This window comes from Prolixibacter bellariivorans ATCC BAA-1284 (assembly GCF_000621705.1).
Classification (GTDB): domain Bacteria; phylum Bacteroidota; class Bacteroidia; order Bacteroidales; family Prolixibacteraceae; genus Prolixibacter; species Prolixibacter bellariivorans.
This window is the reverse complement of the sequence record NZ_JHXO01000006.1, coordinates 57,672-173,014: the sequence shown is the minus strand read 5'-3', so window position 1 is coordinate 173,014 and position 115,343 is coordinate 57,672. Positions and strand designations below refer to the sequence as shown.

At 44.3% G+C, this 115,343-nt stretch carries 94 protein-coding genes and 1 tRNA gene (2 of these 95 cut by a window edge); 46 read left to right on the top strand and 49 right to left on the bottom strand.

Annotated features, from left to right (window positions below; genetic code table 11):
* Both T426_RS0106225 and T426_RS0106220 read right to left on the bottom strand, forming a co-directional pair.
* Nucleotides 1-1,098, bottom strand: the 5' portion of a protein-coding gene (locus T426_RS0106225) for a carbon starvation CstA family protein (RefSeq protein ID WP_025863313.1). The gene continues 357 nt to the left of window position 1, outside the view; only the first 1,098 of its 1,455 coding nucleotides appear in the window; the start codon lies at nucleotides 1,096-1,098; the stop codon falls past the left edge of the window.
* Between the two features lie 138 nt (nucleotides 1,099-1,236).
* Nucleotides 1,237-1,310 (bottom strand) — tRNA-Met (locus T426_RS0106220).
* Nucleotides 1,311-1,495: 185 nt separating this feature from the next.
* Here T426_RS0106220 and T426_RS0106215 point away from each other — a divergent pair.
* From T426_RS0106215 to fmt, 7 genes are all read left to right on the top strand, one after another.
* On the top strand, nucleotides 1,496-1,867 hold the full coding sequence (locus T426_RS0106215) for an START-like domain-containing protein (protein ID WP_025863312.1): 372 nt from the start codon (nucleotides 1,496-1,498) through the stop codon (nucleotides 1,865-1,867).
* 68 nt (nucleotides 1,868-1,935) lie between these two features.
* Nucleotides 1,936-3,444: an LptF/LptG family permease gene (locus T426_RS22915; protein WP_025863311.1), complete on the top strand. Its 1,509-nt coding sequence runs from the start codon at nucleotides 1,936-1,938 to the stop codon at nucleotides 3,442-3,444.
* Nucleotides 3,419-4,630, top strand: coding sequence for a glycosyltransferase family 4 protein (locus tag T426_RS22910; protein WP_051568947.1), 1,212 nt, complete (start codon nucleotides 3,419-3,421; stop codon nucleotides 4,628-4,630). The genes T426_RS22915 and T426_RS22910 overlap by 26 nt, the downstream gene beginning before the upstream one ends.
* On the top strand, nucleotides 4,623-5,843 hold the full coding sequence (locus tag T426_RS0106200) for a glycosyltransferase family 2 protein (protein ID WP_025863308.1): 1,221 nt from the start codon (nucleotides 4,623-4,625) through the stop codon (nucleotides 5,841-5,843). Before T426_RS22910 ends, T426_RS0106200 begins: the two co-directional genes overlap by 8 nt.
* A 43-nt stretch (nucleotides 5,844-5,886) precedes the next feature.
* Nucleotides 5,887-7,125: a bifunctional 3,4-dihydroxy-2-butanone-4-phosphate synthase/GTP cyclohydrolase II gene (locus T426_RS0106195; RefSeq protein ID WP_025863307.1), complete on the top strand. Its 1,239-nt coding sequence runs from the start codon at nucleotides 5,887-5,889 to the stop codon at nucleotides 7,123-7,125.
* Between the two features lie 316 nt (nucleotides 7,126-7,441).
* The gene (locus T426_RS26285) at nucleotides 7,442-7,630 is read left to right on the top strand and encodes a C1orf53 family protein (RefSeq protein ID WP_373278060.1); all 189 of its coding nucleotides are present in this window, start codon (nucleotides 7,442-7,444) and stop codon (nucleotides 7,628-7,630) included.
* A 56-nt stretch (nucleotides 7,631-7,686) separates the two neighbouring features.
* Nucleotides 7,687-8,661, top strand: a complete 975-nt coding sequence (gene fmt / locus T426_RS0106190) for a methionyl-tRNA formyltransferase (protein WP_027585420.1) — start codon at nucleotides 7,687-7,689, stop codon at nucleotides 8,659-8,661.
* A 9-nt stretch (nucleotides 8,662-8,670) separates the two neighbouring features.
* Here the strand turns inward: fmt and T426_RS0106185 are convergent, their stop codons facing one another.
* The gene (locus T426_RS0106185) at nucleotides 8,671-9,669 is read right to left on the bottom strand and encodes a glucosaminidase domain-containing protein (RefSeq protein WP_025863305.1); all 999 of its coding nucleotides are present in this window, start codon (nucleotides 9,667-9,669) and stop codon (nucleotides 8,671-8,673) included.
* A 178-nt stretch (nucleotides 9,670-9,847) separates the two neighbouring features.
* Here T426_RS0106185 and cdd point away from each other — a divergent pair, with 178 nt between their 5' ends.
* On the top strand, nucleotides 9,848-10,330 hold the full coding sequence (gene cdd, locus T426_RS0106180) for a cytidine deaminase (protein WP_025863304.1): 483 nt from the start codon (nucleotides 9,848-9,850) through the stop codon (nucleotides 10,328-10,330).
* A 3-nt stretch (nucleotides 10,331-10,333) separates the two neighbouring features.
* Here the strand turns inward: cdd and T426_RS0106175 are convergent, their stop codons facing one another.
* The 3 genes from T426_RS0106175 to T426_RS0106165 form a co-directional block, all read right to left on the bottom strand.
* Nucleotides 10,334-11,014, bottom strand: coding sequence for an RluA family pseudouridine synthase (locus T426_RS0106175; RefSeq protein WP_025863303.1), 681 nt, complete (start codon nucleotides 11,012-11,014; stop codon nucleotides 10,334-10,336).
* A gap of 73 nt (nucleotides 11,015-11,087) precedes the next feature.
* Nucleotides 11,088-11,903, bottom strand: a complete 816-nt coding sequence (panB, locus tag T426_RS0106170) for a 3-methyl-2-oxobutanoate hydroxymethyltransferase (RefSeq protein ID WP_025863302.1) — start codon at nucleotides 11,901-11,903, stop codon at nucleotides 11,088-11,090.
* Between the two features lie 161 nt (nucleotides 11,904-12,064).
* Complete coding sequence (locus T426_RS0106165) at nucleotides 12,065-13,189, bottom strand: acyltransferase family protein (RefSeq protein ID WP_027585418.1); 1,125 nt, start codon at nucleotides 13,187-13,189, stop codon at nucleotides 12,065-12,067.
* Nucleotides 13,190-13,524: 335 nt separating this feature from the next.
* On the opposite strand from T426_RS0106165, the gene dnaK reads away from it, so the two are divergent.
* From dnaK to T426_RS0106145, 4 genes are all read left to right on the top strand, one after another.
* Nucleotides 13,525-15,450, top strand: a complete 1,926-nt coding sequence (gene dnaK / locus T426_RS0106160; RefSeq protein WP_025863301.1) for a molecular chaperone DnaK — start codon at nucleotides 13,525-13,527, stop codon at nucleotides 15,448-15,450.
* 141 nt (nucleotides 15,451-15,591) lie between these two features.
* A complete protein-coding gene (locus T426_RS0106155) occupies nucleotides 15,592-17,202 on the top strand; it encodes an O-antigen ligase family protein (RefSeq protein ID WP_081782356.1) in 1,611 nt (536 codons plus the stop codon).
* The gene (locus tag T426_RS0106150; RefSeq protein ID WP_051538529.1) at nucleotides 17,199-18,266 is read left to right on the top strand and encodes a glycosyltransferase family 9 protein; all 1,068 of its coding nucleotides are present in this window, start codon (nucleotides 17,199-17,201) and stop codon (nucleotides 18,264-18,266) included. Before T426_RS0106155 ends, T426_RS0106150 begins: the two co-directional genes overlap by 4 nt.
* 76 nt (nucleotides 18,267-18,342) lie before the next feature.
* Nucleotides 18,343-19,350, top strand: coding sequence for an FAD:protein FMN transferase (locus T426_RS0106145; RefSeq protein WP_027585417.1), 1,008 nt, complete (start codon nucleotides 18,343-18,345; stop codon nucleotides 19,348-19,350).
* A 65-nt stretch (nucleotides 19,351-19,415) separates the two neighbouring features.
* On the opposite strand, the gene T426_RS24990 is transcribed toward T426_RS0106145, so the two are convergent.
* Nucleotides 19,416-21,635 (bottom strand): CotH kinase family protein, encoded by a 2,220-nt coding sequence (locus tag T426_RS24990; RefSeq protein WP_025863298.1) that lies wholly within the window; start codon nucleotides 21,633-21,635, stop codon nucleotides 19,416-19,418.
* 362 nt (nucleotides 21,636-21,997) lie between these two features.
* Between T426_RS24990 and T426_RS24985 the strand changes: the two genes are divergently transcribed.
* From T426_RS24985 to T426_RS0106125, 3 genes are all read left to right on the top strand, one after another.
* Nucleotides 21,998-22,810 (top strand): energy transducer TonB, encoded by an 813-nt coding sequence (locus T426_RS24985; protein WP_025863297.1) that lies wholly within the window; start codon nucleotides 21,998-22,000, stop codon nucleotides 22,808-22,810.
* A gap of 232 nt (nucleotides 22,811-23,042) precedes the next feature.
* A complete protein-coding gene (locus T426_RS0106130; RefSeq protein ID WP_025863296.1) occupies nucleotides 23,043-24,047 on the top strand; it encodes an NADP-dependent oxidoreductase in 1,005 nt (334 codons plus the stop codon).
* A 34-nt stretch (nucleotides 24,048-24,081) separates the two neighbouring features.
* Nucleotides 24,082-25,218 (top strand): NADH-dependent flavin oxidoreductase, encoded by a 1,137-nt coding sequence (locus T426_RS0106125; protein WP_025863295.1) that lies wholly within the window; start codon nucleotides 24,082-24,084, stop codon nucleotides 25,216-25,218.
* A gap of 36 nt (nucleotides 25,219-25,254) precedes the next feature.
* On the opposite strand, the gene T426_RS0106120 is transcribed toward T426_RS0106125, so the two are convergent.
* Complete coding sequence (locus tag T426_RS0106120; protein WP_169737675.1) at nucleotides 25,255-26,253, bottom strand: glycosyltransferase family 2 protein; 999 nt, start codon at nucleotides 26,251-26,253, stop codon at nucleotides 25,255-25,257.
* A gap of 628 nt (nucleotides 26,254-26,881) precedes the next feature.
* On the opposite strand from T426_RS0106120, the gene T426_RS25710 reads away from it, so the two are divergent.
* A complete protein-coding gene (locus T426_RS25710) occupies nucleotides 26,882-27,025 on the top strand; it encodes a hypothetical protein (protein WP_153637568.1) in 144 nt (47 codons plus the stop codon).
* Between the two features lie 79 nt (nucleotides 27,026-27,104).
* Here T426_RS25710 and T426_RS0106105 read toward each other — a convergent pair whose 3' ends face one another.
* Both T426_RS0106105 and T426_RS0106100 read right to left on the bottom strand, forming a co-directional pair.
* Nucleotides 27,105-30,338 carry a S41 family peptidase gene (locus T426_RS0106105; RefSeq protein ID WP_027585415.1) on the bottom strand — a complete coding sequence of 1,078 codons (3,234 nt, stop codon included), beginning with the start codon at nucleotides 30,336-30,338 and terminating at the stop codon, nucleotides 27,105-27,107.
* A gap of 219 nt (nucleotides 30,339-30,557) precedes the next feature.
* The gene (locus T426_RS0106100; RefSeq protein WP_025863292.1) at nucleotides 30,558-31,727 is read right to left on the bottom strand and encodes an ATP-grasp domain-containing protein; all 1,170 of its coding nucleotides are present in this window, start codon (nucleotides 31,725-31,727) and stop codon (nucleotides 30,558-30,560) included.
* Between the two features lie 429 nt (nucleotides 31,728-32,156).
* On the opposite strand from T426_RS0106100, the gene T426_RS0106095 reads away from it, so the two are divergent.
* Nucleotides 32,157-33,419, top strand: a complete 1,263-nt coding sequence (locus tag T426_RS0106095; RefSeq protein ID WP_025863291.1) for an OmpP1/FadL family transporter — start codon at nucleotides 32,157-32,159, stop codon at nucleotides 33,417-33,419.
* Nucleotides 33,420-33,538: 119 nt separating this feature from the next.
* On the opposite strand, the gene xylE is transcribed toward T426_RS0106095, so the two are convergent.
* The 4 genes from xylE to T426_RS0106075 all read right to left on the bottom strand — a co-directional run bounded on the left by xylE (nucleotide 33,539) and on the right by T426_RS0106075 (nucleotide 39,286).
* Nucleotides 33,539-35,146 carry a D-xylose transporter XylE gene (gene xylE, locus T426_RS0106090; protein WP_027585414.1) on the bottom strand — a complete coding sequence of 536 codons (1,608 nt, stop codon included), beginning with the start codon at nucleotides 35,144-35,146 and terminating at the stop codon, nucleotides 33,539-33,541.
* Nucleotides 35,147-35,382: 236 nt separating this feature from the next.
* Nucleotides 35,383-36,708, bottom strand: a complete 1,326-nt coding sequence (gene xylA / locus T426_RS0106085; RefSeq protein WP_025863290.1) for a xylose isomerase — start codon at nucleotides 36,706-36,708, stop codon at nucleotides 35,383-35,385.
* Nucleotides 36,709-36,750: 42 nt separating this feature from the next.
* Nucleotides 36,751-38,235: a xylulokinase gene (locus tag T426_RS0106080; RefSeq protein WP_027585413.1), complete on the bottom strand. Its 1,485-nt coding sequence runs from the start codon at nucleotides 38,233-38,235 to the stop codon at nucleotides 36,751-36,753.
* 55 nt (nucleotides 38,236-38,290) lie between these two features.
* Nucleotides 38,291-39,286 carry a GntR family transcriptional regulator gene (locus tag T426_RS0106075; RefSeq protein ID WP_036984192.1) on the bottom strand — a complete coding sequence of 332 codons (996 nt, stop codon included), beginning with the start codon at nucleotides 39,284-39,286 and terminating at the stop codon, nucleotides 38,291-38,293.
* A gap of 277 nt (nucleotides 39,287-39,563) precedes the next feature.
* On the opposite strand from T426_RS0106075, the gene T426_RS0106070 reads away from it, so the two are divergent.
* Nucleotides 39,564-40,343 (top strand): carboxypeptidase-like regulatory domain-containing protein, encoded by a 780-nt coding sequence (locus tag T426_RS0106070; protein WP_025863288.1) that lies wholly within the window; start codon nucleotides 39,564-39,566, stop codon nucleotides 40,341-40,343.
* 84 nt (nucleotides 40,344-40,427) lie between these two features.
* Here T426_RS0106070 and T426_RS0106065 read toward each other — a convergent pair whose 3' ends face one another.
* Nucleotides 40,428-41,327: a proline dehydrogenase family protein gene (locus tag T426_RS0106065; RefSeq protein WP_248622591.1), complete on the bottom strand. Its 900-nt coding sequence runs from the start codon at nucleotides 41,325-41,327 to the stop codon at nucleotides 40,428-40,430.
* A 246-nt stretch (nucleotides 41,328-41,573) separates the two neighbouring features.
* On the opposite strand from T426_RS0106065, the gene T426_RS0106060 reads away from it, so the two are divergent.
* The 3 genes from T426_RS0106060 to T426_RS0106050 are packed head-to-tail and all read left to right on the top strand — an operon-like array spanning nucleotide 41,574 to nucleotide 43,759.
* Nucleotides 41,574-42,170, top strand: coding sequence for an OmpH/Skp family outer membrane protein (locus tag T426_RS0106060; protein ID WP_025863286.1), 597 nt, complete (start codon nucleotides 41,574-41,576; stop codon nucleotides 42,168-42,170).
* A gap of 56 nt (nucleotides 42,171-42,226) precedes the next feature.
* Complete coding sequence (locus T426_RS22895; protein WP_025863285.1) at nucleotides 42,227-43,498, top strand: glycosyltransferase family 2 protein; 1,272 nt, start codon at nucleotides 42,227-42,229, stop codon at nucleotides 43,496-43,498.
* A 30-nt stretch (nucleotides 43,499-43,528) separates the two neighbouring features.
* Nucleotides 43,529-43,759 carry a hypothetical protein gene (locus T426_RS0106050; RefSeq protein ID WP_025863284.1) on the top strand — a complete coding sequence of 77 codons (231 nt, stop codon included), beginning with the start codon at nucleotides 43,529-43,531 and terminating at the stop codon, nucleotides 43,757-43,759.
* Between the two features lie 386 nt (nucleotides 43,760-44,145).
* Here the strand turns inward: T426_RS0106050 and T426_RS0106045 are convergent, their stop codons facing one another.
* Together T426_RS0106045 and T426_RS0106040 are read right to left on the bottom strand one after the other, a co-directional pair.
* Nucleotides 44,146-44,721 (bottom strand): superoxide dismutase, encoded by a 576-nt coding sequence (locus tag T426_RS0106045; RefSeq protein ID WP_025863283.1) that lies wholly within the window; start codon nucleotides 44,719-44,721, stop codon nucleotides 44,146-44,148.
* 145 nt (nucleotides 44,722-44,866) lie between these two features.
* Nucleotides 44,867-45,466: a superoxide dismutase gene (locus tag T426_RS0106040; protein WP_025863282.1), complete on the bottom strand. Its 600-nt coding sequence runs from the start codon at nucleotides 45,464-45,466 to the stop codon at nucleotides 44,867-44,869.
* 150 nt (nucleotides 45,467-45,616) lie between these two features.
* Here T426_RS0106040 and T426_RS0106035 point away from each other — a divergent pair, with 150 nt between their 5' ends.
* The gene (locus T426_RS0106035) at nucleotides 45,617-46,918 is read left to right on the top strand and encodes an MATE family efflux transporter (RefSeq protein WP_027585412.1); all 1,302 of its coding nucleotides are present in this window, start codon (nucleotides 45,617-45,619) and stop codon (nucleotides 46,916-46,918) included.
* 45 nt (nucleotides 46,919-46,963) lie between these two features.
* On the opposite strand, the gene T426_RS0106030 is transcribed toward T426_RS0106035, so the two are convergent.
* From T426_RS0106030 to T426_RS22885, 5 genes are all read right to left on the bottom strand, one after another.
* On the bottom strand, nucleotides 46,964-48,631 hold the full coding sequence (locus T426_RS0106030) for a nucleoside kinase (RefSeq protein ID WP_025863281.1): 1,668 nt from the start codon (nucleotides 48,629-48,631) through the stop codon (nucleotides 46,964-46,966).
* Nucleotides 48,632-48,728: 97 nt separating this feature from the next.
* On the bottom strand, nucleotides 48,729-51,557 hold the full coding sequence (uvrA, locus tag T426_RS0106025; protein WP_025863280.1) for an excinuclease ABC subunit UvrA: 2,829 nt from the start codon (nucleotides 51,555-51,557) through the stop codon (nucleotides 48,729-48,731).
* A 9-nt stretch (nucleotides 51,558-51,566) separates the two neighbouring features.
* The gene (locus T426_RS22890) at nucleotides 51,567-52,592 is read right to left on the bottom strand and encodes a lytic transglycosylase domain-containing protein (RefSeq protein ID WP_025863279.1); all 1,026 of its coding nucleotides are present in this window, start codon (nucleotides 52,590-52,592) and stop codon (nucleotides 51,567-51,569) included.
* A 77-nt stretch (nucleotides 52,593-52,669) separates the two neighbouring features.
* Nucleotides 52,670-54,151 (bottom strand): outer membrane beta-barrel protein, encoded by a 1,482-nt coding sequence (locus T426_RS0106015; RefSeq protein ID WP_025863278.1) that lies wholly within the window; start codon nucleotides 54,149-54,151, stop codon nucleotides 52,670-52,672.
* A complete protein-coding gene (locus T426_RS22885) occupies nucleotides 54,145-54,708 on the bottom strand; it encodes an RNA polymerase sigma factor (RefSeq protein WP_025863277.1) in 564 nt (187 codons plus the stop codon). The genes T426_RS0106015 and T426_RS22885 overlap by 7 nt, the downstream gene beginning before the upstream one ends.
* Before the next feature lie 300 nt (nucleotides 54,709-55,008).
* Here T426_RS22885 and T426_RS22880 point away from each other — a divergent pair, with 300 nt between their 5' ends.
* Nucleotides 55,009-56,247, top strand: coding sequence for a serpin family protein (locus T426_RS22880; protein ID WP_036985381.1), 1,239 nt, complete (start codon nucleotides 55,009-55,011; stop codon nucleotides 56,245-56,247).
* A gap of 116 nt (nucleotides 56,248-56,363) precedes the next feature.
* Here T426_RS22880 and T426_RS0106000 read toward each other — a convergent pair whose 3' ends face one another.
* Nucleotides 56,364-57,749, bottom strand: coding sequence for a C1 family peptidase (locus tag T426_RS0106000; protein WP_025863275.1), 1,386 nt, complete (start codon nucleotides 57,747-57,749; stop codon nucleotides 56,364-56,366).
* A 268-nt stretch (nucleotides 57,750-58,017) separates the two neighbouring features.
* On the opposite strand from T426_RS0106000, the gene T426_RS0105985 reads away from it, so the two are divergent.
* Nucleotides 58,018-58,386 carry a CidA/LrgA family protein gene (locus tag T426_RS0105985; protein ID WP_025863274.1) on the top strand — a complete coding sequence of 123 codons (369 nt, stop codon included), beginning with the start codon at nucleotides 58,018-58,020 and terminating at the stop codon, nucleotides 58,384-58,386.
* Nucleotides 58,364-59,068 carry an LrgB family protein gene (locus T426_RS0105980; RefSeq protein WP_025863273.1) on the top strand — a complete coding sequence of 235 codons (705 nt, stop codon included), beginning with the start codon at nucleotides 58,364-58,366 and terminating at the stop codon, nucleotides 59,066-59,068. The genes T426_RS0105985 and T426_RS0105980 overlap by 23 nt, the downstream gene beginning before the upstream one ends.
* A 623-nt stretch (nucleotides 59,069-59,691) precedes the next feature.
* On the opposite strand, the gene lpdA is transcribed toward T426_RS0105980, so the two are convergent.
* From lpdA to T426_RS0105960, 4 genes are all read right to left on the bottom strand, one after another.
* Nucleotides 59,692-61,083 (bottom strand): dihydrolipoyl dehydrogenase, encoded by a 1,392-nt coding sequence (gene lpdA / locus T426_RS0105975; protein WP_036985380.1) that lies wholly within the window; start codon nucleotides 61,081-61,083, stop codon nucleotides 59,692-59,694.
* A 130-nt stretch (nucleotides 61,084-61,213) separates the two neighbouring features.
* The gene (locus T426_RS0105970) at nucleotides 61,214-62,314 is read right to left on the bottom strand and encodes an AhpC/TSA family protein (protein ID WP_027585410.1); all 1,101 of its coding nucleotides are present in this window, start codon (nucleotides 62,312-62,314) and stop codon (nucleotides 61,214-61,216) included.
* Nucleotides 62,315-62,523: 209 nt separating this feature from the next.
* Nucleotides 62,524-63,663, bottom strand: coding sequence for a methylmalonyl Co-A mutase-associated GTPase MeaB (gene meaB, locus T426_RS0105965; RefSeq protein ID WP_036984243.1), 1,140 nt, complete (start codon nucleotides 63,661-63,663; stop codon nucleotides 62,524-62,526).
* A 131-nt stretch (nucleotides 63,664-63,794) separates the two neighbouring features.
* Nucleotides 63,795-64,880, bottom strand: coding sequence for a DUF1573 domain-containing protein (locus T426_RS0105960; RefSeq protein WP_025863270.1), 1,086 nt, complete (start codon nucleotides 64,878-64,880; stop codon nucleotides 63,795-63,797).
* Nucleotides 64,881-65,073: 193 nt separating this feature from the next.
* On the opposite strand from T426_RS0105960, the gene T426_RS0105955 reads away from it, so the two are divergent.
* Nucleotides 65,074-65,442, top strand: coding sequence for a sulfite exporter TauE/SafE family protein (locus T426_RS0105955; RefSeq protein WP_025863269.1), 369 nt, complete (start codon nucleotides 65,074-65,076; stop codon nucleotides 65,440-65,442).
* Complete coding sequence (locus T426_RS0105950; protein ID WP_036984191.1) at nucleotides 65,439-66,641, top strand: M20 metallopeptidase family protein; 1,203 nt, start codon at nucleotides 65,439-65,441, stop codon at nucleotides 66,639-66,641. Before T426_RS0105955 ends, T426_RS0105950 begins: the two co-directional genes overlap by 4 nt.
* Nucleotides 66,642-66,647: 6 nt before the next feature.
* Here the strand turns inward: T426_RS0105950 and T426_RS0105945 are convergent, their stop codons facing one another.
* Together T426_RS0105945 and T426_RS0105940 are read right to left on the bottom strand one after the other, a co-directional pair.
* On the bottom strand, nucleotides 66,648-67,445 hold the full coding sequence (locus T426_RS0105945; RefSeq protein WP_025863267.1) for a nitrilase-related carbon-nitrogen hydrolase: 798 nt from the start codon (nucleotides 67,443-67,445) through the stop codon (nucleotides 66,648-66,650).
* A 21-nt stretch (nucleotides 67,446-67,466) separates the two neighbouring features.
* Nucleotides 67,467-68,498, bottom strand: coding sequence for an ATP-dependent 6-phosphofructokinase (locus T426_RS0105940; protein WP_025863266.1), 1,032 nt, complete (start codon nucleotides 68,496-68,498; stop codon nucleotides 67,467-67,469).
* A gap of 425 nt (nucleotides 68,499-68,923) precedes the next feature.
* Here T426_RS0105940 and T426_RS0105935 point away from each other — a divergent pair, with 425 nt between their 5' ends.
* Nucleotides 68,924-69,715 carry a DUF1080 domain-containing protein gene (locus T426_RS0105935; RefSeq protein WP_025863265.1) on the top strand — a complete coding sequence of 264 codons (792 nt, stop codon included), beginning with the start codon at nucleotides 68,924-68,926 and terminating at the stop codon, nucleotides 69,713-69,715.
* 54 nt (nucleotides 69,716-69,769) lie between these two features.
* Here T426_RS0105935 and gldB read toward each other — a convergent pair whose 3' ends face one another.
* Complete coding sequence (gene gldB / locus T426_RS0105930) at nucleotides 69,770-70,780, bottom strand: gliding motility lipoprotein GldB (RefSeq protein WP_027585409.1); 1,011 nt, start codon at nucleotides 70,778-70,780, stop codon at nucleotides 69,770-69,772.
* A 170-nt stretch (nucleotides 70,781-70,950) separates the two neighbouring features.
* Between gldB and T426_RS0105925 the strand changes: the two genes are divergently transcribed.
* The 3 genes from T426_RS0105925 to T426_RS0105915 all read left to right on the top strand — a co-directional run bounded on the left by T426_RS0105925 (nucleotide 70,951) and on the right by T426_RS0105915 (nucleotide 74,131).
* The gene (locus tag T426_RS0105925; RefSeq protein WP_027585408.1) at nucleotides 70,951-71,613 is read left to right on the top strand and encodes a porin family protein; all 663 of its coding nucleotides are present in this window, start codon (nucleotides 70,951-70,953) and stop codon (nucleotides 71,611-71,613) included.
* A 36-nt stretch (nucleotides 71,614-71,649) separates the two neighbouring features.
* Nucleotides 71,650-73,299, top strand: coding sequence for an NAD+ synthase (locus T426_RS0105920; protein ID WP_025863261.1), 1,650 nt, complete (start codon nucleotides 71,650-71,652; stop codon nucleotides 73,297-73,299).
* A 130-nt stretch (nucleotides 73,300-73,429) separates the two neighbouring features.
* The gene (locus T426_RS0105915; protein WP_025863260.1) at nucleotides 73,430-74,131 is read left to right on the top strand and encodes a Crp/Fnr family transcriptional regulator; all 702 of its coding nucleotides are present in this window, start codon (nucleotides 73,430-73,432) and stop codon (nucleotides 74,129-74,131) included.
* Between the two features lie 61 nt (nucleotides 74,132-74,192).
* On the opposite strand, the gene T426_RS0105910 is transcribed toward T426_RS0105915, so the two are convergent.
* Nucleotides 74,193-76,676 carry a bifunctional UDP-N-acetylmuramoyl-tripeptide:D-alanyl-D-alanine ligase/alanine racemase gene (locus T426_RS0105910; RefSeq protein WP_027585407.1) on the bottom strand — a complete coding sequence of 828 codons (2,484 nt, stop codon included), beginning with the start codon at nucleotides 76,674-76,676 and terminating at the stop codon, nucleotides 74,193-74,195.
* A 6-nt stretch (nucleotides 76,677-76,682) separates the two neighbouring features.
* Entirely contained in the window at nucleotides 76,683-77,258 is a 576-nt protein-coding gene (locus tag T426_RS0105905) for a thymidine kinase (RefSeq protein ID WP_025863259.1), read from the bottom strand.
* Between the two features lie 252 nt (nucleotides 77,259-77,510).
* On the opposite strand from T426_RS0105905, the gene T426_RS0105900 reads away from it, so the two are divergent.
* From T426_RS0105900 to T426_RS0105875, 6 genes are all read left to right on the top strand, one after another.
* On the top strand, nucleotides 77,511-78,239 hold the full coding sequence (locus tag T426_RS0105900) for a hypothetical protein (RefSeq protein WP_025863258.1): 729 nt from the start codon (nucleotides 77,511-77,513) through the stop codon (nucleotides 78,237-78,239).
* A gap of 4 nt (nucleotides 78,240-78,243) precedes the next feature.
* Entirely contained in the window at nucleotides 78,244-78,966 is a 723-nt protein-coding gene (rsmI, locus tag T426_RS0105895; protein ID WP_025863257.1) for a 16S rRNA (cytidine(1402)-2'-O)-methyltransferase, read from the top strand.
* Nucleotides 78,967-78,993: 27 nt separating this feature from the next.
* On the top strand, nucleotides 78,994-79,764 hold the full coding sequence (locus T426_RS0105890; RefSeq protein ID WP_025863256.1) for a YjjG family noncanonical pyrimidine nucleotidase: 771 nt from the start codon (nucleotides 78,994-78,996) through the stop codon (nucleotides 79,762-79,764).
* Nucleotides 79,765-80,901: 1,137 nt separating this feature from the next.
* On the top strand, nucleotides 80,902-84,147 hold the full coding sequence (locus T426_RS0105885) for a SusC/RagA family TonB-linked outer membrane protein (RefSeq protein ID WP_025863255.1): 3,246 nt from the start codon (nucleotides 80,902-80,904) through the stop codon (nucleotides 84,145-84,147).
* Nucleotides 84,148-84,161: 14 nt separating this feature from the next.
* A complete protein-coding gene (locus tag T426_RS0105880; RefSeq protein WP_025863254.1) occupies nucleotides 84,162-85,628 on the top strand; it encodes a SusD/RagB family nutrient-binding outer membrane lipoprotein in 1,467 nt (488 codons plus the stop codon).
* A 20-nt stretch (nucleotides 85,629-85,648) separates the two neighbouring features.
* Nucleotides 85,649-86,767, top strand: coding sequence for a hypothetical protein (locus tag T426_RS0105875; protein ID WP_027585406.1), 1,119 nt, complete (start codon nucleotides 85,649-85,651; stop codon nucleotides 86,765-86,767).
* A gap of 324 nt (nucleotides 86,768-87,091) precedes the next feature.
* On the opposite strand, the gene T426_RS0105870 is transcribed toward T426_RS0105875, so the two are convergent.
* The 7 genes from T426_RS0105870 to rpmH form a co-directional block, all read right to left on the bottom strand.
* Entirely contained in the window at nucleotides 87,092-88,351 is a 1,260-nt protein-coding gene (locus T426_RS0105870; RefSeq protein WP_025863252.1) for a hypothetical protein, read from the bottom strand.
* Nucleotides 88,352-88,375: 24 nt separating this feature from the next.
* Nucleotides 88,376-89,938 carry a replicative DNA helicase gene (dnaB, locus tag T426_RS22875; protein WP_025863251.1) on the bottom strand — a complete coding sequence of 521 codons (1,563 nt, stop codon included), beginning with the start codon at nucleotides 89,936-89,938 and terminating at the stop codon, nucleotides 88,376-88,378.
* 205 nt (nucleotides 89,939-90,143) lie between these two features.
* Nucleotides 90,144-91,136 (bottom strand): D-alanine--D-alanine ligase, encoded by a 993-nt coding sequence (locus tag T426_RS0105860; protein ID WP_025863250.1) that lies wholly within the window; start codon nucleotides 91,134-91,136, stop codon nucleotides 90,144-90,146.
* Nucleotides 91,137-91,147: 11 nt separating this feature from the next.
* Nucleotides 91,148-92,203, bottom strand: coding sequence for an RluA family pseudouridine synthase (locus tag T426_RS0105855; protein ID WP_025863249.1), 1,056 nt, complete (start codon nucleotides 92,201-92,203; stop codon nucleotides 91,148-91,150).
* 14 nt (nucleotides 92,204-92,217) lie between these two features.
* On the bottom strand, nucleotides 92,218-93,015 hold the full coding sequence (locus T426_RS22870; protein ID WP_051568945.1) for a PASTA domain-containing protein: 798 nt from the start codon (nucleotides 93,013-93,015) through the stop codon (nucleotides 92,218-92,220).
* Nucleotides 93,016-93,190: 175 nt separating this feature from the next.
* Nucleotides 93,191-94,321, bottom strand: coding sequence for an aminofutalosine synthase MqnE (gene mqnE, locus T426_RS0105845; protein WP_025863247.1), 1,131 nt, complete (start codon nucleotides 94,319-94,321; stop codon nucleotides 93,191-93,193).
* Nucleotides 94,322-94,491: 170 nt separating this feature from the next.
* Complete coding sequence (rpmH, locus tag T426_RS25485; protein WP_081782350.1) at nucleotides 94,492-94,650, bottom strand: 50S ribosomal protein L34; 159 nt, start codon at nucleotides 94,648-94,650, stop codon at nucleotides 94,492-94,494.
* Nucleotides 94,651-94,998: 348 nt separating this feature from the next.
* On the opposite strand from rpmH, the gene T426_RS0105840 reads away from it, so the two are divergent.
* Nucleotides 94,999-96,168 carry a hypothetical protein gene (locus tag T426_RS0105840; protein ID WP_027585404.1) on the top strand — a complete coding sequence of 390 codons (1,170 nt, stop codon included), beginning with the start codon at nucleotides 94,999-95,001 and terminating at the stop codon, nucleotides 96,166-96,168.
* A 9-nt stretch (nucleotides 96,169-96,177) separates the two neighbouring features.
* Here the strand turns inward: T426_RS0105840 and rsmG are convergent, their stop codons facing one another.
* Genes rsmG through T426_RS0105825 form a run of 3 tightly spaced genes read right to left on the bottom strand, consistent with a single transcriptional unit; the run spans nucleotide 96,178 to nucleotide 98,548 of the window.
* Entirely contained in the window at nucleotides 96,178-96,798 is a 621-nt protein-coding gene (rsmG, locus tag T426_RS0105835) for a 16S rRNA (guanine(527)-N(7))-methyltransferase RsmG (RefSeq protein WP_025863245.1), read from the bottom strand.
* Nucleotides 96,799-96,806: 8 nt separating this feature from the next.
* A complete protein-coding gene (locus tag T426_RS0105830; protein WP_234406403.1) occupies nucleotides 96,807-97,469 on the bottom strand; it encodes an RNA polymerase sigma factor in 663 nt (220 codons plus the stop codon).
* Nucleotides 97,418-98,548 (bottom strand): glycosyltransferase, encoded by a 1,131-nt coding sequence (locus T426_RS0105825; RefSeq protein WP_027585403.1) that lies wholly within the window; start codon nucleotides 98,546-98,548, stop codon nucleotides 97,418-97,420. The genes T426_RS0105830 and T426_RS0105825 overlap by 52 nt, the downstream gene beginning before the upstream one ends.
* Before the next feature lie 149 nt (nucleotides 98,549-98,697).
* Here T426_RS0105825 and tgt point away from each other — a divergent pair, with 149 nt between their 5' ends.
* The 4 genes from tgt (at nucleotide 98,698) to T426_RS0105805 (ending at nucleotide 103,037) form a co-directional block, all read left to right on the top strand.
* On the top strand, nucleotides 98,698-99,828 hold the full coding sequence (gene tgt, locus T426_RS0105820; protein ID WP_025863241.1) for a tRNA guanosine(34) transglycosylase Tgt: 1,131 nt from the start codon (nucleotides 98,698-98,700) through the stop codon (nucleotides 99,826-99,828).
* Nucleotides 99,829-99,863: 35 nt separating this feature from the next.
* Nucleotides 99,864-100,961, top strand: a complete 1,098-nt coding sequence (locus T426_RS0105815) for an LptF/LptG family permease (protein ID WP_244957734.1) — start codon at nucleotides 99,864-99,866, stop codon at nucleotides 100,959-100,961.
* A gap of 177 nt (nucleotides 100,962-101,138) precedes the next feature.
* Nucleotides 101,139-102,683, top strand: coding sequence for an acyl-CoA carboxylase subunit beta (locus T426_RS0105810; RefSeq protein ID WP_025863240.1), 1,545 nt, complete (start codon nucleotides 101,139-101,141; stop codon nucleotides 102,681-102,683).
* 33 nt (nucleotides 102,684-102,716) lie between these two features.
* Nucleotides 102,717-103,037, top strand: coding sequence for a biotin/lipoyl-containing protein (locus tag T426_RS0105805; RefSeq protein ID WP_025863239.1), 321 nt, complete (start codon nucleotides 102,717-102,719; stop codon nucleotides 103,035-103,037).
* Between the two features lie 496 nt (nucleotides 103,038-103,533).
* Here the strand turns inward: T426_RS0105805 and ispE are convergent, their stop codons facing one another.
* From ispE to T426_RS0105780, 4 genes are all read right to left on the bottom strand, one after another.
* Nucleotides 103,534-104,352 (bottom strand): 4-(cytidine 5'-diphospho)-2-C-methyl-D-erythritol kinase, encoded by an 819-nt coding sequence (gene ispE, locus T426_RS0105795; protein ID WP_025863237.1) that lies wholly within the window; start codon nucleotides 104,350-104,352, stop codon nucleotides 103,534-103,536.
* Nucleotides 104,353-104,397: 45 nt separating this feature from the next.
* Entirely contained in the window at nucleotides 104,398-107,268 is a 2,871-nt protein-coding gene (gene gcvP / locus T426_RS0105790; RefSeq protein ID WP_027585401.1) for an aminomethyl-transferring glycine dehydrogenase, read from the bottom strand.
* Nucleotides 107,269-107,359: 91 nt separating this feature from the next.
* Entirely contained in the window at nucleotides 107,360-107,998 is a 639-nt protein-coding gene (locus T426_RS0105785) for an MBL fold metallo-hydrolase (RefSeq protein WP_025863236.1), read from the bottom strand.
* A gap of 12 nt (nucleotides 107,999-108,010) precedes the next feature.
* A complete protein-coding gene (locus T426_RS0105780) occupies nucleotides 108,011-108,682 on the bottom strand; it encodes a protein-L-isoaspartate(D-aspartate) O-methyltransferase (RefSeq protein WP_234406402.1) in 672 nt (223 codons plus the stop codon).
* A gap of 100 nt (nucleotides 108,683-108,782) precedes the next feature.
* On the opposite strand from T426_RS0105780, the gene T426_RS0105775 reads away from it, so the two are divergent.
* Entirely contained in the window at nucleotides 108,783-109,670 is an 888-nt protein-coding gene (locus tag T426_RS0105775; protein ID WP_025863234.1) for a Gfo/Idh/MocA family oxidoreductase, read from the top strand.
* 106 nt (nucleotides 109,671-109,776) lie between these two features.
* The gene (locus T426_RS0105770; RefSeq protein ID WP_025863233.1) at nucleotides 109,777-111,192 is read left to right on the top strand and encodes a sugar transferase; all 1,416 of its coding nucleotides are present in this window, start codon (nucleotides 109,777-109,779) and stop codon (nucleotides 111,190-111,192) included.
* A gap of 8 nt (nucleotides 111,193-111,200) precedes the next feature.
* On the opposite strand, the gene thpR is transcribed toward T426_RS0105770, so the two are convergent.
* Together thpR and T426_RS0105760 are read right to left on the bottom strand one after the other, a co-directional pair.
* Entirely contained in the window at nucleotides 111,201-111,764 is a 564-nt protein-coding gene (gene thpR / locus T426_RS22865) for an RNA 2',3'-cyclic phosphodiesterase (protein WP_025863232.1), read from the bottom strand.
* On the bottom strand, nucleotides 111,761-112,414 hold the full coding sequence (locus tag T426_RS0105760; RefSeq protein WP_025863231.1) for a DUF4294 domain-containing protein: 654 nt from the start codon (nucleotides 112,412-112,414) through the stop codon (nucleotides 111,761-111,763). The genes thpR and T426_RS0105760 overlap by 4 nt, the downstream gene beginning before the upstream one ends.
* A gap of 96 nt (nucleotides 112,415-112,510) precedes the next feature.
* Here T426_RS0105760 and T426_RS0105755 point away from each other — a divergent pair, with 96 nt between their 5' ends.
* Together T426_RS0105755 and T426_RS0105750 are read left to right on the top strand one after the other, a co-directional pair.
* A complete protein-coding gene (locus T426_RS0105755; protein ID WP_025863230.1) occupies nucleotides 112,511-113,782 on the top strand; it encodes an arginine deiminase in 1,272 nt (423 codons plus the stop codon).
* Nucleotides 113,783-114,316, top strand: a complete 534-nt coding sequence (locus T426_RS0105750; protein WP_025863229.1) for an RNA methyltransferase — start codon at nucleotides 113,783-113,785, stop codon at nucleotides 114,314-114,316. It abuts the gene before it with no gap.
* A gap of 185 nt (nucleotides 114,317-114,501) precedes the next feature.
* Here the strand turns inward: T426_RS0105750 and T426_RS0105745 are convergent, their stop codons facing one another.
* Nucleotides 114,502-115,343 carry the 3' portion of a tetratricopeptide repeat protein gene (locus tag T426_RS0105745; protein WP_025863228.1) on the bottom strand. Its footprint extends 910 nt past the window's final position, so only the last 842 of its 1,752 coding nucleotides appear in the window; its start codon lies beyond the right edge, outside the window; the stop codon is at nucleotides 114,502-114,504.

Below are 115,343 nucleotides of genomic sequence, written 5' to 3'. Positions count from 1 at the left end.
TCGGTTCCGGATTGGTCCTTGCGGGAATTTCAGAAAGTCAGAAACAATTAATCGTGCACTGCGAAAAGCGGTATCACCCGATGTGATGGGTGCAGCAACAACCCCCAGCAATGCAAGTAACCCGCCAACTTTCCCCAGCAGCGAATTAGAAATCTCATTCACGACAAATGCTGCGTTTCCCTGCTGCGCGATCATCACGTCATTCAGCTTGCCTACGCCACCAAAGAAACTCATACTAATAGCCGCCCAAATCATGGCTACTACAGCTTCCGAAATCATCGCTCCGTAAAACACCCGGCGTCCGTATTTCTCATTGGTAATACAGCGTGCCATCAATGGAGACTGCGTTGCGTGAAAGCCGGAAATCGCCCCGCAGGCGATGGTGATGAATAACATCGGGAAAACCGGAAATTGTTCCGAGGCATGGTGCCGATTTGTGAATGATTCAACCGTAAGTTCCGGTATCGGGATCCCTTTCACCAATATAGCAATCATCAATCCTACAGCCATGAAGAGTAAGGAAAATCCGAAAATGGGATAGAGTTTGCCAATCAGCTTATCGATGGGTAACATAGTAGCTGCCAGGTAGTAAATAAAAACGATGGTTACCCAGAAGCCAACACCTCCAAATCCGGATGTCATATCGCTCAGGATTTTGGCCGGCCCCATGATGAATACCGCACCGACGATAACCATCAGAAAAACCGTAAAAGCCCGCATGAACTGCTTCATGCCATTCCCAAGGTAAATACCAGTTATTTCAGAAATACTCAATCCATTGTGCCGGATGGATAGCATACCGGAAAAATAATCGTGCACGGCACCGCCAAACACTGAGCCCAGCACAATCCAAAGAAAAGCCACGGGCCCCCACATCGCCCCGGCAACCGCACCAAAAATGGGGCCGAGGCCGGCAATATTCAAAAACTGAATCAGAAAAATCTTCCACCATGGAAGAGGAAGATAATCCACTCCATCGTTCATTGTTATGGCTGGCGTTTTCCTTCCGGGATCTGCTCCCGCCATTCGCTCTACAAAGCGGCCGTAAAAATGATACCCCAGTAAAAGAAAGGCCAGTGCAGACAGAAAAGTGATCATTGGTTTAATGGTTGGTTTCAGCAGCGAAAAATGCAAAATATTATGGTTCCAAAACCAATCAATGAAGCTATTATTCAACACGCCAACCATCTTCAATAAAAAGAAAAAGGTCTGCAAGTAATTACCTGCAGACCTTAGTAGCGAGAGCCGGGCTTGAACCGGCGACCTCATGATTATGAATCATGCGCTCTAACCAGCTGAGCTACCTCGCCATTTTTTCGCGTTAGCGGGTGCAAATATAATATGTTTCCGTCATCTGTCAACAGCTTTGCTCAAATTTTTGAGGTTTTTTTCCGCCAACAGATCCCGCTCGTGCTTGCCAAACTGGAATAATTTACTATTTTGCAGTAAAATGTTACCCCACTTGAAAACTTAACTTAAGTTCAATTAAACCGCAATGAAGAAACTTCAGCTCGAATATAATTTCAAATCATCACCTTCCGTTTTATTTAGCCGATTAAGTACTGCTTCGGGATTATCAGAATGGTTTGCCGATAATGTGACTGTACGGGGAAAAACATACACATTTGTTTGGGACAGTACCGAACAGGAAGCCGAAATGATCGGCAGCCGGCAAAATGATATGGTCCGCTTCCGCTGGACAGACTGTGGTGAAGATTGCTACTTTGAATTCAAGGTTGCCCGCGATGAACTAACAGGTGATGTTTCGTTGGTTATTACTGATTTTGTTGAAGAAGACGAAATTGACGATGCCAAAGATCTCTGGAACTCCCAAATTGCTGAGTTGAAACATGCACTCGGCTCCTAATCTCATTTGTTCAAAATCCCAAAAATACATTAGCTTTGTGAAGGTTTGAGATTTGACTTATAACTTTCATGAAGCAACTTTATAAATATATGATAAACCGGTTCGTCGGACCGTTTTTCATGACTTTTTTTATCACGGTTTTCGTCCTCCTCATGCAATTCTTATGGAAGTACCTGGACGAATTTGTAGGTAAAGGATTGGATGGCGAGGTCATTGCCGAATTAATGCTGTATGCCATCTCCAGTCTGATTCCATTGGCTTTACCTCTCTCCATGCTCCTCGCTTCGATTATGACTTTTGGGGATTTAGGCGAGAATAACGAGTTGCTCGCGATGAAAGCGGCCGGCATTTCGCTGACCCGCATTATGAGACCGCTCATATTTTTAAGTGTTTTTGTCAGCCTCTTTGCTTTCTATTTTGCCAATGATGTTATGCCGGTTACCAACCGCAAATTTGCTGCTTTGCTACTCAGCATCCGTTACCAGAAACCCGAGTTGATAGTCAAAGACGGCGTATTCTCAAACGAAATAGATGGTTACTCCATTAAAGTCGGCAGGAAATCCAAAAAAACCGACAAGCTCTACAATATCATGATCTACGATCACACGAAGAATGAAGGAAATACCTCCGTCACTGTGGCTGATTCCGGTATCATGAAAATGAGTGAAGACAAGAAATTTATGGTGCTGACGCTTTTCGCGGGCGAAGCATATACCGATCAGGAACCGAACCCGCGCCGCCGTAATAACGAATATCCATTTCGAAGGGACAAATTCAGCAAAGAAGTTCTGATAACTCCCATAAAAGGAATGGATTTTAAGCGAAAGGACGAAAGTTCGGTTGGTAATTTTTACAAGGCGCTTAGTTTGCGTCAATTGTCGTCCAGTGCCGATTCCATGGCCAAAGAGCTGAACAAACGAAGGACTGATTTCTCTGTTAAGCTAAACTATTTATCGCCGCTTACGCGTGAAGTGGTTTCGTATGCGCGAACCGACAGCTCCGTCACGTCCAAGTTAGCGATGGACGAATATGTTGATGTCGACAGTATACTGAACCACATGAACAGGAACGTAAAAATGGACATTGTTAGCCAGGCACTCCGAAATGCCCGTTCCAACAAACGTTCGCTTCAACAGGCCAAGGATGACCTGGATCTTCGAACCAAATGGCTGAACAAATATTGGGTCGAATGGCATCGGAAGTTCACCTTGTCGCTGGCATGTCTCATCTTCTTCTTCATTGGAGCGCCATTGGGAGCGATTATCCGGAAAGGCGGACTGGGAATGCCACTCGTTATCTCCATCGTCCTTTTCATTTTCTATTACATTATTTCCATGACCGGTGAAAAAATGTCGCGCGAAGGTGTAGGACACATTTGGGAAGGTATGTGGTTCTCTTCCCTGTTATTTTTGCCGGCCGGTATTTTTCTTACGTATAAAGCTGCCAACGACTCTGTCATCCTCAATATAGATGCATATGCTGAAATCTTCCGGAAACTGAATCCGTTCAAAAAGAAGAAAAAGAAGGATGAAGAGGAAGAGCCTAAACAACATGAAAATCCTCTCACTGGCCAATAAAGTACCATTTCCACGAAAAGATGGTGGTGCCATCGGTATTTTGAATATTCTGGAAGGTTATGTGGATAACGGGCATCAGGTTACCCTGTTAGCCATGAACACGCCCAAACACCACATTCACGAAAGGGAATTGCCAATTGGTCTTACATCAAAAATTAGATTTAAACTGGTAGATGTCGACACCAATATCAGAATAACGAAATTGGTCATTAACTGGTTATTCTCGACAAAAGCATACATCCTCGAACGCTTCATTTCACCACTATTCAAAAAGCAATTAATCCGCCTCTTACAGGAAGAATCCTTCGACGTCATCCAACTCGAGGGGCTTTATCTCTGTCCCTATATCATGGCAATCCGGAAATATTCACAAGCCAAAATCATTTTCCGGGCCCACAATGTGGAGCATGAAATTTGGGAACGAACGGCTCAGGTTGAAAAAAGATTCAAGCAATTCTACCTGAAAAATATGGTTTACCGCTTACGCAAAGCTGAAATCGGTTTTCTGAATCAGTATGACATTCTTTCCACGGTAACCGAACGAGACAAGGAAAAACTCAACGAGTTGGGCAATCGAAAACCGGCAATCGTTATGCAGCCGGGTTTTACCATCGAGGAAAAGCCAGCTGGCGAACTTACCTTTCCATTATCGATTGGCTTTCTGGGTGCTCTCGATTGGATACCCAATCAAATTGGATTGAAGTGGTTTGTGGACAAATGCTGGCCGCGAATTCATTCTTGCCATCCGGATTCTCAATTTTGGGTAGCTGGACGAAACGCGCCTGACGGCTTCAGCAAATACCTCAACCATCCCGGGATCCAATTCCAGGGTGAGATTGAAAATGCGCATGAATTTATTTCAAATCGAAGCATCCTCGTCGTACCATTACTTTCGGGAAGTGGCGTCCGTGTGAAAATTCTGGAAGGTCTGACGATGGGAAAAGCCATTGTTACCACCAGCATCGGAGCCGAGGGAATTCCGGTACACACTGGAAATGAATTACTAATAGCCGACACTCCGGAATATTTCGCCAATTCAGTGATTCAATTGCTCGACTCTCCTGATCGCATTCAACAATTAGGACACGAAGCCTTCAGATTCGCTTCGGAACACTACCGATACGACAAAGCAGTTGTTCCTTTTCTCCAATTTTTGGAAAAACAAAAGGAGGTGCACCATGTCTGATGTCGCCGTTCCCGTATTCTGGATCTGTGCATTCATTATTCTCTATTCATTTGGCGGATATGGTATTTTCCTTTGGGTAATTCTGAAAATCCAACAATTATTCAGGAGGAAAGAAAAACCTTCATATTCAGAGAGCGATTCTCCGGAGCCGAAAGTCTGTCTTTTTGTCACAGCTTATAATGAGAGTGCTCACGTAAGACAAAAAGTCGAAAACTCCCTGGCCCTTGATTATCCCAAAGAAAAGCTACAGTTGATTTGGGTTACAGATGGCTCGACAGATGATACGCCTGACATCGCAGCTACCTATCCGCAAGTAGAAGTATTTCACCAACCCGAGCGCAAGGGAAAAGCGCATGCGCTCAACAGGGGAATTGCATTTGTCAAGGCTCCCATCGTTGTATTTACCGACAGCAATACCCTTTTATCTAAAGGAACCATTCGGGCCATTGTCCGTGAGTTCCGTCACCCAAAAGTTGGTTGTGTTGCCGGCGAAAAAAGAATTGCAAACGATAACTCCTCAACACCGGTTGCATCCGGAGAAGGCTTGTACTGGCGAATTGAATCGTGGCTAAAGAAACTAGACAGCCGGTTTTACAGTACGATTGGTGCTGCCGGCGAAATTTTTGCCATCAGAACTGAGCTTTATTCTGAGCTCGAAGAAGATACTTTGCTGGATGATTTCATTCTATCCATGCGAATTACCATGAAGGGTTACCGGATTGCATACGCGGCAGATGCTCAGGCTACCGAGTTTGCATCCTCCGATGCGCGGGAAGAAATGAAACGCAAAGTCAGAATCGCTGCTGGAGCTTTTCAGGCCATTGCCAGATTACCGGAACTTTTAAATCCATTCAGGTATGGCAGACTCTCTTTCCAGTACTTTTCTCATAAAGTTCTTCGCTGGACACTGGCACCACTCTCACTCCCCATTCTCTTACTTTCGGGAATTTACCTGTCATTTCCCACATCCGTTCCCGGGCTTACCGTTTACCAGGTAGCGACAGTTTTGCAACTACTTTTTTACTTATTCGCTCTCTTCGGATATCTGCTGCAACGAAGAAATATTCAGTCAGGTTGGTTCTTCGCTCCTTATTATTTCACACTAATGAACTTCGCCTATTTTCCCGGTTTTGTCAGGCATTTATTCGGTACGCAAACGGTATTATGGGAAAAGGCACAACGTTCAGACTCATTCCACGAAGGATTTTCTTAATTTTGCGCTCGAAAGTATTTCTGGCTTTCGAAAAAATAAAAAAATGACAGACTTTAAACTCAATACCATCGACGAAGCAATACACGATATCCGTGACGGGAAATTGGTGATTGTTGTGGACGATGAAGACCGTGAAAATGAAGGTGACTTTATTGCTGCCGCAGAAAAAATAACCCCTGAAATGGTCAATTTCATGGCCACAGAGGGACGAGGACTTATTTGCGCTCCTATTACTGAAGAGCGTTGTAACGAGCTGGAACTGGAGATGATGGTAGGGAAAAATACGTCTCTGCACGAAACTCCCTTTACCGTATCAGTTGATGCTGTAGTCCCGGGGGTTACAACCGGAATTTCAGCTCACGACCGGGCAGTAACCATTCGTTTGTTGGCCGATTCGAAGACCCGTCCCGAAGATTTGGGGCGTCCCGGACACATTTTTCCGCTGAAAGCGAAAAACCGCGGTGTTTTGCGCCGTTCGGGACATACCGAAGCGGCTGTTGACCTGGCTTGGATGGCAGGATTACAACCGGCCGGTGTCTTGGTCGAAATCATGAACCAAGATGGCACTATGGCACGTCTTCCGCAGTTAATGAAAATTGCGGCAAAGTTTGGTCTAAAGATCATCAGCATTGCAGACCTGATTGCCTACCGAATTCAAACCGAGAGTCTTATCGAGCGGGGTGAAGAAGTACATTTGCCCACGGCATTTGGCGATTTCAGACTTATTCCGTTCCGGCAGAAATCAAACGGAGTGGAACATATGGCCTTACTAAAAGGAAAGTGGAAACCCGGAGAACCGGTTATGGTGCGGGTACATTCTTCTTGTGCCACCGGTGACATTTTCGGCTCGCTTCGTTGCGAATGCGGCGATCAGCTGCATAAGTCAATGGAGCTAATCGAAAAGGAAGGTCAGGGAGCCATTGTATACATTCAACAAGAAGGCCGCGGCATTGGCCTGATGAATAAAATCAAAGCCTACAAATTGCAGGAAGAAGGCCTCGATACCGTTGATGCCAATGTTCATTTGGGCTTCGATCCGGATGAACGCGATTACGGTGTAGGCGCGCAAATCATTCGCAGCCTGGGCATCGAAAAAATGCGGTTGATGACCAATAATCCGGTAAAACGTGTCGGATTAGAAGGCTATGGATTAAAAGTTGTGGAAACCGTCCCGATTGAAGTAAAACCGAATCAGTTTAACGAGTTTTACATGAAAACCAAACGGGACCGGATGGGACATTCTCTGGAGCGTTTCAATTACGGTGATCATACAAAAGAATAACAATATGTAAAAGGAGGTTAAGCCTCCTTTTTTATCTCATTTGGATTCTTTCTCCCACTTATTTCTGTTTTTTATAAACATATTATTGAAAATTGACAAAACAGGGACGAATGGGATGCCCAGCGTATCTTTTGACAGTTATTTGTTCCATCTAATATTTGACAAGGGAAAATAATTGGGGTAACTTTATTAGTGAGGATTTAGGTTGGTTTAGGTTTAGTTTTGGTTTAGACCTAATTTTTCTGTTTTTAAGGTTTCCCTGAAAATTTTCTTCCATCTTTCAGGGAAACCTTTTTTTGCATTCTTTTGAAGTGATATGATGTGGGATGACATAGAATACAGTGACAATTTACAGGACGGTGAAGATTACTATCTAACTAAAGAAGGTTACCGGGTAATGACGGAAAAATACCTGAAACAACGTGGCTACTGCTGTGGTAACGGATGCAGACATTGTCCTTATTTTCCAAAAGCTCAAAAAGGAAATCGTAATTTAAGGGAATAGACTCATTTTCGGTCCTGAAAAAGAGTCAAATAATAACAAAATACAAACTGAAGATTATGCAAGGTAAAGACATTCGTATTGTTTTTATGGGCACACCCGATTTTGCCGTTGAGAGTTTAAAAGCACTTATAGAAAACGGTTACAATGTGGTTGGTGTTGTCACCACGCCGGATAAGCCTTCGGGCCGGGGACAAAAAATGCATATGTCCGCGGTAAAGCAGTACAGTATGTCTCAAAATATACCGGTATTGCAACCCGAAAAACTGAAGGACCCGGTTTTTATTGACGAACTTAAGTCCTTGAATGCAGATTTGCAGGTAATAGTTGCTTTCCGTATGCTTCCCGAGATCGTATGGGGTATGCCTTCCATGGGCACCTTTAACCTTCACGCATCCCTGTTACCTCAATATCGGGGAGCCGCTCCGTTAAACTGGGCGGTTATTAACGGCGAAACGGAAAGCGGAGTTTCCACCTTCTTGCTCAAACACGAAATTGATACCGGAAATATTCTTTTTCAGGAAAAAGTTCCCATCGGCCCTGATGAGACGGTAGGTGACCTACACGATAAACTAATGGAAGTAGGTGCCCAGCTAGTCATGAGAACCGTTGATGCTTTAGCAGAGGGAACAGCCAAAGGTATTGCTCAGGATGTCCTTATTGCACGCGGAGCAGCTGTAAAACCAGCACCAAAAATCTTTAAAGACGATTGCCGTATCGACTGGAGTAAGCCCGGAACACAAATTCACAATCTCATCCGGGGACTCAGCCCTTATCCGGCTTCATGGACCGTTTTCCGGGAAAATGACGGAGAGAAGGAAATCCCTATCAAAATTTATCGTGCGCGTTTTGAAAAACACGACGATGTTGCAACTCCCGGTACGGTTATCGTCCCAAATCGGAAGGAATTAAAAATTGCCTGCCAGGATGGTTTTGTAAGCATTACTGAATTACAAATGGCCGGAAAAAAACGCATGAATATAGCAGATTTTCTGCGTGGCTTTCAAAATGCCGAGCAGTTCCATGCCATCTAAGGGCGGCCATTAACGCTTCCTCGGCTTTTTCTTCCTCAACCAGATTTGTTGTCCTGGCTTCGGTTCATCGCCTTGTTTCATCCGGTTTTTGCGGTACAGCGATTTCAGGCGGATGCCATATTGCTGCGAAATCTGCCACATGGTTTCACCAGCCAGTGCTATATGATAATTATTTCCGCTGGCTGCACGACTTGGTTTCATTTCAAGATAGACAATGGATGACTCGGCAGGTTCGTGCCCTTTTTCCGTATCGTTATAGTTGAAAATTTCCCAATCTTTCAAACCATATTCTGCAGCCAGCTCTTCATATGTGTCACCTTTACGAGCTCGAATCGATTTAGTGCCGTTGCGCTCAACCACCGATTGGCTATCTGAAATATCTATGGAAAAGTGATCGATACGGTTGTCCTCCTTGCCTGATGGCTGCTCGCTGTAATCAGGCTGCTCTTTTCCGGATGTTGCTACAGCTTCTTTGGTCGCATCGTAATTTTTATCTAAATCATAAAGCTGGTACTGTTCGATGATTCGGATCAATCGCTCAGGATAACGCGGATCGGTTGCATAGCCTGCCTTCTTCAAGCCTCTTGCCCATCCTTTGTAATCGGTAATTTTCAGTTTGAATAATGCCGCATACCGTACATTGTTCCGAAGAAAAAGCGAATGATCGCGATAAGATTCCCAGGCCGATTTGTATTTTCTAAAGCACTCCCTCCTCGAATCATCATCATGCCTCACACTTTTCCCGGTCCAACCGTTATTGCATTTTATGCCGAAGTGATTGTTTGCATCACGCGCTAAAGAAGAATTTCCGTCTCCCGATTCAAGACACCCCTGCGCCATAGTGATGCTCGCGGGGATATGAAACTGATTCATTTCTGCGATAGCAACTTTGGCATAACGATTAATATATTGTTGCCGGGTCATTCGGCGAGCTTCGTCACCCTTAGCCGTAAAACTGGACAACAGTACGATAAAAGAAATAAACAAGGAGCGTATCTGGGGTCTCATATTTTCGATTTTATCCCAAAAATAAAAAAAAAGAGGTTCCACAGCAGGAGAATGACAGCTTTCGCTCAGAAATTGTAAATTTGAACCAAACATGGTATCACATTGCCGGAGTTTCTGTATTTAACGCTTATATAAAAGGAACAATTTCCGGTTTAGGTTACCAGCATAATTTTTTTTCGTGAAAGAGATAGTTTTCAGAATTGCACTGACCGAATATTCCGGCATCGACGAATTGCCGGTTACCGAACAAAAACTTTTACAAAAAGCTCGCGAAGCCGCCAAAGACGCCTATTCGCCGTATTCCGGTTTTAAAGTTGGTTCTGCTGTTTTGTTGGAAAACGGCCAAACCATTACCGGAAATAACCAGGAGAATGCAGCCTATCCGTCCGGATTGTGTGCCGAACGGACCGCACTCTTTTATGCCAGTGCTCAGTTCCCGAATGTTCCCGTTAGCATGATAGCTGTATCGGCACTGAAACAGGAACTCTTGGTTGACAACACCGTCAAACCATGCGGAAGTTGCCGTCAGGTAATGGCTGAGTTTGAGGACCGGTTTGAAAAACCTATCCGCATTATTCTCGACGGACACGACCGAATTGAAGTGCTCGACGGAATAGACAATTTGTTACCACTGAGATTCCGGAAAGAAGCGCTGGATTAATCGCTACAATTTCATTTGTGAGAAATGATCCCAAACAGCGTCACGGGGAGTGGGCGCTGTTATTGATATTTTTTCCTGGCTTACGGGATGAGTAAATTCTATGCTACGGGCATGCAAATGAATCCCGGCATCTTTATTTGAACGGGGGAAACCGTATTTCAAATCGCCTTTGATATGCAGACCGATGGCAGCCAGTTGGGCTCTGATTTGATGATGACGGCCCGTATGCAGCTCTATTTCCAGCAAATGAAAACGATCGGAGGAAGCCAGATAACGGTAGGTCAGCGTAGCAATTTTCCCATTAGCACGACGATTGCTGTAAGCTATCGATTTATTCTTCTCGGGATAACGGACCAGCCAGTGCTCCAACGTATCCGTCTCTTTGAACGGACGCTTATCAACTACCGCCCAATAAGTTTTCCGAATTTCACCTTTATTGCTGAATAATTTATTCAGGCGAGTCAGTGCTTTGGAGGTACGCGCAAAGAGCACAATCCCGCTGGTTGGACGGTCGAGGCGATGTGTTACTCCCAGAAAAACATTACCTGGTTTATTGTATTTCGTCTTCAGATAATCCTTTACATCATCACCCAGTGTCGGGTCACCGGTTTTGTCCCCCTGCACAATGTCGCCACACCGTTTGTTCACTGCAATAATGTGATTATCCTCGTATAAAACCTCCATACCTGAATATTGTGAAAAGGCAAAAAACAAAGGTCAATGAATCACTCACTGACCTCTGCTCAAATTAAATTTATCAATATTGTTCTTTTTCGTTCGGGAAATCCTGCGATTTTACATCCTGAATGTAATTTCCAACAGCTCCCTTAATTTCAGTTGCCAAATTGTGATAACGTCGCAGAAAACGAGGAGAAAATTCCTGTGTAATGCCCAACATGTCATGGATAACCAAAACCTGCCCGTCAACACCGCCACCGGCTCCAATTCCGATAACCGGAATCTTCAATTCTTTCGCCACTCGCTCACCCAGGGATGCCGGAATTTTTTCCAAAACGATTGCAAAACAACCGGCTTCTTCCAACAAACGAGCATCTTCAATTAGTTTCTCAGCTTCGGCATCCTGCTTCGCCCTAACGGTATACGTTCCGTACTTATGAATCGATTGCGGCATTAACCCCAAATGGCCCATTACCGGAATACCTGCGGACAGAATGCGCTCAACCGACTGAATCACTTCTTTTCCACCTTCCATTTTTACCGCATCGGCATGTGTTTCCTTCATGATGCGAATAGAGGAAATCAGCGCTTCCTTCGAATCGCCTTGATAGGTGCCGAATGGCAAATCGACAACCACCAGGGCCCGGTTTACCGCTTTCACCACCGATTTTCCGTGGTAAATCATCTGATCGAGTGTGATGGGCAATGTGGTTTCATGTCCGGCCATCACATTGGAGGCCGAATCCCCCACCAAAATCACATCGATTCCGGCTTCATCCACCAACCTGCCCATACTGTAATCGTACGCGGTAAGCATCGAAATCTTCTCTCCCCGCAACTTCATTTCCGATAAAACATGGGTGGTTACCCGTTTTACTTCTTTATGTACTGACATGTGCACTCAAGATTGATTTGTAGCTTACAAAATTACCAAAAAGCAATGGCAACATTGTCTTTCTTCGCGTAATTATCCTTAAATCGTATTTCATCGAAAAGAAAAAAGGGACTTCTCCAATAAACGGAAAGCCCCTTTCATATCTTAAATCTGCAAATAAATTATACCCGCAGGAAAATCTTCTTCTTATACAAATAGTAAAGCAACAACCACTCAAAAGCAATTCCTCCGATAGTCAAAATGACCATACCAAAATCGCCGGCCGGATTGGCAAGCCATCCGAGGAAGAATTTCGAAATGTTCGCCAGGCTCATTCCAAAAATCCTGACGACCATGTAAATCGTGATAGAGTTCAGTCCAATAACCTGAAAAAATAAAACCCATCCTCGCCATTTCTTCACATCAATGATGTAATAAAACAACGACAGCAAAAGAAAACTAACACCCGCTGTTAGAAGGTCAAACGGAACCGTCCACATGGCTTTGATAATGGGATAAAAGGTAGAAAGCAACAGTGCAACAATGACTAGTGCCGCACCGGTGATAACCAGGAGACCAGCTTTACGGCTATTGGCTGCTTTTCCATCCCGCAAAATCGTTCCGGCCAATGAGCCCATCAGGGTAACTGCAGAGGCAGAGACAATACACAGTAATCCTTCGGGGTCGAATGTACCTCCGTACAATTTTCCCGGCAGGAAATGCTGATCAATCCATGAGTTAATACTACCAACTTTAGTCATCTCACCAGCACCAAATCCCGGAACCGGAACGACCAACTGGAGTAATGCAATCACCAGCAAGATGCCTCCCAGCCAAAACAAGCGAGTACGCACACGGGGGGTATTCATCACAATCAGTGCCGCAAAAAAGTACGCCAGACCAATCTGTCCCAATACACTGGCATAGCGTAAATCACTGAAACCGTTTTCAAATGCCCCGTTGTACAGCAAGCCCAAAATAACCAGCGTGAGCATTCGCTTGGTCACCTTGTTAACTAACTCTCTTTTTGGGGTACCTTTTTCCAGTTTTCCGGTAATGGCATAGGGTATTGCCACCCCCGAAATGAACATAAATAAAGGAAAGATGAGATCGTAAAAATGGAAACCGGACCACGGGACATGTTCCATTTGTTCGGCTACTACATTCAGCCAGCCCCAATCGGTGGCTTTCGCCAGAAAAACAACCAGCGTTCCACCACCGGTAATCCATAACATGTCAAATCCGCGTAAAGTATCCAACGACACCAGACGCTCGTTAATCCGGTTCGGATTGTGTTCAGCATTCATAAGACTTGGATTTAGTTTGCAGGCAGAAATTTAACGATAATGTTTTGACAAACAAATTAACCGCCTGCATTTCAATGATTCAGCGGCCTTCGCTTTATTTCCACTATAATAGTCTTCTACTGACACTCCACTCGCTATAATATCAGTTCGCAACAGAAAAGGGTTTGCTCTGTCGTTTTGTCACGAAAAATGACAGTCTTCCTAAGGGAAATCCGGTTACCGGTGTCAATATTTCACAAAAAACCGGTGAAAATGGATTGGCACAACGATTGATTACTACAGGACGAAATTGAAACGAAATAAACAGACGTATAAATTAAAATACTTTATCAGCAATGGGAAAAATTATTGGAATTGACTTAGGAACAACAAACTCCTGCGTCTCGGTAATGGAAGGAAATGAGCCGGTCGTTATCCCGAACAGCGAAGGGAAAAGGACCACACCATCCATTGTAGCTTTTGTTGAAAATGGCGAACGTAAAATTGGTGATCCGGCCAAACGTCAGGCTATCACCAATCCTCATAAAACCGTATTCTCCATCAAACGCTTCATGGGAGAAACATTTGATCAGGTTCAAAAAGAAGTGAAGCGTGTTTCTTATGAAGTTATTAAAGGAGATAACAATACCCCGCGCGTAAAAATCGACGACCGGATGTATTCTCCGCAGGAAATTTCAGCCATGGTTCTTCAGAAAATGAAGAAAACCGCTGAAGATTACCTGGGACAGGAAGTTACTGAAGCCGTTATCACGGTTCCGGCTTACTTCAACGACTCACAGCGTCAGGCAACCAAAGAGGCTGGTGAAATCGCCGGATTGAAAGTTCGTCGTATCATTAACGAGCCGACCGCCGCATCATTGGCATATGGCCTTGATAAGCGTGACCGGGATATGAAGATTGCCGTATTTGACCTCGGTGGTGGTACTTTCGATATCTCTGTACTGGAACTGGGTGAAGGCGTATTCGAAGTAAAATCAACCGATGGTGATACTCACCTTGGTGGTGACGACTTCGACCAGGTTATTATCGACTGGTTAGCTGACAGTTTCAAAGAAGATGAAGGCATCGATCTGCGTCAGGACCCAATGGCACTGCAGCGTTTGAAAGAAGCTGCTGAGAAAGCCAAAATCGAGTTGTCCAGTTCAACTTCTACCGAAATCAATCTGCCGTACATTATGCCGGTAAACGGTATCCCGAAACACCTGGTGAAAACATTAACACGTGCACAGTTTGAAAGTCTGGCTGACTCGCTGATTACAGCTACGCTGGAACCTTGCCGTCGTGCCATGAAAAATGCCGGAGTTTCTCCTTCAGATATTGACGAAGTGATTCTGGTTGGTGGTTCAACCCGTATTCCTGCCGTACAGGAAAGAGTACAGCAATTGTTCGGCAAAGCTCCTTCAAAAGGTGTAAACCCCGATGAGGTTGTAGCCGTTGGTGCAGCTATTCAGGGTGGTGTATTAACCGGTGAAGTAAAAGATGTGTTGTTGCTCGACGTAACTCCGCTGTCACTGGGTATCGAAACCATGGGTGGTGTGATGACCAAATTGATTGAGGCCAACACCACTATTCCAACGAAGAAAACGGAAACCTTTACTACAGCAGCTGACAATCAGCCGTCAGTAGAAATACATATTTTGCAGGGTGAACGCCCAATGGCTACCGGAAACAAATCTATCGGTCGTTTCCACCTCGACGGACTGCCGCCAGCACCGCGTGGCGTACCTCAGATTGAAGTAACCTTCGATATTGATGCCAACGGTATTCTGCACGTAACTGCAAAAGACAAAGCTACCAGCAAAGAGCAATCGATTCGTATCGAAGCTTCATCTGGCTTGAGCGACGATGAAATCAAACGGATGAAACAGGAAGCTGAAGCAAATGCTGAAGCCGACAAGCAGGCCCGCGAAAAAATCGATAAGCTGAACCAAGCTGATAGCCTGATTTTCCAGACGGAAAAACAGCTGAAAGAGTTTGGTGACAAATTGCCGGCTGACAAAAAGGCTCCGATTGAAGAAGCATTGAACAAACTGAAAGAAGCACACAAAAACCAGGATTTGGCAGCTATCGATACCGCTACTGCTGAATTGAACCAGGTTTTCCAGGCTGCATCACAGGAAATGTACAATGCAACCAACGCTGAAGCCAGCGCGCAGGGAAATCCACAGGGTGGACAAGCTGGTGGTCAACAGGCCGGAGGTCAGCAAAAAGGTGGTGACGATGACGAAGTAACGGATGTAGATTTCGAGGAAGTCAAATAAGCACCCAATATATATTATTCCACATTTATGCCCGTTCCCAATTTCGGGGGCGGGCATTTTTTATGTGCCATATGTCTATTTTTGCTATGTTTGCTTCTATCTGACAACTCAAATTGACACTCTTCGGCTCAACAACAAACCATGCAACAAAACCATGACATCCAACCATCAAGGCTTCTAATTATGGAGGGAATGCTGATGTCATTGGCATTTGTCCTGCCTTTTTCCGAGGCGTTGGTCAGCATTATCACGGTTTTGACTTTTGCGTTCTCCTGGTTCGTTATTTCGCCCAAAGAAAAATACCGGAGCTTTCGCCAAAATCCGCTGCCACTTTTCCCGGCCGTCATTTTCATTCTTTACCTGCTTTGGGCGTTGGGAGCTCATCATCCGGCCAGTGCCATCGACGAAATCCGGCGTAATATTTTCTGGCTTCTAATTCCCTTAGCTATTGCCTACCTCCCGCTAAACCGGGAACAAATCAATAGGATTCTTTATGCTTTTGTCATTGGTGTTATCATCAGTTCGCTGGTGGCTTTTGTCCGCTGGCAATTCCGTGAAAGTCTCGGAATCATCGATGTAAGGGACGCAACACTCAATCCCCACATTGCCCATTCGTTGTTGGTTAACTTTTCCCTCTTCTTCCTGGCTCAACAAATTTTTCACTACCGGGAAGACAATTGGAATGTGCGTCAGATTTCTCGAGTTGCCGGCGTCCTGTTTTTATTGTTTTTCAATATCTGGCTACATTCTTTACTGGGATTACTGACGCTTTTGGCAACATTCATTGCCCTTCCCTTCTTCACCTACAAGGAAATTCCGGTATGGTTGAGAAAATACGTTTGGAGTGGAGCCGTTGTACTCATCATTATTCCGTTGGCACTAATCGGTCGCGAACTATACAGGCAGTTTCACACTTCCATGCCGAAGCCTAATCAGGTTACCCAATTCACCGCAAACGGGAATCGATATCAAAACGATTTCAGGAAATCCTTACGGGAAAACGGTCATTTCATTTACCTCAATATTTGCCTGCCAGAATTACAAAAGGAATGGAATAAGCACAGTGAATTGAAGTTCAATGAGCCCGATGCCAATGGCTTTCCGGTGCAAAGTACCTTGATTCGTTACCTGACTTCCAGAGGACTGACGAAAGATTCTGCTGGTGTTGCTCAACTGAGTAATGATGATATTCGAGCCATCCGCGAAGGCTTTGCCAACTACCGCTACGTTCCCGAAAGAATGAACCTTTCGGCACGAATTTATCAAACCATCTGGGAGCTGGATGCTTTCCGTTCCAATGGTAATCCGAACAACAAGTCGCTGGTACAACGCTGGGCTTATACGCGCGCTGCTTTGTCGATTATCGCAGAGTATCCGGTTTTTGGGGTTGGCACCGGCAACGAAAAAGCAGCATTCCACGAAATGCTTTCGCAGCAAGATCCCAAACTTAGACCCGCCAACTTCAGCCACGCTCACAATCAATACCTGAATTTTCTGGTAACATTCGGAATCGTGGGATTTGTTATCCTGATGTTTCTGCTGATTTATCCATTATTTCGGGTAGGCAAATTATCTGTTATTGCGCTCTTCTTTCTTTTAACTATCGCCATTGCCAACATGGGAGACGATAACTTGCAAACCCACACCATACGTACTTTTTTTGTTCTGTTTTATTCACTGCTTGTTTTCGGTCCCTCGCTTAACGCGAAAGAATCGATCGGCAGTTTTGTCTCAAATAATGATCATCAATGAAATTGAAAATCCTTGTTATTCAGCAAAAGCGAATCGGTGATGTTCTCCTGGGAACAGTTATTTGTAATCAACTGCGAAAAATGTATCCTGACGCGCAAATTGATTATATGGTTTACGCTTTTACCCGCGAGATGGCGGAGAACAATCCCAATATCGACAACATCGTCATTTTTAACGATTCCGACCGGAAAGTTGGAAATTTGCTGAAGTTTGCCTGGAAAATCCGAAAAGCCAAATACGACATCGTCATCGATGCATACACCAAGATGGATAGCTGGGTGACCACTCGTTTGTCGGGAGCGAAAAAGCGGATTTCTTACAAGAAATTCGGACGCGGACTTTACTACAACATTCTGGTCGATAAGCACAGTCGCCCCGCTTCCATTGCCGGTCCTGTCATTGAAGAACGTTTGGCCCTGCTAGAGCCGTTGAAAAAAGACAACTTCAAATTCGATCCGCATCCCCGTCTATACTTAACCGAGGAAGAGAAAGAAGATGGCAAACAACTTCTTCTGGAAGCGGGAGTTGATTTGACCAGGAAAGTGATCGTAACAGGCGTTTATGGCAGCGTGGAAAATAAAACTTACCCTGAAGACTACATGCTGGAAGTCATCAGACATTTGATTGAGAATTATTCTGCGCAAATCATTCTCAATTATTTCCCCAACCAAAAAGAAGCAGCTACTGCTTTTGCTGAAAAACTGGGTAATCCGGAAAATGTTTTTCCCGGTTTAACCGGTAAGAGCCTGCGTGAACTGGCTAAGATAGTTACTCATACCGATGCGTATATCGGAAACGACTGCGGACATACCAACCTGGCCAAAGCGCTCGAAATTCCAACCTTCACCATTTTCTCTCCTTTCATTAGCCGCGAAAGCTGGGGCATTTTCGACGACGGGAAGAAGAATCTTTCGGTCCACCTGAATGACTTCAAGCCGGAACTGATACAAGGAAAACCCTATAAGTTACTAAAGACAGAATCGTCAGACCTCTATCGTGATTTCCTTCCGGAAATGGTTATCGGCAAACTGGACACGTATCTGCAAGGTCTTAATATTTCTTAATTGATTTCCCTGTAAACAGAAAACTCTCTTTGTAAAACAATTCTTTGACTATTTTTGTGGCGAAAATTTCGACAAAATGAAAAAAATAACTCTGCTTGCTCTGTTTTTGGGACTGCTGTTCATGGCAGGATGTGCCCCGAAAACACAGAAATATGTATACAACGAAGGCACCGTTTACACCACCATTTATCATTTTATCTATTCGAGTCCTGACGGAAAAGACTTAAAGGACTCTATTGAGCTAAAAATGAACAAATTCGGAAACTCGCTTTCGACCTTCATTCCGACTTCCACCATTTCTCGTATCAACAAGAATGATTCAACGGTGAAGGTGGATCCCTACTTCCGGAAGTGTTTCCTAAAAGGTGAAGAAGTATCGAAAAAAACCAACGGTGCCTTTGATATGACGGTCGCCCCGTTGGTCAATGCCTGGGGATTCGGTTTTACCAAAAAAGACAGCATCTCGAAAGAATTAATCGACAGTTTAATGCAAACAGTCGGCTACCAAAAAGTAAAACTCGTTGGCGATAAAATCGTTAAAGAAAACCCGAATACGATGCTCGATGCCAGTGCCATTTCGAAGGGAGAAGCGGTTGATATGGTCTGCGATTATCTGGCTTCGCAGGGATGCAAAAACTACATGGTGGAAATCGGTGGAGAAGTCAGAGCCCATGGCGTAAATGCCAAAGGCGAAGTCTGGCGCATCGGAATAAATAAGCCCAACAATAAAGGATTATACGATGATAACGATCTGCAGGATGTGATTCACCTCAACGACAAAGCACTGGCCACTTCCGGTAATTATCGTAATTTCTATGTGAAAGATGGCAAACGGTATGCGCATACCATCGACCCTCATACGGGTTATCCTGTTCAGCACAGCTTGCTTAGCTCGAGTGTACTCGCCAACAACTGCATGACAGCAGATGCTTATGCTACGGCATTCATGGTAATGGGAGTTGAAAAAGCCAAAAAGATTGTGGATAACGACCCGAACCTGGAAGCGTACTTTATTTACGCGGGTGATAATAACATGAACATGGTTTGGTATTCCAAAGGGTTTAAAAACCTCATCATAAAATAACTACCGGAATTCATCCGGCAGAAAATCCCGTAACACCAAGGTTGTTGCGGGATTTTTTATGCCATCTAGTTTTTAATAACCTTCCTTACCATAGGCGGCTGATTTCGCTGCCACACTTTCAGAAAATAAATTCCCCTGGAAAGCTTCGGAAGAGATATACTGAAATGGTCTTGCTCATCATCTCCAGGGGTTCGTTCGCCCCGGTACACCATTTGCCCTTGCGAGGACCACAGCTCAATCTGCATGGGACTCCTGCTGACTGTTTCAACCGAAAGATGAATTTGATCGACAAATGGATTGGGATAGGCATGAATTCCGGAACCCGCCAATAACGGTTCATCTTCTATTCCGGTTTCAAGCAACCACTGTGTGTCCATCCAGTTGAGCCGGTCCTGTATCCATCCCTTCAGGTAATTGATCTCGGCAACATACGATGAACCAACAAATGCATTTGGCCAAACATACTGGCCTATTATCGGCCAGCGTTTATAGTTCCGGTCGATGGCATCACCCAGCATCTCTACCTGCTCATCGATGTAATTGCTAAGGGAGTCGTTATTAAAGGAACTATTCCGTAACTCGGTCCAACGATCGAACAACGCTTTTCGGTAAGGCTCATCCTGCATCAGCCGGAACCACCAATGCATGCAATTAGGCTCGTCCGGTCCGAAATGGGTATATACCCATTGATCGGTTGCCAGAAAATCGGGAGCGTAATCAACATTGCCGTAAGCCAGGTTGAAATCCCACAATGGTCCGGCAAACAGCTTCCCTCCGTTCGAATCCTTCTTCTTGTAAAAATAGGTACTATAACGGTACGCATCTACGTTGTTGCCCAACTCCGACATGATCTGAATATCGATGAAGGAAGTAACGTCAATGTATTTCGGATAGCCATTCACCGGGTCGGCAAATTGATTTCCATTCAGCATATTCTCAAATCCTGTAATGAAATTCTGTATATAACCTCTCTGCTCGGTAACAATATCTTCTGCCTTTGGATAGTAATAGGAAAAAGCATACCGCCGGGCATTCATAAATGTCGTTTGCGGATACGAATAGAAGTAATCATTCGAGGTAAGTCCATCCAACTTGTCAACCCTAATAATGTAGCCACCGGTCAAATCGTCTCCCGAAACTTCGTCTTCTTTCAGTTTATTAATGTCGACCCGGTTTTTGTCGCGTTTGATTTTTTCTATCAACAGATAAACACCATTGTAATTACCATTCAAATAAACTTCGCAAAAGCGAAAACGCGGTTGCCACTGCCCCAGTTTCGCACCGAAATAATAAGTCAGCGCATTCCGTAGCATGGTTTTGTCGCTGTAGGGAGCATACAATACCCAATCACTCTCTTCCGGCATTCCCAACAAAGTTACCGTGGAATCTTCCCCTGCTTCATTACGGATTTCGATCGAATATGATTTCTTCGGAAACATCTGGGAAGATTGTCCGCGAATCTCAATACCAATAACTCCATCGTAATCTGTCGGCGTATCGTAAATCGTATTCTTTGTTCCTTCGCCGTTATCGATAACCCGCATCTTTGCCATAATCTTGGGCTCATCAGGAATCGTTTGCCCACTGGTACTAATCATGATCAACGGAAGGTAGGAAAACTCCTCTGCAGGTTCAGTAAACCAGGAAGGAACCGGACGATATTCATTACTCGTATTGGTAATGCCCAGGCTCAACCAGGTGGAAGACGATAAATCGCTCGAGGTAGCATTGGCATTATGCACCTGCAATGCGAGAATATTTTTTCCATTCAGGAGATATTGCTTCAGGCTGTCGCGATGAATCAGAAAAGAGGGCGGAACTCCGCCCTGTGGGATCTGCGCCTCGTAATCGTACGAATCAGCAAATTGATCATGTGGTGGACGAACTCCGGGCGTACCAATATTGGCCCGGGCAATTTCATGACCATTCAGGTATGCCACAAATCCATCGTCAAAATCAACATGCAAAACAGCCCGACCAATAGCCGCGGAATCGACGATATCAACTTCAGTACGCATGTAAACCGAGGTACAAGAAGGAATAACTGTCCCATCATCATCGTCGCCATAACCAATGCCTCCAGGGCCTTGTTCCCAGGTAGTGTCATCAAAATTCAAAGCAGGCCAGGTTACTGATGGTTCAGACGTGCCAATAAAATAGTGCCAGGTATCTTCAGCATATACAACAGATTCCCAGTGGTCAACCTCCTGCGCTGACGATTGGCCGGAAAAGAACAGGCATAGTAACATTGCTGCGAATGCAAAAGGGGAACGAATGGAAAGCATGTTTAGTTAATTGTTTGGTTTAGTTTGGTTCGGGAATCATATGGTAAAACTAACAAGTTATGTAGCTGCCTGAAAAAGACCAAGTCATCGGTCCACCACCGATGCATTTCAAATGTGCCAGGTGTGCCTGCATAGAAGATCCTTTTTCATAGCTCAGATAGTTTGGACTCGTTCATATCCGCATCCTTCCTGACAGACAGAAGGCTCGCAATAAAGATAATAGAAATTTGCAGCTATTTCACGAAGAACTTTCTTCATCTAAATTGCATATACCCCTTGACTTCTTAGAGGTTTCGCCTTATTTTTATTTACAATAATCCCCCCTCCCGGAGTTCACAATTTATTAGTGAAACACTGTACCTATGAAGTATTTTTACCTTTTTGCTTTTCTGCTTTTTACCAATACACTAATAGCCAACTCTCTGCCACGACCAGTTGAATTATCCGATCCTGTATTTGTGAAAGACTGGCAGAACGGAAGAGCCGTGAATGTTACACTGGAACTTGACACCATCTCTCCTTCGCATTTTTACCTGGAAATCGCCAAAACCAACGGACAACTACTGCGTCAGGTACGATTTTATGCCTCAGGCGAAAAAGTTTCCCTCAACAACCTTTCGCAAAAACTGAATAAGAAGAAAGTGTTGGAAGACGGTATTTTTAAACAATGGTACCAAAACGGGAACCTTCATTCAACAGAGACATTTAAAATGGGGGTTCCGGCAGGTGTGAAAATTGTATATCATTCTAACGGACAAAAAGAATTCTACTGTGTATACGATCCGCCCGGGTTCATTTCCGAACTCCACTCCTATACCCGAACCGGCAAAGAGATAAACGTCAATAAATACCTTGATAACAAAATCTACAGCAAAGTAGACAGAGAACCCCAGTTCCCGAAAGGTGAAACTGCCTTACGGCTGTACATTAACCAGAATGTAAACTACCCCAAGGAAGCACTCAAAAAAGGAATTGTCGGCGAGGTCATTGTAGGATTTGTTGTGGATGAAAACGGAAAAGTCATCGACCCGGAAATTGAAGAGTCTCCCAACCCGCTTCTTTCCCAGGAAGCAATACGGGTCGTCAGTCAAATGCCACTATGGCAGCCGGGATTTCTTGCCGGTTATCCGGTCAAATCGCGAACCTCGGTTTCCATCATGTTCAGGGCTTTCTAACCTTCCCCAAATACCTCTAGGTTGTGCATTCGCCTAATCTATAGTACACATCAAACTCGTTACCTTTCTGTTGCGGAAACTCATTACTCATCTAAAAAAAAAGCAGTGAACCCTAAGGAAGAGCCGTCTGTTCATACACTGAACGAAAGGAAAGTTCCGTTACTCGGAACAACAGTTTTCGGGAACAAAAAGCACTTATTTCGTTGACCGAAAAAATAAAAACCAACAGATTATGCAGAACAGACAGATTATACTGAAATCAAGACCGGTTGGACGCCCAACGGCCGATAATTTTGAGTTGAAAGAAATCGAAATACCAACTCCCGCCGAAGGTGAATTGTTATTGAAAGCCTTATACATTTCGGTCGATCCGTACATGCGCGGACGGATGAGTGACGCCAAGTCGTATGTCGAACCATTTCAGGTAGGTGAACCAATTAATGGCGGCGCAGTAGCTGAAGTGACAGAGAGCAGGCATCCCGATTTTTCCGCAGGAGATGTGGTTGTTTCTCGTCCGTTAGCCTGGCAGGAATACCAAACGGTACCAGCGACATCGGTCCAAAAAGTTGACAAAGACTCAGTACCATTGAGTTATTACCTGGGAATACTTGGTATGACAGGACTTACCGCCTATTTCGGTTTGCTGGATATTGGTCAGCCGAAAAAAGGCGAAACCGTTGTGGTTTCCGGAGCCGCAGGAGCAGTAGGAACTGCGGTTGGACAAATTGCCAAAATCCATGGTTGTCGGGTAGTCGGAATTGCGGGAAGTGAAGAGAAACTTCGCTACCTGAAAGATGAGCTGCATTTTGACGAAGTCATCAACTATCGTACGGAGAAGGATATGGAGCAGGCTATAGCCCGGACATCACCGGATGGAGTAGACATCTACTTTGATAACGTAGGTGGTGAAATTTCGGATGCGGTTATGGCCAACATCAACAAGTTTGCCCGCATCAGTATTTGTGGACAGATTTCACTTTACAATGCGACGAGCGTTCCTACCGGACCACGCATACAGACCACTATTCTCAAGAAAAGTGCATTGATGAAAGGATTCATTATTAGCGATTATGCTGAGCGTCTACCGGAAGGAATGGCCAAACTCGTCGAATGGGTGAAAGAAGGAAAATTGAAAAATCGCGAAACCGTTATCAAAGGATTTGAGAAATTACCGGAAGCCTTCATCGGACTATTTGATGGCGTGAATACCGGAAAACTGGTTGTTGAAACAAAGTGAAAGTCAAAATCCTGATAAAAAGAAATATAGAATTATGAATCCTAAATATGTTTCACTCTGGGAACCATTCCGTTTGCCGGTTTCAGGGATTGAATTGAAAAACCGGATCATAATGGCGCCCATGACGACCTGGTCCGGCAACATCGATGGTACCGTTTCTGACGCTGAAATTGACTATTACAGAAAACGCTCGGGCGGAGTGGGTGTAGTAGCTACTGCATGTGCCTTCATCATGCCGGAAGGCAAAGGCTTTTCCGGCCAAATCGGGGTCCACTCTGATGAAATGCTGCCGAGCCTCAAACGTATGGTAGAAACCATACAAAATGAAGGCGCCAAAGCCATTCTTCAAATTTATCATGGAGGAAGAATGTGCCCTCCGAATGAGGTTCCGGGTGGTCAAACCCTTAGTGCCAGTGCTGTTGCAGCTGAACGCGAAGGAGCTGCGGTTCCGCGGGCTATGACTGAAGAGGAGATTCTGGCAACCATCAAGGCTTACGGAAATGCCACACGCCTGGCTATTCTGGCCGGTTTCGACGGCGTGGAAATTCATGGTGCCAACACCTACCTGATTCAGCAATTCTTTTCACCACACTCCAACCGCCGAACCGATGCCTGGGGAGGAACATTGGAAAAACGCATGAAATTCCCTCTGGCAGTAGTCGATGAAGTTTTGCAAAACGTTAAACAATATGCAAAATCGCCTTTTGCGGTTGGTTATCGGCTTTCGCCGGAAGAAATGGAAGAACCGGGAATTACCATGGAAGACACGCTAAAACTGGTAGATGCATTGGCCGAAAAGCCAATGGATTATCTCCATATTTCGACGGCAAATTTCTGGGGAGGTTCCATGCGCGATGCATCGGATAAACAATCCAGACCTTTGTTGATTCAGGAACGGGTCGGGAACAAAATTCCGGTTATCGGAGTTGGTTCTCTGCATACTCCCGATGATGTGCTGAAAGTTGTCGAAGAAGGGAATTTACCGCTTGTCGCGCTGGGGCGAGAGTTACTGATGGAACCGGAATGGGTACAGAAAACTCAAAACGGTTCAGCAGACAAAATACGGACGACACTTTCGGTCCACGATCAAGACGAACTGGTAATTCCGGATAACCTCTGGCACGGACTTATTTCCCGCAAAGGCTGGTTACCGGTTGTCGATAACGAATAAAAACGAAAAGAGGGAGAACGAGTGTTTTCCCTCTTTTTATTTCTTGTAGTTCACGGAGCGCGGGCTCAACCATGTTCCCCGAAAGGGTGCCAGAAAATAATAAGCCAACAAGCGGCGATACAAATGCGTGTACTGATTTAACCGCCGAATGAAGAAAAACGGAAGTCCGAAAAAGGCAGGTATTAATTTTCCTAAAAGCACACTTGTCATGACCACAAAATGCAGACCTGCAGCTGACAAACCACTATAGTGCCGCGAAAGATAAACGTGTCTGGAGATAATGACTTCAGATTTGGTTAGCGCCGTAACCCGCGGGTTGATACGAGTGGCTCCACCATGGTTGTGAATAATCGAAATCCGGTTGTGCAAAGCCACTTTTCCGCCTTTGTCGGTTGCTCGTTTACACAAATCAACATCTTCATAATACAACCAGTAATCTTCATTCCACCCACCCAAATCATCAAATTGCTGCTTGGAAATCATAACCACCGAGCCGGAAACCCAATCGGGATAAATAATTTCCTTTTCAGGAGAAAAACGTTCTTCCAGTTCCTTCTTTTTCACCTTTCGGTAGATGGCACGTAATATTCCACTTAGTGTGAACAATGTGGGGAAAAAACCATACGGACCTTCTTCATTGCCCCTGCTGTTCTTCTGCGTACACGAAAGAATGGTCATGCCCGGAATGCTCCGAATGGTATTCAAAAGGCCGAAAACGGATTCTTCTGAAGCAATCGTATCCGGGTTTAAAAAGAGAAGATACTCTCCCGATGAAACTTTGGCTCCCAGATTACAGCCACTGGAAAATCCATTGTTCCCAGTATTCAGATGAAAACGAAACTTCGTAAAACGCCGCTGAAATTCATCCAACTTTCCGTCGTTGGAATAATTATCCACCACATTTACTTCGTAGGAGAAATGCTCTTCGCTAAATGATTCGAGAGCTTCCAGGCAGTTTTTCAAATGTTTCCACCCTCGGTAATTGACAATAATTATAGATAAATCAACCAAAGCACAGCAATTTGTTTGCGTCACGAAAATATAAATTTAAGTCATTGAAGCAGATAAGAATCACTTTTAATGGTACTTTTCAATTCCTACAGCAAATATTCATACCTTTAATCACAGCTGATTATCCACTACTTACCACAAAAATCCCATGTAATTACTTTCGGGAATTAAAGCGATATATCGATTCTTTGTTTAAATTACGCCGAATTTAGACATTGCTGAGAAAGATGTACCGCAGACTTATTGCGTTATTGACCGTAAGTTTTTTACTCATTTTAATTGATGCAGGTACCGCCTGGAGTAAAATTAACAATACGGCTCACCCGGAAAAAGAACTCTATCCCGGAACGATTTCTCACACCTTTACTCCATCTATCGTTTTCGAAAACGGTGTTACCGATTCGTCAGGGAGCGAGAGTCAATCGCTACCGGTAATGGTGCGGCTTTCAGGAAACACAAAATCATCTTTTAACTTTCAAATTTTTCCCAATGCACTTCGCCAGCCTTTCACTAACAGGAAAAGGCCCATATACCTAATGGTGAAGTGCTTTCGAAATTAGCGTAATCACATATCTAAGAATTGACAGTTATTTCCGGAAGACAATCATCCGGAAACAAGAATTGATGTGTAGTTAATTTTAAACATAGAAAAATGGAAAATAAAGAAATACAACAGGCAAATAACGAGGAAAACGGCAAGAAACATTTTAACAAAGACATTATGCTGATGATTGCCGCTATTGCCGGATTGATTATTGTTTTACTGGTCATCAAGCACCTGATGGGACTCCAGTAAGCCAACTCCGGTTTCCAATTAAAACATAAAAAAGGCGCCAGCTCGAATGCTGGCGCCTTTCTCTTTATGATTACTTCATTTATCTCTTTTCGTAGGGTGCATGTGCGGGTTTCCCTTTATAGTCTTTCAACGCGTTGTTTACCCACTCAATCGCCCGATCAAGTTGTGGATCAACTCCTTTTGCCTCTTCGGTCAGGTTCTCCTTCACCAAAATATCAGGATCAACACCGTGAGCTTCTTTAAACCACGAACCATCGGGATTATACATCCTGAAAGTTGGAACGGTAACATATCCGCCGTCAATCAGTTCAGGTGCTCCGGTAATTCCGATCAAACCTCCCCATGTCCGTGTACCGATGAGCGGACCTAATCCGGCTTTACGGAAGAAATCGGGGAAAGCATCACCACCGGAACCACTCCAGCCGTTAATCAACATCGCCTTCGGACCGAAGTTGCCTTTGGGTGGCCACGACCAGTCTTTACCGTCACGCACGGCCCAGTAAGCCAGATTCTTCCTGTTAAGCAATTCGATGAAACGGTCAGGAATCTGTCCTCCGCTGTTAAAGCGCTCGTCAATGATAAGTCCTTCCTTGTTCCATTGAGCCATATATTGACGAACCAAATCATTCTGTCCATCGATTCCGGTGCTTCGAACATAAATGTATCCAACCTTTCCGTTGGTGGCTTTATCAACATGTTCGCGCATGGCCTCTATCCACGCCAGATTCCGCAGCCTGCTTTCACTTCCAAGTGTTTTGACCACAATTTTACGAGCCGTTTGCAAATCTGGTTTGCTGTTTACCATCAATTCAACAGTTTTGCCGGCCAATCCCTGGAATGCTTCATAAGGCTCTTTATCGGTAGTAATGGGACGTCCATTCACGCTCAGAATATAATCTCCCGCATGAACTTTCAAGTCAGTAGCTGAAAGTGGCGAACGAACTTCCGAATCCCATGGAGCTCCGTTAATAATTTTCTTGATACGGTAATACTTACCATCGGCTTCCCAATTAACACCCAGATAACCGGTGTTGGTCTTCTTGGCATTGGCTAAGTCACCACCTCCCCGGTATGTATGCGATGAATTCAACTCGCCAATTAATTCGCCTAACACATAATTGACATCCCAGCGAGTAACAGCGTCGTCAAGTAATTTGCCATACTTCACTCGCTGCGCATTCCAGTCAACACCATGCATGTTTTTATCGTAGAAAAAGTCACGCTCGAACCGCCAAACATCATTGAAAATCTGTTTCCACTCCGCACGAGGATCAACGGTCATCACCATCTGATCTGTTGGCAATGCTTTTTCCAATTTCTGTTCCGCCTCAGGTTTAATGATGTAAAGGTTATCCTTTTTCAGGACCAGCATCTTCTTGCCATTTGCTGAAAGACGATAACCATCGGCATCTTCAACTACGGTTTTTTCTTCCCGTTTCTTCAAATCGTAATACTTTACCGGATGTTCTGTTTCCTTACCGGCATCCACTTCAGTCTGATAGAAGATTTTTCCGTTAGCAGCACTCAAACTTCTATAATCATTGGCGACCGGAGGTAAAATAGACAGTCGCTCTTCGAAGTTATCGAAATCGATATTAACCGCCTCAACCACTTTCTTGCCATCGTCCTTCTCATCCTTTTCTTCTTCGCCATTTTCTTTTTTCGATGGATCGACGACATCGTTCCGCGGAGCAACAGCCGATGGTACATCTTTGCGCAGCGGAATAGCAGCCAATTCGGTTGTTTTCGGGTAGATGAACGAATTATCCAGATCACTGTATTGTGGCTTGAATGAACGACCGGTAAACAGGAACAGGTATTTTCCGTCGGGACCAAAAACCGGGTTATGATCGTCATAATAACCGCTGGTTACCTGACGCTTCTCCTTGTTCTGAGTATCATAAATAAAAATGGCATCATTACGGTTATCAAGTCCTCTGTCATATGTCAACCAACGGCTGTCGGGCGACCAGCTGCAAGAAAAATTTTCTAGTGCTCCCTGGTACATCCAAAGTCCTTTGTCAACCGAAACAACTTTGTTGGCAGGAATATCGAAATAGGAGATATTCATTGCCTGATCGATAAATGCAATCTTCTTGCTATCGGGTGACCAGTAGAGGTGATAGCGGTATCCAGATGTAAAATCCGTCACTTTTTTCGCCTGACCGGTTTCCACATTCTTCAACATCAGATTATATTCACCTGAAGCATCGCTCCAGTAGGCAATGGTTTTTCCATCAGGCGACCATGCTCCATAACGTTCAGCAGAGCCGGAAGACTGAGTCAAATCGGAAACCACTCCATGTTCGGCCGGAACCGAGAACAGATCACCACGCGCCATGACCAAAGCCCGCTTTCCATCGGGTGAAATATCGGCTGATTGCATCAGCTCTTTCACGTTCTCCTGCTTGGGCATCACTGCCAGTTCATCGGTAACTACTTCAACCTTTACTTGATGGTATTGGTCATTATCAAGCCCCATCAAATAGAGTTTTCCGTCTGCCTCAAAAACAATATCATCAGGACCGATGGATGGGAAATGGACATCGTAATCGGTAAAGTGAGTCAACTGGGTCGATTTATCGGTAGCGATATCGTACACCCAAATGTTGTAACGTTCTGCTTCACCCCGATCCGACAGGTAATAAACCTTATTACCATGCCACATAGGAAATTCATCGCTGGCATCGTCGCGGGTAATATTCTTCGAACTGAAGTCTTTCAAATCGAAAATATAGATATCGGGTGCCCAGCCACCACGGTATCTCTTCCATGTACGAAAAACCCGCGATTTGTAATTCAACGCAATCTTGCTTCCATCGGGCGAATAAGATGCAAAATCGCCGTAAGGCATTGGCAGCTTTGTTGCTTCACCACCCGTGGCTGCAATGGTGTATAACTGGTTAAACCGTTGTCGTCCGCTTTCGCGGGAAGAGGCAAACAGGACACTTTTCCCGTCAGGCGTCCAGCCAACGGTCCGATCGGTGCCGCTATCAAAAGTTAGGCGCTTTGGCATTCCTCCCATGGTGGGTATGACATAAACATCATTGTTGTCGTTATAGCTTGCTGAATAAGCTATCTCACTGCCATCGGGCGAGAATTTGGCAAATAATTCTTCCCCCTTGGGAGAGCTCAGCCGGTGGGCTACTCCACCCTCTTTTGCTACGACCCATAAATCGCCTGCATAGGAGAAAACAATGTTCTTTGAAGAGACATCGGGGAACCGAAACATTCGCGCATTTACCTGCGCACTGGATTGAAACACCGTGCCACAAAGCAATAGCACCGTGCTAATGAACGTGAATAATCTCATATTTTTACTATTTGGGTTATTAGACATTGGCTGAAGCAAATCATTACAATGATTTTGTAATTGATGCATATGAAATGGGGGAAAACATAGCATCACACTTTTCATCAAACAATAAAAAGGCGTTCCGGTTTGATAGCGGATATCAAATGTGTATGTAAAACATTTTTTAAACTATAGGAGGATTTCATTCACCCTCCTGATATTCCTTTTGCTTTTTTATCAATTCAGAATGTATTCCGATAAATCGGATTTTAAAATCCGGGTAAGCTCTTCCATTTGATTGCTCTTCGTTTGTGCAAATACAAACCCGAACAACGGATAGCTCCGGTAATCCACTTTTCTTAGCTCCAACGGCTTTTCGAAATTCTTCAACAACCGATCATAATCAAATTCAGGAATCTGCTTCCCTTCTTTTCCGGTGCTGTTGTCCAGCACGACCACACTGAAAACCTGACCATCCTTATTCGTCAAAAGCTGATTCCAATCGGGTTCTTTTTGTGTCAGAAAATATTCGTAGATATTAAAACCATGCGCATACCAGGCCAAATCGGGCGTAGTGCACCATCCGCCAAAGCGCATCGGGTTCACCTCAATCGGAACAATACGGCCATCGCCATCGATCCGAACTTCAACGTGCGCGGCAAAATTCCTGACACCGGCAGATACTCCCATCTCTTTGAGAAAATCGCCCATCGAATCCAGGTTCGATAAGATGATTTCTTTCGACGTGATGTATACCCGGTCACTCATATCTTTATCCGAAGAGAAGAGGTGCTTCATAATGTTCAGAAGAACCGGTTTCCCATCGGCATTATAGTAACAATCAATAGCATACTCCGTCCCATCGATGCACTCTTCTGCGATGAACTCGGTTGAATCGAAAACTTCTTTGGGATATAGTCCCTGCACTACGTTCACTTCTTCAGTTATTTTTTCTACAATGTTAGGCCACTCCTCCAGTTTATCAACCTTGTAAACTCCCATGCTGAAAAACCCGACCGCCGGCTTAATGATAAACGGGAATGTAAAACCGGATATATCGGCAGTAGACAGCTCATGGAAAGGAATTCCCTGAAAGAAATATTCGGGATATTTATCCTGTAACAACTCGCGAAAACGAACCTTGTTTTTGAACAGATTAATCTTTTCAGGAAAACTGGTAAACGGAAGATGTTGCTCAACCCAATGAATGGAATTCTCCGAATTGGTATAAATCAATTGCTCAGGATTTCGCTCAATCCGTTTAACAGCATCTGCTGTGGAAATAAGTTGGTGTTCTTTCTCATTAAGGATTTTCGCCGAAAAGGAAGTGTCAATCACCGGTATCTGGTAATTTTCAATCGTCTGTTTTAAAAAATCTGAAACGTAAGGGCCTTCGAGTAAGATCATATAATAGAGTTCTGATTTTGTAACGTCACACACAAATTCTTTTTTACAATAAACGAATGTAGGTTTTTCCCGGGAAATGCAATGTGCCTAAAATTACAACTGGCAAAAATCGTTTCAGATTTTTCAACAACTCCGGTAGGTTATTTTTCTGAAAAATAAAAACACATTAGACACCCCCATTTATTTTAGATTGATTCTATTTTTTATTTGATAATTTAAGACACCTAAGTCTTTATACATCTGAAATGTACACTCTGCGCTGAATTGAAAATGAACGTGGTAGATAATCTTATAAAACAGAACAATATTTCAGTATATATAGCTTTGTCTATATATGCTTCTAAACATTTGTATGTTTTAGTATTTATACATCTTGATGTAAGTATAAGTTTGTATTTTTCAGGCATCTGAACCAAAAATCATTTAAATATGAAAAATCGTCTATCAAAAAGTCTCACTTTAGGACTCTCTCTTTTATTGGGCAGTACTGCGGCATTTGCCACTGATGGTTATTTTAGCTCTGGATACGGAACCATTAGTAGCGGCTTTGCCGGCGCCGGAACTGCATTTTACGAAACATCATTAATTGGAGGTAACCCTGCTGGAAACGTATTTAACTCAAGTGAATTGAGTTTTGGTATTGGTTTGTTCAATCCAAACCGTCAATATACCATCACCGGAAACCCATCAATGATGGAAGGAACTTTTGGGCTCACACCCGGAACCGTAAAAAGTGATTCAAAGCTTTTTGTGATGCCGAACATTGGCAAAAACTGGAAGTTGAATGACAACAATGCATTAACACTTTCGATTTACGGAAACGGCGGGATGAATACCAATTATCCGACGCAAACATTCTACGATCAATCAGCCGATCATACAGGCGTTAACCTGATGCAGATGTATGTGGATCTGGCTTATTCATTTAAGCTGGGAGAAAAACACAGTTTGGGTATTTCTGCCCTGCTGGGAGCGCAATCATTCGAGGCAAAAGGTTTGGCTTCTTTTGGTCAGATGTCATCCGATGCTAGCAAGCTTAGTGGAAATGGAACAGATTATTCAGCCGGCATTGGTTTCAAGGTTGGTTACATGGGTGAACTCTTTAATGGATTCTGGCTGGGTGCCAAGTATCAGTCAAAAATCTATATGGGTGCATTCAAAGACTATGCTGGTCTTTTCGCGGAGCAGGGAAAATTCGAAATTCCTTCCAACTGGAGCGTTGGTATTGCGTACCATATTTCCAGCGATTTTACCGTATTGGCCGATGTGAAGCAAATCAACTATACCAGTTCGAAATCGGTTTCCAACCCGATGATGACCGCTACCGGAATGAATCCTCTAGGTGCTGATAATGGTGCCGGTTTCGGATGGAAAGACATGACCATCTACAAAATTGGTTTCAACTATACCGGTATCGATACATGGACATTGCGTGCAGGTTATTCATACGGAAAACAACCAATTCCTGCCAGCGAAGTGATGTTCAACATTCTGGCCCCGGCTGTTAACGAAAGCCACATTGCCCTTGGTTTTTCTAAAAAGCTCAATGAAAAAGGCAATGCATTGAATTTCGCCTTCAATTATGCTATGAACAATAAAGTTTCTGGTCCGAATCCAATGGAAATTCCGGGTCAGCAAACAATCGATATAGAGATGAATCAACTCTATTTCGAAATTGGTTTTACCTTTTAATGCCTACTTAACTACAGTAACAAACGCGGATTAGACACCGCACAAAAACCCCGGATTACATCACCTACGTAATCCGGGGTTTCATTTTTCATTCTATATTCTACTAAGTATAAAGAAAATTAAGCTTTCTTTCTCCACAATCCTTCCATCTCTTCCAGTGTTCTTCCTTTGGTTTCCGGAACTACTTTCCACATAAACACAGCTGCCAAAATTCCCATGATTCCGTAAATCCAGTAGGCAAAGCCATGGTGAAAAGTATTAGTCAAAGCTGTCGAGTCGTTCATAATTGGGAAAGTCCAGGAAACAATCAGATTTGCGACCCATTGTGCCGCTACTGCGATAGACATTGCTCCACGAATGGAATTCGGGAAAATCTCCGAAAGCATCACCCAGGCAACAGGTCCCCAGGAAACGGCGAATGATGCTGTGTAGAGCAACATGAAGAACAATGCCCCCATTCCAACATTATCAATATAGAACATCAATCCCAATGCAATCATCGAGAAGGCCATGCCAACAGCACCGATAATCATCAACGGTTTGCGGCCCAATTTATCAACTGTTAAGATTGCCACTACCGTAAAAGTAAGATTCACTGCTCCAACAATAATGGTTTGCAACAACGAAGTATCGGTTCCCGAGCCCATGGTTCGAAAAATCTCGGGAGCGTAATAAAGAACGACATTGATGCCAACAAACTGCTGGAAAATCGAAATGAAAATACCTATAATAATCACCAGGCCACCAAATGACAACCACGGAGCTTTCCTCTCGACAAGCGTCTCCTTAATTTCTTCCAGAACGGAAAGAGCCCGGCTCTCTCCCACCAGCCGATTTAGTACTTTTTCGGCTTTATCATCTTTATCTGTCATCACCAGATAACGGGGAGATTCAGGAACAATAAACAAAAGGAAAAAGAACAAACTTGCCGGAATGGTTTCGGAAGCAAACATCCAACGCCATCCCATATTATTCAACCACGAATCGCTGCCTTGCCGGGCGATGGCATAGTTCACAAAATAAACCACCAGCATACCGAAAATGATGGCAAACTGGTTCCACGACACTAACTTTCCGCGAATACCAGCCGGAGCAATCTCAGCAATGTACATCGGTACAATCATCGATGCCAAACCAACACCAATACCGCCCACTACGCGGTAGAAGATAAACGAACTGACCAGCTCAAAACCCATGAAATTCATTTTATCCGGAATCGCCGAACCGATAGCTGAAAGTGTAAACAAAAAAGCAGCCAGCATCATTCCATTCCGCCGTCCAAGCGTTTGACTGATATAGCCGCCCAGTGAACCTCCTATGATACACCCCACCAATGCACTGGAAATGGTAAAACCATTGATGGCATTGGCCATTCCTTCTGTTAATTCATTCGGCTGTGCCCAAAAACGGAAGTACCAAACAAGAATAGCTACAATGGCCAGTAAGGCCATATAAATTCCCCCTTTTTTACTTCCATAGAGTTTCACGAGAAAACTTCCCAGTAACACTGCGACGATGACCAGACACAGTGAAACAATGAATTTATATTCCAGGATAACCTGTGCAGAAAGAGCCGGGTTAGAATAAAGGGGAGCGATAAAAAAGTTCTTCAATGCTCCGGTTGCTCCTGAAATAACCGCTGTATCGTATCCGAATAGCAGTCCTCCAAGTGTTGCAACCAGGGTGAGTGCAAAAATATACCTTGCACTTCCATTATTACTTTTCATACGTTGAATATTATTGGTTTAGATTCTCTATAATGTCTCGGCTACCAGAGCTTCCGGCGGTTGGCACCTTTCTCTCTATCAAACCTAACATATCGTTTACACAGAAGGTGTTGGCAGTATTTCCAGGGCTTGTAACCTGTTTCCATTGAGATCCCTTCATTCCTTTCCTCCTGTCGTGAAAAGGAAGAAGAGAATCTCAATAATTGGAAACAGGAACAGTCCAAATTGTATGCTGATTAAATGTACCAGTTGATCATTTGCTCCAGCAGCTCTTGCTTGCCACTGATTTGCTTTGGCTCGCCAACTTCATTAGCCACTTCACGCAGCTGCTCGAGTGTCAGTTTACCGGCTTCGAATTCAGCTCCCTTGCCAGAATCGAATGACGCGTAGCGCTTCTTGCGACGTTCCAGGTAATCACTTTCATTCAATACTTTGTCTGCGATAATCAGACCACGAGCGAAAGTGTCCATTCCGGATACGTGAGCGATAAAGATATCTTCCAGGTCGGTAGAATTACGACGCAGTTTCGCATCGAAGTTGATACCGCCATCGGTAAATCCGCCTGCCTGAATAATTTCCATCATGGCTTCGGTAACTTCGTAAATATTGGTTGGGAACTCATCGGTATCCCAGCCATTTTGATTGTCACCCTTGTTAGCATCAATAGAGCCCAACAATTTCGCATCAGTTGCCATACGCAGTTCGTGTGCAAATGAATGACCGGCCAGGGTGGCGTGGTTCACTTCGATGTTCAGTTTGAAGTCCTTGTCAAGATTGTGCTGACGAAGGAATCCAATAACGGTCTGCGAGTCGTAATCGTACTGATGCTTGGTTGGCTCCATCGGCTTCGGCTCGATGAGGAAAGTGCCTTTAAAGCCTTGCTTGCGGGCGTAGTCACGAGCTATGGTCAGGAATTGTCCCAGATGCTCCAGTTCTCTGCGGGTATCTGTATTGTGCAGACTCATATAGCCTTCGCGCCCGCCCCAGAATACGTAGTTGGTTCCACCCAGTTCGATGGTCGCATCGATGGCGTTCTTGATCTGTGTTGCCACATTCGTCAATACGTTGAAATCAGGGTTGGTGGCAGCACCATTCATATAGCGTGGGTTGCTAAAAACATTGGCCGTTCCCCACAGTAGTTTGACACCCGAAGCTTCTTGCTTCGCTTTCATTTCCGGAAGCAATTGTGCCATCCGCTTTTCAATTTCGAAAACAGAACCGTCACCGACCAAATCGGTATCGTGAAAACAGTAGAACGGTGCGTTTATTTTGGTGATGAACTCAAATGCTGCATCCAGTTTTTCACGAGCCACATCCATTGGATTGACAGCTGTTGCCCAGGGGAATACTTTCGTACCTGGGCCGAATGGATCTCCACCTTCACCACAGAAGGTATGCCAATATGCAACTGCAAAACGCAAGTGCTCTTTCAATGTTTTTCCGGCTACGACGCGATTTTCATCGTACCATTTAAATGCCAGCGGATTGCGTGAATCCGGTCCTTCGAATTTAACCTGCCCGATTTCGGGAAAATAAGCTTTCTTTCCTTTTAAAATTTCCATGATTATTTGATTAAAGGTCTGTAAACGTTCATATTAACTATCTTATATAAATCGATTTAATACATCCAGCCACTTTTTGTAAGCCTCTTCTGTCGCTTCTTTTTTGTTGCTGTCCGGTTCTACAACTTCCAGTCTTTTTAATCCGCTAAAAGCTTCTTCGAAACCGGAATAATAACCGGCTCCAATACCGGCTCCACGTGCTGCTCCAACCGAACCGTCAGTATTATACAATTCGATGGTAGCTCCTGAGATATTGGCCAGTGTTTCACGGAAGACCGGACTGAGGAACATGTTCGCTTTACCGGCGCGAATCACTTTGGCATCGATGCCCATTTCCTTCATAATATCCATCCCGTACCGGAAGGAGAAAACAATACCTTCCTGTGCTGCGCGGAACAAATGTTTGCGGTTGTGGATATTAAAATTGAGGCCACTGATTTGCGCTCCGACTTCCTTGTTTGCCAGGACACGCTCAGCACCGTTTCCAAAAGGAAGTACAGAAACACCGTCAGAACCAACCGGAACCTGTGCGGCCAGCGCATTCATTTCAGGGTACGATAAGGTTTCATTCCCCACATGGCGATTCAACCATGAGTTGAGAATACCTGTACCATTAATGCAAAGCAGTACACCCAACCGATTTGCTTCCTCCGAATGATTCACATGCGCGAAGGTGTTGACACGGGAAAGCGGATCGTATTTTACCGTATCACTCACACCATAAACAACACCCGATGTTCCGGCTGTCGTGGCAATTTCTCCCGGCTGCAACACATTCAATGAAAGCGCATTGTTTGGCTGATCGCCGGCTCGATATGCTACCGGAATACCGGATTTGATCCCGAGTTCTTTCGCTGCTTTATCGGTTACCAGTCCCTGAATGCCAAAAGTTGGGACCAATTCAGCCGCCAGGTTATCTTCAAACCCAAACTCCTTCATCAGCATTTCCGAAAGACCGTTTTCACGGAAATTCCAGAAAATTCCTTCCGACAATCCGGAAATCGTTGTTCTGACTTCTCCGGTCATCTTCATGGCAATGTAATCACCAGGTAACATGAATTTATCGATGCGTTTGAACAGCTCCGGTTCATTATCCTTGACCCATTTCAGCTTGGCTGCGGTGAAATTTCCCGGAGAGTTGAGCAGGTCAGCCAGGCAGCGTTCTTCGCCGAGCGTTTCAAAAGCGTTCTGACCAATTTCAGAAGCCCGGCTGTCACACCAGATAATAGAAGGACGCAATACCTCCTGATGCTTATCGACCAGCACCAAACCGTGCATCTGGTAGGAAATACCTATAGCGCCTATCGCTTCGGCGGAAACATTGCCACCTCGCATTGCCTCTTGTGTAGCCAGTTTCAGATTTTCCCACCAGCCCGAAGGTTCCTGTTCGGCCCAACCAGCTTGTTTCGCGGTAATAGTCATCTCTTTTTTTGGATAGAAGGCCGAACTGACTATTTCGCCGGTTTCGCCATTCAAAACGGAAGCTTTTACGGACGAGCTTCCCACATCAAATCCCAGTAAATACATGTGTTATGAATTGTTTTCTTGGTTTATCAGTACTATTCTGCTCTGTTATGTATTTTTATAATGACTCACGTACGGTCAGGCTGGTTGGAATCACTTGATCGAGCTTTTCATCTCCGGTAACAAAACCGGCCGCGGCTTCACCCATTTTCACAAAATCGGTGGAAATGACCGTAATCCCCCCCATCACAAACTCTTTCATTGGGGTATCGTTATAGGATAAGATTCCAACATCGCTTCCCACCCGAAACTTCTTACTTCGAACCTGTTTTAGCAGACTCCCCAGGTCAATATCTTCAAACACCAGATAAGCTTTACCTAAAGTCATTTCCAGTTTCTTCACATCCTTAACGACCGAAAATGCCTGTCCTTTTTCAAGACAAAACTGTTCAACAGCCTCAACTGAATCGTATGGGTGAAAAGTATATTCCGGATAGATGCAGACTACTTCATCATACTTCTGCAAGAGATGTTGTCCTTCCTCCAAACAGCTGGTTACCGAAGCTCCAAAATCCTGGTAAACGCGTGAGTGCTCCGGACCAGCATTAATTTTCCAGTCGATAACCAATAACCGGTCGGCCGGAATTTTCTTTATTATTCGGGATACCTCAGGATGGTCGAAATTCATGACAATGTAGGTATTATACTTACCCACACTGTTCTGAATAATACTCTCAAAAACATTGATATTGTAGTGATGAAAATTCACATCCACCACGACATCTTCCGACAGCGACTCTTTGAAGGATGAATACAGAACCTCTTTGTAGGCTTTAAACGTATCGAGGAAGAGAAAAACGCGCTGCTGTTTGCTGGCAACAAAATATCCCTTATTGGGAATGGATTCTACAATCCCTCGTTTCTTCAGCTCAGCATACGCTTTAAACACAGTATCCCGCGACATTGACGACTCCTTAATCAACTGGTTCACCGACGGCAGGGAATCTCCCTCCTTTAATGCTTTGCGATTAATTGCATCTATCACGGCATCTACCAACTGCTGAAATTTCAGCACCGTTGAATCCGGATTGGGCGTAAACGAAAATTCATTCATAGGTTGAGATTTCACAACTTCCGTTCTGTTCTGTTGTGTTCTGCTAAATTAGATCAAATTTCTTTTCAAAAGCATCGTTAAAAACATTTTTTACAACATAAATCAGAAAACAAGTGTTAGTGTCACGCTGAAAGCCCTTCATTTATAATGAATAGATAAGAAATGTTAAAAACTGGATGTCTGGATAACTTATGTAAACAAACTGTTTGATTCGGTCGTTCTTAATACATAACTTACCCATGATTTAACCTCAATTTCCTACTAAAAACCTTCAGTCATGAAAAAGAAATCAATTATTCTCACGATTCTGATATTGGTTGGCACTCATTTGACCGGAGTGGCACAGGAAAATAAAACAGATGGAAAACAGCCGATATTTGTTACAGGTGTTGTTTTTGACCGAAAAGAGATGAAACCTCTCCCGGAAACGGTCTTTCTGATCAATCACCGGCATGGAGCGACCACCGATGCCAACGGGAAATTTTCTTTCTGGGGGGCGCCAGGCGATACCATCACCGCAAGGTATGTAGGTTACAAGGAAGTAGATATGGTGGTTCCGGACACGCTTTCCGCTTCGGAATACCTGATGGGGGTTTTTATGTCACCTGATACGGTACAGATAAAAGAGGTGGTGATCTTCCCGCGAAATTACAACCTGATGAGCGAAATGAAGCAACTGCCCGTAGATGAGAGAATGCTTCAGAACGCACAACAAAATGTCGATATGGGTACCGTTCAGGGATTAACACAAGCGCCCAAAACATATGATGCCGATATGAATGCCCGCAATACGATGCGAAAGTATCAGATGGAAGCAGAATATAAGGGGATGAAGGTAAATCCCGGGAATAGCTTGTCAATCTCAACCAGCGCGCTTGGCCCGTTGAACTTCCTGTACGGCAAACCAATTCTTCACAAGGGAAAATTGAAGAAACAGATAATTTCTTCGAATGAGCAAGATGTTGTTGTCGGCAGATATCAGGCGTACCTCGCGAAAAAATGGAAGAAGTATGATGAGAGGAAAAAGGAAAAACAGAAAGAGGTAAACCCGAATTAATCGATTACAGGTTTTAAAGACATAAAAAAAACCGCCTGGATATCGGATATCGGGCGGTTTTCTGTTTTTGGAAAGCCTATTTTATCAACCTCTGACAAAAAGAGCCTTTATAATCAACCAGGTCATATTCGGATTTTCTTTCAGACGACGAGTTGAATAGCCAAACCATTGCACTCCGTAAGGTACGTAAACACGCATACGATGGCCTGCACTTTTAATGCGACTTCGTAAATCGGGAGTTACACCGTACAACATCTGAAACTCATACTTATCTTTCGGTGTATTGTATTTCTCCAACAACTCAAATGACTTATCGACCAGGTATCTATCGTGTGTTGCAATACCAACGTAGATCCCATTTTGCAACATGTATTCCAGATCTTCCAGGTAGTGATCCCGAACTTCCTGGTACTTTTTGAATGCCACTTCAGCCGGCTCAACATAAATTCCTTTACACAACCGGAAATTTAAAGGAGCTTCGTCCGAATGCATGTCCATCAGGTCACGCACATCACTTAATGTACGCCGCATATAAGATTGAACAACCAGTCCCACGCGTGTAGGAAATTCTGCTTTCAAACGACGGAAAATTTCAATCTCCGCATCGGTACATGTCGAGTCTTCCATGTCGACACGGATGAAGGTATCGCATTCGTCAGCAACAGAAACGATTTCGCGAATATTCTGATAGCAGCTTTCTTTATCAAGCAATAACCCAAACATCGACGGTTTTACCGAGAAATTTCCGTCAATCTTCTCCCGGGTAAATCGTCTAATCAGGTCGATGTACTGCTTTTTATTCTCGGTGGCTTCGGACAATTCCTTGATGTATTCTCCAAGAATATCGACGGTCACCATGGTCTGTTCAGCATTCAGTTTTCTCGATTCCCAAAGTGCATCTTCAATATTTTCACCAGCAATGTAACGTTTGGAGAAAATCCAGACCAGTTTTTTGGGCATATAAGGCAGGATTCCTGCTATCATTTTATTGAACATAGTCGTAATAGTACTAGTTAGAAATTTTTACTCTTCTTCATCAAGAGGTAAAAGTAGTAAACGCAAAAGGCCGGATTTATGACGTTTATCAAGAGTAGAGGCTAATTTATTTCATGAATTATCAGAAATTGGTTTTCTCCGCCAACAAAATTTAAGTCGCATCCTTTGTGCATTCAGCAATTCGGTTATATTTGTCATTCCTAATTCCATTCAAACAATCATCATTCGATTCATATGAAAAATAACTCTACAATCATTCATGTTATTTTGGCACTGGCTGTTATTGGCCTCTATGTATTATACTTTACAGGAAATAAAAAAGGTCAGTCAAACCAAACGGTCACTGAAGCTCAAGACGAAAATGCCCCTGTAAAAGTGGCATTTGTGAAGTTGGATTCTGTTTTGGTCAACTACGATTTGGCAAAAGAATTAAACGATAACTTCAAGAGCAAACAGGATGCCTACACAAATGAATATGGCCAAAAACGAATCAACTTTGAAAAGCAGGCCAACGCTTTCCAGGAAAAACTAAAGCGCGGTGGTTTCCTCACACAGGAAAGGGCCATGCAGGAACGCAATCGCCTTATAGGTATGCAGCAGGAAATTCAAAAACTGGACAACGACCTTTCCAGCAAATTGCAATCCATGCAGCAAGAAATCAATCAGCAGGTAATCGACAGTATCTCGAATTATGTGAAGATTTATAATGCTGATAAGAAATATGACCTGATTTTCAGTAATGCAAACTTATTGGAAGGTTCCGATCAGCACAACATCACCCGCGAAGTGATTACTGCGCTGAACAAGCGTTACCACAGTTCGAAAAAGTAAGACTCGATTACGATATAACTTAAAAGCCCTGCGAAACCAGGGCTTTTTTTGGCACCATGCATAGTTTCGATTCCTATCTGAAAAAACATGCCGGTTTCCCCCCGCTCATTCCCGACGAGCCGGAAGAAACGCTCACTTGCTGTGTAGTGATTCCATCCTACCGTGAGCCGGAGTTGTTTCAAACATTGGAGTCATTGATATCGGCTGCTCCCCCCACTCTTCCAACCGAAGTCATTATCGTAGTCAATTCGCCGGAAGGAGCTCCCACTGAAGCAAAAGAAATTAACCAACAAACCATCAGGCAATTTCATTCCTGGAAACAGCATGTTCCTACCGGGAAGATTTCCTTTCACCTCGTTCATGTTCCAGAGCTCAGAAAAAAATGGGCTGGTGCCGGTTGGGCCCGGAAGATCGGCATGGATGAGGCCATTCGCCGATTCAACCAGGCAGGTACTGAAAATGGATTCATCGTTTCGCTCGATGCGGATTGTCGCGTATCGCCCAACTATTTTACGGCAATTGAAAAGGCCTTTCAGGATTGCCCAAAATGTCAACTCTTTACCATTGGATTTGAACATGATTTACAAGAACCGTGGTTGGATGGCAAACTCTGCGAAGGAATTACGCGGTACGAATTGTACATGCGTTACTATCGGCACGCCATGCAGTTATCCGGTTACCCCAACGCCATTTACACCGTAGGCTCTGCTTTTGCCGTTCGCGCTGGAGCCTACGTAAAACAAGGAGGAATGAACCGCAAAAAGGCAGGCGAGGATTTCTATTTTCTGCATAAAGTCGTTCAACTGGGAACCTTTGGAGAAATTAATGAACCGTTGGTTTTCCCGGGTATCCGGACTTCTGATCGGGTACCGTTTGGAACCGGGCCGAAATTGGCGCAATTCCTTTCCGGTGAAGACCTGATGGAAACGACTTATTCTTTTCGGGCTTTCGAAGATCTGCAGCCTTTCTTCCGAAAAGTAAATGAACTTTACCACCTGAAACAACAGCAACTTACTGAAACAATTGACATTTTTCCAGCGCCGCTTCGTCGGTTTTTACATCAGTCCGGAGCTATCGATATGATACTCGAATTGCAGTCCAACTGCTCCGGAGATAGCGTTTTTTCCAGACGTTTCTTTCATCGGTTCAATGCTTTCTGGATACTGAAGTATCTCAACTTTGTACATGAGAAGGAGTATAAACCGGAATCATTGTTAAAAGCCACGCAGCAGTTATTGCACGAGAAGGGCATCGAAAGTACACCATCCTCCGATTATTCCACCCTTCTTCAAATTTTCAGAAATTTAGATTACCCGAATCATATTTGATATATCTTTGCACCCGAGAAAAGAGAAGTTATGGGTTTAGTAAAGGTAATTTTACTGGCCATTGCTCTTGTTTCCCTGGCTTTCTTCGGGTTAGCCTTACAAATTGTTCTTAAAAAGAATGGGAAATTCCCCGATACGCATATTGGGCATAACCGCGAAATGAAAAAACGCGGTATTTATTGTGCCCAAACATTAGATCGGATGGAGCAGGCCAAAGTAAAGAAGGAACAGAAGCTTAAAAACCTGAAACTCGCCAAGTAGAAGGCTATCAGCTTCGAAATAATCACACCGGAGGAATCGGGTGATTATTTTTGACCATATTTAAGACCTTTTTATCTCTTTTATTATTACTTTTGAAGCACAAAACGTTAATGCTATGTTGAAATTGTTTTTACTTGTTTTAGGCATGATCAGCTTCGTGTTTTTTGCATTGGGATTGCGTTTTCTCAAAACAAAAAAGGAAGTTACTGATCCTACTCTTGCCGATCTGAGAACAGGCACAGGATGTGGCTGTGGAGGAGGTAGTTGCGGAGTTAGCACCGATTCATCATGCCATACCGACTAATAAATAATCAACGACTTTAATCAAAAAAAGCCGGCTTACTTTAGTAATGCCGGCTTTTTTATTATCAAAATTTCTTTCCTTATTAGAAACGCGATTCCACAACGCCCCAATCCAGAACTCTCCAGAATTCTTCGATGTAGGTCGGACGAAGGTTTTGTTTATCGAGATAGTAAGCATGTTCCCATACATCACATGTTAACAGCGGAGTTTTTCCTTCGCGTAACGGGTTACCTGCGTTTGCAGTCTGAATAATTTCCAGTTTCCCGTCAGCATTTTTCACCAACCAGGCCCAACCCGATCCGAAAAGTGTAGCAGCTGCATTACTGAATTTCTCCTTGAAGCTTTCCAGTGAACCAAAATCGCGTTCAATCGCGGATTTCAGTGCTCCTTCCGGTGCTGTTTTGGGTGAACCCGAAAGCTGGAAAAAGTAGAAAGTGTGGTTCCAAACCTGTGCGCCATTATTAAAAATGCCTCCTTCGCTCTTTTTAATAATTTCTTCCAGATCGGCATTTTCAAAAGGGCTTCCCGGGATTAATCCGTTCAGTTTGGTTACATACCCCTGGTGATGTTTTCCGTAATGAAATTCGAGGGTTTTCTTACTGATGTGAGGTTCAAGCGCATCGAGCGCATACGGCAACTTGGGTAGTTCGAATGCCATAATAAATTTATTTTAAAGGTTAATGATGATTTTGCTGTAAGAACGAACGAAGATCAAAATTTGTTCGTCTTTTTTACTATAAACTACCCCTAAAAGCAAAAAAAAGCCGGAGCATCACCTCCGGCTTCTCAAACCAAAAAATCAATTAACCTTTAAAACGTCTATCAACCTCGTCCCAGTTGATAACTTTCCAAAAAGCTTCGATGTATTCGGGACGCCTGTTCTGATAATTCAGATAATAAGCATGTTCCCAGACATCTATACCTAAAATGGGAGTTCCTTTCACATCAGAAACATCCATCAGCGGATTGTCCTGATTCGGTGTGGATTCCACCTTTAATTCGTTTCCATCTTTAATGAGCCATGCCCAGCCCGAACCAAATCGCGTGGCTGCAGCTTTTGAAAATACATCCTTGAATGCGTCAAGTGAACCAAATGCCGAATTAATAGCATCAGCCAATTCACCTTTAGGCTCTGAACTTCCACCCGGTTGCATTACTTCCCAATACAGGTTGTGATTGTAAAAACCGCCTGCATTGTTCCGTACAGCCGCCGGAAATTTGGATACCACCGATAAAACTTCTTCAATGGTTTTACCGTCTAATTCCGTACCTTCAATGGCTTTATTCAAGTTATTGGTATAACCCGCATGGTGCTTCGTGTAGTGAATTTCCATGGTACGGGCGTCAATGTAAGGCTCAAGAGCCGTATAATCGTATTTAAGTTCTGGTTGAATAAAACTCATATCACTAATGGTTTTTTGTAGTTCAATGTTTTTCAAAAGTAATCTTTATTTGGATTTGTTCCAAATAAAAATAAAAACTTTTTTGTCCTTTTTTCTCCACCTATTTTTGTCGCCTGAAAATGAATAATTAAGCAACAAAACCTCAACATTTTGAATCGAAAAATACTTGACCTCGCCATTCCCAACATCATCAGTAACATCACTGTGCCCTTATTGGGACTGGTCGATATGGCCCTGATGGGGCACCTGGGCTCAGCAATTTATATCGGAGCTATCTCGCTTGGTGGTGTCATCTTCAACTTTCTCTACTGGATGTTTGCTTTCCTGCGAATGGGCACAAGCGGATTTACCGCCCAGGCAACGGGAAGGAAAGATCGAAACGAAAGCGAACTGATACTGGGGCGCTCTTTTGTTTTGGCACTATTTTTCGGTGTTCTGCTCATCATTCTTCAAGTCCCGATCGAATGGATTAGCTTCCGCATTTTGGGTGGAAGCGAGGAAGTCAAGCAATTGGCCAGCCAGTACTTCTTTATTCGTATTTGGGCCGCACCCGCCACCATCGGGCTTTACAGCCTTACAGGCTGGTTCATCGGGATGCAAAACGCCCGTATTCCCATGACTGTTGCCATCATTATTAATATAGCCAATATCATCTTCAGCGTATTTTTTGTTTTCGTTTTGGGCATGAAATCGGCCGGCGTGGCCCTGGGAACGGTTTTATCGCAATACATGGGACTACTTCTTTCCCTATGGTTCATCCATAAAAAATTTGGCTCTCCCTTCTCCCATCTTTCGCGGAAGCAAATTCTCGATGTGAAAGCGCTACGGATTTTCATGCAGGTAAACCGCGACATCTTCATCCGGACGCTTTGCATTATTGGTGTGTTCACGTTTTTCACCTCGAAATCGGCGGGGATGAATGATACTATACTGGCTGTCAACTCACTTCTCCTCCAATTCCTGATGTTCTTTTCCTTTTTTATGGACGGTTTTGCCTATGCTGGTGAAGCCCTGGCCGGGAAATATTTTGGAGCCGGAAGTAAGTCCAAATTAAAGAAAGTTAGTCAGCTACTTTTTCTATGGGGAATCTCACTGGGCATCGTGTTTTCACTCATCTATTTCTTTGCCGGAAACCAGATTGTAGCCTTTCTGACCGACCAGACTTCGATTAGAGACGCCGCCCGACCATTTATCTGGTGGACAGCGCTCATCCCGGTAACCGGATTTGCCGCTTTTATCTGGGATGGAATCTACATCGGTGCCACCGCATCGACGGGAATGCGGAACAGTATGCTGGCCGCTACATTTTTCCTGTTCATCCCAACATTTCTCCTCTTCCAGCATTCGCTGGGAAACAATGCGCTATGGCTGGCTATGATTTTATTTCTTTTTGGTCGCGGACTATTCCAAACTTTCCTTGCCCAGAGAGCGATTTTCAGCCGGATGGCATAAAAAAAGCCCGCCAGATAGCGAGCTTTATATTGTATTTTATCGGGCTTAATAATTAAAACTACTGCCGCCCAAAAATTCACGTAACACCGAAGTAGGTGGTATTTCCTGTGCCGAAATCGGATAAAAGTAGGAAATGAATACCAGCAATCGAACGGCTTCAGCATATTCAGGTGCATTCTCAGGCACAAGCTCCAACAGATGTTCTGCATACCGTTTCAAAACCCCTAACTCATAAATCAGGGCCGAATTGAACATCACATCGGCATTTTCCTGGTAAGGGAAGATATGTGTATCCTCTCCCCTGCGCACACTGGGCCAGCGTTGGATAGTCGTCCGGGCATCATAGCCGCGATACTTGCTGTCGCGAATAATGCGCCTCAACAAACGGTTGTCCGTCGTGGGAATGTATGTGTGCTCATCAATGGAAATTTGTGTCAGCGCCGAGATGAAGATCTTGAAGGTTCGCTCGCTGTCGATTCCAGGAATGAGTCCCGGATTCAAGCCATGGATGCCTTCAATGATGAGGATACTGTTCTCCTCCAGCTTTAGCATTTCTCCCTTGAGCACCCGTTCTCCCCGGTGAAAATCAAACACGGGACTCTCAACGGTTTCACCGTTCATCAACTTAGTCAGAAACTCATTGAAGTATTCGATATCGATGGCTTCCAAAGCTTCGAAGTCGTAGTCGCCCGATTCGTCACGTGGAGTATGTGCCCGATCCACAAAGAAATCATCCAACGAAATGGAGATGGGCCGCATTCCCACAACAGCCAGCTGAATTCCCAACCGTTTGCTGAATGTTGTTTTGCCCGAACTCGAAGGTCCGGCAATTAACACCAGGTTAACCTTATCGCGTCGCGCATAAATCTGGTTGGCAATCTCCACGATTTTCTTTTCGTGAAGGGCTTCCGATATCTTAATAATTTCTCCGGCACGCTTTTGCCGAACCTGCTCATTCAAACCCGCGATATCCTCTATTTGAAGAATACCAGCCCATTCCTTATGTTCACGGAAAATTCCAAACAGTTTTTCCTGACGGACCACTGGCTCCAGTTCGTTGGGTGACTCGGGGTTCGGGACACGCAAAAGGAGGCCGTCGTAATATTTTTCCACACCGAAATGTTTCAGATAACCCGTGGAGGGCAACACATGACCATAGAAAAAATCCCGCCTTTCGGCCAGACATAATATAGGTGCATAAATACGGCCATACTCTTTAAAAAGTTCCGCTTTGCGAAACAAACCTTCCTGTCCAAAGATTTCTACAGCCTCTTCTGTTAGTACTCTTTTTCGGGAAATGGGTAAATCTTTATCTATCAACTCCCCCATTTCTTCGCGAAGTGTCCAAACATCCTGGTCAGTAAGCGGCCGTCCGAGATTCTCTATTTCGCAGTAGTAGCCTTTAGAAATAGCATGGTCGATTTTCAATTGTGTCTCGGGCCAAATATTCCGCATCGCCACATATAATACAAACGAAAGCGAACGAAGATACATCCGTTGCCCATCGGTATTACTATAATCGAAGAACTCAATTTTTTTGGGTTTAACCAACTCAAAATCAAGCGGTTTAACTCGATTATTCACATAAGCTCCCAAAATAGGAGATGGTAGCGATACTTCCATACTGCCGGCAATTTCGCCCAGCGTAGTTCCCAGTGGGTATGTGCAAATTTTGCCGCTGTTTTCACATTGTAATTCAATATCTCGTACCATAGAAGATGTTTTCAAATGAATGGGTGTATCAAGTTAATACATTTTGTTCAATTGATGCAAAATGGTCAACGCTCTTTTTCGGGTGAACTACCTGCGCTCATTTTCTGTTCAGCTCATCCTTCAGGAAGCGGGCGGTATATGAATTTCGATGGCCTACCACCTGTTCCGGAGTTCCTGTGCAAATCACCTTTCCGCCAGTTCGTCCTCCTTCGGGGCCAATATCGATAATATGGTCAGCCACTTTAATCACATCCATGTTATGCTCGATAACGATTACCGTGTTTCCTCTGTCAACCAGCTTATTTAATACATCAAGCAATACCCTGATGTCTTCGAAATGAAGGCCTGTGGTTGGTTCATCAAGAATGTAAATGGTTTTGCCGGTGTCGCGCTTACTAAGCTCGGAAGCCAGTTTCACGCGCTGCGATTCACCACCTGATAAAGTCGTTGAAGACTGTCCCAACGTGATGTAACCAAGGCCAACTTCCTGTAAACTTTTCAGTTTGATTAAAATCGACGGGATGTTCTCAAAGAATTCAACGCCCTGGTTAATGGTCATATCCAACACGTCGCTGATGGATTTCCCTTTGTGACGGACCTCCAACGTTTCGCGGTTGTAGCGCCGACCGTTGCACTTGTCGCAGTGCACGTAAACATCCGGCAGGAAGTTCATCTCGATGACTTTCATTCCGGCTCCCTGACACTCTTCACAACGGCCGCCTTTCACGTTAAACGAAAAACGGCCGGGTTTGTATCCGCGAACTTTTGACTCGGGCAGCATCGCAAAGAGATTACGAATATCAGAAAAGACTCCGGTATAGGTAGCCGGATTGGAACGCGGTGTACGCCCCAACGGTGACTGGTCGACCTGAACCACCTTATCGATATGCTCCAGACCTTCAATTTTTTCATACGACAACGGGTCCTTCACCGATTTATAAAAGTGCTGACTCAGGATCGGCTGCAACGTTTCGTTGATAAGCGTAGATTTCCCACTTCCGGATACGCCGGTCACACAAATGAATTTTCCTAACGGAAATTCGACATCCACCTTTTTCAGGTTATTTCCACCTGCACCTTTAATACGAATTACCTCACCGTTTCCTTCCCTTCTCTTTTCCGGGATGGGAATTTTTTTAATTCCGTTCAGGTAATCCGAAGTCAATGTGTTCAATTTCAATAATTCGCGCGGATCGCCTGCTGCCACCACTTCGCCTCCATGACGGCCGGCAAATGGTCCCATGTCAACCAGGTAGTCGGCTTCCATTATCATATCACGATCGTGCTCGACCACAACTACCGAATTTCCGGTATCGCGCAGTTGCTGCAGTGAATTAATCAGGCGTAAATTGTCGCGGTGATGCAAACCGATGCTAGGCTCATCAAGTATATACAGGACATTGACCAGCTGCGAACCAATTTGCGTTGCCAACCGGATACGCTGCGACTCACCACCGGAAAGGCTCCGTGCCGAGCGATCGAGTGAAAGGTATTCCAAACCAACGTCCAGCAGGAAGCGCAACCGGTCGCGAATTTCTTTCAACACCTCCGTTCCAATCAATCGTTGCCGCTCGGTTAACCGGGAATCAATGTTCTCGAGAAATATCGACAATTCGCCAATATCCATCTGCGACAGTTCGGCAATATTTCTGTCATCAATCTTAAAATGGAGCGCCTCCTTATTCAATCGTTGCCCGTTACAAACCGGACAAACGTTAGTTTTATGAAACTGATCGGCCCATTTTTGCGCCTTCTTCGACGGATTGTCACTCTTTTGGCTAACGATGTATTTCACCACTCCTTCGTAGCTCATCATATAATTGACCGAACTGCCCAGCGGCGTATTTTTCAACTGAATCCGCTCGCTAGTTCCAAAGAGTATAGCATCAATTGCCTCTTCCGGGTATTTGCACAATGACGTTTTGAGCGTGACACCATATTTTTCAGCCAACGCTTCTATCTGCCAAAATATAAGCGAGTTTTTATACGCTCCCAACGGTGCGATTCCGCCTTTGGCGATACTGACCGACGGATCGGGAATGATTTTATCAATATCAATTTCGGTTACTTCTCCCAGGCCGTTACACTTCGGACAAGCACCCTGCGGTGAATTGAACGAAAAACTGTGCGGAGCGGGTTCGTTATATGAAATGCCGGTGGTAGGACACATCAGATGACGGGAATAATATTTGGCTTCATTGCTTCCCTTCTCCTGAATCATGATGATTCCTGCACCATGTTTCATGGCCATTTCCACTGAATCGCGCAACCGCTTAAGGTCACCGGAATCAACCACCAGCTTGTCGATAACAATCTCGATATGGTGATTCTTATACCTATCGACTTTTAAACCATGCGACAATTCGCGTATCTCGCCATCGATACGGGCATACAGAAATCCCTTGCGGCGAATTTGCTCGAACAATTCACGGTAGTGTCCTTTACGTCCTTTTACCACCGGAGCCAGAATGATGGTTGGTTTACCATCGAAGCGTTCCAAAATCAGATTGATAATCTGCTCGTCGGTGTACTTCACCATCTTCTCTCCCGTATTGTAGGAATAGGCAATACCTGCCCGGGCATAGAGCAGTCGCAGGAAATCATAAATCTCGGTGACCGTTCCAACTGTCGACCGGGGATTTTTGTTCGTCGTTTTTTGCTCGATGGAGATCACCGGGCTTAGTCCTGTGATCTCATCCACATCGGGACGTTCCATGTTCCCCAGGAACGAACGGGCATATGCCGAAAAAGTCTCAATGTAACGTCGTTGCCCTTCGGCGTATATGGTATCGAATGCTAATGACGATTTTCCGCTTCCGCTAAGGCCGGAAATTACTGTCAGTTTGTTGCGTGGTATTTCAACATCAATGTTGCGGAGGTTGTGCACACGTGCCCCTCTCACAACAATTTTATCTTCTTTGCTCATTCAATCAAATTATTCGTCCTGATCGGAGATGGAATCCTGTACTGCCTTTTGCACTTCCTCGTCATGGCGAAATGTGCGGTATCCTTTTTCGGGTAACCTGATAATGTACGTTTTGCCGGATGGATTGGACAAGGTTGTTTCCCTCAACCAGGGATTGAAATATTTTAAAATTTTGTAGTTCACACCGTGCTCATTGGCAAAGTCGGCAAAATCATCTACCGGCCCGTCTATTGTTACGTTGTAGGTCGGAATAATCGGATAGATTTCGTCCTTCGGGACTTTAAATCCATATTTTTCCGGATCGCTGAGAATTAACTTCAGCGCCAGTATGCGATAAACATACCGTCCCGTTTCCTCTCCTAATAACAAATCATAGTAATTGTGGTTCTTCTGTCGCATTATCTGCCGGGCAACACCATTTCGTCCGGCGTTGTAGGCAGCCGCTACCAAGGTCCAGCTACCATATTTCTCGTAATTGTGTTTCAGATATTTGCATGCTGCCTGCGTGGCTTTCTCCAAATTATAGCGTTCATCCACTTCGTTGGTTACTTCCAGTCCATAATCGCGAGCGGTCGGTTTCATAAACTGCCAGATGCCCACTGCTCCTGCCGGACTTACCGCACGATCGAAGAAGCTGCTTTCGGCTAAAGCCAGGTACTTGAAATCATCAGGGACACCCTGCTCCTTTAAGATGGGTTCAATCACATGAAAATAGCGTGGCGCCTTCTTGATAAAAAGTAAGGTCTGCGAATGGAAATAGGTATTTACCAACATTTCCCGATCGAGTGCTTCCTTCACATCAAAGTTATGCAACGGAACCGGCTCGCCGGCAAAATTGAGTGTGTCGGGTAATTCAGGTGGACTGAAAAAAACTTTCCGGGTATTGTGATTCAGTGAATATGGCGATTTTGTAGTATCATCACTGGTGCTATTGAAAAACAACCCACCGATGATGACTCCAATGGCAATTACCGATAAAAATATGGAAATACTGTTCAGGTTCCCTCTCTCGCGTGATAAATTCCTCTCCTTCAATTTTCCAGGGTTTTAAATTCGAATCTCAAAGATAACCTTTTTGGTTACCGATTCAAACTTCGGGAGCGGATAGAAATTTAATTAAATGCGTAGGTTAAACCCGTATAAATTCCGAGTTGATAGGGACGGTAATTGATATGGTTGCTGGTACTAATTGAATTAAGATAATACTTCATCCGGGGTTCCAGCGTTACTGTTACCCGCTTGCTCAAATCGTATCCCAAACCAAGACCAACCGTTCCGGCATATACCAAATCACGCAACTGACTGGTTTCTCCGCCCTGGGTTTTCACTCCCCCTTCGTATAGCGAAGCATTGTTGCCAACCAAAATGTTGGTACTCATTCCTCCGGTTAAATCAACATTTACTTTTCGGTCGATAAGGTGATAGGCCACCAAAACCGGAATTTCAATATATTCAAGGTTCTGCTTCAAATCAGCATTGCTGGCGTAAGTCGTAGTACTGGAGAGATCACTATTAGACATATTTGCAGCTAGGTATGCTCCGTCTTTTATCGACTCGGGCGGCCTCCCAAAGTTCACCAAACCAACTTCTGTATTAGCAGCGTAAGCTGTCGAGTTGGAATTAACTCCATAATCAGTTTTAGCACTGGCATATGTTGAATTATTTCCACCGAAAACCGAAACCTGATTGGTGTTATGCCTGATTTTCGAGTAGACAATACCCGATTTAACCGATAATCGCTTGCTGAGTTTATATCCAAACATTACTCCTCCCGAAAGCGTTGGCTCTGTGGAAGTAGATGGTGTCGGAGAAGTTTTTGACAATGCATTGGCAGCATACAAATAATCACTGCGTTCGCCAGATGAAGAAACTCCTGAAAAGAGCGGCGATGCTTCCGCTGCCAGCCTCCAACGTTTGACCGGTTTATCCTTCTTCGCATATTCCTGAATATTCGAGGCAATTATACTCCGGTCTCTCAATTCCTGCTCTGAAATCGTTAAATGTGAGGCATCGCTGTTATTTACCCCTAAATATTTTGACAGGAACTGAATCCAGTTTTCATTTTGTCCCGACAAACCCGAATTGTTACCTGCATTTTTCGATGGTAAACGGGCGCTAAGCTTCAACCATGTTTCGTCCTGCCTTCTTTCAGCTACCGCAAAAACAGCCGACTGATTAATCTGCGCCGTATTATCATTACCGAAACCGGCCCTATTACTCATTTTGACGGGTTGTACCGATGCCACACGGGCATTCATTTTCACCGGTACAACATTCTCATTCACCTGGGATATGGAGGTCTTAACATCAGAATTAATCTGTTGTTGCCGGATGCCTGAATCGCTTTGCGGCACAACAACCACTTCTTTTATCACTTGTTCCTGGTGTGGCTGTGTAAACATCCATCCGGCCACAAATGCGAGTACCACCGCAGCAGCAATCGACAACCCTCTTATTAAAGCCAGCCGATGCGCCCTTTTCCGATTGTCGAGCCCATCTTCGATATTTTTCCATACATACATAGGAGGATTTGCATCATAATCCTCCAGTCTGTCCTGGAAAAGCTGGTCTATATCGTGTTTTTCAGCTAACATATCGTACTATTGACTTTGCTCTTTTCGATACCAAATTTCTCATATACTTTCTTCTGCAATATCACTCTCGCCCTCGAAAGATTCGATTTGGAGGTTCCCTCCGAAATTCCCATCATGTCCCCAATTTCCTTATGCGAATATCCTTCAATGGCATATAAGTTAAACACCATGCGATAACGCGCCGGCAGTTCCTGTACCAACTTGAGTAACTCATCGGCCGTAATCTGCGCCAATAAATCTTCGCTCAGTTGTTTCCCCTCATACACAGTAATATCTTCTACCGGATACAGTTTATTTTGCTTTCGGAATTTTTCAAGTGACGTATTTACCATGATTCGTCTCATCCACCCCTCGAATGAGCCCTTGAATCCAAATTGATCAATTTTGGTAAATACCCGGATAAAACCTTCCTGCAGATTGTCTTCAGCTTCGGTGGCATCTTTGGAATACCGCAGACAGACCCCGTACATCTTGCCTGCGAAGCGTTGATATAACAAGGACTGCGATTTTCGGTCGCCAACTGAGCATTTTTTTATGATATCATCCAGGTCGGTCACGCAGAATATTTTAGTTCAGAATCTCGATCAAAAATCAGGCCCGAATTAAATTAATCTGCAACCTAAATAAATTCCTGCAATATAAGAACGCAATGCACGAGCTATTTTTGTTAAAAACTGTTTATAAACTCCTAGTATTTGGGGGTATAAATCCATTTTCATTTCATTTAGATTGACCGGTACTTTTCTAAACTCAATGAATAGACGCGGACCTCATAACAAATGGTTGCGTCATCGTCAGAATTTTCATTTACGCAACCAATTACTTACCCTCTACATCTAATTTCAAAATACCAAGCCATGAAGTTGACAAAGCTAGTTACCCTGATTTTGCTACCGGTTTCAATAACCGGCTGTTCTTCGGGTACCAACCAGGATTCGCCCGGGACCGATATCAAACTCGACGAAAAATCGACCAACATTGTACATTCCGATAATCAATTCGGATTTAACTTGTTTGGAACGCTGATTGAAAATAGCGAAACCGGCACCAACCTGATGATATCGCCGCTAAGTATCTCGAGTGCCCTGAGTATGGTTCTCAACGGAGCAAACGGCGACACCCGCACAGAGATGGAACAGGTATTATCATCCAACGGATTTACAGCCGATGACATCAATTCTGCCTACCAGAAATTAATTCCTGCCTTGCGAAATTGTGATACCAGCGTCGATCTCAATATTGCAAATTCCATTTGGATTCGGAAAGGTTTCGATGTCCTCGATAAATTCATCGCAACCAACAATGACTATTACGATGCCGAAGTTACCCGACTCGCCTTCGATAATACCGCAGTGAATCAAATCAATGATTGGGTGAGCCGGAAAACTCATGACAGGATTCAGAAAATGGTTACGTCCATTGATCCGAACGATGTGATGTACTTGTTGAATGCCATTTATTTTAAAGGAGGTTGGGCGGAAAAATTCGATTCAGATGCAACCCAAAGTAGACCTTTTACGCTGACGGATGGCAGCACAATGAACGTTCCGATGATGCGGAAGAACCTGAAGCTATCCTATCTGGCAACCAATAATTTTAAAATGGCAGCTCTTCCTTACGGACGGGGAAAATTCAGGATGATTGTGATGCTGCCCGATGAGGGAGTATCAACCACCGAAATCCTGCAATCGCTGGATAACGATTCATGGCAAACTTATCTGAAAGGAATGAGCCAACCGGTTGAATTGGATGTTTGGTTGCCCAAATTTACCTTTTCGTGGGAAACTAACCTGAACGATGTGTTAGCTTCACTGGGAATGCCCAAGGCCTTTTCGCAAACCGAAGCAGATTTCACCAATATCAATTCAAATGGCGGATTATACATCAGTAAAGTGAAACATAAGACTTTTATTGAAGTAAATGAAGAAGGAACTGAGGCGGCTGCTTCCACATCGGTGGGCATCAGTCTCAATTCCATTGGGCCTTCGGCTGTGGAGTTTCATGCCGACCATCCTTTTCTCTTTGTCATCATGGAAGAGGATACCGGGGCCATCTTATTTATGGGGCAACTGTCGGACCCAAGAAAAGAAAGTTAGGAGGGATTATACCAAGACCAACAAATACCCATATTTTCATTCATACCTCTGTGTTTTTTTAGACACAAAAAAAGGGACGGTTTCAATAGCCGTCCCTTACATTTTTTATCTTCTCATCAGAACATCGGGTCCCACGGAGGAAGCATCTCTGCTTTTTCGTCCCAGGCTTTTAACGTCTTCTTATCGAGGTATTTTTTATTGATGACAAACCGGAACATGTATTGATTGAACCAATTGTCGGTAAATGTCAGGTAACCGTGATAATCAGAATCCGGTCCCCAGCTGTTTTCGAACTGCCATTTGGTGGGTTTTCCCTGGTCATTCACGTCAACAGCAATTAAAGCCATTCCGTGCGACGAACCACTTTCTCCCGTCAGGATACGCTGCTTTTTGTCCATACCGAATTTCACGCCGTAAACCGCTCCGTAATCATAATTCTCGGTAGACAACACGCCGGAACCTTTCACATAAAAGGCGCCTACATCGCAGGAAGCGTACATCGGTTCGTTGTTCTTGATCGACTTGATGGCAAACTGCTTGATGACATCATTCGGGAGGTTCACGTAGTTCCAGTTGATGCCCTCTTCGGTGTTGCGGTAATTCTCGATTTCGTAGTGCTTGTAATATGGACGAGTCGGGTCGTTCATAATCATCACGTAATCCGATAACTTGACATCGCCCAACACATCGTCGCGGAACTGCTGCGGTGTGTAAGTTTTGTACTCCGACAGATTACCGTCCTTGTCCTCGTATCTCCAACGGAACTGTTCCGGCGGATTACCCAGGTTCAGGGCCAGCATCCGGTAAACGTCTTTCAGCATTCCGACCCGGCGGTTCTCGATATCCGTTTTCGATTTTTTGTCGGCGACCATTTGCCGCAGCTCCAAACCGTCTTCGCGCAATTTGGTGACGATGAACTTTACCATCTTCCGTGTATTATCACTCGAATTGGTTTCGGGCATCACGTCTTTGGGAACCAATCCATACTTGTTCACCAGGTTGACAAACGAATTCCAAACACCACCATCATCAACCGGTGATTTAAAATACCAGTTCACTTTCCGGTCGGTAAACGGAAGATCAGCCGTTGCCACCACGTTATTCAAAAACAGGTTGGCTTTTTCGAAAATATCATAGAAGTAGAGGTAATTCTCCGAAAACTCAAATTTATCGATGTTGAAATGTTTTTTGGCTACCGGTCGCAAAATGTTCAGCGATGTAAACATCCAGCAACGTCCCGAGCTCTTTTGGTCAGTAATGCCCGAAACATCAACTTTGTATTTAAAATTCTGGTCTACCTTTCCTACATTGTCACGATTCAGCGCCAGCTTATTAATGTCGTTATTCGACAGCGCGTTCTCCATTGCTTTGGTATACGAATCTTCCTTGTACGATTGTCTGATTTCCTTTAGTTGGTCTGCTGTCAGTGCACCCGATTGAGCCCAGACTGCATTAACAGCCCACAATCCCACGAGAGCCAGCAGTGTCAGTTTCTTCATCATATTCAATTATTGTTTTGTTTTTAGTTGAAGGGTAAATATAATCATCTAAAAATTTGTGCCCGGCGACATTCATCACCTTTGGAAATATCCATCCGGATTTTGCCCGGAAACTTAATATTTGCGTAATCTTCCACCATGCTGACCTACAGAAACATCTTTACATTTCACACATCCTTAATCCACTTTGCACACAAAATGGTTGGCGGCAACGTAATTTTGCCCGTTCAAATTTCCATTCACGCTTTTGCGGAATGAGTATTCCATAAACATGAAAGCATTACAACAACTGGCTTTGCTTTTATTGGTAGCCCTTGCAGCCGATATGCTGACACGCTACCTTCACATCGCGTTTCCCGGAAGCGTACTGGGCATGATCATCATGCTCGTTTTGCTTTCGCTGAAAATTATTAAGCCCGAGCATATCGAGGAAACTTCCGGTTTTCTCCTCACCAACATGGCTTTTTTCTTTATCCCGGCCGGTGTGGGCATCATCAATTCGCTTTCGCTGATTGGACAGTATGGCCTGTTTTTCATTCTCACCACCCTGGTCACCACTTTCCTGGTAATGGGCATTACTGCCTGGGTGATTGATTTAATGGTTAAAACCGAACATCATGATGACACCGTGGCTGAATAATCCGGCATTTGGTATTGCCCTCTCGGTTGCATGCTACCAATTCGGGGTGTTTCTGAACAAACGCACCCGGCTGGCTTTTTTTAACCCGCTGCTCATTAGTGTGGTGCTCATTATCCTGTTCCTGCTGATGACCGGCATTCCTTATGATGATTTCTCGAAGGGCGGAAACATCATCAACTTTATGCTGGGACCAACTACCGTGGCGTTGGCATTGCCTCTTTACCTTCACTGGAAAGATATCAAACGGTTCATTATTCCGATTCTGATTGGCATTATAGCCGGTTGCCTCGCTTCGCTGACAGGCGTGCTTCTACTGGGGAAAGTATTTGGTATTAACAGCCTGTTGATACACTCAATGGCGCCAAAATCCATCACAACCCCCATTGGTGTAGCGCTCAGTCAATCGTTGGGTGGAAATCCCTCCATTACCGTAGCGGCCATTATCTTTACAGGAATACTGGGAGCGATAATCGCTCCCTCGGTGATGCGGATTTTCCGCATTAAAAGCAACATAGCCAAAGGAATTGCCATGGGAACTGCGGCTCATGCCGTAGGAACCAGCAAAGCCATCGAGATGGGAAAAACCGAAGGAGCTATGAGTAGTGCCGCTATCGGCCTGTCCGGACTGATTACCGTTATTATTGTTCCCTTTTTACTTCCACTGTTCGAGCGCTTTTTGTGACAACTGTCTTGCCATAAATCGTTCATCCGATTCGGGTGGAGCGCCCGGATGCACACAGCTTGTTCGCCCGTTTCCAATAAGGCATATGGATGGCCACAGGTAGTCCGCACACGCTGCACGAAGCGCTCGTATTCGCACAGGTAGTTCATGCACGCTGCACGAAGCACTCATATTTGTACAGATAATCCATGCACGCTGCATGAAGCGCTCATATTTGTACAGATAATCCATGCACACTGCATGAAGCGCTCATATTTGTACAGATAATCCATGCACGCTGCACGAAGCACTCATAATTTGTACAGATAATCCATGCACGCTGCACGAAGCACTCATATTTGTACAGATAATCCATGCACGCTGCACGAAGCACTCATATTTGTACAGGTAGTTCGTGCACGCTGCAATGAAGCACCTCAGTTTCGGGGAGCTACTTTTTACGCTGAAAAGAAGCGTCTCTGTTTCGGCAGGTACGAAATTAGATTCAGAGTTAGCGCCTGAGTTTCCGGGAGTGCTTGGTCAGTACCTACCGGGAATACGAACCCTGTCTGGGCAGGAATAAAAAAACCCTCCGGTATGGCAGTAACCGGAGGGTTCGTATCTCGATAGAAAAAAATCTCTGTTTACAGGTGAATCACCTCATCGAAAGCGGCGGCAGCAGCTTCCATAACGGCTTCACTCATGGTGGGGTGCGGGTGTACCGACTTGATGAGCTCGTGACCGGTAATTTCCAGCTTGCGGGCTACCACCAGTTCCGCAATCATCTCGGTTACGTTGGCACCAATCATGTGTGCTCCGAGCAATTCTCCATACTTGGCATCGAAAATCAATTTCACAAATCCATCAGGAGCACCAGCCGATTTAGCCTTACCAGACGCGGTGAACGGGAATTTACCCACTTTCAGTTCGTAGCCGGCTTCTTTGGCTGCCTTTTCGGTCATACCTAACGAAGCAATTTCAGGCGAGGTATACGTGTTGCCCGGAATATTTCCGTAATCGAGCGGCTCTGGATTTTCCCCGGCAATCTTCTCTACACAAATAATACCTTCGGCGGAAGCCACGTGCGCCAATGCCGGTCCGTGAACAATGTCACCGATAGCATAAACGCCTTCTACGTTGGTGCGGTAATAATCGTCGACTTTGATTTTACCTTTCTCTGTAGCAATTTTCATCTCCTCGAGGCCAATGCCTTCGAGATTGGGCTCAATACCAACAGCTGAAAGTACGATATCCGCTTCAATCTGCTCTTCGCCTTTCTTGGTCTTCACGGTTACTTTGCACTTCTTACCCGAAGTATCAACTTTCTCAACCGATGAATTCACCATTACTTTCATACCCATTTTCTTGAACGAGCGTCCAAGCTGGGCAGCTACGTCAGCATCTTCGTTGGGAACCAGCGTCGGCATGAATTCTACCAAGGTCACCTTGGTTCCGATAGATGAATAGAAATAGGCAAACTCGCTTCCGATAGCTCCTGAGCCTACAACCACCATGCTTTCGGGTTGTTTTTCAAGAGACAATGCCTGGCGATAGCCAATAATTTTCTTGCCGTCCTGCGGCAGGTTAGGCAGCTGTTTTGAGTGAGCACCCGTGGCCAGCAAGATATGCTTGGCGGTGTACTTTTCTTTTTTTCCTTTGCTGTCGGTTACTTCAACGGTGTTTTTGGCAACCAGCTTTCCAAAACCTTCAATCTTCTCGATTTTATTCTTCTTGAAAAGATACTGGACACCGTTACTCATACCACCGGCCACATCGCGACTGCGTTTTACCATACCGGTAAAGTCAGCTTTGATATCGCCATCAATGGCTACACCGTAATCGGCTGCATGTTTGGTATACTCGAAAACCTGTGCGCTTTTCAGCAACGATTTGGTCGGAATACATCCCCAGTTCAGGCAGATTCCACCCAGGTTTTCCTTTTCAACTACAGCTACTTTTAAACCGAGCTGCGAGGCCCTGATAGCGGCAACATATCCGCCCGGACCACTTCCTATAACTAAAAGATCGTAATTCATTTTTTTATCAATCGTTTTCCGGAAAAAAATTTTTCACTTCTTCCAACAAAGAAAGGTTCGTTATGTTCGGGGAAGCTGTAAGCAAAAAAAGCCGCCCCTAACGGAACGGCTTTTTGCCAGCATAAATATTTTATTCGCCGAGCACTTCTTTTAACTTATTGTCGAGTGCCTGACCACGAAGATTCTTGGCAATGATTTTACCATCCTTATCCAATAACAAAGAGTGCGGAATACTGGTCACACCATATTCTTTGGCTACTCTGTTGTTCCAGTATTGCAGGTCGGAAACCTGATGCCATGTTAAATGGTCGTCCTTAATGGCTTTCACCCAGGCGTCGTGATCGCGATCGAGTGATACACCCAAAACTGTAAAGCCTTTATCCTTGTACTTGTTGTACACTCTCACCACGTTGGGATTTTCCTGGCGACAGGGACCACACCATGATGCCCAGAAATCGAGCAGAACATATTTTCCGCGAAGTGATGACAATGTGAATGGCTTTCCATCCGGATCGTTCATGGTAAAATCGGGAGCCACAGCACCAATGCCGGTTACTCTGCGCTGATCTGCTAATTTCTGCAGTTCTTTTACATAGATTGATTCCTTGATGGAAGGATCGAAGTAAGCAATCAGTGTATCCAAATCCTGTGAACTGGCCTGTTGACCAAACTGCCACAAAGCAACAAATGGTGCAACCGTGCTATTGTTGTGTTCCCGGATGAAATTCTTGGCGTATACTTTTTGGTTATCGACCATTGCCTCGATGTCGATTTGCGCTTTTTTCATGCCATCTTCATCTCCGCTCATACGCGCTTTCGCATATCGCTGCTGAATATCATTAGCTTCCTTTGACAAGCGTTTCATCTCATCAGTAAACTGTGAGAAAATTTTGTTGGCGTCGGAACCGGTTACGACGGTTTTATCCAGACTATCGGCATAAGCCTTTACATTGATTTTTCCGTTTTCAGCAAAGAATTGTGAAACCAGTTTCTTTTGTCCTAACCGGATTACACGCAATTCGGGCAAATCAGTTTTGCCTTTCAGTACAAAATTACCGTCATCCAATTTCGTGGTATCTTCCACGTCCCATTTGGTTCCGTCATATTTTAACAGAGCCACTTCACCAGAATCCTGGCCCTGGATATTTCCCTTGATAACAAATCCATCGGGTGACGATGAACACGCTGCAAAACCAGCTAAGGTAAGTAGTAAAAACAGGAGTTTTTTCATTCGATTAATTTTTTTCATAGTGCTTATTAACTTCCTATCAGATGTTTTTCTGATTCTAATAAAACGATACTTCGACATATTTCAATGTGATAAACAAAGTTATCAAAAGATCTGAATCAGGAAAGCAATTCTGAAATTCCTGCATTACATAACTTACACATCAATAGTCCCCTGACCTTCAAATGATGCACCGATGTGCTCAATCCGCACTATTCAGGCTTTTTGCCATTACTTTCGAAGGTTTTGAAGTAGACATCGAGCAAACGGCGGGCAGCGACAAACGAACTGATTTCGTCGTTCAGCACAGCTTTTTCCATTCCATTCAACCGCTCTTTTATTTCCGGATTACTATAAAAGTCGTTTCGCAACGTTTCGTTGACCGATTCGTACATCCAGTATTTTGCCTGCTCCCTGCGCCGGTGACTGAAGAATTCATTCTTGCGGGTTTGTTCTACGTAATCACTGACAGTATCCCATATTTCGATTATACCTGTACCATTCAGTGATGAACAGGTCAACACTTTGGGAATCCATCCCGACTCGGTAGGCGGGTAAAGGTGCAATGCATTGCGAAACTGCGATGCGGCCATGTTGGCTTTTTCCACATTGGTTCCATCAGCCTTGTTAATCGCGATGGCATCGGACATTTCGATAATCCCTCGTTTGATGCCCTGCAACTCATCACCAGCTCCGGCAATCTGAATCAACAGAAAAAAGTCGACCATGGAGTGTACCGCGGTCTCGGATTGTCCCACCCCCACTGTTTCAATGAAAATGGTATCAAACCCTGCCGCTTCGCAAAGAACGATAGTTTCACGCGTTTTGCGGGCTACGCCTCCCAGCGAACCTGCCGAAGGACTGGGCCGGATGTATGCATTGGGATCGCTCGACAAACTTTCCATCCGGGTTTTATCGCCGAGAATCGAACCTTTCGAACGCTCCGAACTCGGATCGATAGCCAGAACAGCCAGTTTACCACCATTTCCGGTGATTTGCTTACCAAGGGCCTCAATAAACGTGCTCTTTCCTGCTCCGGGCACACCGGTAATTCCCAAACGAGTGGAGTTTCCGGCAAACGGCAAACATTTAATAATAATGTCCTGCGCCAGTTGCTGATGTTCGGGATTGCTGCTTTCGATCAGCGTCACTGCCTGACTCAGCAGCGTAATATTCCCGTCAAGAATCCCTTTGACATACTCGTCCGCCTGAAGCAGTTTGCGTTTCCGCCTGGTTAAAAATCGTTTGACCGAATCTTCATTTACCGAATCAGGTTGCTCAATGCCTTTATTTACGTTCAATCCCAGGTAATTTGGGTCATTTTCAGGGTGGTCGTTATGATGATTATCCATGTTCATTTGTTCTTCACGTTTCTGCGAAATTACAATTTTTACCCCGTTTACACGGAAAAATCAGGAGTATTCGGACATAAAAAAACCTCCATAAAAATGGAGGTTTTCAGGACTAATATTTTCGAATCAAGTTATGATTTCACATTTCCGGTAATTCTCAAAATGGTGGTCGGCTGATCCGGATCGTTGGTGATTACCGTGATCGATTTATTCTGACGGCCACGTTTCCCATGAGAATTAAAGACCACTTTCAAATCGGTGCTTTCGCCCGGCTTGATGACGGTTGTTGCCGGCGTAACAGCCGTACAGCCACAAGATGCGCGGATACGGCGAATAACTAAGTCGCTTTTACCCGTGTTCTTTATCTGGAAAACGTGATTTACTTTTTGTCCTTCAGCGATTTCACCAAAATTAAATACACGCTCGTCAAAACCGACCTTAGGCGAATTGGCTAGTTGCTGCGGAGTGAGTTTCGAGAAATCCTCGACAATAGTAGCACTGACACCGATGGAGTAATTATAATTCGATTCACCATTTTCGGTCAGATATACCCGGTCAATCACAAATCCATACTCTTTCTTTTTCGATGCGTCGTAAGTCACAACGAAATGACCTTTCTTACCCGGCTGAACAGTTTTTGGAACAATCTCCACTTTTAGATATGACGGCGCCTGCTTGATTCCAATCGTAACCGGCTTGTCTCCCAGGTTGACAAATTGAAGACTGTCAGTTCTTACCTCGTCATCCTTAATTTTCACGAAAGCCAGATGATTGGTCCGCATCCTGACAAGGCCTACTTCACGCGGATAAATCTCTTCCGGGGTTTTAACACGAGGAATCACCTTACCACGAATTTTCAGTACCACCATCGGATTGGTTGCATTTGAGGAGATACTAATGGTTTTGGTAAAATTTCCCGGACGGTTTTTCGGATTATACGTCACCCTGATATGTCCGTTATCACCTGGAGCAACAGGCTTTCGGGTCCATTCGGGAGTTGTACAACCACACGACGAGCGCACATAAGAAACAATTAAAGGCGCATTACCCGTATTCTTAAATTTGAAATCATACGATACATTCCCTTGCTCTTCGTTAAACGTACCAAAATTATGTTCCAGATCATCGAATTTTATGGTTGCCCGGTTTTGAGCTACCGCAAGATTCAATCCTGCTGCAAACAGAAATAATACTAAAACAGAAACAGTTCTCTTCATAATACAACATTTTATCCGAACAAATCTAATAAAATTATGATTCGCTTATTCAGACCAACTTCAGATAACCGGCCGCAAAGGCGCCAGTTTTAACATTCTTTAATTCTATTTATGAAGTTGGTACCCCCGGCACTTTACGTTCTAATAACGTTGAACTTTGGGAAATTCGTATCTTCGACAAAAACTATGATTTATGGAACTATCGCAGGTTTTGTTACTGGTTCTGGTTGGATTAGCTGCCGGAATCGTTAGTGGAGCATTAGGTGTAGGCGGCGGTATTGTCCTGATTCCGGCATTGGTATATCTTTTTGGAATGGACCAACACACTGCGCAGGGAACCAGCCTGGCCATTCTTTTACCCCCTACCGGGATTCTGGCGGCCATGGCATACCAAAAACAGGGCTTCATCAACTGGAAATACGCTATCATTATTACGGCGATTTTCGTTTTGGGTGCCTGGATTGGAGCACAGTTTTCCATTTCGGTTCCCGAGAAACTGATGAAACGAATCTTTGCCTTGTTCCTGTTGATTGTCGGAGCTAAAATGTTTTTTGGAAAATGATGGAATTGAAAAAAGAGATACAACAACTTGCACAACAATATTTCGACGACACCGTAGCTATCCGTCGTCACATGCATCAATATCCCGAATTGTCATTCGAGGAGTTCGAGACCTCTGATTTTATCCAAAAGCAACTGGACAAAATTGGTGTATCCTACCGGACTGGAATTGTAAAAACGGGCATTATTGCCCGGCTTGACGGAAAATTGCCCGGAGGACGAACCATCGCGTTGCGTGCCGACATGGATGCACTCCCAATTGTCGAGAATTCGGACAAAAGCTATTGTTCCCTCAACCGGGGTGTAATGCATGCCTGTGGTCACGATGCTCACTCGGCCTCGTTGCTGGGGGTTATTCGGATTTTAAAGAAACTGGAACACAAACTCCGGGGGACCTTCCTGTTTATCTTCCAGCCGGGCGAAGAGCAATTTCCGGGCGGGGGAAAACTTTTACTGGAATCGGGAGCGCTAAACGACCCAAAACCGGAACTAATTCTGGCTCAACATGTGCTACCGGAAATGGAAGCCGGACATGTAGGATTCCGTCCCGGAATGTACATGGCTTCGGGTGACGAAATCTTCTTCACCGTTAAGGGAAAAGGCGGACACGGTGCTCTGCCGCACAAACTGACGGATACCGTATTGACAACAGCTCATATTATTACGGCACTGCAACAGGTCGTCAGCCGCAACGCGCCGGCCGATGTTCCTTCGGTTCTTTCGTTCGGAAGAGTCATCGCTGAAGGGGCGACCAATATCATCCCCGATGAAGTAAATGTATCCGGAACCTTTCGCACCATGGACGAAACCTGGCGTGCTGAAGCGAAGGAACGAATTCAGAAAATTGGTCAGGCAATCGCCGAAGGCATGGGAGCTACCTGCGAGTTTCATATCAACCATGGATACCCGATGCTGATGAACGACCATGAGGTCACCAAAATGGCCCGTGAGTTTGCCGTTGAGTATTTGGGTAAAGAAAAAGTAGAAGACATGGGACTGCGAATGACCTGCGAAGATTTTGCCTACTATTCGCAACAATTTCCAGTGGCATTTTTCCGCTTTGGCGTGAAAAACCCGGAAACTACCGAAACAGCATCATTGCACTCTCCTACTTTCGATATCGATGAAAAGGCTTTGGAAACTTCCGTTGGGCACATGGCTTACCTGGCGGTACGCTTCTCGCAACAGGAAAAGGAATAATCTAACTCAGTCCGTCAGGCCTTCTTCCCGGTAAAGCTCCGGTCGACGGTCTGACGGCCAGTTATTTCGTTTCGTCAACGATTTATCCCGGGCTATCAGCGGGTCGATGGTAGCCATCAACACTTGCTCTGATGTGGCCTCCGCCTCGGCAAGAATCTCTCCTTTCGTTCCACAAATCAGACTATTGCCGGTAAAGGTGAGTTCTTTTTCCTTTCCTACCCGATTGGCTAAAGCAACAAAATAACGATTGGTAACAGCGTGTGCAGGAACCGTTCGTTGTGCCAGTTCCGGTAACACCAGATTGCTGGGATGACAAACAATATCGGCACCTTTCAAGCCCATAATTCGCCAGGCTTCGGGGAATACCCAATCGAAACAAATGAGCATTCCCACGCGAATATCGCCCAATGAAAAAACCGGGAAACCTGTGTCTCCCGGTTCAAAAATATCTTTCTCGTTCAGAAACAAATGCGCTTTCCGGTAGGCGCCAATCACACCTTCTGAATCCAGTAAAATGGCTGAATTGAAAAGTTTGTCACCGTCACGTTCGTTGAATCCCGTCGCAATGGCAAAATGATGTTTCCAGCACTCTTCCGTAAGAAAAGAGAGGAAATTGCTTTCGCCAACATTTTCCGACAATGACCGGGCTTCTTCCCGCGAGGAAAACGCGTAACCGGAATTGGCTAACTCCGGCAAAACCACCAAATCAGCTGTAGCTGCCTCTTCGAGTAAACGACGAAGTTTAGCAATAGTCGCGTCGAGGTTTCCCAGGACCGGAGCAAACTGAACTGTGGCAATCTTCATTTCGATGAATCGATGAATAAATTACTCGTCGCCAAACGAAACACCCAGGTTTCGCGCTTTGGTAATCAAAGCATCCGCCGGATCGACCAATCGCAGCTTTCCGCCAACTTCATCCAACGGCACAGCTGTTAGAACGTTTCCACGCATGGCTACCATGTTGTTATAAGCTCCGTCAGCAATCAACTCAGTAGCAAAAGCTCCGTACTGAGTTGCCAAAATCCGGTCCATTGGCGAAGGAGTTCCTCCTCGCTGAATATATCCCAAACGGGTTTCGCGGGCTTCGATGCCGGTATAAGTTTGAATATTTTCGACGACATAACGTGCGGCCGAAATCTTTTTGGGCTTGTCAATTCCTTCGGCTACCACAACAATCGAGTAGGGTTTCCCTTTGGCAAAACGCTCTTCGATGGTTTTACATACTTTTCCGATGTGGTAATCAATCTCCGGAATCAGAATAATGTCACCACCACCGGCCATTCCGGCGTATAATGCAATCCATCCGGCATGGTGCCCCATCACTTCGATAACCATGGCACGCTGATGGGAGTTGGCCGTTGAGTGCAGCCGGTCGATAGCCTCGGTAGCAATGCCAACCGCTGAGTCGAATCCAAAAGTAACATCCGTCCCGAACACATCGTTATCGATTGTCTTGGGAATGCCAATAACGTTTAATCCTTCCTTCGCCATCATGCTGGCTGTCTTCATGGTACCATTTCCACCAATACAAACCACACAATCCAGGTCCAACTCTTCATAAGTCTGCCTGATTAAGTCGGGTTTATCGTTGAACTCTTCCCCTTTTTCCAGCTTATAGGGCTTTTCGCGGGAGGTTCCTAAAATCGTCCCGCCAAGGGTAATGATTCCGGATACCTTCGGTTCGTCAAGCTTGAAGTATTCCTTATTGATTAATCCACTGTAACCGGCTGTAAATCCGTATACTTCCATGCCATATGTCATAATGGCTGTTTTACCAACACCGCGAATAGCAGCATTCAACCCGGGGCAGTCGCCACCGGCCGTAAGAATTCCAATTTTTTTTCCTTTTTTACTCATGCTGGCTGGAGTTTAATCCCTATGATAGTAATTAAGAAATGTTATGAATTGCAGCTTTAAGAACGATTTTGCCTAACAAATTAATAGAATTACAGCGGGTATCGAAAATTTATCCATTCAATTTTTCTTATTTTTGTCATTGATTGCAAGTCCGGACTTGCTAATCAACGACCGAACCAAACCTGATTCTATGCTCTGCGAATACGCTCATTACCCACAATTAACAATTTGATTTACTCCAGGAAAGTGAACGTTAAACACTATCCTTTTGCATAAAATCATCACCGATGATGAATTAACAAACTCTGGGATTAAAGTATTTACGAATACCCACAGAAGTTTTTAATCTTCATTCATTTTGTCAATTAATTTTTAAATTAGCGAGGAAACTGAATCGTAACACTAACAAACAAAAGCATCTTCTCATGAAAAAAATTATTTTATTCCTGATGGTTACTGCCATCGCATTTGCAGGTTGTAAAAATCAATCGAAAAAAGCTACTGAAGAAAACACCACTGCTGAAAAAGTAGAAAAAAGCGCACCTGCTCCCCTCAACACATTAACTGACCAGGAAAAGAAAGACGGCTGGGTCCTGTTGTTCGACGGCAAAACCTCTGACGGCTGGCGTGGTTATAAAAAAGATCACTTCCCGTCAGGCTGGGAAGTTGCTGACGGAACTTTGCATTGCATCGGATCCGGACGTGGAGAAGCCGGTTCTGTAGACGGTGGTGACATCATCTATGATAAAAAATTCGGCAACTTCGACCTGAAACTGGATTGGAAAATTTCAGAAGGCGGAAACTCCGGTATCATGTATCTCGGACAGGAAACCAAAGATCATATCTGGGAAACCGCTCCTGAAATGCAAATTCTGGATAACGAGCGCCACCCGGATGCCAAATTGGGTAAAGACGGAAACCGCCAGGCAGGCTCACTGTATGACCTCATTCCGGCAAAACCGCAAAATGCCAAACCAGCCGGCGAATGGAATTCCATTGAAATTATCAGCTACAAGGGCACTATCGTGCACAAGCAAAACGGTGAAACAGTTGTTGAATACCATCTCTGGACTCCGGAATGGAACAAACTGGTTGCCGACTCCAAATTCCCGGCACTGAATCCTGACTGGGCAAATGTTGCCACCGAAGGTTACATCGGACTGCAGGACCACGGTGATGACGTTTGGTTCCGTAACATAAAAATTAAAGAACTCTAAGAAATACTCTTATACAAAAAAAGGCCCGGGAAATTCCGGGCCTTTTTTATGTCGTCAATCAGGATTGTATCCCGAACGGTTCAGAATTTCACTGTAATTGGTGTCTTTCATTAGCGCTTCAAGACTTACCTCCTTATTCTTTCTCATATATTTCCGAACGATTTGCCAACCGAGCCAAACACCTGTCCTACCTGGAGATTCAGAAGTAAAACTACTGGTATAAGGTGCCGGATTGATATAATGCAGGACTTCTAAATGTTCCGTTGAGAAGAGCAACTTATGCCCCACCAGGTAAGTCCACATCGCCCCTTCATTCTTTTTACACCACTCCAGTTTTTTAGCAGGATATCCAATTTTCAGGCTGTCCTCCATTTCAGGAAACATCGCATCCACAAAATACATTAGCTTTCCCTGATAAATCATGTGTTGAATGAGCTTACTTCCGTTAAGTTTCTCGGGATATTCCGACATGGCCCAACCGCGCATCGCATCCGGGGCAATCATTTGCGGACGCATATTTTCTCTGCGGTATTCAGGCAAAGCCAGTTCTTTGTAAAAAGCGTTGCCAGCTCCAAGGTAATTGTCGAGACTAATTCCCAAAATTCCCTGAGCCATGACAACCGACTGATTAAAACCCGAAATACAGGTATAGACTTTAGGAACCTCCTTATCGGGGAAATAATATTTGTAATGTTTAAATGCCTCGGTCAACTGCCCTTCCAGTCCCGATAAATCAGGATATACCGAATCAACTGCTGCCTTGGCTTTTTGAATCATCGGATCTGTTAAAAACTTCTGAAGATAATCGGGATACTGAATATCATCCGGATTTCCCAACCGAATCATCCGGTAGTTATAAAGATTGAAGAAATTGCCATACTCCTTTTTGAGCTGCGGAAGTATCGAATCTTCGTTCAACGGAGTAACCTTAAATAAATCCTGGTCCAATCGTTTAATCTTTACCGAAACATCGATACCTGAAACATCTACTTTCAACCGATTCTGCCGGCAGGCAGTAAAACCAATTAACAGTGCCGGAATAAACAGCAGGAAAACTTTCTTCATCTGGTGCGATTTAGAATTATCATTAATTTTGTTCAATTCACTTAAAAACCGGAGATTTGTGTCTTATCCGAAATTTTAACAAAGCCTTACAAACAAAGCGCTTTTTCTGAAACTCGTGTAAAAATAAAAAACCAACAGTAAATTATTTGTGTAATCTTGATTATCGTAAAATGAAAAGACCTCTTGTACTCACTGTTCTTTTGACGATGATGGCATTCTCATCGTATGCCCAACGTCCCTTTCGGTTAACTTTTGTAGCCAACCCACAGTTTTCGTGGCTGACTTCTGATTCGAAAAGTGTAAAAAACGATCAGGCCCATCTGGGTTTTGACTACGGCGTGGAAGCCGACATCTTTCTCGGAAACGAAAGTTATGCCCTGACAACTGGTTTGACCATGAACCAGACCGGGGGAAACCTGATTTATCAGACTGGTCAAAATTTCACTTTTGCCGGTGAATCACTGCCATCCGGCACACAAATCGAGTACAGGCTAAAATACCTGGAAGTACCATTGGCAATTAAACTTCGCTCAAAAGACTTTGGACGCATGAATATTTATGCACAGTTTGGATTAACGAACTGGCTGAACATTAAATCATCAGGCACCAGCAGCGACGGAACACTGGACAACGCCAGTATCAACGATGAGATTAAAATGTTCAACATGGGACTGAATATTGGTTTTGGACTGGAGCACGATCTGGGCGGAAACAATGCGCTGACAGCCGGTGTTATTTACAACAACGGTTTCACCGATGTAACCTCCAATCCTTCTGTCAACGATAACACCAATTTAAAAAGTCTGCGGTTTCGTCTCGGATTCATTTTTTAATTTAGTTAACTGACACTTTAAGCATACGCTGAAACAATGAAGATTGCGCTGGCACAACTTAATTACCACATCGGTAATTTTCAGGATAACAAGGAAAAAATCATTCGCAACATCGGTAAGGCTCGTGAGGCCGGTGCCGAATTGGTCGTGTTTTCGGAGTTATCGGTCACCGGTTATTACCCGCACGATTTACTCGAACGAAAAGAGTTTATTGAGCATTCGCAGAAAACCATCGAAGAGATTGCACATCACTGTACCGGTATCGCTGCCTTGGTAGGCGGACCAAGCATTAACCGAAGCCCGAAAGGAAAAATGCTGTACAATAGCGCTTTTTTCCTGAAGGATGGCAAGATTGAAAGTGTACATCACAAAACGCTTCTGCCCACGTACGATGTGTTTGATGAGTACCGCCACTTTGAACCCAACCGTAATTTCGAATTAATCGAATTAAACGGGAAAAAACTGGCCGTTACCATTTGTGAAGATTTGTGGTACAACCAACCGGTGCTAAGCGCTTTCGGAAGGGAAAAATTGTATGCAGTTTCCCCGATGAAAGAATACGCCAAACAAAATCCCGATTTGGTTATTAACCTTTCAGCATCGCCCTTTTCATACAACCAGGAGAAGCTTCGCAAAGACATCTTGCTGAACAATGCCCACGATTTCAACATCCCGATTGTTTATGTAAACCAGGTAGGCGCACAAACCGAAATCATCTTCGATGGTGGTTCTCTTTTCATCGACGCAAATGGTGATGTGGTAGATGAGCTGGCCTATTTCGAAGAAGACTTCCGGATTATCGATACCGAAAACACCGAATCAAAAGATACCCTGCGGGAATACGAGCCCCTTGAAAAAATTCACGATGCGCTGATTTTGGGTATCAAAGACTATTTCGGAAAAATGGGGTTCAAACAAGCCACCTTAGGACTTTCCGGAGGAATCGATTCAGCGGTAACCGTCGTTTTGGCCGCCCGGGCACTTGGCTCCGAGAATGTTCGTGTGTTGTTGATGCCATCAAAATATTCGTCGGAACACTCCATTACTGATGCCCGCGATCTGGCCGAGAATCTGGGAATACAATACGAAATTGTCAATATCCACGAAATGGTCGATGCTTTTGACCATGCACTGTCCCCGATTTTCGAAGGACTGAATCCGGATGTAACCGAAGAAAATATTCAGGCCCGAATCCGTGGAACACTGATGATGGCTTTGTCCAATAAATTCGGACACATTCTGCTGAACACATCTAATAAAAGTGAAGCAGCGGTTGGCTATGGTACTCTTTACGGCGACATGAACGGCGGTCTTTCGGTGCTGGGCGACGTCTACAAATCGGATGTATTTGCATTGGCTCGTTTCATCAACCGTAAACAGGAAGTGATTCCCGAAAATACCATCGTAAAACCACCGTCCGCCGAACTTCGTCCCGACCAAAAAGATTCAGACTCGTTACCTGATTATGATATTTTGGATAAAATTCTTTTCAACTATATCGAGCTGGCAAAAAGCCCGAATGAGATCGTCCGGATGGGGTTTGACGAAGAGACTGTGCACATGGCGGTACGGAAAGTTAACATGAACGAATACAAACGATTCCAGACACCTCCAATCCTTCGGATATCCTCTAAGGCATTCGGTTTTGGACGCAAAATGCCATTGGTTGCCAGGTACCCATATTGACATTATTAAGGTTTTATTTACAGCATTTCCTCAGACCTCTTAAATCTGAGTTTACAATTCCTTCAAATTAATTTTATATTTGGATTAATTATTTAACTTTGATGCTGTATAACATAAATGCCCGAATTATATGTTTAGTTCAAACTTTGACCTCGAAGGTCAATTTGAAGACAACAAAACCATATTTTATCTCCTGACTCCCGAGGAGAAGGCAGAAGTAGAGAAACATCAGACCTTAACCTATTACAAGAAAAACGAATATATCTTCAAAGAGGGTGACAAACCTGCCGGAATGCAGTACCTGAAAGAAGGTAAGATTAAGATTTTCAAAGAAGGGGTCGGTGGTCGTGAGCAAATCATCCGGATGGTCAAACAAAACGGTTTGATTGGTTACCGGTCGTTGCTCGCAGACGAGATGCATAACGGAACAGCTGTAGCCATCGAAGAATCGGCTATCATCACCATTCCGCCGGATATTCTCTATAATGTATTATTGCGTAATCATGATTTTTCGCTGGCGCTGATGAAAGATTTAGCCCGTGAGCTGGGTTTTTCGAACCAACGAACGGTTAGCCTTACGCAAAAACATATTCGCGGACGTCTGGCCGAATCGTTGTTACTGCTCCGTAATCAATACGGTTTTGAAAATGATGGCATGACGCTGAAGGTTTACCTTTCGCGCGAAGACATTGCCAATCTTTCGAACATGACAACCTCCAACGCTATTCGCACGCTTTCGACCTTTGCCGGTGAAAAAGTGATTGCAATTGACGGACGGAAAATTAAAATACTGGACCTGCAACAATTGCAGCGTATCAGTAAATTGGGTTAGCCAAAATCAGTTTGATAAATAAGGCACAAGTCCGGTATCAGTAAAAAGTTACCGGACTTTTTTATTCCGCAAAATACACGCGTTTTACCCTTTGTCCGACGGAAGTCAGCACTTCATAAGGAATGGTATGTAATTCATCGGCCACTTCGCCTACCGGGATTTCTTCCCCAAACACAATTACCCTATCGCCTTCTTCAGCATCTAAGCCGGTCACATCAACCATGCACATGTCCATGCAGATATTGCCAACAACCGGCGCCCTCTTCCCCTTCACACTGACACTTCCCACGCCATTGCTCAGCAACCGGTTAAAACCGTCAGCATAACCAATGGGCAAAACAGCAATATGCATGTTTTCTTTGGCAACTCCTTTTCGGCCATAGCCGATAGTCTCACCAGCCTGAACAGTCCGAATCTGTGATATCGTAGTCCTCAGGGTCGCTACATTTTGCAGTTCATTCTGAACAAAAGAACTCACACCATACAAGCCAATTCCCAACCGGACCATATCGTATTGCCTTCCGGAAAAACGCTCTATGCCGGCTGAGTTCAGAATGTGTTTCAGGATTTTATAATCGAAGCCATCGGTAACAATCCTGCTCAGCGCATCAAAACGCTCGAATTGTTTTTCGGTAAACGAGTCTTCAACCGGTTCGTCCGAAACAGCCAGATGCGAAAAAATCGATCGAATATAAATGGTATCGCGCTCCTGAACAAAAGCTACCAACTCCTCCAAATGCTCCTCCGATTCGAAGCCCAGTCGCTTCATTCCCGTATCAAGTTTCACATGAACGGGAAAATTGCGCATCGCATTTCGGTGAAGTGCCGTTTCAAAATTCTTCAATAATTCGAGTCGGTAGATATTTGGCTCCAGCCGGTTTTCGATCATCGCATCGAAACTGTGCTCCTCCGGATTCATTACCACGATGGGTAGTTCGATGCCCTCTCTGCGAAGCGCAACTCCCTCATCGGCGATGGCAACGGCCAGGTAATCTGCTCCGTGAAATTGTAATACTCGTGCCACTTCCGTGGAACCGGTTCCGTACGAAAACGCTTTTACCATGGCCATAATCCGGGTTTCCGGCTTCAGTTTCTGCCGATAGATTTTCAGATTATGCGCCAGTGCCGACATATTAATTTCCAATACCGTTTGATGCACTTTCTCCTGCAACATATCCGATATCAAATCGAACCGGAACGTTCGCGCCCCCTTCAGCAAGATTACCTCATCCCGGAAATTGCCTCCGTTCAAATGTTGTAAGAAATCTTCCGTGGAATTATAAAATGCTTTATCTCCTACCGGGAAGAAATCCTGATACCGATTGATTTTGGGACCAATGCCAATAAACCGATCGACTTTCCGCAAAGCGAGATATTCCGCTACTTGTCCGTAAAGCTGTTCTTCGGGAATTCCCGATTGTAAAATATCCGATAAAATGACGGTGCTTCGTTTTCCACTGTTCCCCGCCTGTTGTTTCAAAAAATCAAGTGCATTGAGCAGTGAACCGGTATCGGAATTATACGAATCGTCGATGACGATGGCTCCGTGCTGACCTTTCTTCAGTTCCAGCCGCATGGCAACCGGCGCTAATCGGGAAAAACGCGCTTCAAAACTTCCCGGTTTATATCCCATAGCCAACATCGTAGCCCAGCAATGGATGCCATTTTCTACGTAGGCATCGTCGGTAAACGGTAGAAAAATTTCCACTTCATCTCCGCTAAAAATCGCATGCAATTGGGAGCCATCTTTTCGCCTTTCAACTTTGTTGATAAACAGGTCCGCATCCTCATCTTCCTGCGACCAGCGAAAAAGGTCGGCGCTCCAGCCTTCTGTCTTCTTCGTGGTAACCGCCTTTTGCAATTCGCCAAAATCGGAACAGTAGACAAAATGTTTGCTATGATTGAAAAGCTGCAGTTTTTCTTTAACTAAATGACGCTGATTCCTAAAATTCTCGAGGTGTGCCTGCCCAAGGTGGGTAAATACCCCCCATTCGGGATGCAACAGTTTCTCGAGCTTTTCCATTTCGCCCGGTTTCGAGATACCGGCTTCAAATATGGCCAAATTGAACTGCTCATCCATCAGCCAAACCGAAAGCGGATTTCCAATCTGTGAATTGTAACTGCGCGGACTGCGAATAATTTTGTATTCCGGTGCCATCAACTCACTCAGCCACTCTTTCACAATGGTTTTCCCGTTGCTACCGGTAATTCCCACAACCGGATAATGAAAACGGTCTCGATGGTAAGCTGCCAGTTTCTGAAGGGCCTCCAATGAATCGGGAACCCGGATAAAAACAGCTTCAGTAAAGTCGGATAGCTTAGGTACTTCTTCGACAACAAAAGCCCTGACGCCACGCAAATAAGCATCCCTTACGTACTGGTGACCATCGCGCAGATTTCCGCGAAGTGCAAAAAACAGCGTCTCTGGCCCGGCTAATACGGTACGGCTGTCGAACGACAAAAACCGGATGTGCATCCCACCGGTATTTCCGTTCAAATTCCCATTCGTAATCTCCAATACTTCCTGTAAGGAATAAGCTGTCATGAGTCTTTATTTGGTCGCTTCGCGGTAGCACGACCGACAAAGCGGTTCATAAGCATCTTTTTCGCCAAGCAATACCAATTTATCTGCATCACTCAACCGGTGGCTGTAATGAGCTAAATTTCCGCAACGCATGCAAATGGCATGAACCTTCGTCACATATTCGGCGCAAGCCATAAGGCCTGGCATAGGACCAAACGGTTTGCCACGGAAATCCATATCGAGGCCCGCCGCAATCACGCGAACACCCTGATCGGCCAGTTTCATGCACACCTCCACAATCCCTTCATCGAAAAACTGAGCCTCATCGATGCCCACGACATCCACATTGCTTGATAGCAAAAGAATATTTGAAGAGTTTTCAACAGCCGTCGAGCGAATGGCATTTTCGTCATGTGATACCACTTCGGTTTCCGAATAGCGGATGTCAACGGCCGGTTTGAATATTTCTACTTTCTGCCGGGCAATTTCGGCACGGCGCAACCGGCGTATCAGCTCTTCGGTCTTACCGGAAAACATGGAGCCTGCAATTACTTCGATGCAGCCATGTTTTGTTTTTGCATTTAGGTTCGTTTCGATAAACATGAGGTAAAAATAACCAAATTGTCTCCTTTCACAGAGATTCTTTTCCCACAATTGAACGAAATATGTTTTCAATCATCATAACACGGTAGCCGAACCGGCAGATTCAGTGGACAACAATATCAATCACCTCACTTTTTCTTATTTCAGGTTTGACAACTTGTGATTAGCGATTAATAGCGAACAAGATACTCGCAGGACCTGACTTTTTTATACTTTTACCTCACAAATGCGAACCGCAAAACCATCAGACATATGGAGGCCTCAGTCTTATTGCAGATCATCAAAGATGACATCAAAATATTAAACAATCTGGCACTTGATTTAACAACAGATGCCGGACTCACTTCCGATGAAGTGGAGATTGTCCTTACGCGTGCAAGGAATGTAGTAAAAGAACTGGAGTTGCTGGAGTCAAAAGTTCCTGAAAATACTGTACCGACTCAAGTAGTCACCTCCCAGGAGAGCCCCCTGAGGGCCGAAGAAAAGCAGGTAGAAACTGAAAAAAAGGAAGATGTTATTCCGCAGTTCGCTAAGGAAGAAGATATCAGCAACGAAACGAAGCCGGAAGTGAACAAACCGGAAATAAAAGAAGAATCAGACAAGAAAACGGACGATATTGACGATGATTCCGACATGGAACTACTGGAGGTTGATCAGGAGACAAAGCAAAAAACCCTGGGGGAATCAGTTTCTGCACAGCGCTCTCTAAACGATCTGATTGGAGGTGACCACACTGAAGATGCCTACATGAACCGGCCACTGAAAAGTATTCGCGAAGGAATCAGTCTGAACGACCGCTATCTTTTTGTTCGGGAACTTTTTGAAAACAGCAACGATAAGTTCAATGAAACGGTTGAAACGCTGGACCGGGCAGAAAACATCCAGGAAGCTGTTCATTTTCTGAAATCAAATTACAAATGGAATAAATCGGAAACCAGTCAAAAGTTTTTATCACTGGTTAAACGCCGCTTTTTAAATTAATATTATGGGAAAATTGTTTCTCATCCCTACCCCGATTGGGAACCTGGAAGATATGACATTCCGGGCTGTGAGAATTTTAAAGGAAGTCGATCTGATATTAGCGGAAGACACCCGGACCTCGGGAAAATTGCTAAAACACTACGAAATTGAAAATCGAGTTACCGCTCACCATAAATTCAATGAACACAAAACAGCCAGCCGGTTTGCCGAACGAATTTTAGGCGGCGAAAGCATTGCGCTCATTTCCGATGCCGGTACCCCGGGAATTTCAGATCCCGGCTTTCTTTTAGTGCGTAGTTGTCTGGATATTGGTGTCGAAGTGGAATGCCTTCCCGGAGCAACCGCTTTTGTTCCGGCACTAGTCAACTCCGGATTACCGGCTGATAAGTTCTGCTTCGAAGGGTTTCTTCCACAAAAAAAGGGACGACAAAAACGACTTACCGAGTTGGAATCGGAAGAGCGGACCATCATATTCTATGAGTCGCCACACCGGCTGCTGAAAATGCTGGAGCAGTTCGCCGAGCATTTTGGCGAAGAAAGACAAATTTCTGTTTCCAGGGAGCTTTCCAAGATGCACGAGGAAAATGCGCGAGGTACCATTGCCGAAGTTTTAAAGCACTTCACCGAAAAAGGAGTGAAGGGTGAAATCGTTGTCGTGCTGGAAGGTTTGCAACATGCCCTCAAAAATAAAGACAAAAAGAAGCACGAAGGAGATGAGATGCCTTGAGTATCCTCACTGATCAAATCTGTTTAGATGAAACATTACCGGCACCTGTTTTTCGATCTAGATAATACCCTTTGGGATTTTGAAACGAACTCGTATGATGCGCTTGAAAGCGCGTTCCAACAATTAGGCTTATACGAAAAGCTGACCAGTTTTGATGACTATTTCAAAATCTATTACCGCATCAATCATCATTTATGGGAATTGTACCGCAATCGTGATATAACGAAGGCAAAACTGATTGTTAAACGATTTGAGGACTCTTTGCAGGAATACGGCCTACCTCAACCAGGAAAAGGGGAAAAAATCAACGAGGCATACTTATCTCAGATGCCACTAAAGACCCAACTAATTGAAGGTGCCCGGGAGGTTCTGGAGGCTTTGCACAAGAAATACAAACTTCATATTATCACAAACGGCTTTCGGGAAGTCCAACATAAAAAACTGGTCAACAGCCAACTGGAAAACTTTTTTCATAAGGTATTTATATCGGAAGTTATCGGCACTCCCAAACCCAGTCGCGAGATATTTGAACATGCCCTGAAATCCAGCAATGCGCGTAAACAGGAGTCATTGATGATTGGCGATTCATGGGAAGCAGATATAAAAGGAGCTATGGAATTTGGTATCGATCAGGTCTTCCTTTCGGATGATTTTACAGATTATGTACCACAAGTAAAAGAAAAGCCGAATACCCACGAAATAGAAAATAAGAAGGGAGATTCCTTTCAACTAACGAATGGCCAAACCTCCACTTATTTTATTCATCACCTATCGGAATTAGTGAACATTCTTATGTAAACACAAACCACCTCCCTCAATCCAATTACAAATCCTTCTCCATCCACCGTAAATACCGATAATTTATAGAATTATGGGGATAATAACCGAAAGTTTATTACCCAAAATGCATGAACGACGTTAAAATTGACTATATTTGTTTAGGTGAGTGCAAAATTGAAAGCACCTTTTAATACATCCACTTCCTGACGTTATTTAGAAAAGAGCCAATATTGCTTTCAAACTGAAAATACACCCATTAATATCTGATTTTAAAATTCTTATATGAAATACAACATATGACAGGAGCCCAATCCGCTAGTTACTCATAGATTAAATTCGAATACAACAATCACACACACAATCTCTCCGGGCTCCTGTTTTTTATTTCATCTTTTCCAATTAATGCCCACAAATATCATATTCATCAATCAGAAATACCTTCTAACATTCGATTCTGTAAGAACGAACCGAATTCTTCATTTAATCCATAAATTTTCAAGCCAAAGACACACCTTTCATACATCACCCGACAAAAATCGAACAAAAACCCATACTACCCCATCATAATGTCATCAACGCATCAATTTTATATATTTTTCATCAAATGCACCCCACTAAAAATGGGGTCATATGTTAACTGTCAATTACCATTGCGAATGGCCGTTATTTATATTCTGTCTAAATTAATATAGTCGTTTATGTTTTAAAATGATTTTGTAAAACATGAAAAATCCTCACTTTCTGACATTTTCAAACTGAAAAGCCCGAAAAATGACTTCAATCATAGTTGAAAATTAGTCTCAATACCCCACTCGTGAATCTCTCACAAACATCTAAGAAGTTGCATATAAATTTCATTTGAATATATTTGCATCCGATAACACTTTTTAACCATTACATTAATATTAGTTATGAATTAATACCAATCAGTGTTATTAAATAACCGACTTGGCGGAGTCGGCCAGAACAAAAAATCAAAGTTGAGTTGATGCCCGGTCGTTGAACCGGATGAAGGGGGAGTCATGGTTCTGAAGCCATGTTAGGCCAGATTAGCAAATCTGGCGTGTGTGTTTTTTTTATCCGAATGCTTGTAATTTCTATAACCACCTGAAAATTGGGAATTAATGCTTACTGTTAAACGTTAAAACTATTTTTATGAAAAAATTTTCGCTGTTACTTGCTCTCCTTGGGTTTCTTGGATTGCAGGTCGCTTTTGCACAAACCAGGGAAATTTCAGGTCTTGTGACTTCCAGCGAAGACGGAAGTACAATACCTGGAGCATCTGTAGTTGTTAAGGGTACCACGTTGGGTACAATTACCGATATGGATGGTAAATTCACATTAAAGGTACCGGAAAATGCCGCTGCCTTAACTGTTACTTTTGTGGGAATGAAAGCTCAGGATGTTCCCCTTACCTCTCAAAGTACTTATACCATTAAATTGGAATCGGAAAATATTGCTGTTGATGAGGTTGTTGTTACAGCACTTGGCGTCTCGCGTGAGAAAAAATCGCTGGGATATGCTGTACAGCAGGTTAGCGGTGATGATTTGAATAAAGTGAAGACCGACAACTTTGCGAACCTTCTTTCGGGTCGTGCGGCCGGTGTACAAATTAAAGCCAATGGTAACATGGGTGGTTCTACCAACGTAGTTATTCGTGGTAATGCTTCCTTGACTGGTAGCAACCAGGCCCTGTTCGTAGTAGACGGTATTCCGATTAACAACTCCACAACCAACAACACGGGACAGACACGTGGTCGTAGTGGATACGACTACGGTAACGCAGCATCGGATATCAACCCCGATGATATTGCATCGATTAGTGTCCTGAAAGGTGCTGCTGCAACTGCCCTTTATGGTTCTCGCGCCGCCAACGGTGTTATCATGATTACCACTAAATCGGGTAAGAAAAACAAGAAAGGTGTAGGTGTATCGGTTAGCTCTAACATTACTGTTGGTACAATTGACAAGAGCACTTTCCCTAAGTATCAGCACAATTACGGTGGTGGTTATGGTCCTTACTATAGCGACGGCAACTACCCAGGCTTATTCGAAGAAGATATTAACGGTGACGGGACTCCGGACTTAGTTGTTCCAACGACGGAAGATGCCTCAATGGGTGAAAAATTTGACCCTAGTTTAATGGTTTATCAATACGATGCTTTCGTTCCACAGTCTCCAAACTACGGAAAAGCTACTCCATGGATTGCCGCAAAAAATGGTCCGGATACTTTCTTTAACACGGCACTCACCAAATCAAACAGTGTTGATATTAGCGGCGGTGGAGACAAATCAACCTTCCGCTTAGGATACACGAATTTCGATCAGACAGGCATTATGCCGAACAGCGAATTGAAGAAAAATAACTTCAACTTCAATGCAACGTACAATATCCTCGATAACCTGAAAATTACCACCATGGCCAACTACATCAACACGCAGGGCAAAGGTCGTAACTCTACCGGTTATAGTGATAACATCCTTTCTTCTTTCCGCCAGTGGTTCGAAGTGAACGTTGACATAAAAGAACAGGAGAGACTATTTAAAGAAACAGGTCAGAATATTACCTGGAACCGTCACTCTCCTAGCAGCGGCACCCCCGAATATTGGGATAACCCTTATTGGGTAAGATTTAAGAACTACGAAACGGACAAACGTAACCGTTTGATTGGTTACACCAAATTAGACTGGACCGCCACCGACTGGATGACCCTTTCTGGACGCGTTTCTGTAGATACGTATGATGAACTGCAGGAAGAAAGAAAAGCCGCAGGTTCCGTAGCCGGGGAATTTGGTGTAAACCGCCCAGATGTGACTTCAGGATATTCGAGACTGAACCGCTCGTTCATGGAAACGAATATTGACCTGATGGCCAACTTCAATAAAGACCTCACGGACAAATTGAACCTGACTGGTTTAATTGGTATGAACATCCGTAAAACAAAAATCGACCAGACTTATGCTTCGACCAACGGTGGTTTGAGTGTACCGGATGTATATGCATTGAGTAACAGTGCTTCTCCGATGCTGCCACCGGATGAACTGTACAGTATCGTTGCGGTGAATGGCTTTTTTGCACAAGCTTCGTTAGGCTATAACAACTTGCTGTTTCTCGACGCCGCCATCCGTCGTGACCAGTCTTCTACATTGCCTCTTAATAACAACACTTACTACTATCCTTCTATTTCAGGTAGTTTCCTTTTCTCAAACCTTGTACAGAACGATTGGTTATCATTGGGAAAACTTCGACTGAATTATGCGGAAGTAGGTAATAGTGCTCCATGGGCTAGTGTAAAAGACACCTATGTACAGAACTCTCCGTTCAATGGTAATCCGATGGTTACTGTTCCCAACACCAAAAACAACGAGAACCTAAAAAATGAGACAACCAAAAGTCTTGAAGCAGGTTTGGAGATGAACTTCTGGAATAACCGTCTTGGATTTGACGTTGCATACTACGATAACCGATCGGTTGACCAGATTATGCCGGTTGCTATTTCTCTTGCTACCGGCTATTCAAGAAAATATGTAAACGCCGGTGAAGTACAAAACAAAGGTGTTGAACTTCAGCTTAATGCGTCTCCAGTTGTTACCAACAAATTCCGTTGGGATATCAATGTGAACTGGTCGAAGAACGACAACAAAGTAGTTTCTTTGGCAGCAGGTGTTGAGAACTTGCAGATTGCCGCGTTGCAAGGTGGTGTTACCATTAACGCCCGTGTTGGTGAACCTTACGGAACTATTCAGGGTACTGATTTCGTCTATCAAGATGGCCAGCGGGTAATTAACTCAAAGGGATACTACGAGAAAACTGGCACATCTGACAAAATCATCGGGAATGTGAATCCCGACTGGACAGGTGGTGTTAGCAACACCTTTACATACAGCAATTTTGCACTAAGCTTCCTGGTTGATATGCAACAAGGTGGTGACATATTCTCTCTCGACCAATGGTACGGTATGGCTACCGGTTTATATGCTGAAACCGATTTCACTAACGACTTGGGAAACCCCGTACGTAATTCAATTTCCCAAGGAGGAGGTTACATTTTGCCGGGTGTTAAAGAAGATGGTACTCCAAACGACGTTCGTATTGCTGGAAATAACTATCACGCATTCGGATACACTGATAGCCCTAACGCCAGATTTGTATATGACGCTTCGTACATAAAACTGCGTTCAGCTTCATTGACCTACAACGTTCCGAAAACTTTACTCAACAACACCTTCATCGCAGGTGCTTCTTTGAGTGTTGTAGGTTCGAACCTTTGGATCATCCATAAGAACCTTCCGCATGCTGATCCGGAAGCCAGCCAGGGGGCCGGAAATATTCAGGGATGGCAGAGTGGTGTAATGCCAACCACCCGGAATATTGGTTTTAGTGTAAAAGTTCAATTCTAAACATCGACGCAACTATGAAAAACAGATATTGGTTATTATTGGTAGTGATTGCACTTCTCGCGTCATGTACCAATAAATTTGAAGAATATAACACCGACACGAAGAATCCGTCGGAAGTACCGGGAGAACCACTATTCTCCAATGCGGAGAAAACCCTCTCCGATCAGATTTCCAGTACGAATGTCAACAACAACGTATGGAAGCTATTCGCGCAGTATTGGACTGAAACAACATATACTGACGAGGCGAACTACGATATCGTTAACCGTACCATTGCAGACTGGACTTTCTATTATTATTATACTGGTGCTGTAACGAACGATGGTGTATTGAGTGACCTCAAGCGTTCCAAAGAGTTAATCACCGCACAAACTCCTGCAACTGATGCAGATAAAGTTGTTCAACAAAACAAGCTTTACATCATTGATCTGTTGCAGGCATATTCTTATCAGCGTTTGGTTGATATTTTCGGTGACGTACCTTATTCTGAAGCCCTCAATATCGACAACATCCATCCAAAGTATGATGATGCCAAGACTATTTATCAGAATCTCATCGACCGTGTTGATGCTGACATCGCAGGTCTTGACGATTCAGAAGGAAGCTTTGGTTCTGCTGACTTGTACTACAACGGAGATGTTGCTTCCTGGATAAAATTTGCTTACACACTGAAGGTTAAACTGGGTATTACCTTAGCTGACGCTGATCCTACGTTGGCTCAGTCGACAGTTGAAAGTGCATATGAAAACGCATTTACGTCATCTGATGACGACTGTCTGATGCCTTATCTGACCAACACTCCGAATACCAACACCCTCTATGAGGACCTCGTATTGAGTGGACGTCATGACTTCGTGCCGGCTAATACCATTGTTAATATCATGAATGGATTGAATGACCCCCGTCGTTCTTCATATTTTACAAAGCTAGACGGCTCATACGTTGGCGGACCTTATGGAGAAAATGACCCTTATGATAACTATTCGCACGTTGGTGAGCGACTTAATGACCCGACATTTCCCGGAATACTATTAACATATTCCGAACTTCAGTTCTATCTTGCAGAAGCAGCTGCACGTGGATGGAACGTTGGTGAATCGGCAGAAGCATACTACAACGAGGGAATTAAGTCTTCCATCTTGTGGTGGGGAGGTACAGATGCTGAAGCCAATGCTTATTTGGCAAATCCATCGGTTAATTATACCTCAGCTGTAGCCAATACGGGAAACTGGAAAGAAGTAATCGGTACGCAATCCTGGTTAGCATCCTATACCAGAGGTTTGGTCGGATATACAACTTGGCGTCGTTTAGATTACCCAATATTTGAACTGGCTCCGACCATCGACAGCTACGACCAAATACCGGTACGATTCACCTATCCGGTTAACGAACAAACACTGAATGCTGACAACTACAAAGCAGCTGCTTCAGCTATTGGTGGTGACCAATTGACGACCAAAATCTTCTGGGATAAATACTAACAATATTAATCTTGAATCAAATGAAAAAATATATAATCTTATCTGTGGGAATAGCTTTTTCTCTTTTTATGACGGCGTGTCAGAAAGATGAAGCTAACAAAGTAGATTTTTATAATCTCGGCACAGAATTCCTTATTTCAAGCGATGGCTTAACAAGCCTTGACAACTCTGCGACCGTTACTATCGACAATCAGCAGAAAAATCTCTCTTCTCTGAGTGTTACTCTATTGAACAATTCGGATGAAGATGGTAATGTTCTTTCTGACTCTCAAAAGGATCTTGGAACAATTGATTTGACCGACGGTAGTGGCTCAATGACGCTAACGAATGCTGATTTGGGTATATCTAAAATCGACTATTCTGCCAGTCTACAGTTCGTTGGTTCATACGATGGAAAAACCATCACACGTTATAAAACGATTACTGTTGCCGATCCGATTTCGATTGAGGCTCCCGATATTACTCACCGTACCGACACTGTTTTTCATGTGCTTTTCAGTGTTGAACCGGTAACAGAAACAGTTGACGGGGTTACAGTAGAAACAAAAGTTGGGTCTGCTGGTACTTATGCTGCTCTGACCGGACCTTTTAACACAACCGATTCAATCGAGGTAAAAGGTACCGACTATAATGTTGGTGACACGATTTTCGTGAAGGTAACTGGCACAGCCGGGACAAAATCAGCTACTTCTGTTGCTAAAGTTCCGATTGCTCCTTACAGTTTCAGCAACGTTGAGACATTCACACTGGACACTACCAGCAACCAGGCATACGACTTGATGAAAACCAGGTATGTAAATACGACTGCAGCTGGTGATAGTGCTGATGTACAATTTACTGCTGCTTACCCTGTTGTAGGTGGTGGCCCTGTTCACGTTGGTTTCAATGCCCTCAACAATGCTCAACTGGTTAAAGGCTCCGCTGATGACTACACTAACGCTGATATGGCAGCCATCGAAGCGACTGATTTCTCAGGATCAACCACATCTGCTCCCGATGTAGCTGCCGGTGATGTATATATCTTCCGTACAAAACGCGGGACCGGAGACTACATGTACGGCGTATTGAAAGTTACGGCTGTAAACAAACCGCAAGGTATTTTAGAAGATTCATCAATTGAAATTGAGTACAAATACTAAAATACGCTAGAAAATACAGGAGCCCGTTTTAATACTACCTATACTCATAGATTAAATTAGAGATACAACAATCACACACACTCTCTCTCCGGGCTCCTGTTCTTACATTAAAATACAATTCCCCGCAAGGGGGATTTTAATCTAAACCCAGGCCTTCAATTGACAGGTTGAATAGCAAACGATTTTACTATTCCAGCTATTCCCAATTTATTCCCTGGTTTAGGTTGAGCAGGAAGTCCCCGGATTTCCTGCTCTTTTTTTATAACGTCATGCTGTTTGTAAGGCAATTATCATTCCGGGAAGGGAATGGAGAATGAATAGGAACTATGTTTTATGTTTCTTTTTACGTGCGGCAGGAAATAAAACATTATTTAAGATTAGCCGATAGCCGGGCGAGTTGGGATGAAGACTCAAATCAGTAGGGGGATCGCCAACTAAATGCCGGTAATCTTCCGGATCGTGACCACCATAAAACGAGAAAAAGCCTTTCCCAAAATCACCATGAATATAACGGGCCTCGTGAGCCGATTTATTCTCCCCCATAATCAGTACGTTCGCTTTCAGCTTATCTTCGTCAAACGCCGTCGTCTGCCCCATAAAACCTTTAATAATCCGAACATGATCCTGCGTAAGCATGGTAGGAACCGGATCCCATTTGGCAGAAAAATCAAATAAGGTAAAATAATCCTCTTCCGGTTTCACTTTTCGCGTTTCCGTCACATCAATGTCCGAGAATTCATAAGCGTAAGGATCCTTGACAATGTGAAAATTCTGAAAAGCCAGTGTATTGGCAAAATCCAGCTTGCTATCCATATCCGGGTCTTCCGGGTCTCCATCATACATCGGTCCGCAAATATCAGTATGATCGGCCGCTAAGGCTATATCATACGTATCGGTTGCGGCGCACATGGCAAACAGGAACCCCCCGTTTTTGACGAAATTTTTAATAATCTCAGCCACCTTAAGCTTTAGCTGTGAGACTTTTTGAAATCCGTTTTTTTGCGCTAATTGGCGGTTTATCCGAACTTCTTCCTGGTACCAGGGCATGTGTTGGTAATTCCGGAAGAATTTTCCGAATTGCCCGGTAAAATCTTCGTGGTGCAAATGGAGCCAGTCGTAATTCTTCAACTTCCCGTCGAGTATCCCCTGATCGTAAATAACATCATACGGAATTTCGGCATACGTTAGCACCAGGGTGACAGCATCATCCCAGGGTTGCTTGTTCGGTGGAGAGTAAACGGCTATTTTCGGCGCCTTTTGCATGGCCACAGCATCCATATTTACATCTTCGCGGGCAATATACTGCAGAATGGATGATGCCTTTGCATCCGGAATCGTCTCAACACTTACGCCGCGAATAAGGCACTCATCATGAACATTCTCATCGGATTGCAGTAAAAAACTACCTCCCCGGTAATTCAACAACCACTTAACTTCTATATCCTTTTGAAGTGCCCAGTAAACAATGCCATAGGCTTTGAGGTGATTCTTTTGCTGATCATCCATCGGGATTAACAAAAAAGCAGCCTGAACTTTCGCCGCAAAAATAATCAGCAAAAAAAGCAAAGAGGAAATTCGTTTCATAATACCTGTTTTGAGAGGCCTTTCTCAGAAAGGTGTGTCATCATCCAATCCGCCTCCGGCTGAGGGGAATCCGCGAGTGCCTAAACTGTGCTCAAATGACGACTCCGTGTCCTCATTCATCTTTGAACTGAAACGGGCGCCAACCTGGCCATTTCCTAAATCTTCGGGCATGGTTCCCAGACTTTCTTCATCCGGATCGCTAAAGCGCGCTAAATGGCTCTTAAATGCCAAATGAACGTCTCCTACGGCACCGTTACGATGCTTGGCAATGATGATTTCGGCCATACCGATGAGCGAATTTCCGCTTTCATCTTCCGTAATGCCATAGTATTCCGGACGGTGAATAAACATAACCATGTCCGCATCCTGCTCAATCGCTCCGGATTCACGAAGGTCAGAAAGCTGCGGACGTTTTCCGTCGCGCGATTCAACCGAACGGTTCAGCTGCGACAATGCGATAATCGGCACATCCACCTCTTTGGCGATAGCTTTCAGGTTACGCGAAATCGTACTCACCTCCTGTTCACGACTTCCTCTCCCATCCGAACCGGCCGTCATCAACTGCAAATAATCGACAATGATAATGCCGATGTTGTGTTGCATTTTTAAACGCCGGGCTTTGGCGCGGAATTCGAAAATGGAAAGTGCCGGTGTATCGTCAATGAAAAGAGAGGCTTCTTCTAAATTCTTAATCTTGCGGTTCAATTGCTCCCATTCCCAGTTTTCCAAACGGCCGGTTTTCAATTTTTCCGAACCAAGTTCCGTTTCAGCTGCAATCAAACGGTTAACCAACTGAATGGAGGACATCTCCAGCGAAAATACAGCTACCGGAACATGATGATCGACGGCCATATTACGGGCCATCGATAAAACAAAGGCCGTTTTTCCCATTGCAGGACGGGCAGCAATAATCATCAAGTCCGTTTTTTGCCAGCCAGAAGTCATCCTATCGAGACGCGTAAAGCCGGAAGGAACACCACTCATTCCTTCTTCCTTCTTCGAGTTCTCCTCAATCTGCTCGATGGCTTCCCGCAAAATAGGTTTAATAGGCTGCGATTCTTTCGTGATACTGCCTTCGGTCACTTTAAACAGAGCCCCTTCAGCATAATCAATCAAATCCTCCAGCTCCATCGTATCGTCGTAGGATTTGGTCTGGATCTCTGTAGAAATACGAATAAGTTCGCGCTGAATATGCTTTTGCGCTATGATGCGTGCGTGGAATTCGATATGCGCTGCTGAAGCGACTTTACTGGTCAACTGGGTAATATACAAAGGCCCGCCAACTTCTTCCAACTCTTCCCGGTTCTTCAACTCTTGCGTCACCATCAGCAAGTCGACCGGTTTTTCGTTGGCACTTAATTCCTGAATGGCCTTAAAAATCTTCTGATGCTCCTCCTTGTAGAAACTATCGGGTTTCAGAATATCCGCCACAGCGATGTAGGCATCCCGCTCGAGCATCAGTGCCCCCAGCACAGCCTCTTCAACCTCTAATGCCTGAGGTGGAATTTTTCCGTACTGCGCATTGATTTGATCCAGTGTAAACTTACCTCTGTTTTTATTGCGGTTATTATAATTTTCGCCAGCCATTTAACTTAAAAATTAATGCATTGTCGGGTCTGCAAAGATCCAAAAATAACGATTCCGGCCATGCCATGTAGTTTATTTTATCCACCATGCAGACCGCAACACTGCTCAATCAGCACGTTACTAATTTACCGACAGGAAATCACCAACAGATTGAACATCCTGTACACATACTTATCAACAGGATATAAACAATACCGGTTGATAACTACGCTTTAGCCTTGCCAATTCCCTCTTCAATGATTTCTGTTAATAACTCTTTCAAGTCGAGCCCCATCGCCTCTACTTGTTGCGGAATAAAGCTTGTTCCGGTCATACCGGGAATGGTATTCACCTCAAGGAAATAGAACCGACCATCGTGCCGGATGAAATCGATACGAACAATACCGTTGCAATCACACAAGTCATAAATCCGTGACGATAGAGCCTGAATTTCCAACATCGCCTCTTCGGATATACGTGCAGGCGTAATCTCTTCGGCCATGCCCGCCACATATTTCGATTCGTAATTGAAGAATTCGTTCTTAGGAATCACCTCCGTTGCCGGAAAAACCAGTTTTTTGCCGCCAATTTTCACCAAGCCGCAGGTGAACTCGGTTCCCGAAATAAATTCATCTACCAGTACTTCATCGTCCTCTTCGAATGCCTTATCGATGGCAGGTTTTAGCTCGCCGGCAGCTTTCACTTTCGTGATACCAAAGCTCGAACCTCCGGCATTGGGCTTCACAAACAGTGGCAATCCCAATTCTGCCAAAATCCCATCAATGTCATATTCATCTCCTTTCACCAGGTGGAACGAACGAGCCATTTCAATTCCCAGCGGCCGCAGAAAATTATTGCAGTAAAATTTGTTAAATGTCAACGCAGAGGACTCCGTATTGCTCGATGAATAAGGAATTCCGATTAAATCAAAATAACCTTGCAGTATCCCATTTTCGCCGGGTGAGCCGTGAATGATGATATAGGCGTATTCGAAACGAATACGCTTCCCGTCGACCGTAAAAGAGAAATCCGATTTATCGACATCCGCAATTTTATTCTCTCCATCGATCACTTCCCATACGCCATTCCTCATTTTCACCATCCACGGCGTAAAATGCTCCCGATCGATTGAGCTTATCACATTCGCGCCGCTATTCATCGATACCACATATTCCGACGAATCGCCGCCAACCACCACTGCAATGTTTCTAGTTGTCATTCAGGATCAAATTAAAACTGGTTTCTGTTTGAAATATAGGTACGCCATTTTTCAATTACCTCGGTCATGTCTTCCGGTAATTCCGAGTCGAAAATCATCTCTTCGCCTGTGCGGGGATGCACAAATCCAAGTAATTTGGCATGTAACGCTTGCCGCGGAAGAATTTTAAAGCAGTTCTCCACAAACTGCTTGTATTTAGTAAAGGTCGTTCCTTTCAGAATTTTATCGCCGCCATAGTTATCATCGTTGAACAACGGATGTCCAATGTGACGCATATGCACCCGAATTTGATGCGTTCGCCCGGTTTCCAGGACACATTCCACCATGTTGACATATCCAAGCTTTTCAATCACTTTATAGTGCGTCACTGCCGGTTTTCCGTAATCTCCTTCTGGGAAAACCGTGAAAACCTGTCTGTTTTTCAAACTCCGCCCAATGTTACCTTCAATGGTTCCTTCGTCCTCCTTCAAGTTTCCCCAAACGATGGCGTTGTATTTTCGTTTGGTCGTCTTGTTGAAAAATTGAGCTGCCAGATGATTCTTGGCCATGTCTGTTTTGGCTACCACTAACAGTCCTGTTGTGTTTTTATCGATGCGGTGTACCAGCCCCGGACGCGGATCATCACCGCCATAAAGCGGTAAATCCTTGTAACGGTACGCGAGCGCGTTTACCAGTGTCCCGGAATAATTACCGTGCCCGGGATGAACCACTAATCCAGCTGGTTTATTAATCACCAGCAAATCATCGTCTTCGTAAACAATGTTCAGCGGAATATCTTCAGGAATAATCTTGAGCTCCCGCCGCGGATAATCCATGACAATGGAAATCTCGTCATCGGGCTTCACCTTGTAGTTGGCCTTTACCGAAACATTGTTGACCAAAATACTTCCGGCTTCGGCGGCCGACTGAATGCGGCTGCGCGACGCGGTGTCAATCCGGTTTACAAGAAACTTGTCAATGCGCAAAGGTTTTTGACCGGGATCAACCGTAAGCCGGTAATGCTCGAACATTCCGCTTTCATCATCCAATTCCTCCTGATCATCGACCGGCAAATTCTTATCTGTCATCAAAAAGCTCCTTATTAATTATCGTTTCCGGAAAGGCTGTCAACCGGCAACTTCAGCCATAAATCGACTGAATGACCAATTTCCACACCTTCGTGACGGTTAAATTGCGGCGACTGCTGCCAAATAACAGCATTGGTTGAATCCTCTTCGGTTTTAACCTCTTTGCTGTAAATAACAGCGCCTACTGTCAGCGACACATCCTGAAGAATTTTTCTTCCCGCATCATAAGTATAACCAGTCAAATCGGGCACTATCGTCCGCTGGTTCTCCATCGTTTTACCTACCACCAAATCAATTGATGTTCCCCGAGGTACCAAAATTCCGGGATCGATGCTGGTTCCGTGCAATTTCTGTGCAAGCACCAAACTGTTATATTCCGACGGACTATATGTCACGGCTCCCAGTTTCAGACCTTTCGAGTCCAATAAAACTCTTGCCTGACGCAATGAAACATCTGTCAGTTTCGGCAGCTGAACCATTTCCGGTTTAACCGCAGCAACCGTCACATAAATGGTTCGCCCAGCCTTGATGTAGTGCCCCGTTCGCGGCATTTGTTCAATAATAGAACCGGGTGTATAATCGGTATTATAAACGGAATCACGAATAACCACATCAATCTGTTTGTCGCTGGCTATTTTTTTCCAGTCGGTCTGCTCTAGTCCCGTAAGATTCGGCGTCGGGAAGGCTTCGCCATGATGCGTGTATTTCGATAGTGCATACATGGTTAACCACAACAGAATAAGCGTCAGCACAACGGCCAGAATTACATTCAGCCAAAAAACCTTGCTTTTCAGAAATTTTCGGAATGACATATCTTCTTATCTAGGGTGAATATGACCTTGCAACAAAATTAATCCTAAACTCCAAAAGTAAAAATTAATCATATCGATTGCCCATAAAAAAACCGAAGGAGTAAATCTTCACCAAGGGATGAAAAATTTCACTCTTCCGGTTTTGTATTTTGTAACTGAATATTCTTCAGCTCAATTAATCAAATCGGCGAACAATGTTATAGAGCGTATCCCGTTCAACCGGCACTTTACCAGCTGTCTTAATCATCTTAACCAGCTCATCAGTCGATGCGGATGGATTTTGCTCTTCGGCACCTGCCATCGAGTAAATCTTCGTTGAATCATCAATCGTTCCATCCAGATCGTCTACACCAAAGGCCAGCGACAACTGCGCTACCGACTTACCAATCATCGGCCAGTATGCTTTCAGGTGTGGAATATTGTCGAGGAAAATCCGCGCTACTGCATAGTTTTTAAGATCCTCCATTGTTGTCGATTCAGCAATATGCGAAAATGCATTGTTCGAATGACGGAATTTCAGCGGGATGAAGGTATTGAAACCATTGGTCTGGTCCTGCAAATCGCGCAAACGGTTCATGTGATCGATACGGTGTTCGTAGGTTTCAATCAATCCGTAAAGCATGGTCGCGTTACTTGGAATTCCCAGACGGTGCGCAGTTTCGTGAATTTTCAACCAGCCGGCGGTATCGGTCTTATCAGGACAAATACGGGCACGCGTCTTTTCATCGAAAATTTCGGCACCACCACCAGGCATCGAATCCAATCCAGCCTTTTTCAGTGTTTGTAATCCCTCTTCCAGCGACAGCCCCGACTTCTTTATCATGGCATCAACCTCAACGGCCGTAAATCCTTTGATATGAATATCCGGCAACACCGACTTAACCGTTTTCACCAAATCGGCATAATAGAAAAGGTCACGATCGGGATGAACCGCTCCAACGATGTGTACTTCCGTCAGATCTTTACCAACATAACTTTCAGCCTTGCGGCGAATATCGTTCAAGCTGTGCTCCCAGCTTCCTTCTTCACCGGCATCGCGCCGATAGGAACAAAATGAGCAGTGGCTTTCACAAATATTCGTAGGTTCAATATGAAAGTTGCGGTTGAAATAAACATACTCGTCATTGATACGCTGACGCACGGCATTCGACAACATCGACAAAAAGGGAATTTCCCCTTCACGATAAAGTGTTACTCCCTCGTCGAAGGAAATTCGCTCTCCTTTGAGTGCTTTTTCAGCTATATCCAGTAATCTGCTGTCCGTTCCTGTGGCTTTCAGCAGAGAGAAAATATCACTGTTTTGCATATTCCCAGTTTTTCTGAATTATACTTCCGGACTTCCCGGAATCAGCGACTAAAGTACAAAAAAATACCTTGGAGTCCGATAAAAAAGAAGGCTACATCGGCCATAAACAACAAAAGGTAAAGAGTATTAACTCCTTACCTTCCGTATATCGTACTCGAAAATAATGTTCATTATCTCTTGTGACGCGGCTCGTCTGAAACAGAAAGTTTTTTACGACCTTTCGCGCGACGAGCTTTAAGAACTTTGCGACCGTTTACAGTCGACATTCTTTCACGGAAACCATGTTTGTTTTTCCTTTTCCTGTTATGCGGCTGAAATGTTCTTTTCATCTCTGCAAAATATTTTTACTGTTTAATATCCTTTTGTACTTCCTTGCCAATTCGGACTGCAAAATTAACCCTTTTTTTCTTTGTGCCAAACGAATTCAGTTTTTTATCGCTTTTTCTCAGGCATTAACTCCTGACTCGCAGACTGCGCAAAGATATCAATCTAGAAAACGAATTTCAAGTCCGATATGTTTCATTTGCTACCTGCAAAATATTTTATCTTTGCATCCGTTAAAATATGGCATACCATATGTTATATAGAAGCGATTTTTACACAAAAAACTGACAATTTGTTTTTGATACTCCCTTTTGCAACGGGACTTCCTGGAAACGATGAGAAAAAAACATCCAATGAAAAAATTGCATTATTTACTATTCTTCGTCTTGCTGGTAACCTCTTGTGCATCGCCGAAGAAATATCTGGTCAATCAGAATTACGATGCAGCCATTCAAAAAGCTGTCCGTAAATTGCTCAAATCTCCCCGAAAAGGTGAGCTAATGGTTACCATTGACCGTGCCTATAAGCTGGCCAATCAGCAGGATCTGGAACGGGTTAAATTTTTGGAGCAGGAAGGTAGCCCACGAAATTACGATGAGGCAGTTAATATTTACCGCCGGTTGAAAAATCGTCAGGCACTGGTTAATACCGTTACTCCTTTCCGTTACAACGGAAAAGTCTACGATTACCAGCTTGTGGATTATGATCAGAAGCTCATCCAATCGAAACGGAAAGCTGCCGATTACCTTTACGCTCATGGTAACAAGCTAATGCAAAACGGTGACAAAGAGTCCATCCGGAAAGCCTATGAAGAATTCACGAAAGTGAAACAGTATACAGGCGATTACACCGACATTGATCAAAGAATTGCTGAAGCACGCAGCCGCGGAATAAGCCGTGTCCTAGTGCAAGCCATCAACCATTCCCACCTGAAATTCTCACCCGAATTCATGGATAATTTGCTAACCATTGACAACAAAGGTTTAAACAGCCCTTGGGTGGAGTACGATTTCCGGGATATGGACAGACGACTGCAGTATGACTATTATATTAATATAAATCTGGATCACATTCTGATTTCTCCCGATAAATCGGATGAGAAGGATTATACCGAGCAGAAGAAAGTGGAAGATGGCTGGAACTACGCACTCGACAGCCGTGGCAACGTGATGAAGGATTCACTCGGTAATGACATCAAGATTAAAAAGTACAAAGAATTGAAATGTACCGTTATCGAAACACACCAGCACAAAAGTTGCCAGGTGGATGGTGTCGTTGAATATCTGCAGAATAACCCGTCAAAATTACTGCGCAAAGTCCCCATCGGTGCTAATCTCGATTTTGACCATTCCTGGGCCCGTGCAATTGGAGACCTGGGAGCACTCAGCGAAGAATCGAAAAAGAAGTGCCAGGTAAAAGCCGTGCCATTCCCATCAGATTTGGACATGGTTTATGAGGGGACAGACAAGCTGAAACTGGCAATCACCAATGTATTAAGAAACAACCGGAGTTATATTTATTAACCAGAGAAATTACAGCGAAAGACAAACCACTTTTTTGGTTTCGAAGAAAGGTTCGCTGAAAAAATCAGCAATCGGATAAATTTCCACGTCCCGGCGGAATGGTTTAATTTCATCGGCAAAGTCACCGCCCTTGAGATAAATGATTCCGTTGGGACGTGCGTTTTTTTGCTCTTTGGCAACGTTTTTCCGAACCATCGCCACAAACTTTGGGAACGCAGTCACAGCACGGCTAACAACAAAATCGAAAGGCTCCCTCACCTGTTGCACCCGCGTATGAACACCTTTTACATTCGTCAATCCCAACGCACCAGCCACTTCATTTACCACTTTTATTTTCTTCCCAATGGAATCAACCAACAGAAATTCCGTTTCCGGGAATAGAATAGCTAATGGAATTCCGGGGAAACCACCACCTGTTCCCACATCCATGATACGCGTTCCCGGTACAAACCGAATCACTTTCGCAATGGCCAGCGAATGCAGTACATGATGAACGAACAGTTCATCAATATCTTTTCGCGAAATCACATTGATCTTTTCATTCCATTCGCGGTAAAGCGGTTCAAGACGGGCAAAACGGTCGTATTGCTCTTGTGTGAGATCGGGAAAATATTGTTGAATCATATCCATTACCATACTCATTTGCCCTTTTTGTCGGAACCCATTTCTGTTTTACTTAACAGATTAAACAGCATTTCGCGGGCACGAAACAGCTGCACTTTTACAGTTCCAAGGGGCAAATTTAACTCTTTTGCTATTTCATCGTACGAATACTCCTTGAAATATCGAAGTTCAACCAGCATGCGGTAGCGGGGTTTCAACCGGCTCACCATCCGGCGAAGAATGTTGGCCCGCTGCTGGCGAATATATTTTTCTTCGGGCGAAAGCGTTTCTGATTTGAAATTGGGATTGTATTCCGAATCTTTGCGGTCGGTATCCGGATTATCTAACGGAACCGTATTGGCCCTTCGCTTGCGCAGAAAATCAATACCGTTATTCGAGGCAATCCGGAATAACCAGGTACTAAAAGCAAATTTGGGTGAATATTGATGAAGGTTGGTAAAAGCCTTTCCGAAAGCTTCAATGGTTAAATCCTCGGCATCGGCCCGGTTATTAACCATCTTTAGCAACATGAAATAAATAGCATCTTTATAGCGGTTCATCAGCCGCGCAAAAGCATGCTCGTCCCCTTCCCTTGCCAGCCTTACCAGCTCAAGGTCCCTTCGCGCATTATCAGATAAATTGGGGTTTATTTCCATTTCTTCCTCTCCGCCGCGATGCGCTGTCTCCAGCTCATCCAACCATTAATCAGCGGCAGGCAGGTTCTATACAAAAAGCTTCGTAAAACTAATCCTTTATCACCCAAATGTTTCGAGGCGGCTATCATTAACAGGAATTCCACAAAAAAACGGAATGCCCAAATGCCCAGAACCCAAAACCGATAAGGTGATATAACCAAAAGAATCAGCAAGGTAACATCTGTCAGAATCCTGCTTACCGTATCAAGCGATAAATATAAACGCTGGGATACAGAAAATTTCCTTCTTAATAACAAATGTTTCTTTTTTAAGTTCATCCAGTCATAGTACATCAACGGACCGGAAATCCCCACAGAAGTGGCCGAATCAAAGGCAACAGCGGAATTGCTTTTCCGCGATAACTTATTGACGAACATTTCGTTTTCACCGAAAGGTGTATCCAGTTGGGCAGCAAAACCACGCTTCTCCAGAAAATATTTCCGGCGATAAGCCAGGTTAATGTTCGAAATAGGCATTGGTAATCCGAAAAACCAGGCCGGACCGTATCGAAGTGCCAGGGTGAAATTTTCAATACGTGTCCACCATCTTCCGTAACCGGAAGTACGCGAGTAATTAACGTATCCGAACACAATGTCTTTTCCGGGTTCCAGATAAGCTGAATAGGCATCGAGCCAACCCGAGCCGGGAACGACCACCTGCGGATCGAGGAAGATCAACCAATCGTTGGTGGCAGCCCGAATACCAACTGTTAATGCTAGGGCATTGGCAAAATCCGTTTCCTGTTTAACGATGGTCGTTTTCAACTGAGGATACTTGTGCTTCATTACCCTCAATACACTATCGGTATGATCGGTTGAGCAATCATCCACTACGACGACTTCATAATCCGGGTAATTTTGCTCCAGCAACAACGGAAGACTCTCCCGCAATTCTTCAGCATAATTCCGGGCAGTAATAATTATCGAAACGGAAGGTTTCCCGGTTGAAGAAGCCCCTGGTTTCTTTCGGAAAATAAGTGAGGTGAGCGAAATCAGATAAACCAACTGAATAAGCATTCCTACTGCCAAAACAGCCATTCCGATAAGTTCGATCAAACTAAATGTAAGATTATCTGTCAGCATTATTCTATTGGATTTCTGAGTCACTCAAAAATATATAATGACGGAGTATAATACCTATATATCGTTAATTTTTTTTCACATATCTCAATCATAAGCTCTCCGGGGATATTACACCATAATAATTATCTTTGTGCGTCAAAATTTTAGTAATGAAATTCGAACTACAATATACACTGCAGGGCACCAAGGCTCGTGCAGGAAAGCTTCAGACTGCTCATGGTGAAATTGAAACACCGATTTTTATGCCTGTCGGAACGGTGGGCTCGGTAAAAGGTGTTCATTTTCGTGATTTGAAAGAGGATGTAAAGGCCCAGATTATTCTGGGAAACACGTACCATTTATACCTTCGTCCGGGGATGGACACCATTGAGCAGGCCGGAGGTTTGCATAAATTCAACGGCTGGGATGGTCCCATTTTGACTGATAGTGGGGGCTTCCAGGTTTTCTCTCTGGGCGATATCAGAAAATTGTCAGAAGAAGGTGCCAAATTTCAATCGCATATCGATGGTTCACGGCATATGTTTACTCCCGAAAATGTCATTGATATTCAGCGAACCATTGGAGCCGATATTATTATGGCTTTTGATGAATGCCCTCCCGGAGATTCGGATTTTGAGTATGCAGAAAAATCACTGGGCCTTACTCAGCGTTGGTTAGAACGTTGCGTAAAGCGTTTTGATGAAACGGAACCCAAATATGGCTACAAGCAAACTCTTTTCCCCATTGTACAAGGCGGAGTTTATCCGGAACTGAGGAGAAGAGCTGCAGAGCATGTCATTTCTTTCGAACGTGATGGTTATGCCATTGGCGGACTTTCGGTAGGAGAAAAAGAGGAAGATATGTATTCGACCATCGAGGTGGTGAACGAAATTCTTCCGGAAGATAAACCCCGTTACCTGATGGGCGTAGGAACCCCTATCAACATTTTGGAAGCCATCGACCGAGGTGTGGATATGTTTGACTGTGTGATGCCCACCCGAAATGGCCGCAACGGAATGCTGTTTACCAGCGAAGGCATTATCAATATCAAGAATAAAAAGTGGGAGAATAATTTTTCTCCGGTTGACCCGAATGGCACCTCGTTTGTTGATCATCATTATACCCGGGCCTATTTGCGCCATTTGTTCCAGGCGAAAGAAATGCTGGGAGCGCAAATCGGAAGTCTCCACAATCTGGCCTTTTATTTATGGCTGGTTGGTGAAGCCCGGGAGCAGATCAAGGCAGGCACTTTCAAACAATGGAAGAATGTTATGATTGAAAAACTGGGACGTCGTCTATAGTTTCAATAAATTCGTCGAAAATTACGCTTAGTCGCATGCAGCTGTCAAAACCATACCTGAAAAAGATTGACATATACATCATCAAAAAGTTTCTGGGAACCTTTTTCCTGGCTATTGCCCTGATTATTGGTATCTCGATTGTTTTTGACATTTCCGAGCACATCGACGAATTTATCAGTCGCCATGCTCCGCTACACGCCATTATTTTTGATTTTTACCTGAACTTCATCCCCTATTTCGCCAACCTGTTCAGTAGTCTTTTCACCTTTATCGCGGTAATTTATTTTACCTCGAAGATGGCCTACAACTCCGAAATCATTGCCATCCTTGCTAGTGGTGTGACATACAAACGACTAATGCGCCCCTACATGATCGGTGCCGGAATTATTGCGGCGATGTCGTGGGTGCTGGGAAATTTTGTCATTCCGCCAGCCAATACAGTTCGTATCGACTTTACCAACACGTATCTGAAAGGTGAGTATAACAATAATGACCGGAACATTCACCGCCAACTGGAACCCGGCCTGTATATCTACATGCGCAACTACAACAACAAAAACGATGTTGGCTATAAATTCTCTATCGAGAAATTCAAAGATCACAAGCTTGTCTCCAAGCTGATTTCGGACTACGTAAAATGGGACCGCGACAAAAAGAAGTGGGTCATTCATAATTACTATATACGCGATTTAAGTGGTCCGGATGAAAAAATTACGTCGGGTGCAGTAATTGATACCACCCTTCGGATGAAGCCGGAAGATTTTGGCCGCCAGAAGAACCTCGAAGAAACCATGAACTACTGGGAACTGAACCACTACATCGAGGATTTGAAATTGCGCGGCGTAGACAATGTGGTACAGTACGAGATCGAAAAACACAAACGAACTTCAGGTCCGTTTTCGACATTTATTCTTTCGATTATCGGTGTAGCACTGGCTTCGCGTAAAATCAGGGGAGGAATGGGCCTTCACCTGGGCATTGGGCTGTTACTCAGCTTTTCTTACATCATGTTCCTGCAGGTATCGACAGTTTTTGCCACCAAGGGAGGGATGGATCCCTTACTGGCCGTTTGGATACCCAACTTCCTGTATGCCATTATAGCTATCTTTTTATACCGGTGGGCTTCCAAATAATCGAACAATAAACACTGTTATTCAATTTTTTGATATCTAAATAGATAGAGATGTCATTTAATGTCGGGTCGTGCTCTTTCCCGGCATTTTTTTTATAATTTTGGCTCCTGAAGTAGACGAACTTTATAGGTGATCGGCCTGATTTTCCAGGAAGATCTTGAATTTAAATCGTAACCTATGTCATTAAAAAGAAACATCCTGGACCTCCGTAAACGTAAGCAGGAGGTACAGCTGGGGGGTGGTGAAAAAGCCATCGAAAAACAAGTGGCCATGGGTAAAAAGACGGCCCGTGAGAGAATCATGTCTATCCTCGACGAAGATTCTTTCCACGAGTACGATCTTTTTGTAGAGCACACAGCTCGTGATTTTGACATGGACAAGAAAGTGCTGCACGGCGACGGCGTAATTATCGGTACGGGTACCATTTATAACCAGCCCGTTTGTATTTACGCACAAGACTTCACCGTAGCCGGTGGTTCGCTCGGATTAATGCATGCCCGCAAAATCACCAAAATCATGGACCACGCCCTGAAAATGCGCGTTCCGCTTATCGGTATTAACGATTCCGGTGGTGCCCGCATCCAGGAAGGTGTTAATTCACTAGCTGGTTATGGTGAAATTTTCTACCGGAACACCAAAGCTTCCGGTGTTATTCCGCAGATTTCAGTAATCCTCGGCCCCTGTGCCGGTGGAGCCGTTTATTCTCCCGCTTTAACCGATTTCGTTTTCGTGGTGGAAAATATCTCCAAGATGTTTATCACCGGACCAAGTGTTATTAAAACCGTACTTGGCGAAGAAATTAGTATGGAGGAACTGGGTGGTGCACGTGTTCACAGCGAAATCACCGGAAATGCCCATTTCTATGCCGAAAGCGAGGATGAATGTTTTGACCAGATCAAAAGTCTTATCTCATTTATTCCCTGGAATAATACCCAAAAAGCACGCAAGTTTCCACCACAGGAACCAACTTCTTCTCTCAACATTGAAGAGATTGTTCCTTCAGATCCGCGTCGTCCATACGACATCCGCGACATTATTCGCGCGGTGACAGATAGCAGCGAGTTCTTCGAAATTATGGAGCACTTTGCCCGGAACATCGTTATCGGCTTTGGACGCCTTAAGGGTGACACTGTCGGTTTTGTGGCAAACCAGCCTAAATATCTGGCCGGTGTGCTCGATTGCGATAGCTCGGATAAAGCGGCTCGTTTCATTCGCTATTGCGATGCGTTCAACATCCCGATTGTGACCCTCGAGGATATGCCGGGTTACCTGCCGGGTGTTGACCAGGAACACGCCGGTGTGATTCGCCACGGAGCCAAATTGCTGTATGCTTATAGCGAAGCAACCGTACCGAAAATCACCGTTATTCTGCGCAAAGCATACGGTGGAGGATATATTGCCATGAACTCGCGCCACCTGGGTGCTGACTTTGTGTTTGCATGGCCTACCGCCGAAATTGCGGTGATGGGACCCGAAGGTGCTGCCAACATTGTCTTCCGTAAGGAAATTGCTGAAGCAGAGAATCCGGATGAAGTTCGGAAACAGAAAATTGAGGAATACAAGGAGAAATTTGCCAACCCGTATGTAGCCGCTGCGAAAGGATACATTGACGAGGTAATTGAACCGGCTGAAACCCGCTCCCTGTTGATTCACTCACTGACGCTGTCGGACAACAAAGTGGATGCCCGCCCGGCGAAAAAACATGGTATTCCTCCGTTCTAAATCAGGACTTTCTGTTAACCAAATCCTTTCAAAATGGAAGAAAGTACACCAAAATATCAAACCTTTGTTGTGAACAGTGCCAAATACAAAACACTGTATACAAAGAAGTTTGAAATGCGAACAAAATGGGAACGTCCCGATATGAACGAGATTCGTTCGTATATTCCGGGTACCGTTCTGAAACTGATGGTCAAAACAGGCCAGAAAGTAAAAGAAGGTGAATGCCTGCTGATTCTTGAAGCCATGAAAATGGAAAACAAGATAGAAATGCCCTTCGACGGAAAAATCAAAGAGATTCATGTCGAAGAAGGTGTCAGGATTCCGAAGGACGTCATCATGATAACCATCGAATAAACAACAAAAGCTGCCTCAATACGGGGCAGCTTTTTTAATCTTTTCCCCTTCCGGGAAGAAATCCCACTATCGACATTATACCTGCATTCCGTTCCACATCACTCCTATTTTCCTGCCCCCCGTAAAACCTGGTGCAGAGAATAGGCGATTTCAAGAAAACTACTCCGAGACTCACGCAAACTACCCGGGACTTTAAGAAATAAACACGCCAATTAAAGAAAACTACCCGGCGGTGAAAGAAATGAACTCCCTGCAGAGCGAAAACTACTCCGTCCCCGAAGAAATGAACGTGACGAGCGAAGAAAACTACTCCGAGACTGACGCAATGACCGCTGCAACTGTCGCAATGTCAGTCGAGAGGCGCGCAGACTACTCCGCCTTTCATGTAATGAACCTAACAAGACAAGCATTTGACCTTCTCTTAAAAGCACGGAAAGAACACCCTCCCGTTGCGAAGGGTTAAAATTCATTTGAAAGACACTTCGTAAGGTAAAAACTAGAACACTTCGTACCAGATAAAACTGCCTTCCGGGAAATCGCTGTCGCGCCACAGCGGTTCGTTGCGGAAAAGACCAAAAACCGACGAGCCACTTCCCGACATGGAGGCATAAACTGCTCCCCGCTCCCTTAACTTCTCTTTGAGGGTTTTAATTTCAGGAAACCGTTGAAAAATTCCTTCCTCAAAATCGTTGACGACATTCCCTTGCCAGTTGTTTACCGAAAACCGAATGGCTTCCGTTAAGCCAACATTTGGCTCCCCTGGCCGAACACCGGCATACGCTTCTTTAGTACCCACCTCAATCGGCGGCTTTACCAGTAACAGATGCCAACCCGACAAACTTAGCGGAAGCGGTTCAAGCTTCTCACCGATTCCTGATGCAAATGAGGGTGTATTTTTGATGAAAAAGGCGCAATCGGCACCAAGCCTCGCAGCGTATGATAAAAGCTTTTGTTCGGGAATATTCAGACTGAAAAAATCATTCAGTCCCATCAGCATAAAAGCGGCATCGGACGAACCACCGCCCAAACCGGCTCCAAATGGAATAACCTTATGCAAATGAATGTCTATTCCGGGCAACCTGTAGTCAGCAGCCAGCATTCGGTATGCTTTTACCACCAGGTTATCTTCCGCTTTCCCGGCTATTTCAATTCCACTGTTGCTGAAGTGCACTTCCCCGGTATGGTTTTCAATGAATTCCAGACCGTCCTGTAACTTCAGCGGATAGAAAACGGTTTCCAATTCGTGGTAACCGTCATCCCGCTTTCGCAGAATATTCAGGCCGATGTTAATTTTGGCGTTGGGAAATACAATCATAGGTTGGTAAAATAAATCCGGGAAATACTCCCCGGATTCATGAATTTATTCTTCCATATAACTTTCCAGCGGTTCACAAGTACAAATCAGGTTCCGATCACCATAGGCATCATCAACCCGGCTGACGGGTACCCAGAATTTGTTATCACGAAGCCAACCGAGCGCGTAAGCTGCTTTTTCGCGAGAGTAACCGTGCTTCCAGTCGTCAGCCATCAACACTTCAGCTGTATGCGGTGCATTTTTCAACACGTTATCATTGGCGTCGGCTTTGCCTTCTTCAATCTCCTTAATCTCACTGAAAATGCTGTTCATGGCTTCCACAAACCGGTCAAGCTCTTCTTTCGATTCACTTTCAGTGGGCTCCACCATCAATGTTCCGTGTACCGGGAATGAAAGAGTCGGTGCATGAAAACCGTAATCCATCAATCGCTTGGCAATATCAGCTTCAGTTACGCCGGCCGAAGCTTTCAGGTGACGGCACTCCAGAATCATTTCGTGAGCTACACGACCTTTTTCGCCGGTATAAAGAATGCCATAGTTATCCTTCAGCAACGAAGCAATATAGTTGGCGTTCAGAATAGCAATTTTAGTCGCTTGTGTCAAACCATCGGCCCCCAGCATTTTGATGTACCCGTAGGTAATGGGCAATACCGAAGCACTTCCCCAGGGAGCCGCAGAAACAGCGTGTAATCCCACGTGTCCGTTATTCATGACCGGATGCGAAGGAAGGAATTCCACCAGGTGCTTAGCCACGCCAATCGGGCCAACACCAGGGCCACCTCCGCCGTGGGGTATAGCAAATGTTTTATGTAAGTTCAGGTGACAAACATCGGCTCCGATTCGCTTCGGATTCGTCAGTCCTACCTGTGCATTCATATTCGCTCCGTCCATGTACACCTGACCACCATTTTTGTGAATAATGTCGCACATTTCGACGATCGCAGATTCAAATACTCCGTGCGTTGACGGGTAAGTAACCATGAAGGCAGACAAGTTATCCTTATGTTCTTCGGCTTTCGCCCGAAGCGCTTCTACATCGATGTTCCCGTTTTCATCGCAAGGTACGACCACCACTTTCATGCCGGCCATAACTGCACTGGCCGGGTTGGTTCCGTGCGCCGATGAAGGAATCAGTACGACGTTCCGGTGCCCTTCGCCACGACTTTTGTGGTATTCACGAATCACCATCAAACCTGTATATTCGCCTGCAGCTCCTGAATTAGGCATGAGGGAAATATCGTCGAAGCCGGTAATCTCGGCCAAATCACGACGTAATTCTTCCATCATTTCGTGGTAACCCATCGCCTGATTTTTCGGCACAAAAGGATGAATTCCGTTGAACTCAATCCAACTGAGCGGAATCATCTCGGTAGCGGCGTTCAGCTTCATGGTACACGAGCCCAACGAAATCATCGAGTGTACCAGCGATATATCTTTTTTCTCCAGCCGCTTGATGTAACGAGCCATTTCTGTCTCGGAACGATACTTGTTGAAAACGTCCTGAGTCAAAAACTCTGATTTGCGGCCGTATTGTTTGTCGATGATAGAGTTCTCCGGAATTTCATCGATGACCGGAATGCGTTTGTTGGCTGCTTTCGCAAATACTTCAAGAATCCAGTTGATGTCTTCCAGGTTAGTCGTCTCGTCGATGCTGAGGCCGACCTCACCCGTTTCGAAGTAGCGGAAATTCATTTCCAAATCGAGTGACAGCCACTCAATATCCTCTTTCTTCACGTGTCGCGGAAGCGAAATCCGAATGGTATCGAAAAAGTTGGCGTTTTCCTGTTTGTAGCCGAGTTTGGTAATTTCCTCGGCCAGCAAAACACCAATGCTATGCGCGCGGTCAGCAATACCACGAATACCTTCCGGTCCGTGATAAACGGCATACATTCCGGCCATGGTAGCCAGCAATGCCTGGGCTGTACAAATATTCGAAGTTGCCCGTTCGCGTTTGATATGCTGCTCGCGGGTTTGCAAGGCCATGCGCAAGGCCAGTTTCCCGGTGGCATCTTTCGTTACACCAATGATGCGGCCAGGCATATATCGCTTATAATCTTCCTTGAGAGCAAAAAAGGCAGCTGAAGGTCCGCCGTATCCCATCGGAACTCCAAAGCGCTGAGCAGAACCGAACACCACATCCGCGTCCCATTCTCCCGGAGGAGTAATAAGCGCCAACGCTAACAGGTCGGATGCAACCGAAATTTTACAGTCGTTATCGTGCAGGCGACTGGTGAAATTGCTGTAATCTTCTACCTCACCTTTCAGATTCGGATATTGAACAATCGCGCCAAACCAGTTTTCTTCAATCTTGTCACGCGAAAAATCACCTACCTTCAACTCAATTCCCAACGGTTCGGCACGGGTTTGCAACACGTCAAGTGTCTGCGGCCAAACATTCTCATCCACGAAACAAACATTCGCTCCGGCTTTCTGTTTTCCGCGACTGCGGGTAGCATACATCAGCGACATGGCTTCCGCTGCAGCGGTGGCTTCATCGAGTAATGAAGCATTGGCCAGATCCATCGCCGTCATTTCGCAAACCATGGTCTGGAAATTCAGCAATGCCTCCAAACGTCCCTGGGAAACTTCCGCCTGATAAGGCGTGTAGGAAGTATACCACACCGGATTTTCGAGAATATTGCGCTGAATAACCGCCGGGGTGATGGTGTCGTAATACCCCATACCGATGTAAGTATTGAAGACCTTATTTTTGGCAGCCAGTTTCCTGATTTGTTTGAAATAGGCCCGTTCGGTCAAACCATTGGGTAAATTCAGTGGTTTTTCCAAACGAATATTGGACGGAACCGTCTGCTCAATCAGTTCATCCAGTGATTTTACGCCGATAACCCGCTGCATTTCTTCTAAGTCACGCTCACGAGGTCCTATGTGGCGGTTGACAAATTTATCGATTGCCATCGCTAGTCAATTTTAGTTTATTATATGCCGACACAATTTTAAGGTCTTCTGTAATAGGAAAACATGATATTTTTCCTCTATCCCAACCGTTTTACTGAAGAAACGGATTGTTCTTTATTTCGTCTCCGATTGTCGTTTCCGGACCATGGCCGGAAAATACTTTGGTGGCCGGATCCAGAACGACTAATTTGGATTTAATCCCGCTGATTAGCGATTCGTGTTCTCCGCCGGGCAAATCAGTTCGTCCAATAGAACCATAAAAAAGAATATCACCTGCAATCAATACTCTTTCCTCCGCATTGTGGAAAGCGACACCTCCGGGTGAATGCCCGGGAACGTGAATTACTTCCAGGGTTGTATTCCCAAATGTGATTTCATCTCCTTCATCAAAAAATTTCGCCGGTTTAGGAGGTTGGTGCATCGCAATGCCAAACATTCCACCTTGCTCTTTTGCACTCGAAACCAGTGCGTCATCACCCTGATGCATTTCTACTTCCAAATCCCACTTCCGTGCAGCAAAACCGTTCCCAATCACATGATCGAAATGGCCATGAGTATTCAGCAGTTTGACCGGTTTCAATCCCTTTTCTTCAATGAAACCGGCCAGTGCTGCTTCCTCCGAAGGATTTGAGCAACCTGCATCAATTATGGCACACTCGCCTGTTTCATCCCATATCACGTAAGTATTTACTGCTACCGGATTAAATGTAAACTTTCGAATTTCCATCATAGCGTTCTCGTATTATTCTGATTTTCCGCCAACAAGCGGGACAAAAATAAAACCACCTCTATCTTCTGTTCGGTATTCATTTTCCGACTCTCTGATGACCAGCTTCATTTCCTGCCGGTGTTGCGATCCTACCGGAATTACCAAACGTCCGCCGACCTTTAATTGTTCCAGAAGTGCTTCGGGGATATAAGGCGCTCCCGCAGTGACAATTATCTTATCAAAAGGTCCGTAAGTAGGAAGGCCTGCATAGCCATCTCCGTGAAAGAACATCGGTTCGTAACCGATGGATGGCAATAATGCCCTTACCTTATCGTAAAGTTCACGATGACGTTCGATGGTAAAAACAGTGGCCCCCATTTCACAAAGCACGGCAGCCTGGTATCCTGAACCGGTTCCAACCTCCAGAACCTTGTCAAACTTTTTGACTTCGAGCAATTGGGTTTGAAATGCGACGGTATAAGGCTGAGAAATGGTTTGTCCTTTGCCTATCGGAAAGGCTTTATCCCGGTAGGCAAACTGAACAAAGCTACTATCCATGAAGAGATGACGGGGAACCTTGCCAATGGCTTCCAGTACATTTTCATCCGTTATCCCTTTCGCCTGAATCTCGCTAACCAGCTTTCGCCGCAATCCACGATGTCGGTAGTTATCTTCCAATCGCCGTTCATTTTTCAATTTCGCCAACAAAAATACCTTTCAATTGTGGGTTTTTCAACAAAAATGGTTGATAAATAAGCAACCTAATAGATTCTTCCGTACACTTAGCCTATGTACATTTGTGTATATGCTGAAACCCGGAATCATTTTACCTCCCCACCCGAAAAGCGACCTTGTCGGGAAATTCCCTGATAAAGGGAAATTGCACTGGTATGTTTTTGATAATCATAAAAAGTGGAAATTAACCTCACATGCCCATTTCAGCATTTATGAGAGCGATGTGCTCCCGCTGATTTCGGATGTTCTGTTTGTTCTCGACCCCGATTTTTGCCGTTTTGAGTATTTGACATTTGCTATCCGGAATTCATGCCACCTCTTTATCGACACAATCGAATTGCTTTCTTTATCACAAATAGAGCAATTAATCGAACTGGCGCACGAAGCAGGAACGCAGATTGCTGTAAGAGCCGACCAACTATATGAGCCCTTGACTCAGAAATTACTTCAAGCCAATCAGTTTCCTCGTATTGTAAAAGGAGAACATGCTTCCAGTAATTTTCAGGGAGAATTGTTTGAGCACATTACCGGATTCTTGCGGATTCTTCTAAAACTAAATCCGACAGAAATAACCGAAACGGCAGTGGCTGGTGGTAATTTTTTATCCGATGCAACTGACTTCATCGATATCCACCTCGATTTTGCTGACGGGATGGTGGCCTCACTCACCTTCAGCAGCCTCCCCACTTCCGATTCATCCCACTTGTTTGTTTACCGGAACGGTGGTCTGACCGATGCCAATTTTATGGCAAACATGCTGACCCTAAAACCGGAAAATCGAACCATCCCATTTTCCCAAACATCTGAGCATGAAACACTAATTCATCAGATGAATGATTTCCTGTTCAGCGTCAACAATCTTGAGTTTTCCATCCATTCGCTGGAAGAAGAGAAAGAAGTTTTTCTTTTGGTTAAGCGAATAAAAGAGCAACTCCGGGTGAAATCCATTCACATCTAACCAAATTTTGTATTCATTTGCATAAGTTTTTTAAAATCCGGGCGTTTTGTAATTTAAAAGCGTCAATTTCAAACGGAACCAATAAAAACCTAACCTCATCAGTCAAATGAAAAGGAAAGCTTTCCTGATCAGTTATCTTGCTTCAGATTATTTAGCCGCTATGTACGCCTGGATACTATTCTATCTGTACCGAAAACATTTTGCTGAAGCACTGATTTTTGGGCACGACCATACCATCGAATTTACACAGCAGTTTTATCTCGGAATAGTATTGATTCCGCTCTTTTGGCTTAGCTTGTACGCGATTTCCGGATTTTACAATGATGTTCTTCGAAAATCACGCTTGCTGGAGTTGGGACAAACGATTTTCTCGGCCGTACTGGGTTCGCTTTTTATCTTTTTCATGTTCCTGCTCGATGACTATATTCCTGATTACACATACTACTACAAACATGCACTGGCCCTACTGGTTTTTCAGTTCGTTTTAACCTACATACTCCGTCTGGCGATTTCATCCTTTATGGTCCGTCAGTTCAAGAAGGGGCGAATTGGATTCCCCACCTTGATTATCGGGACTAATGAAATGGCTGCTCACATTACCCAACAACTGGAAACGCAGCTGGTACCGACCGGAAATAAACTGGTTGGCTATGTTACCATCGGCGAGAATGAGGAGGAAACGGAAGTTCCTCACCAACAAGTATTGGGTCAATTAAATGATATCCCCGGTATCATTAACAAATACAAAGTTGAAGAGGTAATTATTGCCACCGAATCATCTGACCATAAAAAGCTGAACGACATTATTAACCGACTGGCCGGGCGGAACATCATCATACGCGGAATCCCTGACATTTATGATATTCTTTCGGGAGCAGTAAAAATGACGACTGTATATTCAAGCCCGCTGATTCAGATTTCAAACGGAATCATGCCGGCATGGCAAAAGAATGTCAAGCGGTTGCTTGACATATTCATTTCAATTGTTGGTCTGATTGTTTTATCACCTCTTTCCCTTGTTTGCATAATTGGCGTGCGATTATCTTCACCTGGACCTGTTCTGTACCGGCAAGTTCGTGTGGGACGTTACGGAAAACCGTTTACCATGTACAAATTCAGGAGTATGTACAATGATGCAGAGAAAAATGGTCCCGATTTGTCAAGTCAAAACGACCAGCGTATTACGCCCTTCGGACGGTTTCTGCGGAAATCGCATTCCGATGAAATACCTCAATTCCTCAATGTGCTGAAAGGTGAAATGTCGGTGGTTGGTCCCCGGCCGGAACGTGCTTTTTATATTGAGAAAATTGAGGAATCAGCTCCACATTATCGGCATTTACTTCGAATTCGTCCGGGAATTACCAGCTGGGGCCAGGTGAAATATGGTTATGCCGAAAATGTGACACAGATGATCGAACGACTGCAATATGACCTCATCTACCTTCGAAATATGAGTTTGTATGTTGATTTTAAAATCATCATCTACACGGCAATCAATATCCTTCAGGGAAGAGGAAAATAAAACGACATTTAGTCTACAAGCGGAAACTTCTGAATAGAACGGTAGATTGGCCCTGCCGGCTTCAGAATGCTTTCGTAGAAAACTACCTCTTTTATCATCATAAGCTGGAACGTAGCATCACGATAAGCTTCGAGCTTCTTTTTTAAATTTTCGGCTTCTTTTAGCCATTTAACACGGCCCAGTGTCAGGTGCGGACGAAAATCCCGCGCCTCGCCGACGAAACCGGCATTTTGTGCCATTATTTCAACTTCATGGGCAAGTTCAGACAGCGCGTCGTTTTCTCCTAATCCAATCCAAAGGACTTTTGGATTCAGTCCCGAACCAAACTTGCCAAATCCTTTCAGCTCAATTTCGAAAGAATTCTGTCGATTGAACAAACCTGGCGCATCTTTCAGAATTTGTCCAATTTGTTCCTTCGTGGTGTTTCCTAAAAAACGCAATGTCAAATGCATGGTAGCCGGGTTAACCCAATTAATGCGACTTTTAGGCAACTCTCCCTGTAACTCACGGATAAAGGCCAGCAACTTTTCTTCCGGACGAATTGATATGGCAATGAAAGTGCGTTTGCTCATATCGTTCCCTGATCGATTTGTTGTACAATATTTTCAATCATCCAGTCTTCACCGTAAGGATTGTAACGAACCTTCAAATCGTTTCCAAAAAGCCGGGCAACCGTTTGCCAGAAGAACGCCGTAAAACCGCCCCGGAATTCTTTGATAATTGCATAGGATGAATGCCCTGTCTCCCGATCAATCAACTTCATCAGCACTCTTCCTTCCGAAATTTTCATATGCTTTATCTCATCACCATATTCATTCATCAGGTCCTCCTGCACCTGTTTGATATACTTTTTACGCTGTCGTTCCGTCTTCAACGTCAAATAAACTTTGTTGTACTCTTCCAGTTTTTTTGCAGCCAATTTGGCCATTGGATACACCTTCTTAACAATCAGTACCAGCCTGGAATAACGGCGTTGCTGCCTTCGGTAATACCTTCGGCTATGTGGCTTTACACGAATTGGCTGGAGTTGGACGTGAGGAATGGAATCAACTCTCCCAGCCAGTGAATCAGGCAATTCAGGAGGAATAAGAACCACCTGACCACCCGCGGATACTGCAAGGAATAAAAACGCCAAAATGTATAACCACTTTTTCAACTCATCCTCCTTCTTTACCGTATAAAAATAACAATCAACAAAAGAAAATGGTACAATAAAAGACATTGCTAAACATATTTCCCACAAAATTCAGTCCACCCATATTTAACTATATTTGCCTCACATTAACACAAATGACACAACAACATTATTATAGCATCAATGAAAAAGTTTAATGTAGATGTCAGATCGGAAATCGGACAGTTAGAGGGAGTTATTTTACATACTCCCGGGCAGGAAGTGGAGAATATGACTCCTCAAAATGCCGAGCGTGCCCTTTACAGCGACATACTTAATCTATCAGTTGCCAGGCAGGAATATGCTCAGTTAAAAGGTGTTTTGGAAAAAGTTGCCCACACCTTTGAAGTCAAAGATTTACTGACGCAAACCCTCCAAAATTCTCATGCAAAAGAGCGCATTATCAACCGCATCTGCGAACGTGAAGAAGCCTTTTGCGAAATAAGTGCTCTACACGATCTCTCTGAAGATGAATTAGCGCGACAATTGATCGAAGGCTCCATTTTAAAGCGTGATAATCTCACAAAATTCCTGAGTAAAGAGCGTTTTGCTCTTCGTCCTTTGCACAACTTCTTATTCACACGCGATGCCTCAATGACGGTATATGATGAGGTGTTGATAGGGAAAATGGCCAGCCTGGTACGCGACCGGGAAGCATTGATTATGGAGGCAATCTTTAAAGACCATCCCATATTTGGGGTTAAAACCATCAATCCGATGGTACCCATTAAAAACATACCGTCGAGCCCACATACAAGCATTGAAGGAGGCGATGTTGAAATCGCGCGCGATGATGTCATTCTGATTGGGACAGGCGTTCGCACGACTTCACAGGGAATTGATTACCTGATTGAATCTATCAAGGAGAAGAAAACATCTACAAAGCACATTATTGTGCAGGAATTACCGCATACGCCTGAATCGTTCATCCACCTGGATATGACTTTCACCTTCCTGAACAAGGACGAGGTAATGGTTTATGCTCCGTTAATTCTGGGAAACAATAAATACCAGACCATTCACATTACCATCGATAACGGTGAGGTGACCAGCATTAAACTCCACGAAGATCTGCTGCAAGCCATGAAAGAGGTGGGTATGGATATGAAACCGATCCAGTGCGGCGGAACCAAAGACGAGTGGACCATGGAGCGTGAGCAATGGCACAGTGGAGCGAACTTCTTCTCCATTGCTCCTGGTAAAGTAATTGGCTACGAAAGAAATAGCTACACGATTGAGGAGATGAGCAAAAATGGTTACGACATCATTAAGGCTCAGGATATTATTGAAAACAAGGTCGATATTCATGCGTCGAAGAAAGCCGTAATCACCATCGCCGGATCAGAACTGAGCCGGGGAGGTGGAGGCGCCCGCTGTATGACTATGCCGGTTGGCCGGAAAAAAGTAGATTGGTAAATGACAAGAAAACTGAAAACCAGTGAATTGGGCAGACTGTCCGTCAACGAATTCAAGGAGGCGGACAAGCTCCCCGTAACTGTCGTTTTAGACAATATAAGAAGCGGAAATAATGTTGGATCGGTATTCCGTACATCGGATGCTCTTCGTATCGAAAAAATCATCCTGTGTGGAATTACAGCGACTCCTCCCAACAAAGAAATTCACAAGACAGCTATTGGTGCAGAAAAATCGATTGATTGGGAATACTGTAAAGACACCGAAGAAGCAGTCCAAAAATTAAGAAGCGAAGGATATAAAATTGTGGGAGTAGAGCAAGTCGAGAACAGTATATTACTAACTGATTTCGAAAGCACTACCAATGATAAAATTGCCTTGATTTTTGGCAACGAAGTGAAGGGTGTACAACAAAAAATCATCGACCTCTGTGATGAAAACATAGAAATCCCACAATACGGGACCAAACACTCGTTCAATATTTCGGTGAGTGCGGGTATCGTATTATGGGATATCTGCAATAAAATGCGCCGGTAATTACTCCGGACATTACAACAATCTTAAGGTGGATTCATTGTGTTCTTACACGATAATCCACCTTTTTTCTTTGAAAGAAATAAAGGTTTTACCAGAATAGATTGTAAAATGCAGATACAGAAATTCTATTCCGAAGTAGCTCTCACTACTCCGGAATAGTTTCTGAACATATTTTCAATTGAGTCTTACTCTACGATTGACTTGAACTGCTCGTCGTTGAAGTACTTCGCAAATTCCAGATCAACCTTTGCAATATCTTTGTACTTGGCATCTTTGTTCACTGCAGCCTTCAGGCTATCGTACAACAGAGTTGTCTTGGCAGTACGTGCACCGATAATCGCTTTCAGGTAATCACCCAGTGCAGATTCTTTTTTCAGGTTGTTCAAAGTGCGGAGTGCTCCGTTGTTATCATCGGTAAGCATCTGAGCAAGAGCCTTATTGACACACGTTCCGTCACCAAAATATTTAACAGCTGCGTCGTAGTCACCTTTCAAGATACTTACAGTACCCAGGTTGTAATTCACTTCCTGTCCGGCACCACTGGCTGCACTGAAAAGTTCCTGTGCTTTATCCAGATCTCCGTTCACCAAAGCCACACCACCTAAGTTGTTCTGAACAATTGCATTTTTCGGATCCAGTTTATCAGCTTTCGCGAAATTAGATTGAGCGTCGCTGGTATTACCCTGCATCATTTCAACAACACCAAGGTCGTTGTAACCACGCCAATCTTCCGGGAACTGACGAGTGAAACTCGTATAAATTGCTTTCTGTTTATTCAGGTCTTCAGTAAGTGAAGCAGCATAAAGCAATTCTGCCTGGTTGAGTTTTGAAGGATCGGTGTCAGCCAGATTAGCAATTTCTTCATCGGTCTTACCAATCAAATCAACACTGGCAATAATTTTTGAACGACGCAGTTTCGGAAGAATTGTTTTAGCAATTTCCTGGAATGGGCCACTCAGGTTTTTAATCTCACGCTCGCGAACTTCCGGATCTTGATACATCGAAAGAACACGCAGAATCATTTCTT

Excerpts from the sequence above, each read along its gene's own strand:
- T426_RS26285 (WP_373278060.1), top strand. The coding sequence starts at position 7,442 with ATGATGTGGGATGACATAGAATACAGTGACAATTTACAGGACGGTGAA.
- T426_RS25710 (WP_153637568.1), top strand. The coding sequence starts at position 26,882 with ATGGAAAATAAAGAAATACAACAGGCAAATAACGAGGAAAACGGCAAG.
- T426_RS0106050 (WP_025863284.1), top strand. The coding sequence starts at position 43,529 with ATGGGTTTAGTAAAGGTAATTTTACTGGCCATTGCTCTTGTTTCCCTG.
- T426_RS0105935 (WP_025863265.1), top strand. The coding sequence starts at position 68,924 with ATGAAAAAAATTATTTTATTCCTGATGGTTACTGCCATCGCATTTGCA.
- rpmH (WP_081782350.1), bottom strand. The coding sequence starts at position 94,650 with ATGAAAAGAACATTTCAGCCGCATAACAGGAAAAGGAAAAACAAACAT.
- T426_RS0105880 (WP_025863254.1), top strand. The coding sequence starts at position 84,162 with ATGAAAAACAGATATTGGTTATTATTGGTAGTGATTGCACTTCTCGCG.
- T426_RS0105885 (WP_025863255.1), top strand. The coding sequence starts at position 80,902 with ATGAAAAAATTTTCGCTGTTACTTGCTCTCCTTGGGTTTCTTGGATTG.
- uvrA (WP_025863280.1), bottom strand. The coding sequence starts at position 51,557 with ATGAGCAAAGAAGATAAAATTGTTGTGAGAGGGGCACGTGTGCACAAC.
- rsmI (WP_025863257.1), top strand. The coding sequence starts at position 78,244 with ATGGGAAAATTGTTTCTCATCCCTACCCCGATTGGGAACCTGGAAGAT.
- T426_RS0105920 (WP_025863261.1), top strand. The coding sequence starts at position 71,650 with ATGAAGATTGCGCTGGCACAACTTAATTACCACATCGGTAATTTTCAG.
- T426_RS0106185 (WP_025863305.1), bottom strand. The coding sequence starts at position 9,669 with ATGAGACCCCAGATACGCTCCTTGTTTATTTCTTTTATCGTACTGTTG.
- T426_RS0105940 (WP_025863266.1), bottom strand. The coding sequence starts at position 68,498 with ATGAGTAAAAAAGGAAAAAAAATTGGAATTCTTACGGCCGGTGGCGAC.
- fmt (WP_027585420.1), top strand. The coding sequence starts at position 7,687 with ATGCAAGGTAAAGACATTCGTATTGTTTTTATGGGCACACCCGATTTT.
- T426_RS0105860 (WP_025863250.1), bottom strand. The coding sequence starts at position 91,136 with ATGACAACTAGAAACATTGCAGTGGTGGTTGGCGGCGATTCGTCGGAA.
- T426_RS22870 (WP_051568945.1), bottom strand. The coding sequence starts at position 93,015 with ATGTCATTCCGAAAATTTCTGAAAAGCAAGGTTTTTTGGCTGAATGTA.
- T426_RS0105775 (WP_025863234.1), top strand. The coding sequence starts at position 108,783 with ATGCTGAAACCCGGAATCATTTTACCTCCCCACCCGAAAAGCGACCTT.
- T426_RS0105900 (WP_025863258.1), top strand. The coding sequence starts at position 77,511 with ATGGAGGCCTCAGTCTTATTGCAGATCATCAAAGATGACATCAAAATA.
- ispE (WP_025863237.1), bottom strand. The coding sequence starts at position 104,352 with ATGATTGTATTTCCCAACGCCAAAATTAACATCGGCCTGAATATTCTG.
- T426_RS0105925 (WP_027585408.1), top strand. The coding sequence starts at position 70,951 with ATGAAAAGACCTCTTGTACTCACTGTTCTTTTGACGATGATGGCATTC.
- meaB (WP_036984243.1), bottom strand. The coding sequence starts at position 63,663 with ATGGATAATCATCATAACGACCACCCTGAAAATGACCCAAATTACCTG.
- T426_RS0106095 (WP_025863291.1), top strand. The coding sequence starts at position 32,157 with ATGAAAAATCGTCTATCAAAAAGTCTCACTTTAGGACTCTCTCTTTTA.
- T426_RS0105770 (WP_025863233.1), top strand. The coding sequence starts at position 109,777 with ATGAAAAGGAAAGCTTTCCTGATCAGTTATCTTGCTTCAGATTATTTA.
- T426_RS0106060 (WP_025863286.1), top strand. The coding sequence starts at position 41,574 with ATGAAAAATAACTCTACAATCATTCATGTTATTTTGGCACTGGCTGTT.
- T426_RS0105910 (WP_027585407.1), bottom strand. The coding sequence starts at position 76,676 with ATGACAGCTTATTCCTTACAGGAAGTATTGGAGATTACGAATGGGAAT.
- T426_RS0105960 (WP_025863270.1), bottom strand. The coding sequence starts at position 64,880 with ATGAAGAGAACTGTTTCTGTTTTAGTATTATTTCTGTTTGCAGCAGGA.
- T426_RS0105805 (WP_025863239.1), top strand. The coding sequence starts at position 102,717 with ATGGAAGAAAGTACACCAAAATATCAAACCTTTGTTGTGAACAGTGCC.
- T426_RS0106165 (WP_027585418.1), bottom strand. The coding sequence starts at position 13,189 with ATGAATGCTGAACACAATCCGAACCGGATTAACGAGCGTCTGGTGTCG.
- gcvP (WP_027585401.1), bottom strand. The coding sequence starts at position 107,268 with ATGGCAATCGATAAATTTGTCAACCGCCACATAGGACCTCGTGAGCGT.
- T426_RS0105915 (WP_025863260.1), top strand. The coding sequence starts at position 73,430 with ATGTTTAGTTCAAACTTTGACCTCGAAGGTCAATTTGAAGACAACAAA.
- T426_RS0105875 (WP_027585406.1), top strand. The coding sequence starts at position 85,649 with ATGAAAAAATATATAATCTTATCTGTGGGAATAGCTTTTTCTCTTTTT.
- T426_RS0105950 (WP_036984191.1), top strand. The coding sequence starts at position 65,439 with ATGATGGAATTGAAAAAAGAGATACAACAACTTGCACAACAATATTTC.
- T426_RS0106175 (WP_025863303.1), bottom strand. The coding sequence starts at position 11,014 with ATGGAGGTTTTATACGAGGATAATCACATTATTGCAGTGAACAAACGG.
- tgt (WP_025863241.1), top strand. The coding sequence starts at position 98,698 with ATGAAATTCGAACTACAATATACACTGCAGGGCACCAAGGCTCGTGCA.
- mqnE (WP_025863247.1), bottom strand. The coding sequence starts at position 94,321 with ATGCAAAACAGTGATATTTTCTCTCTGCTGAAAGCCACAGGAACGGAC.
- T426_RS22895 (WP_025863285.1), top strand. The coding sequence starts at position 42,227 with ATGCATAGTTTCGATTCCTATCTGAAAAAACATGCCGGTTTCCCCCCG.
- T426_RS0106145 (WP_027585417.1), top strand. The coding sequence starts at position 18,343 with ATGAAAAAAATAACTCTGCTTGCTCTGTTTTTGGGACTGCTGTTCATG.
- T426_RS0105810 (WP_025863240.1), top strand. The coding sequence starts at position 101,139 with ATGTCATTAAAAAGAAACATCCTGGACCTCCGTAAACGTAAGCAGGAG.
- xylA (WP_025863290.1), bottom strand. The coding sequence starts at position 36,708 with ATGGAAATTTTAAAAGGAAAGAAAGCTTATTTTCCCGAAATCGGGCAG.
- T426_RS0105985 (WP_025863274.1), top strand. The coding sequence starts at position 58,018 with ATGAAAGCATTACAACAACTGGCTTTGCTTTTATTGGTAGCCCTTGCA.
- T426_RS0106125 (WP_025863295.1), top strand. The coding sequence starts at position 24,082 with ATGAATCCTAAATATGTTTCACTCTGGGAACCATTCCGTTTGCCGGTT.
- T426_RS0106105 (WP_027585415.1), bottom strand. The coding sequence starts at position 30,338 with ATGAGATTATTCACGTTCATTAGCACGGTGCTATTGCTTTGTGGCACG.
- T426_RS24985 (WP_025863297.1), top strand. The coding sequence starts at position 21,998 with ATGAAGTATTTTTACCTTTTTGCTTTTCTGCTTTTTACCAATACACTA.
- T426_RS0105970 (WP_027585410.1), bottom strand. The coding sequence starts at position 62,314 with ATGAAAAAACTCCTGTTTTTACTACTTACCTTAGCTGGTTTTGCAGCG.
- T426_RS0105890 (WP_025863256.1), top strand. The coding sequence starts at position 78,994 with ATGAAACATTACCGGCACCTGTTTTTCGATCTAGATAATACCCTTTGG.
- gldB (WP_027585409.1), bottom strand. The coding sequence starts at position 70,780 with ATGAAGAAAGTTTTCCTGCTGTTTATTCCGGCACTGTTAATTGGTTTT.
- dnaB (WP_025863251.1), bottom strand. The coding sequence starts at position 89,938 with ATGGCTGGCGAAAATTATAATAACCGCAATAAAAACAGAGGTAAGTTT.
- xylE (WP_027585414.1), bottom strand. The coding sequence starts at position 35,146 with ATGAAAAGTAATAATGGAAGTGCAAGGTATATTTTTGCACTCACCCTG.
- T426_RS0105750 (WP_025863229.1), top strand. The coding sequence starts at position 113,783 with ATGACAAGAAAACTGAAAACCAGTGAATTGGGCAGACTGTCCGTCAAC.
- T426_RS0105785 (WP_025863236.1), bottom strand. The coding sequence starts at position 107,998 with ATGATGGAAATTCGAAAGTTTACATTTAATCCGGTAGCAGTAAATACT.
- T426_RS22910 (WP_051568947.1), top strand. The coding sequence starts at position 3,419 with ATGAAAATCCTCTCACTGGCCAATAAAGTACCATTTCCACGAAAAGAT.
- dnaK (WP_025863301.1), top strand. The coding sequence starts at position 13,525 with ATGGGAAAAATTATTGGAATTGACTTAGGAACAACAAACTCCTGCGTC.
- T426_RS0105755 (WP_025863230.1), top strand. The coding sequence starts at position 112,511 with ATGAAAAAGTTTAATGTAGATGTCAGATCGGAAATCGGACAGTTAGAG.
- T426_RS24990 (WP_025863298.1), bottom strand. The coding sequence starts at position 21,635 with ATGCTTTCCATTCGTTCCCCTTTTGCATTCGCAGCAATGTTACTATGC.
- T426_RS0105980 (WP_025863273.1), top strand. The coding sequence starts at position 58,364 with ATGATGACACCGTGGCTGAATAATCCGGCATTTGGTATTGCCCTCTCG.
- T426_RS0105825 (WP_027585403.1), bottom strand. The coding sequence starts at position 98,548 with ATGCTGACAGATAATCTTACATTTAGTTTGATCGAACTTATCGGAATG.
- T426_RS0106075 (WP_036984192.1), bottom strand. The coding sequence starts at position 39,286 with ATGAATGAATTTTCGTTTACGCCCAATCCGGATTCAACGGTGCTGAAA.
- T426_RS22880 (WP_036985381.1), top strand. The coding sequence starts at position 55,009 with ATGAAGTTGACAAAGCTAGTTACCCTGATTTTGCTACCGGTTTCAATA.
- T426_RS0105760 (WP_025863231.1), bottom strand. The coding sequence starts at position 112,414 with ATGTCTTTTATTGTACCATTTTCTTTTGTTGATTGTTATTTTTATACG.
- T426_RS0106030 (WP_025863281.1), bottom strand. The coding sequence starts at position 48,631 with ATGGTACGAGATATTGAATTACAATGTGAAAACAGCGGCAAAATTTGC.
- thpR (WP_025863232.1), bottom strand. The coding sequence starts at position 111,764 with ATGAGCAAACGCACTTTCATTGCCATATCAATTCGTCCGGAAGAAAAG.
- T426_RS0106215 (WP_025863312.1), top strand. The coding sequence starts at position 1,496 with ATGAAGAAACTTCAGCTCGAATATAATTTCAAATCATCACCTTCCGTT.
- T426_RS0106100 (WP_025863292.1), bottom strand. The coding sequence starts at position 31,727 with ATGATCTTACTCGAAGGCCCTTACGTTTCAGATTTTTTAAAACAGACG.
- T426_RS0105905 (WP_025863259.1), bottom strand. The coding sequence starts at position 77,258 with ATGTTTATCGAAACGAACCTAAATGCAAAAACAAAACATGGCTGCATC.
- T426_RS0105840 (WP_027585404.1), top strand. The coding sequence starts at position 94,999 with ATGAAAAAATTGCATTATTTACTATTCTTCGTCTTGCTGGTAACCTCT.
- T426_RS0106195 (WP_025863307.1), top strand. The coding sequence starts at position 5,887 with ATGACAGACTTTAAACTCAATACCATCGACGAAGCAATACACGATATC.
- T426_RS0105945 (WP_025863267.1), bottom strand. The coding sequence starts at position 67,445 with ATGAAGATTGCCACAGTTCAGTTTGCTCCGGTCCTGGGAAACCTCGAC.
- T426_RS0106155 (WP_081782356.1), top strand. The coding sequence starts at position 15,592 with ATGCAACAAAACCATGACATCCAACCATCAAGGCTTCTAATTATGGAG.
- T426_RS0106015 (WP_025863278.1), bottom strand. The coding sequence starts at position 54,151 with ATGTTAGCTGAAAAACACGATATAGACCAGCTTTTCCAGGACAGACTG.
- T426_RS0106200 (WP_025863308.1), top strand. The coding sequence starts at position 4,623 with ATGTCTGATGTCGCCGTTCCCGTATTCTGGATCTGTGCATTCATTATT.
- T426_RS0106000 (WP_025863275.1), bottom strand. The coding sequence starts at position 57,749 with ATGATGAAGAAACTGACACTGCTGGCTCTCGTGGGATTGTGGGCTGTT.
- T426_RS0106150 (WP_051538529.1), top strand. The coding sequence starts at position 17,199 with ATGAAATTGAAAATCCTTGTTATTCAGCAAAAGCGAATCGGTGATGTT.
- T426_RS0105955 (WP_025863269.1), top strand. The coding sequence starts at position 65,074 with ATGGAACTATCGCAGGTTTTGTTACTGGTTCTGGTTGGATTAGCTGCC.
- T426_RS0105855 (WP_025863249.1), bottom strand. The coding sequence starts at position 92,203 with ATGACAGATAAGAATTTGCCGGTCGATGATCAGGAGGAATTGGATGAT.
- T426_RS0105870 (WP_025863252.1), bottom strand. The coding sequence starts at position 88,351 with ATGAAACGAATTTCCTCTTTGCTTTTTTTGCTGATTATTTTTGCGGCG.
- T426_RS0106080 (WP_027585413.1), bottom strand. The coding sequence starts at position 38,235 with ATGTATTTACTGGGATTTGATGTGGGAAGCTCGTCCGTAAAAGCTTCC.
- T426_RS0105815 (WP_244957734.1), top strand. The coding sequence starts at position 99,864 with ATGCAGCTGTCAAAACCATACCTGAAAAAGATTGACATATACATCATC.
- T426_RS0106065 (WP_248622591.1), bottom strand. The coding sequence starts at position 41,327 with ATGATAGCAGGAATCCTGCCTTATATGCCCAAAAAACTGGTCTGGATT.
- lpdA (WP_036985380.1), bottom strand. The coding sequence starts at position 61,083 with ATGAATTACGATCTTTTAGTTATAGGAAGTGGTCCGGGCGGATATGTT.
- panB (WP_025863302.1), bottom strand. The coding sequence starts at position 11,903 with ATGTCAGTACATAAAGAAGTAAAACGGGTAACCACCCATGTTTTATCG.
- rsmG (WP_025863245.1), bottom strand. The coding sequence starts at position 96,798 with ATGGATATGATTCAACAATATTTTCCCGATCTCACACAAGAGCAATAC.
- T426_RS0106045 (WP_025863283.1), bottom strand. The coding sequence starts at position 44,721 with ATGGCATTCGAACTACCCAAGTTGCCGTATGCGCTCGATGCGCTTGAA.
- T426_RS0106070 (WP_025863288.1), top strand. The coding sequence starts at position 39,564 with ATGAAAAAGAAATCAATTATTCTCACGATTCTGATATTGGTTGGCACT.
- T426_RS0106040 (WP_025863282.1), bottom strand. The coding sequence starts at position 45,466 with ATGAGTTTTATTCAACCAGAACTTAAATACGATTATACGGCTCTTGAG.
- T426_RS0106130 (WP_025863296.1), top strand. The coding sequence starts at position 23,043 with ATGCAGAACAGACAGATTATACTGAAATCAAGACCGGTTGGACGCCCA.
- T426_RS22915 (WP_025863311.1), top strand. The coding sequence starts at position 1,936 with ATGAAGCAACTTTATAAATATATGATAAACCGGTTCGTCGGACCGTTT.